105 protein-coding genes, 1 tRNA gene and 1 pseudogene (1 of these 107 running past the window's edge) are annotated in these 115,343 nt (G+C 44.5%); 56 read left to right on the top strand and 51 right to left on the bottom strand.

The genetic code is table 11. The features are described from left to right. A protein-coding gene (locus BGK61_RS02655; RefSeq protein ID WP_076011473.1) for a hypothetical protein crosses the window boundary here: on the top strand, positions 1–27 show its end. Its footprint begins 897 nt before the window's first position; 27 of the gene's 924 nt are visible here — the last part of the coding sequence; its start codon lies off the left edge, out of view; its stop codon occupies positions 25–27. A gap of 96 nt (positions 28–123) precedes the next feature. Here BGK61_RS02655 and BGK61_RS02650 read toward each other — a convergent pair whose 3' ends face one another. Then, complete coding sequence (locus tag BGK61_RS02650; RefSeq protein ID WP_076011472.1) at positions 124–1,716, bottom strand: ABC-F family ATPase; 1,593 nt, start codon at positions 1,714–1,716, stop codon at positions 124–126. 515 nt (positions 1,717–2,231) lie between these two features. Between BGK61_RS02650 and BGK61_RS02645 the strand changes: the two genes are divergently transcribed. From BGK61_RS02645 to BGK61_RS02620, 6 genes are all read left to right on the top strand, one after another. Continuing rightward, positions 2,232–2,612 (top strand): PA2779 family protein, encoded by a 381-nt coding sequence (locus BGK61_RS02645; protein WP_014997475.1) that lies wholly within the window; start codon positions 2,232–2,234, stop codon positions 2,610–2,612. A 4-nt stretch (positions 2,613–2,616) separates the two neighbouring features. Next, complete coding sequence (locus BGK61_RS02640) at positions 2,617–3,546, top strand: PA2778 family cysteine peptidase (protein WP_076011471.1); 930 nt, start codon at positions 2,617–2,619, stop codon at positions 3,544–3,546. A 79-nt stretch (positions 3,547–3,625) separates the two neighbouring features. After that, on the top strand, positions 3,626–4,033 hold the full coding sequence (locus tag BGK61_RS02635; protein ID WP_014997477.1) for a hypothetical protein: 408 nt from the start codon (positions 3,626–3,628) through the stop codon (positions 4,031–4,033). Positions 4,034–4,222: 189 nt separating this feature from the next. Beyond that, positions 4,223–7,651, top strand: a complete 3,429-nt coding sequence (locus BGK61_RS02630) for a M36 family metallopeptidase (protein ID WP_076011470.1) — start codon at positions 4,223–4,225, stop codon at positions 7,649–7,651. Positions 7,652–7,916: 265 nt separating this feature from the next. After that, on the top strand, positions 7,917–9,011 hold the full coding sequence (locus BGK61_RS02625) for a mechanosensitive ion channel family protein (RefSeq protein WP_076011469.1): 1,095 nt from the start codon (positions 7,917–7,919) through the stop codon (positions 9,009–9,011). 327 nt (positions 9,012–9,338) lie between these two features. Further along, positions 9,339–10,883, top strand: coding sequence for a pectate lyase family protein (locus BGK61_RS02620; protein ID WP_076011468.1), 1,545 nt, complete (start codon positions 9,339–9,341; stop codon positions 10,881–10,883). 120 nt (positions 10,884–11,003) lie between these two features. On the opposite strand, the gene BGK61_RS02615 is transcribed toward BGK61_RS02620, so the two are convergent. Beyond that, positions 11,004–11,582, bottom strand: a complete 579-nt coding sequence (locus BGK61_RS02615; RefSeq protein ID WP_076011467.1) for an outer membrane beta-barrel protein — start codon at positions 11,580–11,582, stop codon at positions 11,004–11,006. Positions 11,583–11,831: 249 nt separating this feature from the next. Between BGK61_RS02615 and BGK61_RS02610 the strand changes: the two genes are divergently transcribed. The 6 genes from BGK61_RS02610 to BGK61_RS02585 all read left to right on the top strand — a co-directional run bounded on the left by BGK61_RS02610 (position 11,832) and on the right by BGK61_RS02585 (position 22,422). After that, positions 11,832–13,607 carry a sensor histidine kinase gene (locus BGK61_RS02610; RefSeq protein ID WP_076011466.1) on the top strand — a complete coding sequence of 592 codons (1,776 nt, stop codon included), beginning with the start codon at positions 11,832–11,834 and terminating at the stop codon, positions 13,605–13,607. Between the two features lies 1 nt (position 13,608). Continuing rightward, complete coding sequence (locus BGK61_RS02605; protein ID WP_076011465.1) at positions 13,609–14,955, top strand: sigma-54-dependent transcriptional regulator; 1,347 nt, start codon at positions 13,609–13,611, stop codon at positions 14,953–14,955. Between the two features lie 268 nt (positions 14,956–15,223). Beyond that, complete coding sequence (locus BGK61_RS02600; RefSeq protein WP_076011464.1) at positions 15,224–18,232, top strand: TonB-dependent receptor plug domain-containing protein; 3,009 nt, start codon at positions 15,224–15,226, stop codon at positions 18,230–18,232. Positions 18,233–18,280: 48 nt separating this feature from the next. Continuing rightward, positions 18,281–19,183: an alpha/beta hydrolase gene (locus BGK61_RS02595; protein WP_076011463.1), complete on the top strand. Its 903-nt coding sequence runs from the start codon at positions 18,281–18,283 to the stop codon at positions 19,181–19,183. Positions 19,184–19,204: 21 nt separating this feature from the next. Further along, positions 19,205–20,686 carry an SLC13 family permease gene (locus tag BGK61_RS02590; protein ID WP_075176641.1) on the top strand — a complete coding sequence of 494 codons (1,482 nt, stop codon included), beginning with the start codon at positions 19,205–19,207 and terminating at the stop codon, positions 20,684–20,686. A 47-nt stretch (positions 20,687–20,733) separates the two neighbouring features. Next, complete coding sequence (locus BGK61_RS02585) at positions 20,734–22,422, top strand: NAD-dependent malic enzyme (protein WP_076011462.1); 1,689 nt, start codon at positions 20,734–20,736, stop codon at positions 22,420–22,422. Positions 22,423–22,541: 119 nt separating this feature from the next. Here the strand turns inward: BGK61_RS02585 and BGK61_RS02580 are convergent, their stop codons facing one another. Continuing rightward, positions 22,542–22,946 (bottom strand): ion channel, encoded by a 405-nt coding sequence (locus tag BGK61_RS02580; RefSeq protein WP_076011461.1) that lies wholly within the window; start codon positions 22,944–22,946, stop codon positions 22,542–22,544. 122 nt (positions 22,947–23,068) lie between these two features. Between BGK61_RS02580 and BGK61_RS02575 the strand changes: the two genes are divergently transcribed. From BGK61_RS02575 to BGK61_RS02555, 5 genes are all read left to right on the top strand, one after another. After that, entirely contained in the window at positions 23,069–23,599 is a 531-nt protein-coding gene (locus BGK61_RS02575; RefSeq protein ID WP_076011460.1) for a DUF305 domain-containing protein, read from the top strand. Continuing rightward, complete coding sequence (locus BGK61_RS02570; RefSeq protein ID WP_076011459.1) at positions 23,592–24,323, top strand: MauE/DoxX family redox-associated membrane protein; 732 nt, start codon at positions 23,592–23,594, stop codon at positions 24,321–24,323. Before BGK61_RS02575 ends, BGK61_RS02570 begins: the two co-directional genes overlap by 8 nt. Before the next feature lie 665 nt (positions 24,324–24,988). Then, positions 24,989–26,803, top strand: a complete 1,815-nt coding sequence (locus BGK61_RS02565; protein WP_076011458.1) for a copper resistance system multicopper oxidase — start codon at positions 24,989–24,991, stop codon at positions 26,801–26,803. Positions 26,804–26,812: 9 nt separating this feature from the next. Further along, on the top strand, positions 26,813–27,559 hold the full coding sequence (locus BGK61_RS02560) for a copper resistance protein B (RefSeq protein ID WP_014978041.1): 747 nt from the start codon (positions 26,813–26,815) through the stop codon (positions 27,557–27,559). A gap of 157 nt (positions 27,560–27,716) precedes the next feature. Then, positions 27,717–29,042 (top strand): APC family permease, encoded by a 1,326-nt coding sequence (locus BGK61_RS02555; protein ID WP_076011457.1) that lies wholly within the window; start codon positions 27,717–27,719, stop codon positions 29,040–29,042. 155 nt (positions 29,043–29,197) lie between these two features. On the opposite strand, the gene BGK61_RS19580 is transcribed toward BGK61_RS02555, so the two are convergent. The 16 genes from BGK61_RS19580 to BGK61_RS19855 form a co-directional block, all read right to left on the bottom strand. After that, on the bottom strand, positions 29,198–29,353 hold the full coding sequence (locus tag BGK61_RS19580; RefSeq protein WP_167369493.1) for a hypothetical protein: 156 nt from the start codon (positions 29,351–29,353) through the stop codon (positions 29,198–29,200). Positions 29,354–29,454: 101 nt separating this feature from the next. After that, positions 29,455–29,709: a DUF5676 family membrane protein gene (locus tag BGK61_RS02550; protein ID WP_108721582.1), complete on the bottom strand. Its 255-nt coding sequence runs from the start codon at positions 29,707–29,709 to the stop codon at positions 29,455–29,457. An 83-nt stretch (positions 29,710–29,792) separates the two neighbouring features. Beyond that, on the bottom strand, positions 29,793–30,164 hold the full coding sequence (locus BGK61_RS02545) for a hypothetical protein (RefSeq protein ID WP_076011456.1): 372 nt from the start codon (positions 30,162–30,164) through the stop codon (positions 29,793–29,795). Between the two features lie 11 nt (positions 30,165–30,175). Further along, positions 30,176–30,592, bottom strand: a complete 417-nt coding sequence (locus BGK61_RS02540; RefSeq protein ID WP_076011455.1) for a hypothetical protein — start codon at positions 30,590–30,592, stop codon at positions 30,176–30,178. Then, positions 30,576–31,235, bottom strand: coding sequence for a methyltransferase family protein (locus BGK61_RS02535; RefSeq protein WP_076011454.1), 660 nt, complete (start codon positions 31,233–31,235; stop codon positions 30,576–30,578). The genes BGK61_RS02540 and BGK61_RS02535 overlap by 17 nt, the downstream gene beginning before the upstream one ends. Further along, a complete protein-coding gene (locus BGK61_RS02530) occupies positions 31,219–31,566 on the bottom strand; it encodes a DUF2933 domain-containing protein (protein WP_076011453.1) in 348 nt (115 codons plus the stop codon). The genes BGK61_RS02535 and BGK61_RS02530 overlap by 17 nt, the downstream gene beginning before the upstream one ends. Before the next feature lie 8 nt (positions 31,567–31,574). Beyond that, on the bottom strand, positions 31,575–31,925 hold the full coding sequence (locus BGK61_RS02525) for a cupredoxin domain-containing protein (RefSeq protein ID WP_076011452.1): 351 nt from the start codon (positions 31,923–31,925) through the stop codon (positions 31,575–31,577). A 14-nt stretch (positions 31,926–31,939) separates the two neighbouring features. Continuing rightward, positions 31,940–34,183 carry a heavy metal translocating P-type ATPase gene (locus BGK61_RS02520; protein ID WP_076011451.1) on the bottom strand — a complete coding sequence of 748 codons (2,244 nt, stop codon included), beginning with the start codon at positions 34,181–34,183 and terminating at the stop codon, positions 31,940–31,942. Between the two features lie 75 nt (positions 34,184–34,258). Continuing rightward, a complete protein-coding gene (locus tag BGK61_RS02515; protein ID WP_012516906.1) occupies positions 34,259–34,693 on the bottom strand; it encodes a MerR family transcriptional regulator in 435 nt (144 codons plus the stop codon). A 794-nt stretch (positions 34,694–35,487) separates the two neighbouring features. Further along, positions 35,488–36,324, bottom strand: a complete 837-nt coding sequence (locus BGK61_RS02505; RefSeq protein ID WP_076011450.1) for a formyltransferase family protein — start codon at positions 36,322–36,324, stop codon at positions 35,488–35,490. A 258-nt stretch (positions 36,325–36,582) separates the two neighbouring features. After that, a complete protein-coding gene (locus BGK61_RS02500) occupies positions 36,583–37,053 on the bottom strand; it encodes a YybH family protein (protein ID WP_076011449.1) in 471 nt (156 codons plus the stop codon). Between the two features lie 27 nt (positions 37,054–37,080). Then, the gene (locus BGK61_RS02495; RefSeq protein ID WP_012516902.1) at positions 37,081–37,551 is read right to left on the bottom strand and encodes a YybH family protein; all 471 of its coding nucleotides are present in this window, start codon (positions 37,549–37,551) and stop codon (positions 37,081–37,083) included. Between the two features lie 20 nt (positions 37,552–37,571). Then, positions 37,572–38,459 (bottom strand): copper resistance D family protein, encoded by an 888-nt coding sequence (locus BGK61_RS02490; protein WP_240498943.1) that lies wholly within the window; start codon positions 38,457–38,459, stop codon positions 37,572–37,574. 21 nt (positions 38,460–38,480) lie between these two features. After that, complete coding sequence (locus BGK61_RS02485; RefSeq protein WP_012516900.1) at positions 38,481–38,834, bottom strand: copper resistance CopC family protein; 354 nt, start codon at positions 38,832–38,834, stop codon at positions 38,481–38,483. A gap of 91 nt (positions 38,835–38,925) precedes the next feature. After that, the gene (locus BGK61_RS02480) at positions 38,926–39,417 is read right to left on the bottom strand and encodes a DUF411 domain-containing protein (protein WP_014978038.1); all 492 of its coding nucleotides are present in this window, start codon (positions 39,415–39,417) and stop codon (positions 38,926–38,928) included. 104 nt (positions 39,418–39,521) lie between these two features. Next, entirely contained in the window at positions 39,522–39,905 is a 384-nt protein-coding gene (locus BGK61_RS19855) for a CopL family metal-binding regulatory protein (protein ID WP_411454386.1), read from the bottom strand. A gap of 343 nt (positions 39,906–40,248) precedes the next feature. Here BGK61_RS19855 and BGK61_RS02475 point away from each other — a divergent pair, with 343 nt between their 5' ends. Continuing rightward, positions 40,249–41,565 (top strand): tyrosine-type recombinase/integrase, encoded by a 1,317-nt coding sequence (locus BGK61_RS02475; RefSeq protein ID WP_076011447.1) that lies wholly within the window; start codon positions 40,249–40,251, stop codon positions 41,563–41,565. A gap of 89 nt (positions 41,566–41,654) precedes the next feature. Here the strand turns inward: BGK61_RS02475 and BGK61_RS02470 are convergent, their stop codons facing one another. The 8 genes from BGK61_RS02470 to BGK61_RS02435 form a co-directional block, all read right to left on the bottom strand. Continuing rightward, positions 41,655–42,524, bottom strand: coding sequence for a cation diffusion facilitator family transporter (locus tag BGK61_RS02470; RefSeq protein WP_076011446.1), 870 nt, complete (start codon positions 42,522–42,524; stop codon positions 41,655–41,657). A 44-nt stretch (positions 42,525–42,568) separates the two neighbouring features. Then, entirely contained in the window at positions 42,569–45,679 is a 3,111-nt protein-coding gene (locus BGK61_RS02465) for an efflux RND transporter permease subunit (protein ID WP_076026003.1), read from the bottom strand. 12 nt (positions 45,680–45,691) lie between these two features. Beyond that, positions 45,692–46,873 carry an efflux RND transporter periplasmic adaptor subunit gene (locus BGK61_RS02460; protein ID WP_076012111.1) on the bottom strand — a complete coding sequence of 394 codons (1,182 nt, stop codon included), beginning with the start codon at positions 46,871–46,873 and terminating at the stop codon, positions 45,692–45,694. After that, the gene (locus BGK61_RS02455; RefSeq protein ID WP_076012110.1) at positions 46,866–48,161 is read right to left on the bottom strand and encodes a TolC family protein; all 1,296 of its coding nucleotides are present in this window, start codon (positions 48,159–48,161) and stop codon (positions 46,866–46,868) included. Before BGK61_RS02455 ends, BGK61_RS02460 begins: the two co-directional genes overlap by 8 nt. 47 nt (positions 48,162–48,208) lie before the next feature. After that, the gene (locus BGK61_RS02450; RefSeq protein ID WP_076012109.1) at positions 48,209–48,580 is read right to left on the bottom strand and encodes a hypothetical protein; all 372 of its coding nucleotides are present in this window, start codon (positions 48,578–48,580) and stop codon (positions 48,209–48,211) included. A 376-nt stretch (positions 48,581–48,956) separates the two neighbouring features. Next, a complete protein-coding gene (locus tag BGK61_RS02445; RefSeq protein WP_076012108.1) occupies positions 48,957–49,778 on the bottom strand; it encodes a hypothetical protein in 822 nt (273 codons plus the stop codon). A 25-nt stretch (positions 49,779–49,803) separates the two neighbouring features. Beyond that, a complete protein-coding gene (locus BGK61_RS02440) occupies positions 49,804–50,022 on the bottom strand; it encodes a helix-turn-helix transcriptional regulator (protein ID WP_076012107.1) in 219 nt (72 codons plus the stop codon). 521 nt (positions 50,023–50,543) lie between these two features. After that, positions 50,544–50,759: a hypothetical protein gene (locus tag BGK61_RS02435; protein ID WP_076012115.1), complete on the bottom strand. Its 216-nt coding sequence runs from the start codon at positions 50,757–50,759 to the stop codon at positions 50,544–50,546. A gap of 115 nt (positions 50,760–50,874) precedes the next feature. On the opposite strand from BGK61_RS02435, the gene BGK61_RS02430 reads away from it, so the two are divergent. From BGK61_RS02430 to cap3, 7 genes are all read left to right on the top strand, one after another. Then, on the top strand, positions 50,875–51,147 hold the full coding sequence (locus BGK61_RS02430) for a helix-turn-helix domain-containing protein (protein ID WP_076012106.1): 273 nt from the start codon (positions 50,875–50,877) through the stop codon (positions 51,145–51,147). Positions 51,148–51,695: 548 nt separating this feature from the next. Continuing rightward, the gene (locus BGK61_RS02425) at positions 51,696–51,914 is read left to right on the top strand and encodes a hypothetical protein (RefSeq protein WP_076012105.1); all 219 of its coding nucleotides are present in this window, start codon (positions 51,696–51,698) and stop codon (positions 51,912–51,914) included. Continuing rightward, the gene (locus BGK61_RS02420) at positions 51,907–52,788 is read left to right on the top strand and encodes a site-specific integrase (RefSeq protein ID WP_076012104.1); all 882 of its coding nucleotides are present in this window, start codon (positions 51,907–51,909) and stop codon (positions 52,786–52,788) included. Before BGK61_RS02425 ends, BGK61_RS02420 begins: the two co-directional genes overlap by 8 nt. Before the next feature lie 151 nt (positions 52,789–52,939). Continuing rightward, positions 52,940–53,980 (top strand): CBASS cGAMP-activated phospholipase, encoded by a 1,041-nt coding sequence (locus tag BGK61_RS02415; RefSeq protein ID WP_076012103.1) that lies wholly within the window; start codon positions 52,940–52,942, stop codon positions 53,978–53,980. A 26-nt stretch (positions 53,981–54,006) separates the two neighbouring features. Next, a complete protein-coding gene (locus BGK61_RS02410) occupies positions 54,007–55,308 on the top strand; it encodes a CBASS cGAMP synthase (RefSeq protein ID WP_076012102.1) in 1,302 nt (433 codons plus the stop codon). Between the two features lie 6 nt (positions 55,309–55,314). Beyond that, on the top strand, positions 55,315–57,069 hold the full coding sequence (locus tag BGK61_RS02405; RefSeq protein ID WP_076012101.1) for an E2/UBC family protein: 1,755 nt from the start codon (positions 55,315–55,317) through the stop codon (positions 57,067–57,069). Then, positions 57,056–57,520 (top strand): CBASS system CD-NTase/cGAS isopeptidase Cap3, encoded by a 465-nt coding sequence (cap3, locus tag BGK61_RS02400; protein ID WP_076012114.1) that lies wholly within the window; start codon positions 57,056–57,058, stop codon positions 57,518–57,520. Before BGK61_RS02405 ends, cap3 begins: the two co-directional genes overlap by 14 nt. A gap of 249 nt (positions 57,521–57,769) precedes the next feature. Here cap3 and BGK61_RS02395 read toward each other — a convergent pair. Both BGK61_RS02395 and BGK61_RS02390 read right to left on the bottom strand, forming a co-directional pair. Next, positions 57,770–57,846 (bottom strand) — tRNA-Ile (locus BGK61_RS02395). A 150-nt stretch (positions 57,847–57,996) separates the two neighbouring features. After that, the gene (locus BGK61_RS02390) at positions 57,997–60,726 is read right to left on the bottom strand and encodes a choice-of-anchor B family protein (RefSeq protein ID WP_076012100.1); all 2,730 of its coding nucleotides are present in this window, start codon (positions 60,724–60,726) and stop codon (positions 57,997–57,999) included. An 83-nt stretch (positions 60,727–60,809) separates the two neighbouring features. On the opposite strand from BGK61_RS02390, the gene BGK61_RS02385 reads away from it, so the two are divergent. The 3 genes from BGK61_RS02385 (at position 60,810) to BGK61_RS02375 (ending at position 63,224) form a co-directional block, all read left to right on the top strand. Next, on the top strand, positions 60,810–61,619 hold the full coding sequence (locus BGK61_RS02385) for an MbnP family copper-binding protein (RefSeq protein WP_076012099.1): 810 nt from the start codon (positions 60,810–60,812) through the stop codon (positions 61,617–61,619). Positions 61,620–61,690: 71 nt separating this feature from the next. Beyond that, a complete protein-coding gene (locus BGK61_RS02380) occupies positions 61,691–62,740 on the top strand; it encodes an MbnH family di-heme enzyme (protein ID WP_076012113.1) in 1,050 nt (349 codons plus the stop codon). A 154-nt stretch (positions 62,741–62,894) separates the two neighbouring features. Next, positions 62,895–63,224, top strand: coding sequence for a hypothetical protein (locus BGK61_RS02375; RefSeq protein ID WP_014948463.1), 330 nt, complete (start codon positions 62,895–62,897; stop codon positions 63,222–63,224). Positions 63,225–63,272: 48 nt separating this feature from the next. Here the strand turns inward: BGK61_RS02375 and BGK61_RS02370 are convergent, their stop codons facing one another. Further along, positions 63,273–63,932 carry a hypothetical protein gene (locus BGK61_RS02370; protein WP_076012098.1) on the bottom strand — a complete coding sequence of 220 codons (660 nt, stop codon included), beginning with the start codon at positions 63,930–63,932 and terminating at the stop codon, positions 63,273–63,275. Positions 63,933–64,244: 312 nt separating this feature from the next. On the opposite strand from BGK61_RS02370, the gene BGK61_RS02365 reads away from it, so the two are divergent. From BGK61_RS02365 to BGK61_RS02325, 9 genes are all read left to right on the top strand, one after another. Next, entirely contained in the window at positions 64,245–64,571 is a 327-nt protein-coding gene (locus tag BGK61_RS02365; protein ID WP_076012097.1) for a DUF3718 domain-containing protein, read from the top strand. 152 nt (positions 64,572–64,723) lie between these two features. After that, the gene (locus BGK61_RS02360; protein ID WP_076012096.1) at positions 64,724–65,485 is read left to right on the top strand and encodes a LytR/AlgR family response regulator transcription factor; all 762 of its coding nucleotides are present in this window, start codon (positions 64,724–64,726) and stop codon (positions 65,483–65,485) included. A gap of 179 nt (positions 65,486–65,664) precedes the next feature. Next, entirely contained in the window at positions 65,665–66,057 is a 393-nt protein-coding gene (locus tag BGK61_RS02355) for a CidA/LrgA family protein (protein WP_240498939.1), read from the top strand. Beyond that, positions 66,054–66,764 carry an LrgB family protein gene (locus tag BGK61_RS02350; RefSeq protein WP_076012094.1) on the top strand — a complete coding sequence of 237 codons (711 nt, stop codon included), beginning with the start codon at positions 66,054–66,056 and terminating at the stop codon, positions 66,762–66,764. Before BGK61_RS02355 ends, BGK61_RS02350 begins: the two co-directional genes overlap by 4 nt. A 279-nt stretch (positions 66,765–67,043) precedes the next feature. Beyond that, complete coding sequence (locus BGK61_RS02345) at positions 67,044–68,039, top strand: response regulator (protein ID WP_076012093.1); 996 nt, start codon at positions 67,044–67,046, stop codon at positions 68,037–68,039. Then, a complete protein-coding gene (locus BGK61_RS02340; protein ID WP_076012092.1) occupies positions 68,039–68,551 on the top strand; it encodes a PAS domain-containing protein in 513 nt (170 codons plus the stop codon). Before BGK61_RS02345 ends, BGK61_RS02340 begins: the two co-directional genes overlap by 1 nt. 111 nt (positions 68,552–68,662) lie before the next feature. Then, positions 68,663–70,438: an Lcl C-terminal domain-containing protein gene (locus BGK61_RS02335; RefSeq protein WP_076026002.1), complete on the top strand. Its 1,776-nt coding sequence runs from the start codon at positions 68,663–68,665 to the stop codon at positions 70,436–70,438. A gap of 2 nt (positions 70,439–70,440) precedes the next feature. Continuing rightward, on the top strand, positions 70,441–70,977 hold the full coding sequence (locus tag BGK61_RS02330) for an Lcl C-terminal domain-containing protein (protein WP_076012914.1): 537 nt from the start codon (positions 70,441–70,443) through the stop codon (positions 70,975–70,977). 268 nt (positions 70,978–71,245) lie between these two features. Then, the gene (locus tag BGK61_RS02325) at positions 71,246–72,040 is read left to right on the top strand and encodes a YggN family protein (RefSeq protein ID WP_076012915.1); all 795 of its coding nucleotides are present in this window, start codon (positions 71,246–71,248) and stop codon (positions 72,038–72,040) included. 111 nt (positions 72,041–72,151) lie between these two features. Here the strand turns inward: BGK61_RS02325 and hemW are convergent, their stop codons facing one another. From hemW to BGK61_RS02300, 5 genes are all read right to left on the bottom strand, one after another. Further along, positions 72,152–73,291: a radical SAM family heme chaperone HemW gene (gene hemW / locus BGK61_RS02320; RefSeq protein WP_014997504.1), complete on the bottom strand. Its 1,140-nt coding sequence runs from the start codon at positions 73,289–73,291 to the stop codon at positions 72,152–72,154. Continuing rightward, positions 73,284–73,886 carry an XTP/dITP diphosphatase gene (locus BGK61_RS02315; RefSeq protein WP_014948475.1) on the bottom strand — a complete coding sequence of 201 codons (603 nt, stop codon included), beginning with the start codon at positions 73,884–73,886 and terminating at the stop codon, positions 73,284–73,286. The genes hemW and BGK61_RS02315 overlap by 8 nt, the downstream gene beginning before the upstream one ends. Before the next feature lie 210 nt (positions 73,887–74,096). Beyond that, on the bottom strand, positions 74,097–75,323 hold the full coding sequence (gene srmB / locus BGK61_RS02310; protein ID WP_076026001.1) for an ATP-dependent RNA helicase SrmB: 1,227 nt from the start codon (positions 75,321–75,323) through the stop codon (positions 74,097–74,099). Between the two features lie 239 nt (positions 75,324–75,562). Next, positions 75,563–76,597, bottom strand: a complete 1,035-nt coding sequence (locus BGK61_RS02305; RefSeq protein WP_076011858.1) for a WD40 repeat domain-containing protein — start codon at positions 76,595–76,597, stop codon at positions 75,563–75,565. A 10-nt stretch (positions 76,598–76,607) separates the two neighbouring features. Next, complete coding sequence (locus BGK61_RS02300) at positions 76,608–77,789, bottom strand: tRNA nucleotidyltransferase/poly(A) polymerase-related protein (RefSeq protein WP_076011857.1); 1,182 nt, start codon at positions 77,787–77,789, stop codon at positions 76,608–76,610. 219 nt (positions 77,790–78,008) lie between these two features. On the opposite strand from BGK61_RS02300, the gene BGK61_RS02295 reads away from it, so the two are divergent. Beyond that, the gene (locus tag BGK61_RS02295) at positions 78,009–78,920 is read left to right on the top strand and encodes an ExeA family protein (protein WP_014997508.1); all 912 of its coding nucleotides are present in this window, start codon (positions 78,009–78,011) and stop codon (positions 78,918–78,920) included. Then, a complete protein-coding gene (locus tag BGK61_RS02290; protein ID WP_076011856.1) occupies positions 78,913–80,148 on the top strand; it encodes a general secretion pathway protein GspB in 1,236 nt (411 codons plus the stop codon). Before BGK61_RS02295 ends, BGK61_RS02290 begins: the two co-directional genes overlap by 8 nt. Positions 80,149–80,265: 117 nt before the next feature. Here the strand turns inward: BGK61_RS02290 and BGK61_RS02285 are convergent, their stop codons facing one another. The 9 genes from BGK61_RS02285 to mutS all read right to left on the bottom strand — a co-directional run bounded on the left by BGK61_RS02285 (position 80,266) and on the right by mutS (position 93,491). Continuing rightward, a complete protein-coding gene (locus tag BGK61_RS02285) occupies positions 80,266–81,462 on the bottom strand; it encodes a cyclic di-GMP phosphodiesterase (protein ID WP_076011855.1) in 1,197 nt (398 codons plus the stop codon). A gap of 260 nt (positions 81,463–81,722) precedes the next feature. Next, the gene (gene leuD, locus BGK61_RS02280) at positions 81,723–82,328 is read right to left on the bottom strand and encodes a 3-isopropylmalate dehydratase small subunit (RefSeq protein ID WP_076011854.1); all 606 of its coding nucleotides are present in this window, start codon (positions 82,326–82,328) and stop codon (positions 81,723–81,725) included. 3 nt (positions 82,329–82,331) lie between these two features. Further along, positions 82,332–83,732, bottom strand: a complete 1,401-nt coding sequence (leuC, locus tag BGK61_RS02275) for a 3-isopropylmalate dehydratase large subunit (protein ID WP_061094370.1) — start codon at positions 83,730–83,732, stop codon at positions 82,332–82,334. A 9-nt stretch (positions 83,733–83,741) separates the two neighbouring features. Beyond that, the gene (gene leuB / locus BGK61_RS02270; RefSeq protein ID WP_076011853.1) at positions 83,742–84,839 is read right to left on the bottom strand and encodes a 3-isopropylmalate dehydrogenase; all 1,098 of its coding nucleotides are present in this window, start codon (positions 84,837–84,839) and stop codon (positions 83,742–83,744) included. Continuing rightward, entirely contained in the window at positions 84,840–86,399 is a 1,560-nt protein-coding gene (leuA, locus tag BGK61_RS02265) for a 2-isopropylmalate synthase (protein WP_076011852.1), read from the bottom strand. Positions 86,400–86,848: 449 nt separating this feature from the next. Next, the gene (locus BGK61_RS02260; RefSeq protein WP_076011851.1) at positions 86,849–87,583 is read right to left on the bottom strand and encodes a hypothetical protein; all 735 of its coding nucleotides are present in this window, start codon (positions 87,581–87,583) and stop codon (positions 86,849–86,851) included. Positions 87,584–87,730: 147 nt separating this feature from the next. After that, positions 87,731–89,023, bottom strand: coding sequence for a phosphopyruvate hydratase (gene eno, locus BGK61_RS02255; RefSeq protein WP_039230614.1), 1,293 nt, complete (start codon positions 89,021–89,023; stop codon positions 87,731–87,733). Positions 89,024–89,081: 58 nt separating this feature from the next. Further along, positions 89,082–90,713 (bottom strand): CTP synthase, encoded by a 1,632-nt coding sequence (locus tag BGK61_RS02250; RefSeq protein ID WP_014948503.1) that lies wholly within the window; start codon positions 90,711–90,713, stop codon positions 89,082–89,084. A 156-nt stretch (positions 90,714–90,869) separates the two neighbouring features. Further along, positions 90,870–93,491, bottom strand: a complete 2,622-nt coding sequence (mutS, locus tag BGK61_RS02245; protein WP_076011850.1) for a DNA mismatch repair protein MutS — start codon at positions 93,489–93,491, stop codon at positions 90,870–90,872. 143 nt (positions 93,492–93,634) lie between these two features. On the opposite strand from mutS, the gene BGK61_RS02240 reads away from it, so the two are divergent. The 4 genes from BGK61_RS02240 to BGK61_RS02225 all read left to right on the top strand — a co-directional run bounded on the left by BGK61_RS02240 (position 93,635) and on the right by BGK61_RS02225 (position 97,651). After that, complete coding sequence (locus BGK61_RS02240) at positions 93,635–94,174, top strand: CinA family protein (protein WP_076011849.1); 540 nt, start codon at positions 93,635–93,637, stop codon at positions 94,172–94,174. A gap of 120 nt (positions 94,175–94,294) precedes the next feature. Further along, entirely contained in the window at positions 94,295–95,341 is a 1,047-nt protein-coding gene (recA, locus tag BGK61_RS02235; RefSeq protein ID WP_076011848.1) for a recombinase RecA, read from the top strand. 308 nt (positions 95,342–95,649) lie between these two features. Continuing rightward, positions 95,650–96,471: an ABC transporter ATP-binding protein gene (locus BGK61_RS02230; protein ID WP_014997518.1), complete on the top strand. Its 822-nt coding sequence runs from the start codon at positions 95,650–95,652 to the stop codon at positions 96,469–96,471. Continuing rightward, the gene (locus tag BGK61_RS02225) at positions 96,455–97,651 is read left to right on the top strand and encodes an ABC transporter permease (RefSeq protein WP_014997519.1); all 1,197 of its coding nucleotides are present in this window, start codon (positions 96,455–96,457) and stop codon (positions 97,649–97,651) included. The genes BGK61_RS02230 and BGK61_RS02225 overlap by 17 nt, the downstream gene beginning before the upstream one ends. Positions 97,652–97,788: 137 nt before the next feature. Here the strand turns inward: BGK61_RS02225 and BGK61_RS02220 are convergent, their stop codons facing one another. From BGK61_RS02220 to BGK61_RS02205, 4 genes are read right to left on the bottom strand one after another with little or no spacing between them, the layout of a single operon-like run. Beyond that, entirely contained in the window at positions 97,789–99,009 is a 1,221-nt protein-coding gene (locus tag BGK61_RS02220) for an ATP-binding protein (protein WP_076011847.1), read from the bottom strand. Next, complete coding sequence (locus BGK61_RS02215; RefSeq protein WP_076011846.1) at positions 99,006–99,710, bottom strand: response regulator; 705 nt, start codon at positions 99,708–99,710, stop codon at positions 99,006–99,008. The genes BGK61_RS02220 and BGK61_RS02215 overlap by 4 nt, the downstream gene beginning before the upstream one ends. After that, the gene (locus BGK61_RS02210) at positions 99,710–100,087 is read right to left on the bottom strand and encodes a DUF3019 domain-containing protein (protein WP_076011845.1); all 378 of its coding nucleotides are present in this window, start codon (positions 100,085–100,087) and stop codon (positions 99,710–99,712) included. The genes BGK61_RS02215 and BGK61_RS02210 overlap by 1 nt, the downstream gene beginning before the upstream one ends. A gap of 9 nt (positions 100,088–100,096) precedes the next feature. Continuing rightward, entirely contained in the window at positions 100,097–100,957 is an 861-nt protein-coding gene (locus tag BGK61_RS02205; RefSeq protein ID WP_157888781.1) for a MipA/OmpV family protein, read from the bottom strand. A gap of 164 nt (positions 100,958–101,121) precedes the next feature. Here BGK61_RS02205 and BGK61_RS02200 point away from each other — a divergent pair, with 164 nt between their 5' ends. Further along, on the top strand, positions 101,122–103,074 hold the full coding sequence (locus BGK61_RS02200) for a beta-propeller domain-containing protein (protein ID WP_014997524.1): 1,953 nt from the start codon (positions 101,122–101,124) through the stop codon (positions 103,072–103,074). 31 nt (positions 103,075–103,105) lie between these two features. On the opposite strand, the gene BGK61_RS02195 is transcribed toward BGK61_RS02200, so the two are convergent. Both BGK61_RS02195 and BGK61_RS02190 read right to left on the bottom strand, forming a co-directional pair. Continuing rightward, complete coding sequence (locus tag BGK61_RS02195; RefSeq protein ID WP_076011844.1) at positions 103,106–103,423, bottom strand: EscU/YscU/HrcU family type III secretion system export apparatus switch protein; 318 nt, start codon at positions 103,421–103,423, stop codon at positions 103,106–103,108. Positions 103,424–103,434: 11 nt separating this feature from the next. Continuing rightward, a complete protein-coding gene (locus BGK61_RS02190; RefSeq protein ID WP_083648689.1) occupies positions 103,435–106,020 on the bottom strand; it encodes a flagellar hook-length control protein FliK in 2,586 nt (861 codons plus the stop codon). Between the two features lie 323 nt (positions 106,021–106,343). Between BGK61_RS02190 and ccmA the strand changes: the two genes are divergently transcribed. The 10 genes from ccmA to BGK61_RS02135 all read left to right on the top strand — a co-directional run bounded on the left by ccmA (position 106,344) and on the right by BGK61_RS02135 (position 114,710). Beyond that, complete coding sequence (ccmA, locus tag BGK61_RS02180; protein WP_076011842.1) at positions 106,344–106,967, top strand: cytochrome c biogenesis heme-transporting ATPase CcmA; 624 nt, start codon at positions 106,344–106,346, stop codon at positions 106,965–106,967. Continuing rightward, positions 106,967–107,632, top strand: coding sequence for a heme exporter protein CcmB (gene ccmB / locus BGK61_RS02175; RefSeq protein ID WP_076011841.1), 666 nt, complete (start codon positions 106,967–106,969; stop codon positions 107,630–107,632). The genes ccmA and ccmB overlap by 1 nt, the downstream gene beginning before the upstream one ends. Next, positions 107,632–108,420 (top strand): heme ABC transporter permease, encoded by a 789-nt coding sequence (locus BGK61_RS02170; RefSeq protein WP_076026000.1) that lies wholly within the window; start codon positions 107,632–107,634, stop codon positions 108,418–108,420. Before ccmB ends, BGK61_RS02170 begins: the two co-directional genes overlap by 1 nt. A gap of 1 nt (position 108,421) precedes the next feature. Beyond that, positions 108,422–108,631, top strand: a complete 210-nt coding sequence (ccmD, locus tag BGK61_RS02165) for a heme exporter protein CcmD (protein ID WP_076012969.1) — start codon at positions 108,422–108,424, stop codon at positions 108,629–108,631. 74 nt (positions 108,632–108,705) lie between these two features. Then, positions 108,706–109,200, top strand: a complete 495-nt coding sequence (ccmE, locus tag BGK61_RS02160; protein WP_014997530.1) for a cytochrome c maturation protein CcmE — start codon at positions 108,706–108,708, stop codon at positions 109,198–109,200. A gap of 3 nt (positions 109,201–109,203) precedes the next feature. Then, a complete protein-coding gene (locus tag BGK61_RS02155; protein ID WP_076025999.1) occupies positions 109,204–111,261 on the top strand; it encodes a heme lyase CcmF/NrfE family subunit in 2,058 nt (685 codons plus the stop codon). Next, the gene (locus BGK61_RS02150) at positions 111,261–111,962 is read left to right on the top strand and encodes a redoxin family protein (RefSeq protein WP_076011125.1); all 702 of its coding nucleotides are present in this window, start codon (positions 111,261–111,263) and stop codon (positions 111,960–111,962) included. Before BGK61_RS02155 ends, BGK61_RS02150 begins: the two co-directional genes overlap by 1 nt. Positions 111,963–111,964: 2 nt before the next feature. Further along, positions 111,965–112,456: a cytochrome c-type biogenesis protein gene (locus tag BGK61_RS02145; protein ID WP_076011158.1), complete on the top strand. Its 492-nt coding sequence runs from the start codon at positions 111,965–111,967 to the stop codon at positions 112,454–112,456. Then, positions 112,453–113,763 carry a c-type cytochrome biogenesis protein CcmI gene (gene ccmI, locus BGK61_RS02140; RefSeq protein WP_076011126.1) on the top strand — a complete coding sequence of 437 codons (1,311 nt, stop codon included), beginning with the start codon at positions 112,453–112,455 and terminating at the stop codon, positions 113,761–113,763. The genes BGK61_RS02145 and ccmI overlap by 4 nt, the downstream gene beginning before the upstream one ends. Before the next feature lie 2 nt (positions 113,764–113,765). After that, positions 113,766–114,710, top strand: a complete 945-nt coding sequence (locus BGK61_RS02135) for an MlaA family lipoprotein (protein ID WP_076011127.1) — start codon at positions 113,766–113,768, stop codon at positions 114,708–114,710. Positions 114,711–114,895: 185 nt separating this feature from the next. Here BGK61_RS02135 and BGK61_RS02130 read toward each other — a convergent pair whose 3' ends face one another. Then, positions 114,896–115,135, bottom strand: coding sequence for a GDP-mannose 4,6-dehydratase (locus tag BGK61_RS02130; protein ID WP_276205008.1), 240 nt, complete (start codon positions 115,133–115,135; stop codon positions 114,896–114,898). Positions 115,136–115,147: 12 nt separating this feature from the next. On the opposite strand from BGK61_RS02130, the pseudogene BGK61_RS02125 reads away from it, so the two are divergent. Continuing rightward, positions 115,148–115,343, top strand: a pseudogene (locus BGK61_RS02125) (IS3 family transposase); the annotation flags it as partial.

Raw genomic sequence — 115,343 nt, 5'->3', positions numbered from 1 at the left:
GTTGGCAAGTATTTATCTGGTAAGTAAGCTTTTTATATACTGAAACGAAAAACGGGCACTTAGTTAAGTGCCCGTTTTGTTATGTGACTCACTTCATCTATTGATGAAGGCATCGATATACAATTACGCGTTTTCTTTATGCGCCAAAAACTCTTCGTAGTTTCCATCGAAGTGATTCAGTTTCTTGTCTTTAATTTCGATGATTTGCGTAGCCAGTGACGAAACAAATTCACGGTCGTGACTTACAAAAATAACTGTACCATCAAACTTATACAATGCGTTGTTCAAGGCTTCAATCGACTCCATGTCCATGTGGTTAGTGGGTTCATCCATTACCAATACGTTGATGTCTTGAAGCATTAGCTTTCCAAACAACAAACGGTTTTTCTCACCGCCAGAACATACCTGCACGCGCTTGTTGAAGTCGTCAGACGTAAATAGCAAACGTCCTAACATCCCTTTAATTTGGAGGTCATCGTGTTTTGGGCTGCGCCATTGGCTCATCCACTCAAACATAGTGATATCTTCGGCAAAGTATTTGGCGTTGTCCTGCGGAATGTAACCAATCGCAGCGTTTTCTGCCCATTTATAGCTACCTGCGGTAGGTTCAATGTCATTAACCAAACACTTCAAAAGTGTGGTTTTGCCGGCCCCGTTCTCACCAATAATCGCCAAGCGCTGACCTGCTTCTAATAGCAAGTTCGCGTTATCGAATAACGGAAGATCTGGGTAGCTATGGCCTAAGTCTTCAAGCGTGATGGCAAGGCGGTGAAGTTTCTTATGCTGGTTAAACACAATGTAAGGCTTACGACGGCTAGACGCTTTTACCTCAGCCAATTCAATTTTCTCAAGACGGCGGGCACGCGAGGTGGCTTGTTTCGCTTTCGATGCGTTGGCAGAGAATCGTGCTACGAAGCTCTGTAGCTCTTCAATTTCCGCTGACTTCTTAGCATTCTCCGCATGAAGCTGTTCTTGAACCAGCATGGCAGCTTGAATGTAGTCGTCGTAGTTACCCGGATAAACGCGCAGCTCACCGTAGTCGATATCGGCCATGTGGGTGCATACAGAGTTTAGGAAGTGTCTGTCGTGCGAAATAATAAGCATGGTCGATTTACGCTTGTTCAGCTCTTCAGCTAGCCAACTGATGGTGTAGATATCCAAGTTGTTGGTTGGTTCGTCTAGAAGCAGAATGTCAGGCTCGGCAAATAATGCCTGCGCCAAAAGCACACGTACTTTTTTACCGGGTGCGACTTCCTTCATTAGACCAAAATGATAGCTTTCGTCGATGCCAGCAGAGTTTAAGATATCGCCAGCGCGTGCTTCAGCAGTGTAACCGTCCATCTCTGCGAATTGGGTTTCCAAGTCTGCCACGCGCATGCCGTCTTCTTCGCTCATTTCAGCCTTGCTGTAAATGGCGTCGCGCTCTTGCTTAACTTCCCACAGCTCACGGTCACCCATGATCACGGTATCGACTACGCTAAACTCTTCAAACGCAAACTGATCCTGACTCAAGATACCTAGCTTTGTGCCTGGTGACATAGAAACGTTGCCCGACGATGGGGTAAGTTTACCGCTTAGAATTTTCATAAAGGTAGACTTGCCACAACCGTTAGCGCCAATCAGGCCGTATCGGTTGCCGTTGCCGAATTTTGCGGAAATATTTTCAAATAATGGCTTAGAGCCAAACTGCATTGTGATATTTGCGGTGGTAATCAAAACAGGTATCCAGGGGTAAAACGATGAGAAGAGATAATAGTGAAAGCGGTTGTCACTTCACTAATATATAAAAGCGCGCGCACTATAAGGAATTGAGGGCTACATGTCGAGGGAATTTTGAACAGTTTTCAGTGTGCGATTAAGTAGTAAGGTGACTTAGGCAATGCAAAAGTAGTGGGTAAATAATTCCTTTAAGGGTAAATATTACCTGTTATTAATATTTGGTGATGCAATTTAGTTTAACTATATTTCACAGAGAGTGATTTCTGTTTCTTCGCTTCAAAGCACTATTTTCGCATGCTTCACGCAGCTTTCAGGGCTCGAAGTATGTAAAAGGCATGCAAGAACAATATGGCTTTAAGCTTGCTAGATGTAATAGTTCAAACAGTTGAAAATAAACCGCAGTACGCAAATGTGTCTGCTAAGTCAGTGCGAAGTTTTATGCGACTTAGGTTACCTTCAAACGGGTAATTCGATAGAAGAATAAAACTGTGCATTTAAAAGAGGGAAACATCATGAAAATTTTGAAAAAAATTGCGATTGGTTGCTTTTCGGCAACGGTTTTAATGTCTGGAAGTGTGCACGCAGAAGCGATTAGCTCAGATTCCGTAATGCAAACTCAGGCTGCTCACTACAACAAGCAGCAGTTGATTGACATGGTCAATCGCGCAGATGTGCAAAGCAAGTTAGTAAGCTTAGGCGTAGATAGCAATCAAGCTATTGCAAGAATCAACGGTATGACTGATAGCGAAATTGCACAGTTAAATGACGAAATTAATCAAGCGCCAGCGGGTGGTGTTGTGGGCGCAGTGCTTACTGTACTTGCTATTATCGCAATTTTGGACCTAATTGGTGTTACTGACGTTTATCCATTTATTCGTCCAGTAAACAGCTAATTGGATGATAAATGCAGTTAAGAAGGCCTGCGCCCTAGCAGGCCTCTCACTTTTGCTTGTGCTCTCTGGCTGTCAATCTACACCTCAGGCCGACAAACTGAGGCAAGAGGGACTTACCTCTTTGCCTGAATCTCACACTATTCAATCTGTACCGTTTTTTCCCCAAGAACAGTTTTATTGCGGACCTACCACACTATCTGAAGTGTTTGGTTATTATGGTGAAAGCACCTCTCCAAACGACATTGCGCCCAAGTTATTCATCCCCAATAAAGAAGGGAGTTTGCAGCTGGAAATGGTGAGCGCTACCCGACAGTTTGGTTTCTTGCCTTATACTGAGCGCGGGACACTTTCGTCAATTATGTCATTGGTTCAAGATGATATTCCGGTGATTGTTTTTCAAAATCTTTCCATCCAGCTTTTCCCCCAGTGGCACTATGCCGTGGTCATTGGGTTTGATAGCGACAAAGGTACGGTTACGCTACATACTGGTCTCACACCCAATCACGAAATGTCGTTAGAGCTTTTCGAGAGAACTTGGGGAAGAGGGAATTACTGGTATTTAGCGCCGGTGCCACCCAACGTAACCTCGTCTGAAATGAAGCCTTTCACCTACGTAAGTGCTGCCTACGATATGCTTAAAGTGGGGGACAAATCACGCGCACTGGCGTTTTTAGAGACGGCATCACGAACCTGGCCGTCATACTGGTTAAGCTATTTCCTAATTGCTAATCATTATTTAGAGCAAGATGACGAGCAAGCGGTCACTTGGTTTAAAAAAGGGTATGAAGTAGGGCAGCATCAACACGCTTATGTGCACAACTATGTCTTGGCCTTGCGCAAAAACAACAAGCCTGAAGAAGCCAGCACGATTTTAAAGCAGGGGCTGGAACATTTTCCAAATAATGAAGCGCTGTTAACATTGGCTGAAAAATAAACCTAAACTTTAAGAGTATTCGCATTTACGAAAACTTATCGTCTACTATTAACCTAGGAAGTAATTGTGAAAGTAGGCTATGCCAAAAATACTGAGCTCATCAACAATTTCGTACGAAAACGGAGTAGTCACCACTCGACTCTATGGCGCATTTAATGAAAAAAGTGCGGAAGACTACAGCGATCGTCTTTTTAAACTAGTCATAGGACTGAATCAACGACCCTTTTCCCTTCTGGCAGATATTAGCCAAGTTGAAGGTGCAACTCCTGAGGCCTTCGACATACTCAAGCGTATTATAAAACGGCTCCCTGATATGGGATTAATCGCGAAAGCTTATGTTTATAAAGGACCTGTTATACGCGGAATAATGTTTCAGAGGATTCCTGAGCTCAAAAGTATGGATTATCTTTTTTTCACAGATATTGACGATGCTTCTTCGTGGTTGACTCGCGAATCTGAACGCAAACTATCTCTGCTCCCTAATTAGCCTGTAATAAGTTAATAGCACAGTTAACTTTTTCATTTCCCACATCTGGTTGGTGCAGTTAACTCTAGTGGTTAACCCCTATGGTGGATGAACGTTTTTTGCTCGATCCTAATTTGGTTAACGCTATCAAGTCGTTGTTCAGTATTAACGCTGAACGCATTGATAGCTCCAAATTTTAAGGATTGAATAATGAAAAAAAGAACCCTTATTTATGCTGCGGTAGCAGCTGCTTTACCTTTCGTAGCAAGTGCCTCAACAATACACGCGCCTTTAGATGCTTCGTCGCACCGTATTGCCGAAATAAACTTAACAGACAACGTTGTAAACCCGCCAGCGAACAGTTTATTTCAAATGGCGATAGACCAGCTACAAACCCAATTTCCATCTTCTACGTTGAGAACTGCTAACGGCCACTTAAACAGTGTTTTCGGCATTGCTATTGACGTATCAGGAGCGTCACCGGAACAGATGGGGTATGACTTTATCAGTCGTCATTCTGCTCTATTAGGTGGCTTAACCGAATCGAATTTTGTTTTTAACGCTTACCGCAGCAAGGCAGCGTTGGGTGGTCACTTAATTAGATTCGACCAAGTTATTGATGGTGTGAAAATCAAAGACAGAGGCGTTGGACTTCTAATCGATGAGTCGCAGGTGGTAAGGGCACTGTTTGTTGATACTGCGATAAGCACGCCTGTCGCCAACACTCAGGTACTCACAGCAAACAGCGCTATTAGCGTGGCGACTGCCGATTTAGCGTCTTACAAGCGAGCGCTACCGATAGAAGCGTTAGACGTTTTGAACCCTGCGTTCTCTCAAATAGAGAAAAGTCTAGGTGTATTTGCTAAACCTATTCCGCAGCAAATTGTTGTACAAGATAACAACAAGCTTAAATTGGCTTGGAAATTTTTCTATTATTCGTCAAACCCCTTTGGTGTTTTTGAATACGTAATTGACGCGCAGTCTGGAGAAATTCTGGCTCGAAATGACAGGGTCAAAACCATCCTTCCTATGGGGGGAAATGAGGCTACGCAGACCGCTCAAGTTGGTGTCGTGCAGCAGACAGCTGATTATTTCCCAACCTTTCCGCCTATTACGCAATCTATGCAAAGCGAATGTTTAATTGAGGATGACGCGGGTGGGTACACCGGCAAACCCAAGGGGATGGAACGCATCAACTTGCGTAAATTTGACGATACAAACTTAGTAACGGGCGTTGAGGGGTTACTCACCGGCAAGCACGCACTAATCGAAAGTGCGATGCTAACGAAAGGGCCGTTTTCACAGGCGGCTACAGGGACTTACCATTTCAGTGAAGATGCAGCCATTGAGGCAAGGCCTGTAGAAGATGACCACGTAACGCCTTCAACCGCTCATCACATCGATGGTATCAGTCAGTTTATCTATATCACCACATTGCTTGAGTACTTAGACTACCTTCATAAAGACGGTGATGCTGTGCATAGTCGTGGCGTGGGCGATGGTTCGTTTCCTAATAGCTACCCTAACGAAGCCGTACCGTTAACTGGTGTGGTACATATTCCGAATGTACTCGACCCACCAGACAACCCGGCAGATCCTGAGTTCATGGCTAAGCTTTTGGGGTTAGACAATGCATTCGCAGTGCCGCTGTCACAGGAGATTGCAGGAGAAGAAGTGGTAGTTAACCCAACTGCTTATGGTCATGGTTACCTATTTAACAACTTAGCAATGGATTTCTCAGTACCTATACATGAAGGTACTCATGCGACTATAACGCCCATCGCTGGTTTTGAAGGGGAGCCAGAAGGCGGCGCGCTAAATGAAGGGCAAGCCGATTTGTGGGCATACTCTGTAGGTGAAACACCTGACCTAGGTACTTACCCGGTCAATTCGTGTGATTTGCGAAAATACTTGAGAGAGCAGGGAGTTAATCCAGACTCTTTTGAGTTTATTCGTTCAGCCCAGAGCCAAATTCGTTATTCGCAATTAGGTACCAGAGACAATGCGTTTGAAGAGCATCGCGATGGCGAAATATATGCGGGTGCAATGTGGGATTTGCGTGAACTCATGGTGGCGCTACAGCCCAAGCAAGACTTCGTACGCCCCGATCCTGTAACAGGCGACCCTACCCAAGAAACTAGTTTAGGGAAAGAAACCTGGGAGCGTATCTTCTTAGGCTCAATGTATGTACTGGGGGTATCTGCACCTGACACCTTCGTGCGAGCAAGAGATGCGGTACTTATCGCCGATGCTGTTTTGTATCCAACCGACCCGTTAGATTTAACCTCACCGGGTCGCCATCATGCTTTGATAGAACGCGTTTTTGCTGCTAGAGAGCTAGGAGCCAATGCCAAAGCACCCATTGGCGGTCGCCAGACCATTTCAACAGCTGTAAGCGACTTTACGGCTAATCAGGCTAAACCAACAGCACCGGAAACTGTAGACGCGCATATCATATCAGATGACGCGATTGAAATTACGTGGGAAACCGTACCTGACGCTTTTGCTTATCAAGTGTTAAAACGCAAAAAAGGGTCGAGTGCGCGTTTGTTTACGGGTGTACCGACCCGAGAGTATTTTGAAGGCGATCTCACATTCTCAGGTTTTACCCACGTTGAGTTTGTAGTAGGTGATAGTTACTACATCGACAAGGGGCAAGGATTAGGACGCGGAGCAGGTCAAGGTATAGACTCGTTTGATTATGAATACGTAGTACGTGCAATTAGTCTTAATACCAGTCAGCAAGTTGGCTTTTCCAACATGTCAGGAATTGCTTCAACCGGTTTGAACTCGGTTGATGTGAGCAATCAGGTTGACTACAAAGTGGGAAATGTTAACTACAATAATGGCATTTTTGCATTCGATATTGCGCTAATAAATACGGGTGATGAGAGAATTTACGGCCCTGTAGATTTCGATATTACCCATATTAGTAACGGCAGTATTACCGTATTGAACGCAGACAATGGTGGTACAGGTAAAAACGGAGACATAGCCAGGTTCCGTTTCGACCAGTCGCTAGATGTTGATCGAACATCAGCACTGCGTTACATAAAATTCGACAATCCAAATGGAAAACTTTTTACGTTCCAAGCGCGGATCAGCGGCTATGAAGCTGGCGCTTCTTCAACAGGAAGAGGAGAAACGCCTACCATTGATACCTCTGAGCCAAAAGAGCAGTCTGTGGTTTACCATAATATAGAAGAGCACACTGGTGTTGTCTTAATAGGCGCGGCGGATGAAGCGTTAATTGATGGGGTTGACTATGTTGATATTCCATTTACTGCGCTGCCTAGTGCTTCAAGTGTAGTGGCAACGCTGAGCGCTGATGTAGAGGTAGTCGCGGTGCCAGATCTTGACTTTGAACTGCTAGACGCCGAGGGTAATATTATGGCGAGTTCGGGAAATCTGGGCTCTAACGAGCAAGTAGGCGGTGGCATTGTCCCTGGTGAAACGTATCGTGTTCGCGTGAATGGTTGGGCTAACGGGCCTACATCTTATCGCGTTGTTATCGATCAGTTTGTTAGTGATATTAATGACGCAAACGTAGATCAAAACGGCAATGCGACTACGGGAACAGTAACATTTGAGTTTAACCCAGTAACAGGGAAAGTGTCGCCTTTGGACATACTTAATTAGTCATTGGCAAAAGCATTTAAGCTTAAGGTCATTTTTGGCAAAGGTGACCGACTCATAAAAGCCTAAAAAGGCGATTATTGATCTACTCAAGGCCCCATGTTGTGTAAACGATACGGGGCTTTTTTATTGCCTTTGATAAACGGTTCAAACAATACGCTTTGCGTTATGAGCAAACAATTGGTGCATCTTTTGCGTCATTTTTCACGTAATGAGGTTTAGCGAATAAACAAGAAAGTCACTACTTTACGCAGGAGCCCCGTCAATCGTGGACACCACTCAACTACTTGAAAATCAGCAGGCAATAGCAATAGCCGGGTTAGTGGGCGCTGTAATTGTGCTTTTCATTATCAAACGACTTATATTGGTGCGTTTGAAAGCTAAAGCGCGCTCAGAAAACAGCAGTATGTCGGATATCTATCGAGTGCTTGTGTTGTCGCTCAATGCTCCACTTAATTTACTTATTTGGGTTATCTTCCTGCTTTTAGTTAAAAGTATTGTTTCAGTTTTTCAGATTGAAAACGAAGGGGCTATTAAGGCGTTAACCATTGTTATTGAAGCTGGTCTTATCATTACTTTGTTTCTATTCTTCGAGCGCTTTGTTACTTATTCCTTGAATCGGTATCGCGACCAGTCAACCATAGTTAAAAATACCAGCGCTATTGCCGGTGGAGCAGTTAGAGCTCTTTTTGCCGTGTTAGCAATTCTTATTATTCTAAGTACCATGGGAGTGTCAGTAACGCCTGTTGTAGCGTCGCTAGGTATTACTTCGCTCGCAGTAGCATTAGCGCTACAGCCAACGCTCGAGAACTTCTTTTCAGGTATTCAGTTGGTAATGGATAAGCCCATTCGTATAGGTGATTTCATCGAGCTGGACTCGGGAGAGCAAGGGTTTGTAGAGAAAATAGGGTGGCGCTCTACTTGGGTTAGAATGCTACCTAACAACATCGTTATCATGCCTAACAGCAAGCTTTCTAATTCAAAGCTAATTAACTATTACTATCCTGAACGCGAGCTGTCGGTGCCTGTTGACGTCGGTGTCCACTACAACTCTGATCTGGATCATGTTGAAAAAGTCTGTTTAGACGTTGCCAATACAATTCTTCAGCAGCACGAATACGGCGTTAAAACCTACCAACCCTTTGTTCTGTTTCACACCTTTGACAACTCTAGTATCAACTTAACAGTGATGCTAAGAACCCGTGAATACTTTAACCGCTTCTTCATCAAAAGTGCCTTTATAAAAATGCTTAAAAAGCGTTTTGATGAAGAAGGGATTGTCATTCCATTTCCAATTACTGCGCTTAACCTAGAGCAGGAAGGTGCAGCTCAATCCACAGGTAGTGCCACGCCTAAATCTTAAGTTAATTTATCACCAACAAACTAACCTCTACCCTTTGGGATACCGGTAGCATTTGTGGGTGTATTCTCCAGCGATCGGCATAATTTAAGTATATGATTAATAGTGCTAAATTTTTAATTGTTCATTTTTTGTTATATTTATTAATAATTTGTTATTAATGCGATTGTTAACTATTTTCATTTGGTTGCTATTATTGTTTTGCTACCGGTGGCAATTTGGGCGTTGATTAAGTTCGTTTAGTTCACACAGAAAGCTGAACTAATTGATGTTGTCTTGTTGAGTAATTGAAGCTGTACGCCCTTCTAATTATTAATCTAAGGACAAAAAATGAAAAAGAACTTACCTACATTTCAATCGACGATAATCGCATCATCAATAGCCTTTGCCGTCTCTACGTCTGCAGTTGCTTCAGGTTTTCACACACAGAACGGAGGCACGACAGGCGGTCAAGGTGGACAAGTAGTACAAGCTTCTACGGGTAAACAAATTCACGAAGCATTGTGTAATAGAAACACCTCAGAAACGCCAATCATTATTCAAGTCTCGGGTACAATCAATCATGGTAATACTGAAAAAGTGTCTGGAGACAGCTGTAATACCGCAGAAGACAAAATTGAGTTAAAAGACATCGCGAATGTGACACTTATTGGTGTAGGCGGTGGCGCTACATTCGACCAGCTGGGTATACATATAAGGAATTCCCAAAACATCATTATAAGGAATGTTCATGTTAAAAATGTCAAAAAATCGGGTTCACCCACGTCAAATGGTGGCGATGCAATAGGGATAGAAAAAGACGTTCGCAACGTATGGGTTGACCACGTAACCTTAGAGGCTAGTGGTGGTGAAAGTGATGGTTATGACGGCTTGTTCGATATAAAGGATAACTCGAAATACATCACCTTATCTTACAGCATTTTACGTAACTCAGATCGAGGTGGTTTGGTAGGTTCAAGCGAATCACAAGTCAATAACGGTCCGATCACCTACCACCACAATATCTTTGACAATTTGAACTCACGCGTTCCCCTTGTGAGGGGCGCTACAGCTCACATTTACAATAACTACTATGACGGCGTTCGCTCTTCGGGGATCAATTCCCGCGCAGGAGCCGAAGTCAAAGTAGAAAATAACTATTTCGAGAATAGTAAAGATCCTCTGGGTACGTTTTATACAACAACTGATGGTTATTGGCAGGTTGCGGGAAACACTTTCGGAAGTGGTGTTACGTGGAGCGACTCAGACAGTGACTATGAACCTGCAGGGCCAAACGTTCAATCTACAGCATCAATATCTATTCCCTATAGTTACTCGCTAGATGGGGCATCTTGTATACGAGATATTCTTGAGAACACCGCTGGTGCCAACAAAAATCTTGCAGTATCAGACGGTAGCTGCGGTTCAACTGGTGGCGGTGGCGATACCGGAGGTGGTGACAACGGCGGCGGTGATACAGGAGGTGGCGATACAGGAGGTGGCGATAACTCAGGAGGCAATCCGCCAAGCGGCACCAACTTAGCGTTAAATGCTCAATCTGACGGTAGCTCAAAGTACAGTGGAACAAGTTACGGGAACGTTAGGGATGGGGATGTATCTACTTACTGGTCTCCGAGCGGAACGACGGGAAGAATTAGCATTAAACGCTTGAATACGACAGTAAATACTGTACGGATAATTGAGACCTCTTCTACTCAGGGTGCGGTAACTTCATGGCAACTTGTGAACAATGACACAGGCAGCGTATTGGCATCAGGAAACTCAATTCCAAGTACGATTTCGTTTTCAAATACCAATTTGGATAAAATCAACTTTGTCATCGATTCTGCGACACAACGACCACAAATTGCAGAGTTTGAAGTGTATTTAGATTAAGTCGGTTGCGCTTGTTCTGAACCTTTTTAGGTGACTCTCGGTGAGAGTTTATTTAACTCAATAAAAAAGCCACGTTGTGTAACGTGGCTTTGTTGCGAGTACGTTAACCCATCAAAGGTGTTAGAAGGTGTAACGTGCAGATACGCCTAGTAGGTCAACATCATCTGCTATCACATAAGTCGCACCAAATGAAAACTGTGGCGTAAAGAAATAATCTGCACCAATTTCAAAAGCCGTTTCATCTTCTTCAATGTCGATATAGCGGATAGCACCGCGAAGCTCAAATTGCTCCGAAAGCATGGAACGAATACCGGCAGTAATGCCGTAGCCGTTGTCGTCCGCTTCAGCAGAAGCGAAGCTTGAGTCTAGGTCAACATCCACATACTCATACGTCAACTCACCAAAAAAGTCAGTTGTTGTAGTTAAACCATAGCGGTAACCAAAACCTGCAGAGACATAGTTTAGTTCACCGTCAACGCCATATTCATCTTCACTTAACTGACCATAACGACCTGTCAGGTATACATTTTCGTTAAGTGATTTAAAGCCTTGAATTTGAAAGCCCGTTGGCTCGAAGTCGCCTGCGTTTTCAATATCTGCTTGTACGTATCCAGCTTTAACGAAGTCATATGAAGGCGAAGCTGCGAAAGCATTTAAAGAAAGCGCGCCAAAGATACTGGCGAGAATAGTACGTTTCATTGTTTCTAATATCCTTTTAACAATAATTACTTCCAACCACTTCGGAAGCCTCATCATTATGGGGATGGATTTTAGAAATTAAATGCATTGTCGTGCTTTTCGACTAGGTGAATTTTTCATTATCCGAGCCATGCCATTTCAGCATATAAAATTGTTGTTAGTTCAGTTATATTGCTTTGCATTAAACAATTGTCAGCTTTTTGTTATTGAGTTGTTGAAGTGCCGAAGTTGGCCTGATTTGGGGTTCGTGTGTACCGTATCGTTACAGCATTACTTTGCTTTATCTATCTATTCGCGGTGGGGGGATTGTCTTACTTCCACGTTTTAGAAAAGCTAAAAGTTGAAGCTGAAAATAATATTCAAGATGTAGCTAGCCGTTTAGAAATTCAGCTCGATAAATATCGTACATTACCTCGCGTACTCGTCATTCATCCAGCAATTGAGGAAATACTCCAAGCCCCGACAAACGAAAATGTCCTCAAAGTTAACCGCTTGTTGAGTACCTACAACGAATCGATTTCAAGCGATGCTGTATACCTGATGTCTCGCGACGGAGTGACCCTTGCTTCAAGCAATTGGCAGCAAGAAGATAGTTTCGTAAATAGTAACTACGGGTTTAGGCCTTACTTTCAACAGGCAATGAATGGAAGTGAAGGTAGTTACTTTGCGCTGGGTACTGTTTCTCGTAAACGAGGATACTACTTTTCCTTTCCGGTCAGAGATAGCGAAAAAATTATAGGGGTATTGGTTGTGAAAGTTGCGCTATCTGTTATTGAAGAGTATAGCGCCGATAACGACTCCCCCTTTATGGTTACCGATGATCATGGTGCAGTTTTCTATAGTTCGCATTCCGACTGGAATTATACTTCGCTTGTTGAATTGCCTAGCTTAGTCAAAGCTGAAATAAAACGCCAGAGACAATACGGCACTGGATCATTAGCACAACTAACTGATTTTTCTAACTTACATCAGGTTTTAAGTGCTGAGACATTAGTACTTAATTATCATGAAAAACCCCGCACTTATTTGTTGGCAGCAAAAACATTACCGCAAGTAGGTTGGCACCTGATTGTTCTTACCCCAATTAAAAAAGCCTACAAGCTCGTTGGGGCAATATGTTTTGGAGCGCTAGTTCTTTTCGTGTTAATTGCATTGCTCAGCATGATTTGGCGAAGAAACAACATTGCTCAACGACAGCTCGCTGCAGCGAACGAGCAATTAGAGCATCGTGTTGAGCAAAGAACTGCCCAGCTTCAAGATATTAATAGCACATTGCTTAAAACCATAGATATCCAAAAACAGACAGAATCTAGGTTGAAGCAAACACAAAATGAGCTGATTCAAGCAGGAAAGCTGGCTTTGCTGGGCGAAATGTCGGCAAGCATTAATCATGAGCTTAACCAGCCACTTACAGCTTTGCTTACGTACAGTGAAACATTAAAGCTTATGATTGTTAGAAATAAGACGGAAGGTATTGCGCAGACTACTGACGAAATAATTAAGCTGGTGCAGAAAATGGCAACAATGGTTGCTCAGTATAAGCTTTTTGCGCGAAAGTCAGCGGGCAAAATTGGGCCTGTGATTGTCGCTGATACCATTTCTGCGTCCTTATCCATTTTAGAAAGTAAAATCAGCAAAATGGGAGCGGAAATATCGGTGCAATACCAAGACCAGGAGGTTTCTGTCTTAGCGGAGGCTGTTCCGTTAGAACAAGTGCTGGTTAATTTGTTGAACAACGCGCTTCAAAGCCAAGAACACGCAGAATCGGCAAAAGTAGATATTGCTGTAAACAACGACCTTGAATACGCTTTTATCACAGTGAGGGATTACGGAAGCGGATTATCTGAAGCGCAGCTTCAAACCGTATTTGAGCCCTTTTATACCACTAAAAGCAAAGGGTTAGGATTAGGTCTAACTATTTCTCAGCGTATAATGTCAACTTTTAGCGGTACTATATCAGCCGACAACCACCCCGACGGTGGCGCAATATTCACACTCACAATTCCAATAACCAAGAGTTTGTAGCATGAGCATTCCAATTTATATTATTGATGATGAACCCACTATATTGAATGCCCTAAAGCAGCTTCTGGTAATAGAAGGGTACGATGTAGAGGTATTTGATAACGCGGCCGATGCACTAATCAAACTTGATAGGGATTGGCCCGGTGTTATTTTGTCAGATATCAATATGCCCAACATGGATGGAGTCACTTTTCTAAAGAATGCGCTGTCGATTGACGCTGAATTTACGGTTGTGATGCTAACGGGGCATGGCGATATTTCCACTGCGGTGGAATCTATGCGATTGGGCGCTTATGATTTTATCGAAAAGCCCTTTTCCAACGAATATATTTTAGATGTGCTAAAGCGAGCGGGGGAAAAGCGAGCTTTGGTATTAGAAAACCGCGCACTGAAAGATGAACTTGATGCACAAACCGGTGCCGGGCCTCGCTTGCTTGGGAATACTCAAAAAATTAAAGCGTTACGCCGGTTGTTGATGCAAATAAAAGATATACCCGCCGACGTGCTTATTCGAGGAGAAACGGGTTCCGGTAAAGACTTGGTTGCAAGATTTCTTCACTACAACAGCCATCGAAGAAACGAGAATTTTGTTGCAATAAACTGCGGCGCTATTCCAGAGACCATGATTGAAAGTGAATTGTTTGGTTTTGAAGCTGGCGCATTCACAAGTGCACAAAAGAAACGTATTGGAAAAATAGAACACGCAAACGGCGGAACGTTCTTTCTGGACGAAATTGAAAGCATGCCAATGGCTTTACAGATTAAGTTGCTGCGTGTTCTGGAAGATCGCGTTATAGAGCCACTTGGTAGCAACCGCAGCGTAGACTTAGATATTCGGGTTATCGCCGCAGCGAAAATTGACTTACTTGAATTGGTCGATAAAGGGGAGTTCAGAGAGGATCTATTCTACCGACTAAACGTGATCAACGTTGAAATTCCGCCCTTGCGTGAACGCAAAGAGGATATTTCTCTTTTATTCCAACACTATGCCGCACTGGCGAGTTCTCGTTTTAACACTGATGCGCCTCGTCTCACAAATGACCAGCTTTCAAGGCTTCAGCAACATAACTGGCCCGGTAATATTAGAGAGTTGCGCAATGCGGCTGAACGTTTTGTTCTTATGGGGGGGCAAACAATTTTTGACGAGCCAAATAGTGAGGATAGCAGTGACGCATTAACCTTAGCAGACAAGGTCGCACAGTATGAAAAAGGCGTATTAGAGGCGACACTGCGTGAGCACGACGGGAGGTTGGTTGAAGTTCAGCAGGAGTTAGGCTTACCTCGTAAGACACTGTACGACAAAATGAGAAAGTACGGTCTTGTTAAAGACGACTTTAAACTTTCTTAGTCCTCACCTTGATTTTAAACGGGTGGATTTCCACCCGTTTACAAATTTTTCACGTGTGGCATTCCACCCCTTTAAGCCCAGAATTGCGTGGCTCTCTACAGTGAGTTTTGTTATCCTTTTGAAATATATGTGATTTTATTATCTTTGTAAGTATGGCAAGGTCCTTGCCTTATGTTGAATCGATGTAACAAATGTTGCGCAATTATGTCATTTAACAATTGTGTATCATTTGTGCTGAGGACACATTCAACACTTTTAAGGTAAAACAATGATTAATAAAATTACCCAAGTGATCCGTACGCGGCGACGCCTACTTTCGCCTGTATGCATGGTGGCATTAGCCACATCTCTTTCACCCTACGCACATGCTCAAACCGAGCCCAAAGACGAAAGTCAAATCGAAAAAATAGCCGTAGTCGGCTCACAAATTAAAGGTGCTGAAATTAGTGAAGCCCTAGCAGTATCGCAACTTGACGCCGAAGACATAGAAGTCATGGGCGTCGACTCTGGTGATGACCTGTTACAGCTTATTCCAGAAAATGGGCAGAATTTCTTCAATGAAGCAGGCAACATTAGTGGTGGCGTAAATGCTGCCCGCGGTGACGTTGGCGCGTTCAATTTAAGAAATATTGGTACAGGAAACACCCTAGTACTAATTAATGGCCGTCGAATGGTAAATTCAGCGTCATATCAGACTGAAGAAGTGGGGGGAAGTTTCGTTCCAGTAAGTTCGGTCAACTCACAGTTAATCCCTGTTTATGGCGCAAAGCGCGTAGAAGTTTTGCGTGATGGAGCATCTGCAATCTACGGTGCAGACGCCGTTGCAGGTGTGGTTAATACGGTAACGCCGACAAACTTTGAAGGCTTTGATGTGCGAGTTAAGTGGCAGGAATATGAGCACTTACCTCGAAACGATCAGACACTATCCATGCACTGGGGGAAAACCTTCAATGGTGGTAAAACCAATATTGGCGTTATCGCAAACTATTACCAACGCGACAGGGTAAACTCTCAAGATGATCCACGATGGACGAATGCAGATCTAACCGATCGATTGCCTGAGGATTCCCCTTGGTATGGACATCCTGAATTTGATTCAACAAGTGCCAACTCTTTGTACGGTCAGTTCGATTTTGTCGATAGAGTTACGTCAAGTAACCCATTGAGAACGGAAGGTTATGTTGATGGAAGTGGTGAGTTTGAAACCTACCCCAGCGGCGATGAAAGATGTGCGTGGGAGTTAGGTAACGGCTTGTGTGCTGCACCAGATGGACAAGGCACTGTACGCTTTAATATGAATCAAGACCGCGACCTTACATCTAAGCTCGACCGTACAAATGTTTTCATTAACTTAAACCACACATTTGAAAATGGGTGGGAGGCCTTTTCAGAGTTCTTGGGCTACCGCTCAAATACAAATTTGCGAAGACATCCTACCGCATCATTTTCGTCATCAAAACTTATTGTTGCCGCCGACAATTACTATAACCCCTTTGGCCCTTGTGGCTCGCCCAATCGCTTAGACGATGCGGCAGTTGCCGCTGGCGTTTCTTGTGACGGCGCGGCATTGACGATAGATAACTATCGCTTCGCTGAGTATCCAAGAATTGTCGAGAATACGGGCGAAACTTTCCGACTCCTGCAAGGATTAAGAGGATACTGGGGGGAATGGGACTGGGAAACTGCCGTGTCTTGGTCAAAAGACACTAAAGATGACGTAACTCATAACCGTGTTTCTAACACCTTAATGCAGGAAGCGCTAAACGACACAACAGAAGCAGCTTATAACCCGTTTTCTGCAGGTGTAGACTCTAATATTGAACGCGCACTCATCGATGTTTATCGAAAGAGTGAGTCTGAGCTTAAAACCTTTGACATTAAGTTCTCTAACCCAGGAATTTACGAGTTACCCGCGGGGTTCGTAGGGTTTGTTGCGGGGCTTGAATACCGTCACGAATCATTTAAAGATGACCGTGACCCTCGACTTGATGGCACTATTCAGTTTATCGACGCAGACGGTGACACCTACCCCTTTGTATCTGATGTGGTGAACTCTAGCCCAACACCGGACAATTCAGGGCACCGAGCGGTAGCTTCTGCTTTTGCCGAACTGCAGATCCCGGTGTTTGAAAACTTTGATATTCAGTTAGCTGCCCGTTACGAAGACTTTTCTGACGTAGGTGACACAACGGTGGGTAAAGTGGCCTTCGGTTACCGACCATTTGAACCTGTGCTTTTAAGAGGCTCGTGGTCTCAGGCGTTCAGAGCGCCGAATCTAGTTACTATCAATGAAGAAATCGTTGCGCGCACTCAAACGCGTACTGACTACGCTTGTTTATACGCCGCAGAAAATGGAGGCGATCCGAATCAGGATACATTGGATTGTTCTTATTCTCTGCAACGTATTGCGCAAGGTAGCCAGGAACTAGAGCCAGAAGAGTCTGACAATATATCGGTTGGAATTGTAGTTGAGCCCCTAGACGGCTTAGCAATTACCTTTGATTACTGGTCTATTGAGAAAGAAAACACGATTGGTTTGTTTGGTGAAGAAAACCACTCCTTGCTTGATTTGCTATATCGCCTAGAGCAGGGCAACGGTAATTGTGATGCCGCAACCTTTAACGCCAGCGTAAATCGCGGAGAAATTGACCCTGATGAAGCCGCGTATTATACGGCTGCTGGCATTTGCCCAGCGGGTCAGATTAACTACATAGACGACCGTTATGCAAACTTAGATAAGCGTACGGTTAGTGGTTACGACGTAGGAATTTACTACAACATTAAAACTGACTATGGCCGATTTAAAATCGATTATAACGGATCGTTCCTTGAGAAGTTTGAGCAGGAAGCTGGCGGCCTAGCTACCCAGTTAGTTGAAGCTAGTGAGAGTGGTTTGCTTCCAGCAAGTTTCCCAGTCGATGGCTTTGCTGATTTGGTTGGTCGTAATGGCAATCAGGAAGATAAACACAGCTTACGCTTAATGTGGCGAGGTGAAGTATTCGGCGCTTCGCTATCTGGCTATCGTATAGGCAGTTTCTATCAAAGTGAGTTGACCTTAGATGACGGAACGCGATTTGTGATCCCAGCAATGACTACGTTTGACGCAACGTTCGACTATAAAACCCAAATACAAGAAGTTGATACACGCTTCCGTCTTGGGGTGAAGAACCTTACAGATAAACGCGCGCCATTAGCTGCGGAAAGCTTCGGATTCTTCAACGACGCACATCGTGACTACGGTCGTTATTTTTACATGGACGTAAGCGCAAGCTTCTGATCCTGCTAACTTGGCGGCACACCGCCGCCATTTCTTAAGACGGTTATTATGTTTAGAAAAATAGTTTTTACTTTTTGGCTTTGCTCGGTTGCGCTACTGCAAGCAGCGTGCGCTAGTACACAACCTTGGCAAGAAAAAGATGTTGGTCATTACAGCTTTAACAAGTGGGCAGGGGGCAAAATAGATGTACATTATATTGTTCCCCAAAACGCAGACGCACAAACAAAGATACTACTGGTTGTACCCGGTGCTCGACGCAATGCCGATGATTATCGAGACCAGTGGCTAGGTTTGGCGAAAAAGCACAACTTCATCGTGCTTGCGATAGGGTGCAGCCTAGCGGTGTGTGAAGATGAATATCAATACAATTTAGGTGGCATTACCACGCCATTAGGGGGCAAGCGTCCGGACTCGATTCAATTCTATAATGTGCCCGAAAAAGTATTTAATGATTTTATTGCGCGTTTTGGGTCTGAGCAGCGTGAGTTTGCTTTGTACGGTCACTCTGCCGGAGGCGGATTTGTTCACACTTACATGTTAGCTAAGCCTGACGCACCAGTATCTCAAGCGGTTGCTGCCAATGCCGCATTTTTTACCTTCCCAGATACCCAGCAAGCCTACCCATTTGGTTTGCTAAATAGCCCATACGATGAGTCACGAATCGATGATTGGTTAACACGACCGCTAGTGTTTATGTTAGGTGACCAAGACATGGGGCCTCGAACCAAAGCCATAAGCAATAGCGATAAAGCAAATCAGCAAGGACGAAACGTGTTCTCTAGAGGACTGTCATTCTACGCTCATGCAATGAATGTTGCAGTGGAAAGAGACGTCTCTCCACATTGGCAACTCGAGGTTGTGCGAGGTGTTGGTCACAGTAGTACGAAGATTGTGCCTTACGCATTCAAATACCTGTTTCCTGAATTCATTAAAGGAAATGAGGAGAAGTAGGTGGAAAGTAATTCGTTATCAATGTCTTCTTCGACAACGAGTGATGAACCTAAAGGAAACCTTTATAGAAGGGTAGGTACAATTCTAGGGCCATTAGCTTTTCTCGTGATGAACCTATTGCCTGCTCCCGAAGGCTTAAGCCCAATAGCATGGTCGACCGCTGCTGTAGGTGTTTGGATGGCGCTTTGGTGGTCGTGTGAAGCGGTACATGTTTCGGTCACAGCGCTATTGCCTTTAGTGTTATTTCCTCAGCTAGGTATTTTAGATATAAAAGCGGCCTCGGCACCTTATGCCAACCCCACTATCTACCTTTTTCTAGGTGGGTTTATGCTTGCTTTGGCACTCCAGAAGGCGAATCTTCATAAACGCATTGCGTATTTCATATTGAGTTACGTAAGCAGTTCAGCTCGCTCTATTGTTTTAGGGTTTATGCTGGTAAGTGCCATATTGAGTATGTGGATGACGAACACGTCTACTACCATGATGTTACTCCCTATTGCGTTATCGATTTTATCGACAATGGAAAGCGAGGATTTAAATTTCACAGAAAGCGAGAGAAAGAACTTTCAGCTATCTTTGCTGCTTGGCATCGCTTATGCCGCAACCATTGGTGGTATGTCGACCTTAGTAGGTACACCGCCAAATGCGTTCTTAGTCGGCTTTATGAACGACACGTATAACGTACAGTTAGATTTCGCAAAATGGATGCTTATTGGGATCCCACTTAGCGTGGTTTTACTTCCCTTAGCGTGGATCTCGCTGACAAGGTGGGTATACCCGGTTAACTTTAAGACGCCAGATAGTGCACAGTCTAAGCTAGCGGCTCAACGAAAAGCACTTGGCCCTATTCGCAAAGAAGAGTGGAGAGTCGGTGTTCTCTTTTTATGTGTTGCCTTTGCGTGGATGACGCGGCCATTCCTTGCGAAGTGGTTTTCCCTTGATGGTCTTTCTGATGCTGGTATTGCAATGACCGCTGCGGTACTGCTTTTTGTTATACCTAATGGCAGAGAAAAAAGTGAAAATCGACCCGCATTGCTGGCTTGGGATGACATGAAAGATATTCCTTGGGGAATTCTGGTGTTATTCGGTGGCGGATTGAGTTTAGCTGCAGCAGTGTCGAATACCGGGTTGGCACAGTGGCTTGGCGAGGGACTTGTAAACATCAATGTTTTTGGTCTGCTCCTGTTAGTGCTAGCCGCAACAACACTGGTGATTTTCCTTACAGAGCTAACAAGTAATTTGGCAACGGCAGCCACTTTCTTGCCGGTAGTTGCAGTAATTGCTATCGAAATGGGCTTCGAGCCAATGTCATTAATCTTGCCTGTAACCCTTGCAGCAAGCTGCGCATTTATGTTGCCTGTGGCAACACCACCAAATGCTATTGTGTTCTCGTCGGGGTATATCAGCATATCTCAAATGGCACGGGCAGGTTTCGTGTTGAACATTGTCAGTATCCTTTTAGTCAGTGCTATTGCTGTTTGGCTAGCGCCTCTTATCTTTTAATTTTCTTAAGATGCCCAGTCATTCTCTGGGCATCGGCAAGTACCACTATGACTTATCAAAACAACAAACCCCTATATTTATCTCACGCTGGCCCCAAGCTTCTAGATATGCCCTTGCTAAATAAAAGCAGTGCGTTTAGTGAAAGAGAGAGAATTGAATTTAATTTAGACGGCTTACTACCTCCTCGTTACGAAACGATAGAACAGCAAAGGGAGCGCGCCTATTTGCAGTATCAGGATTGCCCCACAGCAATGAGTAAGCACATTTTCTTACGTGACATTCAAGATAAAAATGAAACCTTGTTTTACCGTTTAATCAGCGAACATCTTGAGGAGGTGATGCCTATTATCTACACGCCAACGGTAGGAGAGGCGTGTGAGAAATTCTCTGATATTTATCGAAGCGCCCGCGGTCTATTTATCGCTCATCATCAACAAGACCGAATTGACGCCATTTTGCACAACGCCACCAAGCGCAACATTAAGGTAATAGTGGTGACCGACGGAGAGCGGATCCTTGGCTTAGGCGATCAAGGTGTTGGTGGTATGGGCATTCCAATTGGAAAACTGTCGCTGTATACCGTTTGTGGTGGCATTAGCCCTGCCAATACATTACCTATCACATTGGATGTGGGTACAAACAACGCTGCATTGCTGGAAGACCCTATGTATATGGGGTGCCGTCACCCTAGAATTTCGCAAAGTGAATACGACAAATTTTTGGATAAATTCATGCAAGCAGTCAGCCGCCGATGGCCTAATGCACTTATTCAATTCGAAGATTTTGCGCAACACAACGCCACACCTTTGCTATCGCGTTACCGCGATAAGTACTGTTGTTTCAACGATGATATTCAGGGCACTGCAGCTGTTGCGGTAGCAACTATGTTGGCTGCGTGTAAAGCCAAACAGGTTTCGCCGTCTTCACAAAGATTGTTAATAGCCGGTGGCGGTTCCGCTGGGTGCGGCATAGCAGAGCATTGGATGCGCTGTGTCGTGGCCGAAGGTGTGAGTGAGAAAGAAGCCCTACAAAATGTATTTGTGGTGGACAGGGATGGGCTGCTTACCACGAAGTCAAAATCACTGTTACCTTTTCAGCAGCGTTTCGCCCATGATACAAGCCTGTTTCCAGAATGGGATAAGCTCACGCAATCTAGCTTGTTAGACGTCATTCACAACATTAAGCCTACCATGCTACTTGGTGTGTCGGGATGTAATGATTTGTTTAGTGAAGCAGTGATAGACGCGATGGCCGCGAATGTTTATAAGCCAATTATAATGCCGTTAAGCAATCCTTCGCGCTGTGTTGAAGCCTTACCCGAAGATGTTTTGCGATATACCAATGGCGAAGCAATTGTAGCAACGGGAAGTCCGTTTGAAGATGTAGAAATTAATGGTACTTCGTTTCCGATTAGCCAATGCAATAACAGCTATATCTTCCCCGGTATTGGACTTGCCGTAGTAAGTTGCGGTGCCAAAAAGGTTACAGACAATATGTTGATGGCAGCGAGCAAAGCACTGGCAGCTGAATCTCCTCTTGCTGTGAACGGTGTAGGCGCTCTATTACCGCCTTTAAGTAGCATCAAGCAACTGTCATTGAAAATTGCTTTCGAAGTAGCAAAGCAAGCTGTGATAGATGGCGTTGCGCCCTTTAAAACCGCTGATGAAATACATCTTTGTATTAAACAAAATCAGTGGCAACCAGGGTATCGAGAGTATGTTCGTGTTGCTAGTTGACCAATGGATGCAGGGCGCTTGTCGCCCTTTTACTCGCTACTGCTCTACTCATATTTCAATTTTTATCGTAAGTAACCTTTAACGACCAAAGCCTGCTTATTCAAAGGCAGTTGGTTAAATTAACTTGTCCCCATGGTGTTGAATACTTTCGATGCTGAACAGCTTATTAGTAGAAACCCTGTAGCCGATTCAACCCCTGCTATCATTCGTAGATGTCCATCCGGCTCGATACTTCCAAGACCCAATGTAGTAATCGTAGTTAGTGAAAAGTAAAAAATATCAATGGAAGTGGCAGGTTGCTTAAAATCGCCGAGCTCGAAATAAAGTCCAATTTCATACGCCAGCGTAAAAATGACTGCTAGTAAAAGTTGGCTCGAAATGGCAATAACGACTACCGACAGTGTTTTTATCCAAGCTCCCTTCAATCTCTCGCTGATATTGTCCGCGACTACTGAAATATTAAAAAGATGCAGCCCTACGCAGATCAACAGTGCAGCTAAAACTATTAATATAGACAAAAACATAATATTTCCTTGTTGGTACAAAACTTGTACAAGTTAAGATTGATTGGTTTGTAACCTCTCTCAAGCTTTCTTTTGTTAGAAAGATTTACAAACATTAACTATTTCTTAAGTAAGGATTACATATGAAATACTCTAAGTTCGCTGCAATGATAATAACTTCAACTGTAGCGATGTTTATAATGATGTACTTAAATACCTACGCTATCTCGCATGTCTGGTTCAGTGAGACAAGGACTTATATGGCAGTCTATATGGGGGCTGGCATGGCGATTATAATGTTAGCTTTCATGTTAGGTATGTATAGCAACAAGAAACTCAATACGGCCATTTTTATAATAGCGGCGCTTATTTTCGCCTTGTGCATCTATCTTGTTCGTTCACAAAGTACCATTTCAGATACTGCCTACATGAAAGCAATGATTCCCCATCACTCAATAGCCATTTTGACTAGTGAACGTTCGAACCTTGAAGACGTTCGTGTGCGAGAGTTAGCTAACGGCATTATCAAAGCTCAGCGAAAGGAAATAAAAGAGATGGAGTGGTTGATAGAGGATATAAATAAGAATGGCAAGGTAACAACTCAGGAGCAGGCACAACTGCGGCCTATTCCTCAATTTGAAGGTAAATTGAATAAAGGAAAGGAAAATGAGTAAGAAAGCTATCCTATATAGAATGGTTACTAAAGAGCACATTTGCCCTTACGGTTTAAGGTCAAAGGACTTACTAGAGCGAGAAGGCTATTCAGTAGAAGACAATCATCTTACTTCACGTAATGAGACCGATTATTTCAAGCAAAAGCATGGTGTAGAAACCACGCCTCAAACATTCATCGAAGAAAAGCGAATTGGTGGATATGATGAGCTTCGTAAATACTTCGGGAAAGGAGAAGCGGGGCAGAACGGAACTACTTATGCACCTGTTATTGCAATTTTTTCTGTGGCAGCTCTGCTATCGTTAGCATTCCAGTTCTTTGTTTCTGAAGACTTCATCTCTATAAGAACACTGGTTCTGTTTATTGCTTTCTCAATGACACTACTTGCAGTTCAAAAATTGAAGGATTTGTATAGTTTTACAAATTCGTTCATAACCTACGATTTGTTGGCAATGAGGTGGCTTCGATATGGTTACATCTACCCATTTCTTGAAGCCTACGCGGGGATAGGTATGGTAGCACAACTGCCTGCCATAGCTGTTGCGCCATTTTCACTATTTATAGGAACCGTTGGGGCCATTTCTGTTTTTAAAGCAGTATATGTGGACAAACGGGAGCTAAAATGTGCTTGCGTTGGTGGGGACAGTAACGTACCACTAGGTTTTGTTTCACTATCTGAAAACATTTTTATGATTGCAGGTGCACTACTCATGTTATCTTTTTAGTTAAAAGAGTTACTTATAGACTAAACTAAATAAAAGTAACTCTAACAGCTTTTAAGGTTGAGAAGACTGCTTGTTTGACTTCACAGGAAGTTGTTTATCTTAGTTACAAGCAATTGACATTGCTAAAAGTGTCCTCAAGACTTATCTTGTCTAAAGGAATAAAGTCGCGTTAAGGTTGAGAGCAATTACAAAGTTATGAGATTTATTATTTTCACACTATGCATTGGATATTTATTGGTACTGTTTACCATGCCAGTTGTTGCGTGTGAAATGATAATGGATGAACATAGCTCATTAACTAAGGTTTCTCACAAATTCGCAGACGCTCATGAGGAGAAACGTAGCAGTTCACTTAGTTCTAAGCATCAAAGCGCTCACACTGATGGACACCCCTCGCATTCGGATAAATCAGGTTGCTGCAAAGATGGTTGTATGTGTATAGCTACCAATTGCTACCACTTTACAAGTCTTTTTTACGTTCCCATTCGTCAATTTGAAACAACGTTTGCTGAGCAGTATGACATTATCGCTCTAGCTGTTCCCCCCAAAATTTTCACTCCACCTTTTCGTCCCCCGATAGCCTAAGGTACTGACTTAGTTAGTAATACTTTTTAAATGGATGAAATTCCTTCGTCCAGTTAGTATCAATTCAAAGGCTAAAAACTATGAAAAATTCTATCGACAACGGTCGCAGAAGATTTGTGCTCGGTGCCCTGACCTCAAGCGCTGCGGCTGCGTTAACCAACGTTAGTCCTCTATGGGCAGCACCTGTTGGTCGCCATTTTAAAGATCAAGTTTTGACAGGTGATATTAAAAATCTCGATGTGTCAAAAGCGCAAATGCCAATAGGCTCAAATATGGGCTCACCTATAACGATCAACGGTCAAATGCCGGGCCCGTTGATTAGATTGAAAGAAGGACAGAGAGCGCACCTCAATGTAACTAACCACCTAAATCAAGATACTTCAATACACTGGCACGGGATTATTTTACCACCAGATATGGATGGCGTTCCGGGAGTTTCCTTTGCCGGAATAAAACCTGGCGAAACATTTAAATATGCATTCGATGTCGAGCAAAACGGCACCTACTGGTACCACAGTCATTCAGGCCTCCAGGAACAGTTGGGCCATTTAGGACCTCTTGTGATCGACCCCGCAGATGGGGACATTGGGGCTGATAGGGAACATACAATTATTTTAAGCGATTGGACGTTTTCAGACCCCCATGACGTTATGCGAAAACTGAAGGTAGCGGAAGGTTATTACAATTATCAAAAGCGAACTATTTTCGACACGTTAGAAGACGTAAAGAAAAAAGGGCTTGCCGATACATGGGAAGAGCGTGCTATGTGGGGTGCAATGCGTATGAGCCCTCGCGATATAGCTGACGTTACGGGCAGTACATATACATACTTAATGAATGGCCGGACACCACAAGATAATTGGCAGGCCCTGTTTAAAGTAGGCGAGAAAATCCGGTTGAGGATCATAAATGGTTCTGCGATGACTTATTTCGACTTTCGCATCCCAGGGCTTGAAATGACAGTTGTAGCTGCAGATGGTCAGCCTGTTAAACCAGTAAATGTGGATGAGTTTCGAATTGCAGTAGCGGAAACTTATGACGTAATCGTTCAGCCAAAAGAGAGAAAAGCTTATACCTTTTTTGCGGAAAGTTTTGATAGAAGTGGATATGCGCGTGGCACCCTAACCCCGTCAATTGGCCTTACTGCAGAGGTTCCCCCACAGCGAGTTATCACAGAGCGTGGCATGGCGGCGATGGGGATGGACATGTCTGGTATGAAAGGCATGAATATGGATAAGTCCAAGGTCGACAGCTCGGGCATGGCTGCTCCAAAAGGTGATATGAAAGGAATGGGGCAGCATAGCGCCCATACAATGCATGGCACCCAAATGGAAGGAGAAATGACCCCCTCCAAAAAGCTCCCAGTAGAAAGCATAGACATTGTCCACAGCGAAGACGGGCACGGCGCTGGTGCAGCGATGATTGCTAAAAATCCAAGCTCTAGGTTGGATGAACCTGGGATCGGTTTGGAAGACAGCCCACATCGTGTCCTTGTTTATACAGATTTAGTCGGTGAAAGTCCTTGGCCTGACGAAAGAGAGCCGGAACGTCAAATTGAGCTTCACTTAACGGGCAATATGGAAAGGTACATGTGGTCGTTCGATGGCAAAAAGTTTAGTGAAGTAGATGGATATGTACGTTTCAATTATGGCGAGAGACTACGTCTGATCTTGGTTAATGACACTATGATGGATCACCCTATTCATTTACATGGTATGTGGATGGAACTTGAAAACGGCCAATATCCAAGACCTCGTAAACACACGATCAGCCTCAAGCCTGGAGAGAAGGTCTCGTTACAAATCAGCGCAGATGCCCCCGGTGAGTGGGCGTTTCATTGTCACCTGCTATACCACATGGAAGCAGGTATGTTTCGTGTTGTACAGGTCGCATAGGAGATTAAAATGAAACAGATATTAATAGCAGGCCTAATAACATTAACTTTGAGCGTTGACAATGCTCTGGCTCAATCAAGAGATGACTGGCCATCTCCTATTCCTAATGAATATTTTGGCCAAGTTCTATTTGACCGGCTTGAATATACTCGCACTGATGAGCAGCAAAATATAGCGGTCTGGGACATGCAGGCGTGGTATGGCGGAGATTACCATCGTCTTGTTTTTAAAAGCGAAGGCGAAAATACACAAAACGATGGAATGCCTACTGATCTGGAACGAGCTGAACTGTTATACGGTTATCTCGTTTCTTCTTTTTGGTCTATACAATTTGGTGTGGGCACAAAGGGAGAGCTGTCATCCGATGCGGATATGGAGAACTATGCGGTGGTCAGTTATCAAGGTCTAGCGCCTTACTGGTTTGAAATGGAAAATTCACTGCGTATTAACGAAGACGGTGACATGCAGTTCATCAATGAGACCGAATATGACTGGCAACTAAGTCAAGTTTCCTATCTGCAACCGCGATTAGAAGTTGTTGCCAACCTCACCGATTCTGAAAAGTATGACCGTCAAAGCGGGCTGAGTAATATTCGTATTGGTTTGCGATATCGGCATGAAATAGTGAGGGAGGTAGCACCTTATGTCGGTGTTTATTACAGCAAAGCTTTGGGAAATACAGCTGATGCATTAAAGGCTGAAGGCAAGTCAACCAGTGAGACTGGTGTGGTGTTAGGTGCAAGGATTTGGTTTTAAACGCCCTACGCTAAAAATGAAATAACTGGTATGCCATTGCCAGTTATTTCTTTCTACACGTCTTCGAATTTGTTTTGTAATGGGCCTGTGTCCTTATATTTGCTGCAGGTTGCTTTTGTTGTTACTCAGGCTCATATGACATAAAGGAGTAACCAATATGAATGATCACGAGCATTCAAAAAGGAAAGATTCGTTAAGCCTCTGGGGCGCGGTATCGATGGGAACTGGTGTAATGATAGGTGCTGGTATATTTGCTTTAACCGGGCAAATAGCGGAGCTGGCAGGCACATGGTTTCCATTTGCGTTTTTAGTTGCAGCGATAATTGCAGGGTTTAGCTCATACAGTTACGTCAAAATGGCACAGAAATACCCCTCTGCAGGTGGTATCGCCATGTTTCTGAAAAAAGCCTATGGTAGAGGTCTGCTGACTGGTGCCTGTGCATTGCTAATGTTTTTTTCCATGGTTATCAATGAAAGTTTGGTAGCCCGCACTTTTGGCACTTATGTCCTACAATTGTTTGACTCTCAGGGCGCTGAGTGGCTTATACCAGCGCTTGGCGTGAGTCTTCTTATTGTGGCATTCATTGTTAATATTTTGAGTAATCAATTCATACAGACCCTCTCATTTATTATGGCTTTTATCAAAATAGCAGGACTTGCAGTTTTGGCAATTGGTGGGCTGTGGGCAACCGGTTTGTCGTTTGAGAGCGTTTCAGCTCAACCGCAAGATACCAGCGCAACCGGTTTTCTCGGAGCCGTGGCACTTGGTATATTGGGATACAAAGGATTCACTACAATCACAAACAGCGGAGGCGAGCTCAAACAACCAGAAAAAAATGTAGGAAGGGCCATAGTCATTTCTATATCCATTTGTGTGGTACTTTATGTTTTTGTCGCAGTTGCAGTAGGAGCAAATTTATCAATTGGCGAAATAATACAGGCAAAAGATTATTCGCTTGCTGAAGCATCTCGACCCGCATTCGGCCAGTATGGTGCTTGGTTTACTATAGCTTTCGCGATTATTGCCACGTCTTCCGGTGTCGTTGCCAGCATCTTCGCTGTTTCAAGAATGCTATCGATGCTTACATCAATGCAACTTGTGCCTCACCGTCATTTTTCATTACCGGGAGATATAAGAAGACATTCCTTAATTTATACGTTAGTCATCGCAATATTTCTTACCATATTCTTCGATTTGAGCCGCATAGCCTCCATCGGTGTAGTTTTTTATATAGTAATGGATATTTTCATCCACTGGGGAGTGTTCAAGCATTTACGAGATGATGTGCAAGCTAAAGCTTGGGTACTAGTCAGTGCAATTATTCTCGATATCATTGTTCTTCTATCTTTTATGTGGGTGAAAGCAAAATCAGATATCTTCATTGTTGGGATTTCTGTGGCTGGACTTCTTATCGTATTCGCGGCTGAGAAATGGTTTCTAAAGCTCCATGCGTATGATGATGATGATAAAAATTATAACTGATGCAAATCATTGAGGCTGTTCATGAACTACATCGACGGAGTAAGACAATATTCAGCGTAGGCAGAGTAGCAGCCTAAAAGGTAAGCGCAGTTGTTATGAATAGGAAAGGAATTAACCGGCATTAGCGTGCCGGTTATTTTTACTCGTGGCACACTTTAACCGCTTTTTTGCTGCTTCAGTGTATCCATTATTTCAGCAAACTCCTGTCCTTTTGACTCAGGTGGCTGGCTACAACCCTGCTGCTCTGTATTGGTTTGACTGGGTAGTTGCATGGCTTGCTGTAAGGCTAATTCTGAATTACTGGTTATCATAATATCTCACCGTTAGTTTAAATTTATGTGGCAGTAGATATCAGCAAATATCGTACCTGTGCTAAAAGGACAAATACTGACTATTCTTTTAGCCCTCACTACTACAGCTGCCTATTGTAAATACTGGCAATGAGCCAACCCAGTACACCTGCGAACAAAGCCCATAAAGCTCCGCCTATCACTACACCCAATAAAGGCACGTTCCATCTCATCCCTTGCCAGTCTGTGAACATTATATTACCAGCCTTGGGTGACATCATGTCGGGCATTGTAGTAATAAACAAAGAACTAACAACCCACACGAAGCTGAACGATGCGGCGCACGCGAACGCAAATACATTTTCTCGAATTTTCATCTTACGCCTCCTTAAAGCCAGCATCATAATGTAACGACATCGCTCAGCATTGTTGTTGAGTGAGAACGTAGAGCACATTAAGGTTATGTACGCTTCCTGTGAGCGCCCTGCGGCAAGTGGTGGCAACTCCACGGTTTGTGCGTCGCATTGTCTTTTATATTTTGATCTACAAACTGGTAATAACCTTCTTTTGTGTGTGTCCACCAGTCATTGTGAAGATCTGCGCCGTGTTTTCGAATGATCGCTTCAATAGCGTCTAAATCGATATGTGTCGCATCATATGCCAGATGAATAGCCCCTTCTTTGATGTTGTAGCTCACCTCATCAATACCAAAAAGCTTATCAATCTCTTCAATTAGTGCATCGCAGTTTGTCTGAATGACATTAGTAAGCCGTATATTCCGAACGACTAAATTGTCTTCTCTGACACCCACTCTGTGATCTAAATCACTCATATCTTTCTTCCTCAGTGTTGATTTGAATGCTTCTCAGATTCAGATAAATGGTTTCCAGTCATTTTCCTCATCATCATTTCCATCATATTAAGGTGCATTTCTGCCATAGTAATTTGATCTTGCATGGGCTGCGCATCCATTTTTTCATGCATCATATCCATCATTCCCATCATGGATTGCATGTGTTTATTCATCATTTCACGTTGTTTCTGTGGATCTCTTTCTGATTTGATTGCCTGAACGTCTTCCTTCATTGCTTTCATTTTTGCATGCGCCATATGCATATCTTTATCAGACATATTCATTCCCATTTGCATCTTTGGTTTGTCTGATGCCTGATGCTTGTGCTCATTCATTTGTTGAGCTTGCGCTGTTGCAATCATTACTAACGCGATCGAAAAAGCAGTTGATTTAAAGAGTTTTTTCATGATTTTCACCTTTTGTGTTGAGACTTGGGAGCCAGCTTGGAGTAGTTTTGATATAACTCACATACTCTTCGCCAAATTCAGCTGTAGCTAGCATTTCTTCACGCTTTGCCAGTTTTATGTACACAGCAACTAAAATAGGAAACATGACCAGTGTCGGAATGGTCGGCCATTGCAACAAAAAACCAAACATGATCAGTATAAAAGCTAAGTATTGAGGGTGGCGACACAGCGCATACCATCCTGTCTTTGCTAGATAATGGTTCTTCTGAGCGTGGTGTAGAACACTCCATGCAGAGGATAAAATGAAGAATCCTGCAACAATAAATAGCATACTAGCGATATGAAATGGGTCCCAGTGGGCGTCGCCATTTAAACCAAAGAAAGTATGCAACAGGTGTCCGTTTTCGTGCGCAAAAAAGTTTACTTCCGGATAGGTTTCAGCAAGCCAACCTGATAAGAAATAAATAGTGAGTGGGAAGCCATACATCTCGGTAAACAGGGCTACAATAAACGCAGAGAATATCCCCAAGCTTCGCCAGTCGGTGGAAGATTTTGGCTTTACAAAACTGAATGCAAAAAAGATAAAAATAGCTGAGTTCAGTATCACCATTGACCATAAGCCATAATCATATGTATCTTTCATGTTGGTTGTCCTTTTTAAGTGACTCCTTTCGGCCTTCCTCCAACCCCTGAATGTATCCATAACGATAAGCCGCGTTGTTATCACTCAATTCCTGAAAACTTTTCTGCTTATTGTCACTGTCGCGAGAATGTTCGTGGGCGTGTCCGTGTTTACCGTGGCTACTGTGCATGAATATATGCATGAATGGGCACAGCAATAAAATCAAATAGGGAAGAAACTGAAGGACATGATGACCATGTTCGAATATTAAAAAATAAGTAACGGCAGCGATCATCGCTAATGCTGCCCACCCTGTAGGTGTTGACCAAAATCTGGGGTGACTGTTTTTCATGACTCCTCCTATACCACCGTAAGAACACCGCGATACATCTGCATCTGGCAGTGAAAAGTATGTTCGCCCTGTGGGACGTTTTCGAGGTGAATTGGTGTTACCTCATTAAGCGTTAGCTGCTCACTGATATCTAATGAAGGAATTAGCAGTACTTCGGAACAGGGAGACTCATCTTTGCGCAAAAACTTCAAGGTAACAGATTGGTTTGCGTTTACCTGAATAGACGCTGGTGAGTACACGCCATTTTTTACTTCTATGAGTATTTCGTTACTTTCAGTAACTGTCTGATCAGGCTTGTATAACCAAAACCACCAAATAATCAGTGCAATAACCGTAAGTCCTACAATATTAATTATCATCTTGAGAAAACTCCTTAGTGGTCCTTTGCCTTGAATAGGCGAAGCCGGTTCGCATTTGATACCACTGTTAACGAAGAAAATGCCATGGCGGCTCCGGCGATAACTGGGCTTAGCAATATTCCGAAAAATGGATAGAGCAAGCCCGCCGCAAAAGGTATACCTGCTACGTTGTAGATAAAGGCTCCAAACAAGTTTTGCTTAATGTTGCGCAAGGTGGCTTTACTGATCGCTATAGCATCGGCCAGACCATGCAACGAGCCGCGCATCAGGGTGATATCGGCGCTTTCAATGGCAACGTCCGTTCCTGTACCAATGGCAAAGCCAACATCAGCCAAGGCAAGAGCCGGAGCATCGTTAATTCCATCACCAGTCATACCCACTACTTCTCTCTGCTGCTGTAATTCATGTACTTTGTTGGCCTTATCTTCGGGCAATACTTCAGCAAAAAACTCGCTTATTGCCGCTTTCTTTGCCACTGCAGCAGCAGTTTCTTTGTTGTCCCCAGTTAACATGATGACCCGGATATCATTAGCCTGAAGACGCTTGATGGCAGAAACAGAGTCAGGTTTTATCGGGTCGGCAACCGCTATGATGGCAGCAAGTTGTCCATCTACAGCGAAATACATGGGAGTTTTGGCGTCTTTGGCCAGTGTTTCTGCTTTCTCTGAATAATTACCTATGCCCACCCCTTTTGAAGCCATGAGCTTGCTGTTACCAAACAATAAGGCCTTTCCTTCACAACGGCCTTCAACCCCCATACCGGTAATCGCATTAAACTCTTCGGTTTTCAGCAGCTCAATGCCCTGGTCGTGGGCACTTTCTACTATCGCCATTGCTAATGGGTGCTCTGAACCATTTTCCAGACTAGCTGCCAATTGCAGCACTGTCTTTTCATCACTGGAATTGGCTAAAATTATGTCAGTGACCTTGGGTGTACCTTCCGTAATCGTTCCGGTTTTATCCAGTATCATCACACTGATTTTTGATGCCGTTTGTAGCGCTTCGCCGTTGCGAATTAGCACGCCGGCTTCAGCAGCCTTTCCAACCCCCACCATAACTGACATCGGCGTGGCTAGGCCCAATGCACATGGACAAGCAATGATCAATACAGTGGTGGCCGAAACTATGGCAAATGCCAGTGCGGGCTCAGGGCCAAAGTTCAGCCATGCTAGCGCACTGAGCACAGATATAATCATGACCACAGGAACAAAGTAAGCGGATATCACGTCAGCTAAGCGCCCAATAGGCGGCTTTGAATTTTGTGCGCGTTTAACCATTGCAATGATTTGCGCCAGAGCCGTGTCTTTACCTACTCGAGTTGCTTTAAATAGAAACATTCCTGACTTGTTGAGAGTTCCAGCAACGACTTCATCGCCATGTGATTTTTCAACTGGCATCGGTTCCCCGGTTAGCATGGACTCGTCGATTGACGTATGGCCTTCAACAACCACACCATCAACAGGCACTTTTTCTCCAGGCCTGACTTTGATGACATCGTTAAAAAGCACTTGCTCGATAGCGATCTGGACCTCTTTATTGTCGCGAATAACCGTGGCTGTTTTCGCTTGTAATCCAATTAAACGTTTGATTGCTTCTGAGGTTTTTCCGCGGGCTTTTAGTTCTAAGGCAAGCCCCAGATCAATTAGACCAATGATCATAGCTGTAGCTTCAAAATAAACGTGCCTTGCCATTAACGGCACTGCTTCAGGTACCAACACTACCAACATCGAATAGAACCATGCTGTGCCTGTACCAAGTGCAATGAGTGTATCCATATTGGCAGAATGATTTTTAAAGCTCTTCCACGCACCGATGTAAAAATGCCGGCCGGAAAAGAACATTACACCTAGCGTCAGTAGGCCAACTGCTAGCCACAACAACCTCTCGACATTAGTCTCGACCGTCATTTCGTCGACAACAATGCTATAAGTCATTAGAGGGATACCTAGCGAAAGCGCAATAAAAGTATCTCGCATCAGCTTTTTGTAATAGGTCCTATCCGCTGCTTCTTTTTCATCGACTACATCAGTGTCAGGCTTATCTTCGAAAGGCTTTGCGTTGTAACCAACGGACTCTACTGCTTGAACCAATAATTGAGAATCCGCTGTACCCGATACAAGTACTGTTCTGTCTGCAAAGTTCATTTCGGCATTCTGCACTCCCGGCGTCTGCTTCAAGGCAGCTTCTATTTTTCCAACGCAACTGGCACATCCGGCGCCTTCTATCACTAATTGTCGCTGTGTTACTTCTGCACTCATAGTGCTCTCCTTTTTTCCTATTTTTAGAAGACTTGTTTTTTGACGGACAACAATTTTTCTGAAGAAACACCTGCATTAAGTTCTGTCATTTATGTTTTCCTCCAGGACGGTGTGTTCAAACTCTTCTATTAAATGACAGACCACGTGTGAGGATGGGGCTTTGTCACCCATTGCTCCCCACTTCCTTACTGCCAGCATCATATTTTGCCTGAGTAACAACATTGCCTTAAATTGTCTTTCTGTTTCTGCTAGCCTTCTTGCAATTAAGGTTCTAACTAGGGGACAAGCGGTCTTTCCATTATCTGCTTCTCTGAGAATTTGCTTGATATCTTCAACTGAAAAACCTAAATGCCTTGCACTTAATATAAACCGCAACCTGGAAGCATCTTTCGTTGAATAGAATTTATAACCATTGTCAGATTTTGCCGGCGTTATTAACTGCAAGCGCGTGTAATAGCGAACAGTATCTGGCGTTGTAGCCAAGGCGCTTGCGATCTCTCTTACTTTCATAGTTGTTCCGATGTCTTTAACCTAAGTTTTTACTTATACCTAAAGGCTAAACCTGTGTGTGGGACGCAGGTCAATAGGCATGTAACTCGTGAATCTTTCGGTTCTAAGATGTAATGCATTTTTAAGTGAGGCGGATAGTGCTTGCTGTTCGTTTACTGATAGCAAACAGTGTCTCGATGTATATTAATTAAGCAGTTAATCATCTAAGACATTCTTTGATTGCAATTGATTCGTAAAGAAAACTTAGAGAAAAGCCTCACTGAGTTTATGTGTAGCTTTTAATCGGAGGGTGGAAGGGAGGAGAGTGTATACCAATTAAAGGGGCAATATTTATATCTGAAAATGAGCTTTGCTTAATGTTTTCACTTATCAGAATTTCAATATTTGAAAGTATACAAAATTGGGTTAAAGAAGTTGCACAGTAAGCACCTATACAGCACGCGCATATCGATTGATCATTTCCTTCGCAGTGCTGCACATCCTGGTTCTTTTCTGAATGAAGTGTGTGATTATTTAAAGTAGTATGTTCTATGTTTGATAAGGAATCATTTGAGGACATATGAGATTCTGATGTGTCGTGACCATCACATTCAATTGGGTTCGTCATAGCAAAGCCGTGCTGTGAAAGCAGCGCAGCTATTAGTACTAATTTAAACCACTTATAAATGCCTGACACAATAAACTCCATCAGTGAGTAAGGGAATAGTAGCGGTATTCCGTTATTCTTACTTTGACGTAGATCAACACAACACTAAAAAGTGCTTAGGACCTTTAAACATTAAAGCCGTAATCAACTAGTTTAGTACTCTTGATTCATATAGCCTTAAACTACGCTTAGAAAGTACAACATAGCCATCATTTATAGCAATGCTTTTAATTAGTGCATCCTCAAAGATTATGCTACCGCACGTGAAATCGTGACTGAAAGTTGTGACTTCGACATCATTTGCGATATATAACGCGTTATCTAACGAAATAAGAATCCCAAAGTGCCCATATTGTCGAAGAGCATGACTAAATTGAGCGGTGTTTTGATCCCAATTTACAAACCTTCTTTTTACTGGAGGTAGACTTTGGAATGACGCTAGCTTTTCCAATTGAGGTGTGGCGTTATTATAAAGTTCATTAAAGTTATTAAGTAATTCTTCTAACAGAGTTTCTGCGAGTAACTGAGACTTGACCATCAATGATGAAATCGTTTCATTGTCTTCGACCTCAAATTTCTCTTGGATTAGGATGCTACCTGCATCAAGTTTCTCAGTAAGTTTATGAATGCTAACACCCGCGTTCTCAGGGTTGTCGACAATGTAGGTGAGTGGGGTTGGGCCTCTACTTTTGGGTAGTAAAGATGGGTGGATATTAATTGCATATTTTATTTCGTTTGTGGGTAATTTGTATCCGTAATCGGCTACAACAAAGACTATCTGTTCGTCATTTAAATATCTTTTAAGAGTCACGATACTTGGGTTTTCAGTGGAATAAACAATATTGTATTTACGACAAATTCGTTTGATGAAGCTCGCATTTTCCTGAACATCGTTTATAAAAACGCGCTCAATGTTAAATCTATTTTTGATTAGAAGTGACAAACAATTCGAGAATAAGTCGTTTCCAAAATAAACGATTTTCATATTTCTCTGCACCTTCTGAGAGTAGCGCATGTGGAACAAAATGTAGGTTGGGAGGACAAGTGTTTAAGAATTTGATGTTGATTAAAAATCTTTGCAAAAACGAATAATAAGGATTCATTAGCGGGCGGGACGCGTAGTTCGTGCCAATATGAAGTGTAAGGCATTTTGGCAATAGGATAGCCGAAATGGTTCTGATCTTGAGCAAACTGGAAAGCTACCGTTGATATTACCAAAGTAGCTTTCAATACATTTATTTCGCTAGTCTTTTGCACGATTTCTACTAGAGGAATGCGTGTGAACTACCAGCCACTCACCGTTAACTTTTTTAAAAAGAAAGGTTTGAAACCCCGTTTTGTTGAAAGTTTTTCCAGACTTCCTAACCTCTCCTTGAACGGTTGTATCAACGAGTGTCCAAGCAAAATCATCTTCTACATGAGTTTGAATGTTAGAAAAATCTAAACTTAAGAAAACTAAGGCATCCTTTTCTGGTTCAACATGATGCTCTATCAAGTCACTTAACCCTACATTCTGTCCGCCAGATTCAAAGTATCTTGCGCCTTTAAAGTCGAAAAAGTGCTTTTTAAAGGGGGCACCGTCTCCATTCTCCCAGCCATATTCAATTTGCTTTATAATGTCTTTTATCTGATCTTTATCAGTTACATTGTTATCATGAGCGAAAGTGAAGGAAGATAACAAAGACGAAATGATTATGATTAAAAATTTTTTCATACGAGCTCTCTCGGGTAGTTAATCGAATCAATTTGACCAATGAATATGTTTGATTTTCCACTCTCCTTCGGTGTTGATTAAGACAATTGTTTCCATACTTTGGTAGTCTCTCTCTTCCCCCTTAAACATCCCATTGACCAGAAACCGCGATGCGGAGATTGCTGTGTTGCCCAGAACTTTGACTTGATGCTCCAACGCTTTATTTGTCACTGACGATAGATATTCCATATCTGAATTCATATGATGTTGAGCATATTCATCTGCGCTCCTCTCAACTCCGCCTCCCTCATAAATAGTCACATCATCCGCCAGAAGGCTCTTCGCAGTGATTTTGTCTCCCGTATTAAGCGCGTGATGGAATGCAATAACTATTTTAGCTGCAGGCGTATCTAACCCACTAAACATACCTTTCTCATGATGTTCTTTTTCATGGGCACTAGCAGCAAAACTCATGATTACGGGCATGATAAATAGTAAGACTAATAATTTAATTTTCATTTGAATTTCTCTTCTAAGTTTTATCTTTCGGGACCTACAATACTCGTAAGCCCAGAAGTAATGATTAAAATAGCAACTGCTATTGTTAACTCTAATGAAATGGATTTTGAGAGTGCTTCGCTTCCCGAGCCACTTTTAAGTTTTGGGACTAATTTCAGTTTGTGCCGTATAGCAATAGCTAGAATGCTAGTTACAAGGAACATTTTAAAAAGAAGAGTTTGCCCATATATGGAGCTAAATAACCCTTCAAAACTACCTACCAATTGAATAGCTAGCCAAATGCCTGCAGATAATAATAAGGTAACCAATACGGCCGCCTGCGTACCAAACCTATCCATTAATTTATAAAGCTTTTCGTAGCTCTCGTAATGGCAGGAGAGCTTTAACGGAATCAATGCACCAAACCACCAAGCCATAACAAATACGTGAACCATAAGTAGTATTCGAGCAATACTTCCTAATTCAGAAACGTGGCCGGTTAAAGTAAATGTGTACGAGAGAGTGAATAGACACAGCACAAGTAAGTAAGACTTTAACCTTAGGAAAGGTTTAAGAGGTTTAAATTTCAATAAGTAGATAGTTATTAAAGCTACGGCTAACCCCCCCGCACGATACAAGGTGACTTCACCGATAGGAGAACTCAACATTATCTTAAGCATAAAGGGGTCAAGTGCGCCTTGAATTCCCTCTTCTACCATCGCTCCAGTGTTCGCGATAAACCACACTGCATTAGAAATAAACGCAACAAAGACACAAACCTTTACCCATACAGCGCTAAAAGATGGCGTTGTATAACTTGTCCTACTGTCGTTAATATCTCGCCAGAAAAATGTATATCCAGCTGTGGCCGCGAAACCTAAATAAAACATTAGCTTTGACACTACAATTACAGTGTTCCAGATATACATTTCCACAGCTGAATCCCCTTTTTAGTGCACCATAAATCCAAAACTATCTTTCATCTTGTGCCCATCGGAGCCAAGCATGATGAACTCAACATTGTATGAACCTGGACGTAATTTAGGTAAGGTCCAAGAATAATCCGTTGCAACCTCTTTCGGAGGTTCAAAGCCAAAATCAACTTTTGCACCTTCACTATCTTTTAAAACTACTTTTATTAATCTAACTCCCTTGGTAAAGCTGACTGATAGTTCCATTGGGGCCTCCATCAACATTGCATTTTTGCTTGGTGTGCTAGATTTAATTTCTATAGCCTCATGTGCTAATGCCACGCTGCTTAGCAGTACACTAAAAATTGCAAATGATTTAACAAGTGCTTTCATGATTACCTCTATCTTTGGTTAATATTCGGTTTTAAAAAATTAAAATTGCTTTGATTGTCAAAAGTGCGCATTTATTTGTTTAACTTTGACATCAATCGAATTGACTGTCGTAGCTTTCTACTTTCGCGTAAGGTTCATAGCTCCCATCTTGATATATAATGAAAACGGTATAAGGCATAAACTGCTCTGCTACTTCCATTCCGGGTGAACCTACTGGCATAGCTGGAACAGATAACCCGATTGCCTTTGGATGTTCTTCTAACAAGAATCGTTTTATAAACTTAGAAGGGACATGGCCTTCAAATACAAAGCCATTTTCTGTAACAGCGGTATGGCAAGAGCGAAGATTTGGTGAAATTCCGTATTCGTTCTTGATGTCGCTCAAGTTATGAAAGTCCTTTGTACGTAGTTGAAATCCTTGGTTTTCTAGATGAGTTATCCACTTTTTGCAGCATCCACACGATGGTGATTTATAAACTAATAATTCGAAGACGTCGTTTGCGCCATGGTGGATATTTGCCATGGCAATGCTAGGTAGAATTAGCAGTAATACCGCAGCTTGATAGATGATTTTTTTTAACATTTTTGCCTCCAGACAAAGCTGGCACATATAGGTACGCTAGCACCTAGATAATAAACAGGAACTGAAACAAATTGTGCGTGAAATTTGGACGCACTGACCCTGAGTTAGGCAAATATCGGTGGGCGAAAAAGTGAGGAAGTTACTGAAACTGGGTGTTGGAAGAACAAGCCAAATGAAGCGTCCGGCACCACTGGGCGTTGAACAATCATCATGGAAGCTATAAGGACGGGAGCATGAGTACAACCACCTGGTGGGCATGTGCATTCCGAAGTGTTGCAACAATCTTTAATACTAGCGTTCTCGGAACTGCTAGAATCTACTCTCATACCATGGCTCATGTTCATAGAGCAATTCGATTCAGAATTACTATTGAAGTGTTTGTTATCAATAGCCATTCCAAAACTCATAGTATCTACAGCCATCGCTTGCCCGACGAGGGCAGATAGCACTGTAAGCACTAATATTAGTTTTGATATGGATTTAAACATTTCTTAAGCATTAAACATAACCAATATGGAGAATAATGGATTTTTGCGAATTGGTAAACAGTTGAGGCTGATTTGTGGTTAGAACCACTCGTCTATTGCGGAAATTACTGTAGAACTTAAGCTCTTAGAAAAATGGTGGCCCCACCCTGACTTGAACAGGGGACCTGCCGATTATGAGGCTCAAACCGAGCCTTTACCGATAGTTACTTTATTTACTTGCTAATTACTTATTGTTTCATATAAATCAGTAGGTTATTGCGGTTTTGTTATCTCTGTTGCTTAATTTTTTAAGCAATTCAGCGCATTAGATTTTGCGCTCAAAGTAGCACAGAGGTAGCACAGTATGTCAGCAACAAAATTCAGATTTACAGAACAGGCCATTGAAAAACTGTCAGGCTCAGACAAACGGGCTCGATATTACGACGTTCAAATGCCAGGTCTCATCATTGATGTTCTTCCATCAAATAAGAAGACGTTTCGGGTTTATAAGAAGCTTCCAGGCACACAAAAGCCATTGTCGGTTACTATCGGCTCTTTTCCATCCATTGCAGTAGAGCAGGCCCGTAAGCAAGCTAGAAAGGCGATGGCGGATATTGCTGATGGAATGAACCCCAACGATAGCAAACGTCACTTCAGGGCCGCCTCAGTCACATTGGAGACCGTTTACGAGAGCTATAAACTTTCCAGAAAGCTTAAAGAAACTACGTTACGTGGCTACGAGCAGGTGATGGACTGTTATTTTGACGATTGGGCAAAGAAGCGTATGGCTGACCTTACAGAAACCCGCATCTATCGTCGGCATTGTGAACTGACTAAGCGAAGCCCTGCACAGGCCGACTTAGCTATGAGAACGCTCAGAGCGCTGTTTAACTTTGCTAGGGCTGAGTATAAATCCTCAGACGGCAGAACTTTGTTTCCTCACAACCCTGTTACTGTCCTGTCGGAAAAACGCTGCTGGAACAACGTAGCCCGCAAGCAGACAAGACTCCGACCTTCTCAGCTTAAGCCATTTCTTGCAGTTGTTCATGAGATGCGTGAGGACGCCATTGTTCATCGACAAGATTTCACTGCAACAGTATGTGACTTTGTTGAATTTATGGCATTTACCGGATTACGCAAAACTGAGTTGCTGGAGCTGGAATGGAAAAACGTATTTTTAGATGATCATCTCTTTTGCCTGGACGACACAAAAAATGGCCATGGTCTGGAATTACCAATCACCACGCCGCTGGAGGAAATCCTTAAGAGAAGGGCTAAGTACCGCGTTTCGGGTTTTGTTTTTGGTGCCGACAATCATCATGGGAGAGTGATGGAGCCAAAGAAAATAATTAAACAAATGAACGAACGCACGGATGTTTCTTTCACACTGCATGATCTTCGCCGCACCTTCTGTTCGGTTGCTGAAACTATTGGGGTAGGTACATACACATTGAAAAGGCTACTGAATCATAAGACCAGTCGCAGTGATGTTACTGCTGGCTACACCGTGCTTACAGCAGAAGAGCTAAGGGAACCAGCAGATAGAATCTGTCAGAGGCTATTGGAATACGCAGGCGTAAAGTCAACCGATAAAGATAGCGCCATTGATGACTTGACGAGGAAATTGGCGAGTTTGTCTAAATCGCAAAGGCTTGAACTTATGTCAGCATTATTGGCCTAGAGTATATCTCACAGTTAAAATGGGTGGTGACCATTCCTGAGGTAAAAAGTCGTTTCATAGTGGCTACATCGCCCATTTTTTAAATACTATTAATCAGCATCCCGACATTCTTCGCTGGTTAGCTCAATTTCAATAGTGGTATGCGATAACTCAAACTCTTGTAGCGCGTTGGATACACTTTCTTTAAGTTCGAGGTATTCAGCTTTCGACTCAAACTGACTAACGACGTGAACTGTCGCGACATGGTGCTCACCATCTAATGACCAGATATGCAGGTGATGCAGATCGCTCACAGCATCAAGTTCAAGCAGTTTATCAGTCACCTTTTGTAAAAGACTGTTGTCTGGTGACGCCTGAAAAAATAGCTTCACGGTGCTGATGAGGTTTCGGATAACGTTGAACAGAATGAATAGCGTAAATCCGATGGAAAGAACTGGATCCAGAACGGGCCAGTCTTTGAACTGCATAACAATAGCGACAATGAGTACCGCTACCCAACCTAAAACGTCTTCGAGTAGATGCCAGTTCAGAACTTTTTCATTCAACGATTTACCACCATGTAATTTATAAGCGGCGAAGCCATTGACCAGTACGCCAAGAATAGCCAGTGCAATCATGCCTTCTGTTTCTGGCATCTCTGGATTACTCAGCCGTGGCACTGCTTCATAAAGGATCCAGGCAGAACCAACGATTAAAACAATGCCGTTTATCAGCGCCCCGAGTAAGCTCAGCCGCCGATAGCCATAGGTAAACTCTTTCGTTGCGCTTTTAGTGCCGAGTTTATTCAGAAGCCACGCACTGCCAATTGACAATGTGTCACCTAAGTCATGCACGGCATCCGCCATAATAGCGGTACTGTTTGTTAACCATCCTCCAATAAACTCAATGATAGTGAAGCCAAAATTGAGGAAAAAAGCCCAGCCAATTTTTTCTGAGCTTTGGGAATGTGAGTGCCCCATACATACTCCTGTCGTGCCCTGGTTTTATCCAGGGCATTGTTGTTTTACTGTTTATCCGCTTTCCTGTGCACCAGTTGGTATAAGGTTGGGAGCACGAACAGTGTAAGTAAAGTCGATGAGATAATGCCGCCGATAACCACCGTCGCGAGCGGCCGTTGAACCTCAGCACCGGTGCCTGTGTTCAGTGCCATGGGCACAAAGCCAAGACTTGCTACCAGGGCAGTCATCAAAACGGGACGAAGCCTGACTATTGCCCCCTCAATGACAGCGGTGTAGAGCTCGCCTTTTTCAAACCACAACTGCCTGATAAAGGCGAGCATCACTAAACCATTCAATACGGCGACGCCTGACAATGCGATAAACCCTACACCGGCAGAAATAGACAGCGGCATACCCCGAATCCACAGTGCAAGTACGCCCCCAGTTAGTGCCAGCGGCACACCGGTGAAGATGATTAAAGCATCCTTTACTGAACCAAATGCAAGAATAAGGATGCCGACGATGAGCGCCAGCGTTACCGGGACCACCCAGGACAATCTTTTGCTGGCCGATTCCAACTGCTCGAACGTTCCGCCATATTCCAGCCAGTAGCCATCTTGTAGTTTCAAGTCTTCATTCAACGTAACCTGCAACTCTGCGACAAAACTACCCAGATCGCGCCCGCGAACGTTGGTTGTAACGACCACGCGGCGTTTGCCGTTTTCCCGACTGATTTGTGCTGGCGCGGGTTTGACTTCTAATGTGGCCACCTCCTGTAGCGGCACATACCCATCGGGTGTGGGGACTGGCAGTACCTTAAGCTTTTGAACGTCGCGTCGTAGTTGCTCTGGTAGGCGAATTACCAGTTTAAAGCGCCGGTCTCCCTCATAGATCAAGCCTGCTTGCTGACCACCGATACTGGTCGAAACCAGAGATTGGATATCGTCTATATTGAGGCCATAGCGTGCCATTACATCACGTTTAGGAATGACTGATAGCATAGGCAGACCGTCTACCTGCTCAACACGGGTATCTGCAGCGCCAGATAACCCTTTCGTCAGTGATGCAACCGAATTTGCTGATGCCAGCAATGTATCCAGGTCATCACCAAATACTTTAATCGCAATGTCGGCTCTGACACCGGAAATTAACTCGTTAAAGCGCATCTGGATAGGCTGCGTAAACTCGTAGTTATTGCCCGGTAGCGCAGTGACTGCTTTCTCAAGCTCCTTAATGAGCTGCGATTTAGGCTTATCCGGAGTGGGCCACTCAGAGCGGGGCTTGAGCATCACAAATGTGTCGGCAACATTGGGTGGCATGGGGTCGGTGGCCACCTCTGGCGTACCCACTTTCGCGTATATCTTGTCAACTTCTTCAAAGTCGATAATGGTTTTTTCAAGGAGTTCCTGCATTTCAACAGACTGCTCTAATCCCGTACCTGTAATACGCAGTGCATGCAGCGCGATATCCCCCTCGTCTAGCTGTGGGATGAACTCAGAACCTAATGTAGAGGCAAGCCATGAGCAAACCACAACGAGACCCAGCGCGCCTGCCAGAATAAGCGATTTGAACTTAAGCACCCACTCAAGCGCAGGTCGATAAATGGCTTTCGCCCCGCGGATTATAATGCTCTCTTTTTCGCTGATTTTTCCGCGCATAAATACGGCGATCGCAGCAGGCACAACTGTGAGCGACAATACCATCGCACAAAGTAGTGCGATTACCACGGTTGTTGCCATGGGGTGAAACATTTTTCCCTCTACGCCAGAAAGGGTAAATATAGGTAAGTACACGGCTGTGATGATACCCACGCCAAACAAGCTGGGGCGAATAACTTCTATAGTGGCGTCTTTAACCTCCTGTAAGCGTGCTTTAAGCGCCAGTAAGCCACCTTGTTGTTTTTGGGCTTCTGAGAGCCTGCGAATACAGTTCTCCACGATGATGACAGCGCCGTCCACAATCAAACCAAAGTCCAGCGCGCCGAGACTCATCAGGTTGGCAGAGACGCCCCGCTGAACCATGCCGGTAATAGTCATCATCATCGCGATTGGGATAACAGCCGCCGTAATGAGGGCGGCACGGATGTTTCCTAACAGTAAAAACAGGATGACGATAACTAGCAGTGCGCCTTCCAGAAGGTTTTTTTGTACAGTCTGGATGGCTTTGTCTACTAGCGTAGTGCGGTTATATACCACCTCTGCCTTAACCCATTCAGGCAATGATGTTTGTATTTGCTGAAATTTATCATTGGTGAGCGCTGCAACTTCACGCGAGTTTTCTCCGACCAACATCATCACGGTGCCCATCACGGTTTCTTTGCCGTTTCGGGTTGCTGCCCCTGTGCGCAGTTCTTTGCCCAGTCCCACTTCGGCGACATCTTTGACTAAAACAGGCACGGAACCTTTACGGCCGACAACAACGTTACTGATATCCTCAATTGATTTTAACTGGCCCGGTGAGCGGACTAACAATTGTTCGCCATTGTTCTCTATATACCCGGCTCCAGCATTGTCATTGTTGCTTACCAACGCTTTGCGGATATCTGCCATAGTCACACCCATTTCCAGCATCTTCGCTGGATGTGGCATCACGTGATACTGCTTGTCGTATCCCCCTATGGTATTCACTTCCACCACGCCTTTAACCTGAGCCAGTTGTGGTTTGATTATCCAGTCCTGAACTTCACGAAGTGCCATAGGCGTAGCGGACGAGCCGTCCGGCATTTTGGCGCCGTTTTTCGCTTCCAGCGTGTAAACGAAGATTTCACCCAGACCTGTTGCAATCGGTCCCATCTCAGGTTCAAGCCCCGGCGGGAGTACGCTTTTCAGCGTTGCTAACCGCTCATCGATAAGGTTCCGGGCAAAGTAAATGTCAGTTCCTTCTTCAAATACCACGGTGATCTGAGAAAGTCCGTAACGTGAAATAGAGCGCGTATAGGACAAATTGGGCAGACCATATAACGCCGTTTCAACCGGAAAGGTGATCCGCTGCTCAGCTTCAAGTGGCGAATAACCAGGTGCTTCCGTGTTTATCTGAACCTGAACATTAGTAATATCCGGCACCGCATCTATCGGTAGCCGCTGATAACTCCAAATGCCGATGCCTATGATGACGAGCACCAGGGTTAACAGCAGGTAACGCCGCTCGACTGAGAGGCGAACAATATTATCTATCATTTTCTCCCCCCATTAGTGCGCGTGAGATGCGCCGGATTTTTGTATATCCGCTTTGATTAAGTAGCTGTTGTCGACAACATACCTTTGTCCGACAGATAGTCCGGCGACGACTTCGGAAAAGTTGTCGTCCTGCAATCCTAAGGTTACAGGTGTTGCCTGATAAGCATTGCCTTCATTCAGGAACACAACCGGCTTATTGTTCAGGATTTGAATGGCCCGATTTTCTATTTTTACCGGCACCGATTTTTGTTGTGAGTCGACAATGCCTGTGACTAAATCGCCGGGAGAGAGTAGGCCGTCCTTGTTCACCACTTTTACCAGTGCTAGCTGGTAGGGTTGCCCTTCGTGAGAAGGAACAATGCTGGTAATCGTGCTCTCGAGTTGACGACCATTTGCGATAATGTGAACTGATTTACCTTCAGCAACCTGACCACGGTGAGCTGGAAACACCTTTAATTCCGCCCAAAGCACTGAAGTATCAACAATCGTAAAAAGCGGTGTTGTGCGGGTAAGCTCTCCGATATTCAGGTTGCGCGATACGACAACGCCATTGATTGGCGCTTTTACATCGTAAGACTGGAGGCTGTCATTTGACTGCACCTGCGCTATTGCCTCCCCGGCTTTCACAGTCTGGCCAATATCAGTAAAGAGCTGCTCAACAATTCCCGTAAACCGGGCGTGAACCTCGGCACGCTGTTGTGGCGGTATAGTCAACTGACCATAAACCTCGGTGTGCTTTTTTATTTCACCGCCCGTAGCAACGTTTGTGGTTACGCCAGCCTGACTGGAATACGCATCATCTATCTCAGTTCGGGCTTCGTGCTTCTCCCAATCCCACGAAAAGCTATTTTCTCCCAGTGAGAGTGCAATATTCGCGAGAAATGAGTGCGGCTCAGCGATAAAACTTGTGGACCTGAGCCCATTTTCATAGCTTTCAAAATGGATGATGTCCTGACGTCCTCCCATACGATTGAGCGTGACGTTAAGCGCGTCAGGTGGCAGCGGCTGGGAGCGATCAGCCCTTTCGGCCAGTAAATATGCTCCCTCTTTCGTATCCTGAATGCGTAATGTCAACGATACGCTGCTATTGGTAAATGTTTTCGATTCAGCCGTGTGGGATTGTTTACCACTTGCTGCGGCATTGGCATCCGTCAGACACAGTAGTAGTGAGATAATAACTAATAGTCTATTCATGGTTATTCCGGAATTCTTGAGTAGGAGAAGCCTGACCGGATACTCCGGTCCACTGTTCAACGAGTGACTGGTTCACTAACGCGCTTTCGCTCAATTCGATGACCTTTGCACGTGCCCGTATCAACGCATCTCTGGATGCAATCCAATCCTGGTAGCTGTATGCCCCTCGCTGGTAACCTTCGAGCACGAGCGTGGTAGCTGTTTCAAGGTCGGGCAAAACGGTGTCGTTGATATGCTTTACAGCATCAATGGTGAAATTGAGATATTGCTGTGCTTTAAACAGTAATGCTTTTATCTCAAGTATCTGACTGTCTCTGGCAATTACCGCGGCTTCTTTTTTCGCCAGGGCAGCCTGAGTAGCGCCTTGGTTTCTTTGTTCGGCAAAAAGCGGCATGGAAACAGCAGCAACAACAGACGTATCCTGAACTGCCTGAGAGCGCCGTACACCTATGCGCCATGAAATATCAGCACTGGCATTACTTTCTACCAGCTTTTGTTCAGCTTCTTTCACACTGATAGCTTGGGTGAGTCGTTCCACATTTGCTGATTCAAGAAACTGTTGATAAACAGCGGAATACTGCCGTTTTGCGGGAAGGGTACTGAGTGAACCCGATACTTTATCGATTGCCTCAGCATCTCCCTGCCAAAATAGTGCAAGTGACTGCTTGGCAATAGCCAGAGACGTTTCAGCGGATGCTTTGTCGACTTTGGCTTGATTAAGTGCGGCTCTGGCGCGTAGAAATTCAGCTTTATTGGTTGCGCCTTTCTCAACGCGCTGTTTAACGATAGATAAGGCCTCATCAGCGAGAGAAACAGACGTTTCCGCCAATGTCAGCCGCTCTTTAGCTGCGAGTGTTTTTACATAGTGCCGGGTTAGTTCGCTTAACAGTTTGAGCGAAGCAACATAGCGCTCTGACTGTAACAGGGATAAATTGGCGTCAACTAAGGATACCCTTGCATCGAGCTTTCCTCCCATCTCGAAAACAGAGGAGAGTGAGACCGTCAGCTCAGCATCACTAATGCCTGATGCATCTCCTGAACCGAGCAGGTTTTCTGCTTCAACGCCAACGTGATAAGCCGGAGTGAGATTAGCCAGCGTTCTATCTGCCTCGGTAGCAGTGAGCAGCGACTGATATCGCTGTAAATCCGGGTGTTGCCGCAATGTCAGTCGTGCCGCTTGTTCGAGCGTTATCGTTTTGCTTATTGCAGTGGGTGATATGAATAGCAACACACTACTCACGATCACAGTGCACATACGCCTGCGCGCATGCGAAATAAAAGAGTTCATATTGTAAATCCTGGTCAGTAACTAAATAGATAAAAAATGACTAGGATTCAGGCTCTGGGAGGACGGTCGATACCAGGTTGTAAGTGAGAGGGAGGGAAAGGACGATATGCAGCTAGTGCCATCTCGCCAAATTTACCTAAATGGCTATCAGTATTTTTAAATAATACGATATGGGTAAAATGCCCGTGACAGGAGCAGCAATGGTCACAGTTGTCTGTACCTGCGTTGTCTGCAGCATCTTTATCTGGCTGGCAAACACTGGAGTCCTGAACACACAGTTCATGGTGTGATTCTGAGGCGCTTTCAAAGAAGCTATCAAAAGCAAACGCATCTGATGCAAACAAAAACAACTGTGCAAACAGCATCAGGGCGGTAATCACCACCTTGCTGTTTTTTGTGTTGTTTTGATGCAATTTCATTGCGTTCCTCGTTCTATCGGCTGCAATAACCTATTAGCTTTAGCGCCAAAGATCAAGTGGAGGCGCAAGTCATATTGAATTTTGTGGACATTACAACAAAGTTTTATGCACAAAATAAGTACGTTCAGTAATAGATAAATAAATAAAAACTAAAAGATAACTAATAGCGCCCCTCTACAGCCCAAGCATATTAAGGGCTTCACAGAAGATAGAACTTTTTTGATACACAAACAAAACTTTTTTCGTACTTTGATAAATCGATTTCAAACCTTTCTCGTACACGAACAGCACTTTTTTCGTACACACGGCGAACTCATTTCGTACACAGCGACACCCGCACGTACAGGCCTTGCCCAATTACCCAATTTGAAGGATGTCATGAAGCCAGTTGTAGTGGTTGAACCGCAGTTTTTCCGCTTCTGAAGGCTATTCCTTTTTCCTTTACCTTAATAGAGCATGTTGGTAGGCAGTAGATCACGTGCCTGAGAGCCTTGATGACTTTAGCTTTAAATTCGTACAGGTTCTTGCATTTACTTCTTTGGCTATGAAATACAGCTTCCAGAATTGCCCAAGGAATGAAATTACTTTCATTATTGCCCTCTTTATTCATAGAGTAAGCTTTCATATTTAAAAACAGATACAAATCGATTCCTAGTGGCGATCTCCGCTGAAAAAGTAATTGAAGTGCTCTAGAGTCTACAGGCATGGATTTTTTCACATCACTAATTGAGAAAGGTTTGGTTGTTCCTTTCGTATACATTTCTGCTGCCGTAAACCGCTCTTCGTTGGAGATCTTCATATCGAGGGCTGAGCGGAAACTAGAATAGAAGCTTGTCAACTGGCTAGATCCACTTTGCTCTCTTCCCACAACATCGAAAAATGCTTGTCGTTGAGACTTTTTAAGTTCTTCCTCAATTACTTCTTCGATTCCCGTTGTCTTCTCAAGTTTTGTGAATTGAGTTTGCCAGTAACAAATACTCATTCGCCCAAATGTGCCACCTGGAATACCGCTTTCGCATTCCAACTTTAAAGTTCGCCTGGCGTTTTCTTTTTCAGCCCATGTTATCGGTATGGTTTGCTTTTGGTGCAAAGGTAGTAGTACCGGATCAATAAGCACTGTCGGGTAGTACGCTATATATTTTTGGGGGACATCTTCGCAAAAAGATAACTCCCGGATTAGTTCGCTTGCGGATTTCATTAGCTATTTACATCCTATACGCAAACTAACCGCTTGTTTTCTGACTATCTATCCAATTGTCAAAATCTTTGGAAGGAAAGAGTAACTTCCCATTCATTTTTATGTATGGGGGGACGGGGTTTTGCTCACCATATACGCGGTTTCTGTATATGCGATTGTATATGGTTCTTTTACTTGAGCGGAGTATGGCCGCTACCTCTTCTAATAAATAGAAGTCAGGCTTTGGTTTTAAGTGTCGGTTCATCACAGTAGTTACCTCTGTTCACTGGTAATGTTCAATGCTTACCGATGAAACTACAACGCAATGAGCAACGGGGTGGTCGAAAAACTAGGGTGACTTTAAGGGGGTTTTTCTGTTTTTAGGAAAAAGCGACATTAAGCTGCCAATTTGAGGCGTAGCTTTGATTAAAAAATAAACTGTGAATTTGGCATGCCAAATTCAAAAATGGAAAAGTCAGGCCTGAACAGCGGCTTTAATGCTGTTTATTCACCTTTAGATGAAATAAACACGCAAAGAAAATGACAACGCCTAGAATTAATGCGCAGCCAGCAAGTAAAGGTCCCATAGTTAGATTCTCCCAGCTTTAATTGCATCAAAAAGATCGTGCTTAAGTTTGTCATAGCGTCGGGTAGCTCGAATAGCCAAAACCATCAATACCCAAACCTGAAACCATTCATATGCTGTCATGTCAGCCTCTTACTGATTTAGTGCCTGTTTTTTCATTAGTCAAAAAAAGACCGCTCAAAATTAGGCATGCCTAATTTCTATAGATAGGTATCGTAAAGCTCGCCTCGCGCCTGAGCGTCCTCAGCCTCTTCACGAGTCATGTGCTCACCATCAGCGATAACATTTCCCATACCATCATCCAGCTTATCCAATTGTTCATTTCCTTTGCTGTCTGTTCCATCACTGCCAAAAAAGGCGCTTACGATGAATAAAGCGACAACCGCTAAAATCCCTAAAAAACCTTCGAATCCCATTTTTACCTCCACGCTCAATTTGGCATGCCAAATTGATGGCTAAGTATTCCTTAGTATCTAGGTGCTATTAAAGCTAAGAAAATCTTAGTTTTCAATAGCAGATGTCGTACACCAATTGAAAGCAAATGATGGTTCGCCGTTCCCAATACGGTTAAAACAGGCAAGAACAAGGGTAGGTCTATCCCAAAAGCAATTAGGGATACAGGCAGGGATGGACAACTTCGTAGCGTCTGCGCGCATGAACCAGTACGAGCGCGGTGTTCATACACCAGACTTTAAAACGGTGCTGTCCTTAAGTGCAGTGCTGAACGTGCCCACTGCATTTCTGTTTTGTGTAGAAGATGATTTAGCTGAAGCGATATTGGAGTTTCATCAAAACAGACAATAGCGAAGTATCGTGACCCCAATAATAAGCCTTTTCATGTTTTTCTATATTTCCGTCTTATTTGCCAGATTGCCTCGTAAATTTTGCTAAGAACCCACCCGTAAAACAGAGGCATCATGAGCAATATCCCTCTCTTTTATTCGGGCGCTCCGCCGCCCGCTATGTCGAAGTCGAAAAATCGCCTTCAACATAGCGGGCGTCTGGGTTCTGGTGCTTACACGCAGAATTTTATTTGCAGATTGCATCCTGATTTATATGCAGGTAATCTTTAAACCACTAGCCCGTTCGGGCAACGAAAAAAGTCGGCGCTCTCCAGCTGCCGTTTCCACGTAGTGAGGCACCCTCACGTCCTTCTATATATGTCATGCCGCGCCGCATTTTTGGCGTTCAAGTTCGGCGCTTAGTTGCTGCCGTTTCTATCTATTTTGATTTTTAAATCCCAGGCGAGATCGGTCCGAGCCTTGCGTTATGCGCTAAACAGGGGCGAATAGGCTTAAGTGTCGCTGAGCTGTATACAGCCAGTTAATCTTACAACCTAAGGAATGACATAAATGTTTAATGAAGTACATGAAGTGTCTCAGCTTAAAGCCGAGACCCGACTAATCGCCAGAAAGAGGCATAAACCGTCAAAGCTAGACAAGTACGGTGTGCACCTGCGTAAACTCTATGAAGAGGGCGCTAGTAAAGCGGAGCTTCAGCGCTGGCTTGTTCGTAGAGGTGTTGTAGTAAACTGGACCACGGTGAAACGTTGGCTGGACAGAAATGCCTAAGTTCGCCAAAGCAGAAACGCAGGCAGAAAATGTAGTTAAAGGGCTGACAAAAGCAAGAATTATCAAGTCATATGGTACAGCCCGTAATTACGAACAAGCTCTCAGAACTGTCGCAAAGTGGACAAAGGAGAACAAACTGAATGGACTTCAATCGCTCACACCAGATGTTGCAAGGTATTACCTTGAATACCGAGCGGAAGCTGTAGGGCAGAAAGCGCTTGATATGGAGCGACAGGCCATTCAGGCAATGATGCAACTGAATGGCAAACTTCCCCCTAAAACAAACTTATATCGTGTAAAGTCAGAGCTGGAAGAAATTAAAAGGTCCAGAGCCTACACATCGGCGCAGGCACAAGCAGTATCCGAACATCAAACTGACACACATCAACTTTCCACTCAAATAGCATATGCTGCTGGATTAAGAGCACATGAGCTTCTGACGCTTGCCAGAGCTGAAGAGCGAAACCCTGACAAACGTCCCGCTTTAAACTCAAAATGGGCAGGGCGAGAAGGTCAGCTTTACACGGTGCAGGGCAAAGGCGGATTAATACGTCACGTCCTAATTCCTAATGACCTTGTAGAGCAGCTCGAACGGCGCAGATTGCATAATCCAGTGACGATTACAGATCGAAAAATCAACTACCTTCAGCGTTATGATATTGGGGCAGGGAAGCGATGGTCAGATTCTTTCAGTAAAGCGTCAAAACGCACCCTTTTCTTTTCTACAGGAGCCCATGGGCTCAGACATAGCTACGCACAGGAACGGATGCGCGAGTTGATGGATACTGGCTTCAAACGCCCACTCGCGCTCGAAACTGTTTCGCAAGAAATGGGGCACTTCAGGCCAGGTATAACAGAGGTATATCTCACTTAGCGAGTAAGTAATTTAGTGATTTTTTACGTGCTAATATTCAATATAAATATTATAAAAACTCACGGTAGCCGAAAAATTAAATGTCTAAAATTTGTAGTTGAAATTTTCTCAAGCCATCCCCACTTAAATTAAAAATGGACGCGATAAAACTATGTCTGACGGAAATAATAAAATAAAAGTACTGAGCTTAAATGGTGGTGGTGCCAGAGGATTGTTCACCATAAGTGTTCTAGCCGAAATAGAGCGTGTTATTGAAGAGCGGTCTGGACAGAGCGATATAAAGGCTGGTGAATACTTTGATTTAATAACTGGAACATCAATCGGTGGAATTCTCGCTTTGGGTTTAGCTGCCGGAAAGAGTGCAAGAGAGCTTGAAGTCGTTTTTCGTGAAAAGGCTCCTCTTATTTTTCCAATGAAAAGTTCTTGGTCTAAAAAATGGATAAGAGCATTCCGTCCTCTCTATGACAGTCAGCCACTGAAGGAAACTGTCGCTTCAATGGTTGGTGAAGATACAACCTTCAACGATTTGAACCGTCGAGTCATGATCCCGGCGGTAAATCTTTCTACTGGTAAACCTCAGTTTTTCAAGACCCCTCATAATCCAGATTTCAACAGGGATGGCCGCTTGACTCTTGTAGATGCCGCAATGGCGACGTCAGCTGCTCCAACTTATTTCAAACCTCATTATTGTTCAGACTTGGATGCTTACTTTGCCGACGGAGGGCTTGTAGCAAATAATCCAAGTTTTATCGGTCTCCATGAAGTTTTTCGAGATATGACAACTGACTTTCCGAATGCCAAGGTTGAAGATGTCAATATATTAAACATAGGTACACTTGGAGAAGAGTATACGGTAAGTCCAGCTGCTCTTAATAATGAGCGAAGAAACGGATATCTCGGCCTATGGGGTGGAGGCGAAAGACTTGTATTAACTACGATGACTGCCAATCAATTACTTCACAAGGCAATGCTATTGAGGGAGCTTGGATCTCATGATGCGTTGAACAATTACACATACTTGGACGATACTATTCCGAATGAAGCTGCCTCGGATATAACTCTAGATAATGCGAGTGAAAGCAGCCTAAAGAATTTAGCTAGTAGAGGGAAGCAGCTAGCCACCGTTGAATATACTAAGAATACAAAACTAAAAGCTTTTTTTGAAAGCAAAGCAAAGACGTTTAAACGCTAACCCACAGCGGCTGAGGAGCTAACATAATGACTTGGAATTTTCATGGCTACTATACAAATCGTAGTGAAGGCCTTATTAGCAAACTAACTCTCAAAAGTGCCCAGTCTGAAGCTCTTAAGTCTTTGAGGAAATGTGTACGTGTAAGAATCAAAGAGGTTTTTGAAGAGGCCAAAGAGTTAGTGCGAGCCAGCTATAATTCGTCGCTCAATTTCGAAGAGCTTAAAGCGAAGGTGCAGAATACAAAAATAAAATATTTGAATTCTGAAGCTCAAAGCGAAGTAATACAGCTCCTTCAAGGTATGGATGAAGTAACTCGTCAGGAGTTTGTTGGATTAACACCAAGGTTTTGGACTCAAGGTAGTTTTCAGTACGAAACACTGAATAACCCTCATAAGTTCCCACCGCAAGAAATGGATATTGACGATGGAACTTATTTGCCTATGACAATATTCGAAAATGAACCAAGGATTGGACATCGCATTCTCTTACTGTTAGTTGATTCATCATTGAAATCATTGGTCGCAGAAAACGACGGATGGTTGTTTGAAGAAAAAAATACTTGCGCACGCATTAAGATCCCTAGTGCACATACCCACATAGACGTGCCAATGTATGCAATACCAGTGCAACAATTTCTTCAGAAGCAGGTCGCTTTAGAAGCTTTAAGAAAAAAGAGCTTCGAATCCTACGATCAGTTCGCTGATACATGGATTAGTAACAGTGCAATGTACGAAGTAGATTCTGAATGTGTGAATCTAGCAATGCGAAATGGAGAGAAAAGGTGGATCAACAGTGACCCTAAGATTATCGAAGATTGGTTCAATGAGAGTTGTAGGCGCATAGGGCGTCATTTACGAAAAGTATGTAGATTTATGAAAGCTTGGCGTGACGCTCAATGGGACAAAGGGGGACCTTCTTCTATCGCGTTAATGGCAGCAACTGTCAATATTCTAGATCGATTCACTCATGACAAGAGTGATTTGGGAGCTACTATGAGGCTTTTAGCAGAAAGACTCCCCGAAGAATTTGCTCACGGTGTAGAGAGCCCTGACCATACAGATGAGAAGCTATTATTTCCAAATTCATCAGAGCATGGTGAACGAGAACTTGAAGTAATTAATAAGCTTTATCAATTGAAAAAAATATTGGTTGATGCAGAGGTTGCAGAGTCAAAAGAGCTTGCACTTCAGACAATGAGTTTGGCATTTGGAGATCGCGTAACTAACAGTGATTTGATCGTTAAGAAGCAATCTGCTGCCGCATTCGCTCATGAACCAAGTTCAAGTAGTGACGCTAAGAAGATAAGCACAACAATGTCTAGTGGCTGACAATACGTGTTCGAGCAGTTACATCAAATTTTATTGGGTTTTGGTTTTCATTACCTACTGGTTAGGAATATCCCTAGAGATGCATCGATTACGCTGGTTGATCAAGCCAGCGGCTTCTATGTTAAGGAGTATGTAACAACAGAAGGGGCTTTTAAAGTAGCATTGAGTTTTCAGGATGATCCTTATACGGAGTTGCCTTCAGCGTTTATTATTCGTCGACCTGAAAAGTATCAAGGGTGTCTTTTACCCCATATTAATTTAGGAGGGTATTTATGCTATGTCGAACAGAAAGAAGCTGATTGGGATCCAAATGATTTACCCTCGACCTACTCAGCGATTGATGAGCAGATCCAAAATACGTTAGAGGATGCAGTGTCTTCGGCGGAAAGAGGAGTTCCTTACGACAATGAAATAGAGGGAGAATTTGCTTCCTACTGGTGCCCTCAAAAAACAATGTACCTCCTTTCCACTCCCCAAAACGATAAACTTCAGTGTTATATAGCGCGTGCTAAATCCGCACATAATGGGAAGTCAGAGGAGTGGGTTGTATGCTCAGGAGGGCAATACGAAGAGAGTGTTAAATGGTCAGCGCAAAGGAACTTAGATGTCGACAGAATTAAAAGTTTTCCTACGTTTTATTTTCGTATTAAGCCTACAAGTTTAGGCGGGATTACCTGGCCTCCTAAAGATTTTAAAAACTTCCTCGAGTGGCTTAGCAAAGTAGACCCCGCAGGCAAAACTCGCTTGTTAGATAATTTTGCAAATAACCCAGTCAAGCGGCGGGTCTTGCTGTTTGATGTTTTTGGGCAGGATATTATAGGCCTGTATGTTGAACTAAATAACCATGCAACAGAATTGAAGCGGTATACCCGTAGGAAAGGTCAAAGAAAACGTAACCATGGAAATTTAGCAAATAGCTTATCAGGTAAAAACTCATTTAAAGAGTTCATTCGCGTTGGAGTCATTAGGGCTGATAAAGAAACGCTCATGAGTCGAAATTCATCTCGTCCTAAAGTTGGTGATCTCGGTTCTAGACGAATTGCGCTTATTGGTTGCGGCACTATTGGTGGTTATGTAGCTAGTTTAATTTTGAGGTCGGGGGCAGGATGCGGGAATGGTTACTTACATATTTACGATGATGATGATTATAAACCGCATAATTTTGGTCGCCATCCTCTTCCAAGTTCCTATTTTGGAGAAAACAAAGCCTTAGCGATGACTGACCATCTCCAATCTTCTATTCATCAGGAATGTAAGATTGTAGGCATAAACAGGCGATTTCCGATAACCACAGAAACCTTAAAAAAATACGATGTGATTATTGACGCTACAGGCAGACCCCCAGTATCTAAGCGCATTTCATCAACGGTACGCTCCTTGTCATTAGAGGATCGACCAGTTGTTATTCATGGCTTTAATGATGGTAACGGAAGAGCTTCAAAAGTACTTATTGACAACGGTAGTTGCTGTTTCGGATGCATGCTAGCCGAACCAATGCTCTACCAGAATGGTGTGGACACACGGTTTGAAGGAATCGATCAATCAGCTGAGAAAAGGGTTAGTTGTGGGAGTACTTACACGCCCTATGATGCTGCTGTTAGTACAATTACAGCAAGTATGATTCAAGAAGCTGCGCTTTATACCTTAGAAGAAAAGTTGCCTTGGACTTACTGCGAACACATGTTTGATGGGAGTAAATCACGTAAACCAAAAATCCAGCGAAGGCAAAATAATTGTGGAATTTGTCATGGTCGCTGCTGAACTTACATTTAAAGATGAGAACGATCATCTAGTAGTAGTCATGACTAACGCCCACAAAACTTTATTATCATATCGCCAAAGTTGTATATTCAATAAAGAGGCTGCTGGTGTTCTAATCGGAGAACGAAGAGGCAAACATTTAGTAATTAAAGAGGTCTCAGAGCCTGGAAATGGCGATGTGCAGAGTCGATTCGCTGTTAATAGGCTTGGCCCTCACCACCAACTGGTGGTTAATGAGGCACATAGCCGTTCTGCAGGAACACTCCAATACTTGGGGGAATGGCACACACACCCAGAGGATTACCCGACTCCTTCCCATCGAGACCTAAATAGCTGGGGGAAGCATCTTTTGGCACCTGAACCAATGGTTGTAATTATCGTCGGAAGAGAAAAAGTATGGGCAGCGAAAAAGGTGGGAAAAAGCATTTGGCCTTTGATTGAAATGAAATAAACCTCTAAAAATCGAAAACGGTGTAACTGTTTAAGAATCTTCGTGCTACCCAATGGACAACTACAGTAGTATTAAGTATTAATATTCAAGGTAAAAAATCTTTAGGTAGCAAGAAGCATCAGACCTGAGCTGGTTTAAGCTTTTTTATCGGGAACTTAATAATCCTATGTGTTATGTTGCTTATAGTAGCACAGAGGTAGCACCAACCAAATCAGGTTAGTAATAACTATCGTTGAAGCGTAGGAAAAATGGTGGCCCCACCCTGACTTGAACAGGGGACCTGCCGATTATGAGTCGGATGCTCTAACCAACTGAGCTATGGGGCCATTTTGAGACGTGCTGTGCAGTTTTTTAATGCAAATTGCTATGCATAACAACCACAAGCGAGCGCAAGTATAAGCAGTTTTATTTGCCTTGTCACGCCTCGCTGGTGGCTTTGTGATTTGTTTGCTTTATTTTTGTTCACTAAGCTGTAGTTAATGTGCCTTGTTCGGCAATTTAACACGGCGCCATCCAAGCGCTAATACCAAACCCAACATGGTTAACAGAGTCGTAGAACCGCCTCCACCAGAGCTATTTGAATTAGTATCCGTTGGCAAGCTCACTACACTTTCGTTTACGGTAACCGTAACGGTATCGCTGGTGCTAACTCCAAACTCATCTGTTGCGGTTAACGAAAAGGTTAAAGTGCTTTGTGATGATGGGGCAGTAAAAGACATAGTCAATGTATCTGCATTCCTGATGGTAACCGTGTCGCCAGCGGTTTGCGTCCATACTACGCTTGTTAAAGCCCCTTCGGGGTCTTGGGCGCTCCCGGTTAATTCAACGCTGGCTCTTACATCGGTTTCAACATCTGTTCCTGCGTTTACCACAGGGGCCTGATTGCTCTCATCGTCTTTTATTGTAATCAGCGTTTCTACCACACCACCTAGAAAATTGGTGTCTTGTGAAGCAAGCACTAAACGGAATTGTTCGTTGTCTTCTTCGTTAGTATCGTTAATAAGCGCTATATTTACGGTCTTCGAACTGGTATCGCCGTCGCTCCAAGTTAGCGTGCCGCTTTGGCTGACAAAGTCTTCATCGCTCACTGCTGTCCCGCTTTCCAGTGAATAATTCACACTTACTTCGCCTTCACTTCCTCCTTGGCGAACAATGTTTAATGCAAATTCAGAGTCGGTCTCTAAAACAGCGAGCTCGCCAGCGCTTAATTCAATTTTTCCTTGTTGGGCAGCACCGTTAATCGTGACTTGAGCATAACTGCTACCAGAGGCGATACCTCCTCCTTGCGGGTTAAATAGTCTGACGAAAAATACCTCATTGCTTTCGGTATCTTCATTAGCACTTACGCTTAACGTGATGTTTTTAGCCTGTGTTTCAGATGCCCCCCAACTGAGTTCTCCAGACGCTAACATTACATCACTGCTGGTGGCTGAACCCGCTATTACTTCATACGCAACTGTCATAGCCCCGGTACCTGTCTTATTAACAGGAAGGCTTAAGGTTGTATCAGCATCCGTTTCATAATTAGCCTGAGAGAAGGCCGCGACTGTTGTTGCGCTTAAAGTATTGTCTTTTAATACAAACAAACCGCGCTGAATATCACTAACCAAAATATTACCGCTAGGTAGAAACGGGTAGACGCCCCACGCACCATTAAAGTTGGTGCTGTTAAAAGCAGGGTAGGTGTCGAAAAAGCCTGCTTCCACAGGTGCAGTAGGGTCTGAAATGTCTAATACCGTTAAGCCACGCTCATAGTTAGACATATAATAGCGGTTTCCTCTCACGTAGCCGTTGTGATCGATAGTGCCGTTATCACTGGTCCAAATGCTGGCGAGCACAGGTGTTGAGAGTGATGAAATATCAAAAATCATAACCCGGGTATTTAAGCTGAAATTCCTCTCGTCCAATTCATCGTGTACAAAGGCGTACTGCTTGTCTTCGCTAAACCAACCGCTGTGGGTATAGGCAACTTCGTTGTAACTTACACGACTTAGTTCAGTGGCACTGTTTGTGTTCGTGTGATCCCAAAGGCGCATTGCATCTTCATTAAAATCGAGCATTACCGTACACCCAGCCGAAGTGGCATTCACACAGTCAGTTTGCGCTCTTGCGTCGGTAACGCGCATAGATGATGCATCGTGCGTATAGTCGGCACGTGTGAGACCGCTAGGTATGTAAGATGCCGTTGGTGTTTGTGGGGAAGTGAGCGCGTATGAACGAAAGGCGCCGCCGTTACTGTCTTGTCCAACCAAATGCAATTGAGGCACTGCGTCATTCAATGGGGTATTAAGGGTGTAATCTACGTTAGAGATGTAAATATTGTGCGCACGGTTATTGTCAGTGTTGCGCTTCGTTAAACTAATGCTATTGGGAAGGTCGTTAAGGTTTATGATAGTAAACCCTTCGGTCACGCTGTCGGCGCTGGCATAGGCGTACGCTTTAAAACGCCCTGCCGCACTATCGAAGTACTGATAAACTTTTATGTCGCGCCATGTCGTACTTTGCCCTGTAATTTCACCTACTACTACAGGCGCTGCTGGCTCTGTTACATCTACAACTGCAATGCTCGCCTGCATACCGATAATGGCGTATTCCCGGCGGTTGTTTAAATCAACGTGCCCCCAAATATCATTAGCACCATTTGAGACCGACGATAATACGTTAACAGGCACGTGAGAGAGTAAATCGATATTGCTGCATGGGAAGTCGGCGGCCGTCCCATTTGTGCATGTCTCATTTGCACTGACTTCGGTACTCAATACCATGTGCGATGATGCCTGAGTTTCAAGCGAAGTCGCGGCCTTCCCGTCAGCAATACTGTCGAAACCTTTTTCATAAAGCGCTTCTGATAAATACGCAGGTACGTTAATCAATGTGGTTTTATGCAACGCTGGCTTTTGCGCCTGGTAATGATCTTTTCGGGAAAAGCCCCCTAATACGGGTAAAAGGCTGTCGTTTAGAACTTGTGCATGTTGAGCGTTGTCGAAATGATACTGACCTTCTGCAACCAGAATCTTGTCGCCTTTATTGGCCTGTCGCGCGGCATAGGTTAGTGTTTTACACGGTCTGAAACGGTTGTCACACTTGCCTGCATCCACGCCATCTTCGGCAACGAATCGCGCTTTGTCGTGGTCGGTGTGTGCCAGAGCACCTTGACTCATAAATGCAAAAAGCAGCACTATGAGCGTTAATGGTAATGTTTTCATCTTGTCGTCCGTGCAAGTGTAAAAATATAAAATAGTGGTTTGTATAAAAAACTACCAGATATCCAAAGGAAGTACATAAGTAAATGAAAATGCCTTTTCGCATGAGTGTCATGCCTTCGTTACTCTTAGCCGCCTTAGTGTCTTTAGCTGGATGTGACGTAATAAATCTCAAAGGACGGGAGCCAGGTGAAATCCCGTTCAAGTTGGTTGGAGTCGATACAGGTGCTTGCCCGATGATAATGAGCATTGGGCAACAGCGTTGGAATATTGATTATTTTGGCTTTTACCTTAGCAAGCCAGAATTACGGATTGATGGGAAATGGCAGCGGGTTAAGTTTAAGCAAACACAGTGGCAGACGCCAAACGTAGCGTTACTGAAGTTTCACAACAAGTGCAATAATCCAGAAGATGCCAATAGTAAAATTGTGTTGGATGTATCAGAAGAGCTATTAAAGCTGTCTACCAACCTGCGCTTTACTATGGGGCTGCCCTTTGAAGATAATCACGCTAACCCGCTAGCGCAGCCTTCACCATTGAACGACAGTTCTATGTTTTGGAGCTGGCAAAACGGTCACAAGTTTTTGAGACTGGATGTGTCTAAAGGCTCAGAAGAAACACGCAAATGGTCTTATCATTTAGGTAGCGTGGGGTGCGACTCTGAATCAGCGGTAAGAGCTCCTGAAAAATCTTGTGCTTTGACTAACCGTGTGGAATTTATTTTACCAATGACGCAACTTGATACCGATTTAGATCTGGAAGTGTCGGTGTCTAACATTGTCGCGCAAGTTAATATAAACGAAGCTCCAAGCTGCATGTTTGAGTCACCTGAAGTTGAACCCTGTAAAAAGCTTATTCAGAATTTAGTACATAGGCCGTGGATTAAGTGGCAGTAACTTCGCTTTCACTTCGCACTGAAAAGCGAGCACAACTCGCTTTTCAGGTTGGCGTAGTTTTCTGTTTTACTATGGTGATAGGTGCCTGCAGTAAATCGCCCACGCCATACTCTTGGAATTTGCCTCACAATATTCCACCGCCACCCGTTCCGGCCGACAATCCTCTGACCGAAGAAAGCATAATGTTGGGAGAGAAGCTTTTCTTTGATAAAGGCTTAAGTGCAAACAATACGATATCTTGTAGCAGCTGCCATGACCCAGAGCATGCTTTCGCTGAACCTAAGACGGTTTCAGTAGGCGCGAACGGAGATGCGCTAAACCGTAACGCATTAGCGCTAGTAAACGTGGCCTATAATGCATCCTTCACTTGGGCACACAACAATTTAGAAAGCATAGAAAAGCAGTTAATGATTCCGCTTTTTAACGAACATCCAGTGGAAATGGGCGTAACGGGAAATGAAAAGGGCATATTAAAGCGCTTTGAGGGAAGCGAATATCGAGCGCTATTTGAGGCGGCTTATGGTGATGATACCCCCAATTTAAATAATATTGTGAAGGCGCTCGCGAGCTACGTAAGAAGTTTAGTGTCGTTTAATAGTGCTTTTGATAACTATGCTTACGCTCAAGATGACGATGCATTAACTCCCCAGCAGCTTGAAGGTTTGAATCTGTTTTTTTCAGAGCGCACAGAGTGCTTTCACTGCCACGGAGGTCTGAACTTCACTCAATCATCAAAGCATAGCTTTCAACCTTTTACCGCGCAGCCGTTTCACAACACGGGGCTATATAATGAAGATGGGAAAGGCAGTTATCCGGAATCGGATATCGGGCTTTACAGCGTTACTCACAATAAAGATGATATGGGGAAGTTTAGAGCGCCTACTTTACGCAATATAGCCCTGACTGCACCCTATATGCATGATGGCAGCATTGCCACGCTTGAAGAAGTCATTGAGTTTTATGCTCGAGGTGGCAATGTCGCTGAAAGCCCTAATCCTTACCGCAGTCCGTTCATAAAAAGCTTTGCGATTACAGAGGAAGAAAAGGCTGCGCTGGTCGCATTTTTGCAAAGTTTAACCGACGAGGAATTTGTAAAAACACACGCCAAACGCAAAAAATAGCGATTTATTGCTCATTTTATGTAATTTATGTTTATACTTTGCACACATATATCAACCAAATGCTTATGTGCTGTTTGTTAACATCGTGATAAACTCAAACACTTACATTCGTTGTTAATAACTATAAAGCAGGTGAGCGGTCGCGGAGATGAGAATGACTGAAAAACCCTTCATTACAAGTGGTCGAAATACCATCATTCATAAAATAAGAAAACTAGATCTATTGGTGATCAATGGTGATGAGCATCCGCCAATTCTTGTTACTTATAAAGGTATTAAGCAATATGAAGGCAAAGTGCCTGAAAATAAGCGCGATGCTAAGATGATGGACATGGAACTGGTAGATGTAACCACCAGTGATGTGTTTGGTGACGAAAAAACACTATTGTTCGTACAAACCCTTAATGGGAAAGAGTACAAAATTGATTACTCTAAAATTGGTACGAGCATGTTTATTAAGATTCACCAAGACAGTATTTTCTAAAACACACCTAACTACCTATCCGAGTAGGTGCGTTTTAAATGAATGGGGTTAGGCAATCTGGCCCCAGTTATCTGCATTGAGCGAGTTGAACCCTCCAATCACTCTCCCTTTTCCTTTAAGTTGAACATAACGCTTTTTGAAAATATTGAATCGACAGATATCTACTGGCGTAACTTCTGATGCATTAACACCACTTACTATGCCTGCAGTTTCCAGTCCCTCGGCAATCAGTTCCGAACAGAACCAGCTGGTAAAGTCTTCTTGATTGTAACTAATGCTGCCAAACAGGGGATGTTCATCAATTGCGTCTACCGCAGAGCCGAATAGCTGCAGCACGTCGTATGGCTTTCCGTCTTGTTCAAACATGAAATTGAAGAAGTCTTTTTTATTTTGTTCAAAGATACTTCTTGATGCACTAGACAATGGCAACCACCATATATCGCCGTCATAAGATGCCACACGCTCACTAAGTCTATTGGTCATAACACCTCGCTTCCCACGAAAGGATGTAGCCTCCATCACTTGATTAAAGTATCGATTGGAATTTTCATCCCGCATTTTGGTTTGCATAACAATCGCCACATGGGTAACCGCTGAGCGTGTAGTGAGTTTAGTCCAGCGAGAAAACAAGCTGTTTCCGCCAAATGCAATGATATCGCCTGGCTGCATTTGTTCTCTTATAAGATGGTATTGCTGTTGTTCTAACATGGCTCATCCTTGAATTCGTGTTAAGAAATTAGAATTATGCCAGCACAGCTTCGCTGGCAAATTTATCTGCTTATAATTTTCTACTTTGCGTTGTGTGTATTTCTTAGAATGTTGCAAAGTGTGTGTTAAGCACGACTAATAACAGTTTAGACCGATTATTAAACCTTAGCTTTTGTGTACTTATCGCAACGTCTCAAATAGCGGTGCTTTAACGTTTTTATAGCGTGAATTTTACAAAGTTTCACTAATTTAATGGTGCGGGGGCAAAAGAGGTCGTCACCGCGTTGCCAAATATTATCAGAGGAACTTGTTATGTTTATGTCACGCCGTGTTACCCAATTTGCTTTACTAGGAATGACCTTGTCGCTAACTGCCACAGTTGCGAATGCCGCACCATACCCTAAGCACATCGAAAAAAACTTAATTGCAGTATGTGAAGCAGTAAAAAGCGACAGCCGATTAAAATTACATCGCGCTGTGAAAGTATCGGGTTTTAATATGCGCACGCTTCATGAGGGGTTGATGTGCAATGGACAAGATATGCTCACTTTTGCGCTTACCCACAATGCGTCTAAAAACGCCCAGCTAATTGCTCGTCGCATTAATGCTAGCCCAAGTGTGTTAACTGCAAAACGCTAATGAAACGTTTTCTACCCTGGCGATTGGGCTATGTAGCTCGTAGCCCCTTTTTCGCTTTTTAATACTACTCGCTTCCTAAACCTTGTTGCTTAATAAAAACAGGATAGGAACTACTAGACACTATTGCTGTATGCACTTGCAAAGGATCGCAGATGATCGCATTGGTTTTTCTAAATTCTGAGTCAATGCAAAGCTCTCTTTGCGAAATACTAGAGAGGCTTGGCCAATTCAGTTGTGTCCATGGCGCACAATCGGTCGGTCACTGTTTGGCGTTAGCCGAGAAGCATCCTCAATCCATAGGGTTTTACTCTGTTACTCAGTCAAGTCGAAATCTCGCATCGCGTTATTGGTTAGCGGTAGGAAATACGGATGAAGAGGCACTTTTGGCGTTTTCACATAATGCATCTGGGTTTGTTAAATCACCTTTTGAAGAGCCACAATTATTAAACGCTATTGAGCGTGTTAAAACTAAATACTGTTTTTATGAGCGGGACTTTCAATTTAATATGCTAGTAAAAGGGCTGTGTGAACAGTATGGCGTTTCTGAGCCTGCGCTGTTGGCCACGCTACGTCAGCAGTTAAGCAAAAATAATCAGCTTAATGTGGTTGGGCTTCGTGCAGAAAACGGATGGTGCTGCTTAAACCCAGCAGAGATTAAATGGATTGAAGCTGCTGGAGACTACATGTGTGTTCAGACGCTGTCAGAAAGTTACGTAGTTCGAACTACCTTATGCGAACTTCTTAAGCGCTTGGGAGAGCAAAACTTTAAACGTTGTAACCGCTCAGTGGCGGTAAACGCAAAACATGTTGCGCACTTGGAACAAAAGCTTAATCAGCAGCGGGTAATTATGCAGGGCGGCGAGGCCTTTAAAATTACTCACAAATACTACTATCAATTTTGGCAGACAGATTGAACATAAAGGTACAGTAGGAACGTCGCTGAATCCTTTTATACGACCATGGTACTGCTGGTGGTCGAACACGCTAATCGTTACACTCTCAGAATAAATTTTAGGAATAAGTGCTAGGACATGTTGAGCTTTGGCCAAGAGCATTGACCATCATGCCCTAATAAGGAGCGATAGTGCGAGATGTGAGAAACACGATAGTGGGCGCAATTTTAGTGTTTGCTGCTTATTATCTTGGGCTTTTTATCGTAAACGTGAGTGAACTTCCTATTCCCGGTCCATTAATGGGCCTTTTCTTGTTACTCGCAACGCTTTTTCTTTTCCCTCAGCTTGAAGTGCACACAGCGCGGTTCGTAACTTTCCCCTTAAAGCATATGTCTTTGCTGTTTATTCCTGCCGTACTCGGTGTATCTATTTACTGGGCTGATATTCAGGCTAATGCTCTTGCCATCGCAATCGCAATTGTTGTAACGACCTCCATAAGCTTGGGGTTAACGGCGTGGTTTTCTCAACAACTATTCAACAGCAAAAGCGACACCGAGCCAAAAGCGCAGGGCAAGAATGGAGAGCCACAATGAAAGAGGCTCTACTTCACGCATTCAGCCTAGCTGGCGTATTATGGCTTAGCATTTCTGTTATTGGTTACATCATTGCGCTGTGGGTAAATAAGAAATGTAAAGGTCATCCGCTTGCCCATCCCATCGTCGTTACCGCCCTTATAGTCTCGGTGGGCCTTTATTTAACCAATACTGGTGTTACCGAGTACCAACAAGCTGCATCTTTATTGCATTGGTTACTAGGGCCCATTACCGTGGCATTAGCATTACCTATTTACCGACAATGGCAAAAGCTGAAGCATTACGGTTGGCGGTTAATGGTAAGTATTGCTTTTGGAGGCATTCTTGCACCTGTGACCGCGTGGTTAACCCTTTTTGTGCTGGATGCACCGAAGGCAATTCAAATCACCATGCTGGCTAAGTCAATCACTACACCTCTAGCTATGGAATCAAGCGCTCAAATCGGTGGAATTCCTGCGTTAGCTGCCGTTTTTGTTATTGTGACTGGAGTCGTTGGGGCTATTGTAGGTACGGGAATGTTCGCCGTGCTTAATGTCCACAATCGACAGGCACAAGGTATCGCAATGGGCACGGTTGCTCACGCTATAGGTACTGCGAAAGCTATTCAAATGGGGGAGGACGTGGCAGCAATGGCAACACTGGGACTTTGCGTAAATGGCATCTTCACCGCCTTGGCGCTACCGGTAATTTTTGGTTTATTCGTTTAAATGGTTTTATCGCCTATATGCACTTCGTTTATTAGTAGCGATGAAGGCGTACTACTAAAAACGTGCTGGCAATATTCCCCAAAAGTGCTATTTCTTAGTGAGGTGTTTCGTATCACTATATACATGGTATCTATTCAAACAAAAAGTAGTGGGTTAGCTACTAAGTCGAAGTTGAGCTAAATCGTTACTTCAGTTCACAGTAGTTGTGCCGATACAATTGAAATTGCTAGAAAATACTGGCGGTAGCTGGTTTCAAAAGCTAGGTGGTAAAAGAACTTAATGTTTTCTGTACTCGTATGTGACGACTCGTTAGTTGCGCGCAAGCAAGTGGCCAAATGCCTTCCCCAAGACTGGGAAGTGTCTGTGCACTTTGCTAAGAATGGTCAAGATGCTCTGTCAGCCCTTGCTGATGGAAAGGGCGATCTTTTACTGCTCGATCTTAATATGCCTGTTCTAGATGGGTACGGCACATTAGAAGCGATTCAGAAGCAAGGTCTTAAAACCAAAGTTATCGTTGTATCTGGCGATATTCAGCCGGAAGCCCATGAGAGGGTGACTTCTCTTGGGGCATTGGACTTTATCCGAAAGCCTGTGGACCCGCAGAAGTTGGCCGAGGTACTGGATAAATTCAATATTCTTCACGTCGAAGAGGAAGAGCCCGAAGAAGTCACACCGCTTGACCCAGACATTCGCGATTGTTATCAGGAAATTACCAACATTGCCATGGGGCAGGCGGGAGACCACCTCGCGCGTACCATGAACGTATTTGTTGAACTGCCTATTCCCAACGTGAACTTAATTGAAGTCTCTGAACTTCATATGATGCTTTCCGACATTGAAAGCCACGAGCAAGTCACTGCCGTTTGCCAAGGCTTTCTTGGGCCAGGGGTTAGTGGTGAAGCGTTGTGTATTTTAAGCGACTCAAGCTTTGATGACGTTGCAAAAATTCTGAATGTTGAAGGTGAAGTGGACGATCAGCTCCAGCTGGAGCTTCTTATGGATGCGGCGAGCATTTTGATTGGCACCTGTCTAACGGGGTTAGCGAATCAAATGGACATCAATTTTAGCCAGGGGCACCCCATTGTGCTTGGTCAGCACCGTGCTATCACTGAAATTATTAGCATGAATCAAATAAAGTGGAAGCGTACATTGGCCATTGAACTAAGTTATGGTCTTGAAGGCTACAATGTGCAGTGTGATTTGATTTTGTTATTCACAGAAGAGTCTATGAAAATGATGAATTCTAAACTCGCCCACTTGTTGGAGGATTTTTAATGAGCCAGCATTTAGACGAGCTACAAGAATTTCATTGGATGATGGACATGCTACAAACGGTAGATGTTGGCATTGTGGTTTTAGATCGAAACTTCACAGTACAAGTGTGGAATGGCTTTATGGAAAGTCACAGTGGCCTTTTGCCGAGTGAAGTGAGAGACAAAACGCTGTTCTCGCTTTTTCCATCAATAAAACAAGACTGGTTTGTTAAAAAAGCTAAGCCGGTCTTTGATTTAAAAACCCGTGCTTTCATGACATGGGAACAACGTCCTTATTTGTTCAAGTTTCCAAACTACCGGCCGATTACAGGTAGTGAATCATTCATGTACCAGAACATCACACTCTCTCCTCTTACTTCAGCAACAGGTAAGGTGGATTTTATCAGTATGATGATTTACGACATGACTGATGTAGCGGTGGGTAAAAAGCAGTTAGAAGCGTTACAAGTAACCGTTTCTGAAGCCCAAGAAGCTAGCTCACAAGCAGAGCAAGCAAAGAAAACCCTCATATAACCGCTACGTGTAACGCGTGAGAGTACATTAGCTTCCTCACGGTTCAATCTACATCAAGTTTTTACTCGCACTGGGCATAGGGTTGTAGCACAGAGTGCGATGGGAGTACGTATGCATTCAAGTTTGTCTTCAGTTTCTAGCTACCTTCCACGCACCGTGGCTCGCGGGCTAGCCATTATTGGTGGTGCTTTCATTTTAGTCGCCTGTGGTGGCGGTGGTGGTGATGGTGACTCTAGTGGTGGAGGATCAGGTAATGGCAACTTAGTCGTTAATGCGGGTCCCGATGCTACTGTCACTGAAGGTGTAACTTACTCACTGAGTGCACAAGTAAGTGGTGGCGATGGCACCTACACATACAACTGGAGTGCTTCTCCTTCACTAACAATTACGCATGAAGACACAAGTGCGTCTGCCGCGAGCTTTGTAGCACCACTGGTTAACAGCGCCACTGAATATACGCTTACCGTTTCGGTGAATGATCAAAGTGGCAATACGGCTAGCGACTTCACCGTTATTACTGTCGCGCCGATTAACATTGCCCCTGAGGCAAGCATTGATGTACCTGAGTGGGAAGGACTTCCGGCGAATACTTTTCCTGGTGGGGTTGAGATTATCTTTGATGGGACTGGAAGTAGCGATACCGACTCATCAACGTCCGATGGTGAAATTGCTGATTATGTATGGTCGCAAACTAGCGGTACCAATGTTATTACGGGCGTTGAAACTAACCTTTCCACTTTAACAATTACCACGCCTATTGCTAACGACTCGCAGGAACTCACTTTCCAGCTTGAAGTTACTGATAGCGAAGGTGCAACAGATATCGATACGGTCACCATCTCGGTGCAGTCTGAAACCGAGACCTTGCCTGTTGTTGATGCCGGATTCTCACAAGGTGTATTTAGCGGGGAAGTGGTTATTCTTGATGGTGAAGCAAGCACCAGCATTCCCAGCGCACTACCGCTTACCTACTCTTGGGAGCGTAGCAACAATGTCACGTCTAACAACGGGGCAACGACGGGTGTGGCAAGTCGCCCGGTAGACGACAATGATGCATTATCTACTTTTGCTATTGCGCCTTCCGTGTCGACGGCTACTGTAGTGGCTTATACTCTCACCGTGACCGACGCCAATGGCAACAGTGTAGAAGACACTATTAACGTTAGAATACGCCCAATGCCAACCCCGTTACTCAACGATACCGGCTTTTTACAGCAAGCAACCAATAATGCATTAACCGAAGCGCAGCAAAATGATTTCCCTGGCCAAGACGGGCAGCGGGGCGCTGATATCATCGAGCGCAACGGCTTAATTGAGAAGGCGGGGCGCGGTAAGGCTGGTTTCGACTTCACACGCCTAAATGCTAACGGTGACGAACAAGACGCCAGCGCGGATACATGGTCATGTGTAAGAGACAATGTGACTGGGTTGGTGTGGGAAGTGAAAACAGACGATGGCGCATTTCAAGATAAAGACTACACCTATTCATGGTACAGCGATGAGGTAAACGGTGGCTTCGAGGGCGATCAGACCGGCGCGAATGCCACGTGCTTATTAGCCAGTTGTAACACCTCCGCGTATGTACAGGCGGTAAATGCGCAAGGTTTGTGTGGTTTTTATGACTGGCGCTTACCGACCCACCATGAACTCTTTTCATTAATGCATTTAGGTATTGCCGATGATGTCGCTATTGATGAAGACTATTTCCCTAACACCGGCGCAGTCTCGACCGAGCCCCTATGGTATTGGACCTCAGTGCCAAGTGCTGATGGCGTAAACAGTGACGATGCGCAAAACGCATGGGCGTTGGACTTTGATTCAGGTGTGGATAACTTTTTAAATAAGTCTTCAGCGGCGCGTGTTCGCCTAGTAAGAGCAGGGAGATAGTCATGAAAAAAACAGTGCTTAGTTCGTTAAAGTTCATAGTGGCTTCTACATTCATTGCTAGTGCATCGCTTTCAGCTTTCGCCCAAGAGTGTCTGTCTGATGGACTAGAAACAACGCCCAACGATAACTTTGAAGCGGTGACTACCAGTACCTTGTTGGATACCACCACAGATTTAGTGTGGAGACGTTGTTCAGAGGGACAAACCTGGAATGGCTCTACGTGCAGCGGGGAAGCGGTGAAATATACGTGGCAGCAGGCGCTACAACTTGCGCAGCAAGCAAGCAACGAAGACCTTTTAGGATGGCGCTTACCTAACGTTAAAGAGTTGGCCACCTTGACCGAACGCGACTGTGTACGCCCGGCAATTAATAGCTCGCTTTTTCCTGCAACGCCGCCAGATGATTTTTGGACGTCTACACCTTCTGCGGACGATCCAGATAGAGCTTGGGTTGTAGCGTTTTTTAATGCTAGCCATTCAATAAAAGAAAAGGACCGATTCATTTACGTACGATTAGTGCGCACTTACACCAATGACTAGGTGTAGAAAAAGATCTACACCGCTTCGTATTAGTCTTTCGTCTACTATCTAATGCGGAGGCTTTTTATCAATAAAGCACGCACTATAATGCGTGCTTTATTGTTTTGGGCTTGAACGTCAGTTTTAAAGAAAATCGACACTTTTGTTCAGGATTATGCTGCGGTTTGAGTAGAAAGATAATCTCGACATGTTCACCCTGATTTTTAGCACGTTAGACTCATGATGGCTTTTTATTTCCCAATAAGCTAGCCACAATGTTGGTATGAAAATGATATCGAGCCTTAAGGCTGCCCTTTTTACAATTTGTTTATTCGCTGGACTTAGCACATCGGCGCAGGCTGAATATACCTGTAATATTGATTTTGCTTACGGAATTACTGTTAACAACGAGCAGATTCGCGTGATGGATAAGACCCGCACCGTGGTTCAGATCAACGATCAAAATCAACTATTCGTAGGCGGTCGCTGGCAAACTTTGAATGAACAGGAACGGCAGTGGCTAGAAGAGTATTCTTCAGGGTTACACTATGTAGTTCCAAAAATGATTATTTTGGCTACCGAAGGTGTAGATTTAGCTATTGATACCATTGAGCATGTTTACTTAGGTCTAGTGGGCAGTGACCACGACAGCTACGAGCGTTTGAACGCCGCGATGAAGCGCGTACAAAACCGCGTAAAAGATAAATTCAGGCATGCCAGTAATCACTACTTCATTGGCCCCGGATCGCTAGAAAGCGTTGATGAATTCGTTGATAGTGAAATTGAAGCGCAACTCGAGGAAGCTATTTCTACTTCAGTTGGCGGCATATTATCGGCGATCAGTGGTATCAACACTGGAAGCGGCGAGGTTAACCAAGAGAAAGTAGCGGAAATTACTCGTCAGCTTAATAATGTGGGCGAAGGGCTAGATGTGGGCGATAAGGCCACAACCTTGCGTAAAAAGGCAGAGTGGTTTTGTGAAAAGCTTAAACGATTAGACATAGCAGAAGAAAATCTTCGAGCAAATGTACCTGCTTTTGAACCTTACAATATTATTACGCTTCACGATAAAAGCGATGATTAAGTATTGATGAAGAAGGGTTGATGTAAGGTCGATTACAGACTGAGTAAAATAGAAAGCCTGCGTGAGCAGGCTTTTTCGATCTGGCTATTTGTTTCACCCAAAACGGCAAGGTTAAACGAAACACGATAGCAGAGAGTTAAGATATCTACGGCCTTTTGCGGTTACTTGCCAGTGACTATCTGAAATAGAAAGTAGCCCTTGTTGATGAGCATCAGACAGGGCGCGCTTAACGTCATCTGTTAATTCAGTACCTGTGAAATCATTAAAATCACTTATCGGGCAAGGCTCAACTAAACGAAACCTGTTCATAAAAAACTCAAACGGCAGGTCGTCTGCACTAACCCGCGTTTGCGTATCTAAATACGGTCGGCTCATTTCCATGTAGCCTCTTGGATGCTTCACTTTAACGGTACGATGAATTGTGCCGTTAGCGGCATCGGTAATCTTCCCGTGTGCACCGCATCCAATACCTAAGTAATCGCCAAAGCGCCAGTAATTAAGGTTATGGCGGCATTGGTGCCCCGCTTTGGCGTAGCCTGAAATTTCGTACTGGTGATAGCCTGCACGCTCTAAGAGGCTGTGGCCTTTTTCCTGTATTTCCCACAGGATGTCGTCGTCTGGCAGCTCTGGCGGCTTTGAATAGAAAGGCGTGTTTGGCTCGATGGTAAGCTGGTACCACGACAAGTGGTAAGGCGTGAGCTCAATGCCTTGCTTCAAATCTGCCATGGCATTCTCTACGCTTTGGTCCGGTAGGCCATGCATGAGATCTAAATTAAACGTGGGTAGCCCTGCGCTGTGTGCTTGTTTTACCGCATTTTCAGCTTGGCTTTCATTGTGAATACGGCCTAGCACTTTTAAATGCTTAGGCTGGAAACTTTGAATGCCCACCGATATTCGGTTTACGCCTGCCTGATAAAAGCCCGCAAACTTACCTGCCTCAACGGTACCTGGATTGGCTTCCATAGTTATTTCAGCAGTGTCGCTTAAGTTAACCCGCTGTTTAACGCCGTTTAAAATGTCAGCCATGGCCTCGCTTGAAAACAAACTTGGCGTGCCGCCGCCTATAAAGATTGTCTCAACAGGGCGGTCGCCAATACGTTTTGCATCAATGGCTAAATCATCCAGCAAGTGCGCCACATATTCTTTCTCGGGTAAATCAGATTTAAGCCCGTGAGAGTTAAAATCACAGTACGGACACTTTTGAACACACCAAGGAATGTGGATATAAAGGCTAAGCGGTGGATTACGCAAAAGTCGCTCTCATATTATCAAGCAAAATCGCTAGGGCGTTGCCGCGATGGCTAATACGGTTCTTTTCGGCTTTCTCCAGTTCTGCAGCTGTGCAGCCATGAGTTGGCACGTGAAATACCGGGTCGTAACCAAAACCGTCGTTGCCAGAGCGAGCGGTTAAAATTTCACCTTGCCACTTACCTTGACTAACTAATGGTACTGGGTCGTCAGCATGGCGCATAAACACTAATGTACAGAAGAAATGCGCTTTCCGCTGGGTTTCGCCATCAAGGGCTGCTAGTAGCTTATCGATATTGGTATCGTCAGTTGCATCAGCGCCAGCATAGCGGGCTGAATAAATACCGGGTGCACCGCCAAGAGCGTCAACCACTAAGCCTGAGTCGTCAGCAATAGCAGGAAGGCCTGTTACTTGTGCCGCATGACGCGCTTTAATAATGGCATTTTCCACGAATGTTGTGCCTGTTTCAGGCACATCAGATACACCTAATTCTTTTTGCGCCACAACGTCTACACCGTAATCTGCAAATAAGGATGCAAACTCACGTACCTTGCCTTGGTTACCTGTGGCTAAAACAATTTTTTCTGGGAATTTCATTGTGTACTCTTTTGAACTGACGGTGAGCTAAAGCGGAGGGCGACGGCTGCGGGCGAAACATTGCCTCCACAAACACGCGGTAAACACATCCATGTGCGCTCCGCTGCCGCATCCCTGCGGCAGAGGGTTTGTGTCGGCAATGTTCCACCTACATCCTAGCCCACCGCATTAACTCACCCGAATGTTACCTATTTACTACTTTCACACTCTTTACTTTTTCTTCTTAGACTTAGCTTTTGCCTTGGCTTTGTCTTTGGCCTTCACTTTTTTCTTTTTAGGGCCAATCTTAGGCGTTTTGTTTTTAGGGCGTAGCTCGTCAATAACGCGAGCTTTTAGTGGTTCGCCCATGTAACGCGAGGTTTTGGCCACCATGTCAAAATCGTGGGCTTCTACTAACGATATTGCCGTGCCCTTGGCGCCAGCACGGCCGGTTCTGCCAATGCGGTGCACGTAAACGTCGGCTTTGCGCGGCATGTCGAAGTTAATAACATGGCTTACGTTAGGTACGTCGATACCGCGGGCTGCAACATCCGTTGCCAGCAAGATAGGTACTTCACCACTTTTAAAACGGGCTAGCGCTGCAATACGTTTGTCTTGCGGCATTTCGCCCTGTAACCAGCACACTGGAATATCTTTCGAGGCTAAGAAGTCCTTTAGCATTTGCAGGCGTTCGCGAGTTTTCACAAACACAACCGCTGACGTCGTCGTTTCTTGCTTCAAAATATTCACTAGCAACGCTTGCTTGTGGTTCATATCGTCAGCAAGGTGATACCACTGATGAATTTTGTTCTTTTCTTTACGCGATGGGTTCGCTTCAATCACTTCAGGATTGTTAAGAATGTCATGAGCGAAGGTCTTAACGCCTTTGCCTTCAAGCGTGGCAGAGAACAATAGGTTTTGCTTGCGCCAGCGCGCTTCGGCAGCAATTTGGTTAACTACCGTTGAGAAACCCATATCCAACATGCGGTCAGCTTCATCTAGGATCAAACACTCGATATCACGGCAATCTGCTGCCTCTTTTTCGATATGCTCAAGCAAACGACCTGGCGTGGCCACAAGAATATCGAGATTCTTGCTTAAGGTTTCTTTATCGGTACCATAGTTAATACCACCGGTTATTACGCCGCACACAATTTGTGTATGCTTGGTAATAGCAAGCGCTTGTTCGTATACCTGTAACGCTAACTCGCGGGTAGGCGTTAGGATCAAAATGCGTGTAGCACCAGGCTGTCTGCGCGGATAATCAAGTAAAAACTGGCATGCAGGCAATAAGAAAGCGGCTGTTTTACCAGTACCTGTAGGAGCAGAGGCCAAGATATCTCGTCCATCCAACGCATGAGGGATAACCAGTTCTTGAATGCTAGTTGGAGTATCAAACCCCATATCGGCAGCTGCGTGACACAGTGCTTCGTCTAATTCGAGTTCTTCGAAAGTCATAGTATAAAAAATGCTCTAAATGAATGGGGCGTATTGTAGCATTGCTACACCAAAACATTGAGAAAAACTGGCGTTAAATTAGCACACCGTACGTAAATACACATTCTGACGCTAACGTGTTGGTACTGTTGGCGTTACGCTCATGCATTTGCGTTAAATCGAACTTACTCATTTTACTTTCAATTTCAGGCTGCAAGATTTCAAAGTAGTAGTCAGTTTGCAGCCCTTGCCTGAAGGAATTAAAGGGGGTTGGCTATTGTGCGGTAATCCCAGCTTTGAAGCACGCCATCAGAGGAGAGGGTAGCAACATCACCATCCTGGTTAAGTGTAATAGCGTGAGTGGTGGCTTCGCTTGAGTACCGTTTAATTTCCCATGAGGCTATCTCCTCGCCAGAGTTGGCATGCCATAGCGTCACCACTGATTTGGGTGATGTTGTCATTAGGTAGTCACCGTTTTCTAAAAATAACCCTTTTCGGAAAAAGCGGAAACGTTCCATAAATTGCAGTTCAGACACTACTTCATGGGTGGCGAGATCAATAATTTCGTGGCTATTTAGCGCATCGGAGATAAAAGCGCGTTGAGCTCTATTGTCTAGTACAGAAGCGGTAACTCGACTGCGATATTGCCTTTCTAGCAACAAGTTGTTTTTATTTAAATCCCATAAAAACCAGCGCTTATCTATCCCTCCAGAATACGCAAAGTCATCAGAAGCATAGCCGACATGAAGCACTTTCATCGTATTGTGCTGGTATTGCAATGCAGTGCCATTATCAAAATTTAGTAGTAATACGGTACCATCGGTCATGCCAACTAGTGCGCTGTCGCCACTGGGGGATAGAGAGGCTGATGACGCTGTGGCGCCGGGGTCTTTTCCACTAAAATGCCAACTTCCAACTACATTACCTGAGTTCAAGTTAATCAGTGTAGTGCTCCAATAACCCGTGAGCGCTAACCATGCCTTATCTTCGGAAAACGTAATTAGGTGCAGTGATTCTTCATCAAGTACTTCACGATGCCATTTATAGCGCTCTCGTTTTTCATCGACATCCCATACTGACACAGAGGAATCGTTAAAAATGAATGCCGCAAGACGGGCATCTTCTGAAAGCGCTGCTTTCCTTACTGGCTCTTGGGTAAAGCGAAACTCGTCTACAGGTAATACGCGTACCTTTTCAGTGCATCCAGTAAGCAAAAGAATCACTGTGCAAAGTAAACAAAAAAGTGGTGACGCTAAAAGTGAGAGAAAGCATCCGTTCGTTTTTCTTTCGATCATTGCTTTACCACTATTGATTATTAATCGAGGCAATAGCAGATAACTTTGCTTGGTTAAGCGCGTCTCTTATTTCGGGGCCTTTAACGCCGGTGGCAATGATGTCTTGCACGTTCACTTGTTTGGCGGCGGCTAATGCATTTTCGATGCGCTTTTGTTGTTCTTGCCAATCCACGCCTTTGCTATGAGCATAAGGAGCAAAAGCGCTAAGCAATAATGTAAAACGCTCCTCTCTTCTCCATGCATCACAGCCATTGAATAAGGCGAGGAGGTCGGCGGGAGAGTTCTGCATACTCAATAGAAAATCTTTAAATTTGCAGGCAAGGATGACAATTTCACTAACTTGGTTCTGCACTTTCAGTCGGCTACATAAGTGCTTCGCTTCCTCCTCACCAAGGTGAGAGAGCAGAGCAGTAAATCTTGTAATCAGCCTAGCGGTTTCTGAATTGCTGCTGTCAGGTAATGGGGTTTCTGAACCTGTGTCTTTAACAAGGCTCTCGTTTTCAGCCTTTTCTAGGTCTACCGCCGTTTTTAATGCTGCCAAAGCAGTATCTAAGTTACTTTCAAGCTCAGTAAACCAGTCATTAAGACCGTGTGCTTGGTGTAATACAGTGAAAAAAACATGCGGTGTTTTCTCTAAAAGACTACGCTTTGTTTCTTGCCATACCCGCTCAGCACTTAGCGTGCTTAACTCGCCGCTTTCGGCCATGGATTGCATAAGTGCCATGGTTTCAGTGGCGATAGTAAACCCTAAATAAGCATAGCGGGTTGCAAACCGAGCAACGCGAAATACGCGTAAAGGGTCTTCACTAAAGGCTTCAGATACATGGCGAAGTAGGCGGTTTTCTAAATCTTTTCTACCACCATAGGGGTCGATAAGGTTTCCAAGTTTATCTTGCGCTATCGCGTTAACGGTAAGGTCACGACGTAACAAATCTTCTTCCAACGTGACCGAGCTTGACGCATCGCACACAAAGCCTGTGTAACCTTTTCCTGACTTACGTTCAGTACGTGCAAGTGCGTATTCTTCCTGTGTTTTAGGGTGTAAAAAAACAGGGAAGTCTTTGCCTACTTGGGTAAAACCCTGGCTGAGCATTTCTTCTGGCGTGGCGCCCACAACGACATAGTCGCGTTCAACAACTTTTCTGTTTAACAGTGCATCACGCACTGCGCCACCAACGAGATATACTTGCATGCTCTTCCAACGATTTTTTAGTCAGTAATACTTTTTAGATTGGGAATGCATCGACTTTTGACGTGTAACGAAAATCAACCTTCCCAAGGTAACAGAGGCGCAGTATAGCAATGTTACAAATAAAATTCGTAGCCACATCGTTATGCGCTTTCACTTCAAGGTTGCGTCTGGTAGTTTAATCGTCGTTAAAAATTAAAACAGATAGGCGCTTCAGCAACCATGTATTTGAACTACTTCGGGTTAAATGACAATCCTTTTTCGATTGCGCCTAACCCCGATTATTTGTATATGAGCCCAAGGCACAAAGAGGCTTTGGCCCATTTGACCTTTGGCCTCAGAGAAAGCGGTGGTTTTGTAATGCTCACCGGAGAAGTGGGCACGGGAAAAACAACGGTATCGAGAAAACTGTTGCAGCAGCTACCAGACAATACTCAGGTAGCCATGATTTTGAATCCTACCTTATCCGCCCTTGAACTATTAGCAACGGTATGTGATGAGTTAGGCTTGGCTTATACACCTGAAAAAGCAAGCCTTAAGTACTTCACCGATTTGATTTTGTCTAAGTTAGCAGAGAATCACCAGTCAGGCATTAATACGGTACTAATGGTTGATGAAGCGCAGCATCTGTTGCCCGAAGTACTAGAACAACTTCGTTTATTGACCAACTTAGAAACGAATCGTGAAAAGCTGTTAAAGGTAGTATTGATAGGTCAGCCTGAATTACAGCAGTTGTTAAAGCGTAACGAATTACGTCAGCTGGCCCAACGCATTACCGCTCGTTATCATCTGCTGCCCTTAACTGCGCCAGAAGTCAGTGCTTACATAGCACACCGCTTAAGCGTGGCTGAAGGTGATATCAGTATTTTCAGTAAGTCTACATTGCGCGCGGTGCATCAAATTACCGGTGGGATCCCAAGGGTAATTAATTTGCTGTGCGATCGGGCGTTAACCTTATCTTTTACTAAGCAGCATGCGGTTGTGCAAAAGCCTATATTCTTGGCCGCGGCAGAGCAAATTCTAGGTGAAGATGTTGTCAGTCAGCGCGTGCAAAGCCAGCGTAAATGGTATCTCGCATCGGCGTTTGTTTTGGCCATCATATTCGGTTACGGGTTAGGGAGCTTGTATGTCTAATATCGTTGCCATTGACCATTTAAAACCCGGTATGGTGATTGTTCAAATTACCAAGCAAAATGGGCCAGTTAAAATTAGAAAGTCGGGTTTAGTGACAAGCGATGCTATGGTGCAGGGCTTGTCTGAAATGGGCGTGCAAGAGGTTGAAATAGACCCTGAGCAAACCGTAGAAATAGCGCCGGCAGTTCATCATAGAACACAGACCCAAGCTTTGCTTCGGGGCGAGCACGACACTACCGCCAAATTTGATAAATCCCTCAATGAGCAGTTTAATCGAAGCTTGTTTTTACCCACGGTAGAAGGATTACCATCGGCGTGGAAACTATATACCAAGCAAGCAGCACTTTTTGCTGTAGTTATTCTGGGAGGGGCGTGTATTGGTTTCACTGCGGCTACTGTAGAGCGTTGGTGGCCAATGTTTACGGCACAGAGTGTTGCTTCGGTAACAACACCTGAACGCCCTGATTCGCCGGTTGGTACAGTCGGGGACTCTTCAGAGTATACGCTAGATAGTGATGGAACACCGGGCACTTCAAACAATTCAAATAAGCCAGCTTCCCCTAACGCTCAACAAAGCGGACAAGACATAGGTTCAAGTACAGTTGCTAGTACTAATTCTGGTAACGTGTCGGCAGTTCAACAAGGCACGCAAGCTAACGACAGTAAACAGCCTGTTGAGAACTTAAGCGCTGTCTCTGGCACAAACTCAAGCGCAACAGACACTCAAGCTAGCTATAACAATGATGTCTCGCAGCGCTCTGATGCTGACTCAAATAATGACTCTGCACGCAACTCTTCAACGAACTCAAGACAAACCGCGTCTTCAGACGCGTACGAAGGAAAAGTACTAAATGAAGAGGCGTCTCAATCTGATGTATCGGTGTCGCCAGAGCTTATGGCGAGATTTAACGCTGCTGTTGCAGCATTAGATTCGAAAGCAGAAGATGGCGCCCCCGCTGAAGAGCAAACAAGGGTGACGGTAAAAGATGAGCTACCCCGTGTCGACCAACTGCCTGTTCGCCTATTAACACGACTTCCTACCATGAATTTTAGTGCACACATGTATGCGTCTCGTCCAGCAGATAGGTGGGTGAGAGTCAATGGACGTCAAATTGGCGAGGGCGATTGGATTGCCGATAGAGTTCAGATTGTAAACATTGAAGCGCAGCGTGTAGTACTTTCTTTCGAAGATGAACTCTTCACTATGGCTGCACTAACTGATTGGTAATCGCCATTAACGGGGTTAGCGGGCGTATAGACATAACCTAGCCACGTTAATCTAGCCATTTTAAAATACAAAAAGGCCCTTTGGTATGAAGGGCCTTTTCTATGGAGATTGTAAAACCTAAAGTGGCATCTGATTAATGAACACATCCTTAAAGAATTTTGGTAAGTTCAAACTAAATTCTTCGGGACGAACACCTGACACAATCTCATCATCGTACTGGCTTAAATCAATACGTTTAACTTCTTTAAAGTGTTGAGACGTAACGCTATAAAACGTCATAACGTGAGGACTCACGGGATCTTTAGGATTAAGCTTACTAACAATGCCTAACTTACCGCTTTTCAAGCGAACCAACGAACCTACAGGGTGTACACCGATACACTGAATAAATTGCTTCACCAATTCTTGATCTAAATTTTCTGTCGCAGTTAAGCGTTTTAGTGCCTGAGTGGGCGTAATGCTATTCTTGTGAGTTCGGTTAGATGTCATTGCGTCGTATGCATCCACAATAGCGGCGATGCGAGCAAATTCTGAAATCTCGTCGCCAACTAACCCTTTCGGATAGCCGCTTCCGTCTATACGCTCATGGTGCTCTTCAATAATGCGTAAGGATAAGTCAGAAATATCACCGCATTGCTCAACCAGATCTACACCAATCTCAACGTGGGTTTTCATTACTTCCCAATCATCGCTAGAAAATTCACCTGTATTGTTGCGAATTTCGTCAGGTAGCGAAGACATGCCAATATCCATTAAAAGTGCACCCAAACTTACTTGCTCTGTGGTGTCTCTGTCGTAGCCAAGAAACTCACAGAAAATACCGCTTAGTACACTGCAGTTAATGCTGTGTTCAAGAAGGTACTGGTCAGTATCCTTGATCATGGTGAGGCAGCTTAGTGCGTCTTTGTTATCAAATACACTTTCAATAAGGCTTTGTGATAGCGACTCCATGGGTGATAAATCTTTCACCGCACCATTTTTTAGCGACTTCAAAAAGCTGCTTTGAATGGTAAGTGCGCTGTTATAGAGATCGTTGGCTTCGTTTATTGAATCACGCCCTACAGGCTTAACAGCCGTTTTAGCGGCTTCTGGCTGTGCTTCTTTAGATGGCGGAGCCGGCTTAGGCCCTTCAGGAAGCTTTGATTTAGCAAGATCCACTTCAACGGTAAGAATACCTTTGGATTTAAGACTATCAATGATGGCTTGGGTCTTCACTATGCCTTTAGAACGCATTTTAAGTGAACCCGTTTGTTCAAGTACTTGATTGACGTACATACCTGGCTGCAAATCATCAATGGGTACCTGTTCTAGCATTATCTCTCCTGTGAGGCACAACGTTGCCATAGCCTTTAACTACAATAGGAACGAATAGTACGATATTCCAGTGAAAAAAGTGAGGGCTTTATTAATCTTTAGTATAACGTTTGAGAACTTGAGATAAATAAATTACGAAGACTTAAGAATTGTTAGATGACTTTTAAAAAACAATGTGATGGCTAAACAGAAATAAATATGAGAGTGCCGCATTCAGTGGGCACTCTCGACGATATGTTGACTTTATTAAAGATGCGTAACTACAGCCACGCAGGCTGTTTATTTTCAAAGTCTTCTATAGCACTCGTAAGTTCAAGGGTTTGACCGATAGCATCTAAGCCTTTAATCAGGTTGTTTTTGTGATGCTCAGCGATATCGAAGCTGAAGCTGGTATCGTTAAAACTTACCGTTTGCGCTGGAAGATCAACGGTAATCTTAGTTGCAGGGTCTGCCTTAACCGTAGCAAATAAAGCGTCCATTTGCTCGCTTGATAACGCCACTGGCACTAGCTGATTATTAATGCAGTTGCCGTAAAAAATATCAGCAAAGCTGGTGGCAATAACCGTTTTAAACCCAAAGTCGGCAAGGGCCCACGGCGCGTGTTCCCGGCTTGAACCACAACCAAAGTTTTCGCGAGCTAGTAACAGACTCGCACCTTTGTGCTCAGGCTTATTCAGCGCGAACGCTGGGTTTGGCTCTTTCTCTTCTAAATCCAAATAACGCCAGTCGTGAAACAAATGTTTGCCGTAGCCAGCACGTGTTACGCCAGTCAGAAACTGTTTTGGAATAATTTGGTCGGTATCGACATTGGCCTGATCAAGCGGCGCAGCAATGCCTGTGTGTTGTGTAAAACCTTGTTCAGACATAACTTACTCCTGATAATCTCTAACGTCAGCAAAGCGACCGGTAATTGCAGCAGCGGCAGCCATTGCTGGGCTTACTAAGTGAGTGCGCGCACCACGGCCTTGACGGCCTTCAAAGTTACGGTTACTGGTAGAGGCACATCTATCGCCTGCCACTAGCTTGTCGTCATTCATACCAAGGCACATAGAGCAACCTGGCAACCGCCACTCAAAGCCAGCATCGATAAAGATTTTATCTAAGCCTTCTGCTTCAGCTTGGCGTTTAACGTTACCTGACCCTGGAACGACAATCGCGGTAACTGAATCGGCGACTTTACCGCGCTTGGCGATTTGTGCCGCTGCGCGCATATCTTCAATACGACCGTTGGTACATGAGCCGATAAATACGTGGTTTACTGCAACGTCGGCAAGCTTTTCACCGGGTTTTAAACCCATATACTCTAGTGCTTTTACCGCGCTTTCTTTTTCAATCGGGTCGCTGAAATCTTCAGGAGCAGGTACCGGTGTGTTTACGCCAATAACTTGGCCTGGGTTGGTGCCCCACGTAACCTGAGGAGCGATATCCGCTGCTTCAAGTTCAACCACAGTGTCAAAGGTTGCGCCCTCTTCGGTATAAAGGGTTTTCCAATAAGCGACGGCGTCTTCCCAATCTTGACCCTTAGGTGCGTATTCGCGGCCTTCAAGGTAGGCGAAGGTTTTCTCGTCTGGTGCAACAAGGCCAGCTTTCGCACCAGCTTCAATACTCATGTTGCACACCGTCATGCGCTCTTCCATGCTTAGACCGCGGATAGCTTCACCCGCGTATTCGATGACATGGCCGGTAGCGCCGGCGTGGCCAATCTTTCCTATAATGGCAAGAATAATGTCTTTTGCGGTAATACCAACAGGAAGCTTGCCATTTACATTAATAAGCATGCTCTTAGCGCGGCTTTGTTTCAACGTTTGCGTTGCCAATACATGCTCTACCTGAGAGGTACCAATACCAAATGCCAGCGCACCAAACGCACCGTGGGTTGCAGTGTGTGAGTCACCACACACCACCGTCATGCCTGGCTGAATTAAACCTAATTCCGGGCCCATTACGTGCACAATACCTTGCTTTTGGTGTCCCACTGGAAATAGCTGAATGCCGTGTTCTTCACAGTTTTTTGCCAAGGTTTGTAGCTGAAGCGCATTTGCCGGACCACAGGCATCAATTGCCAGTGAACGGGTTGAAATGCTGTGATCCATGGTGCCAACCGTGCGATCAGGGCGTCGTACTTTACGGCCTTTTTCATTAAGGCCAGCGAATGCCTGAGGTGACGTCACTTCGTGAATTAGGTGACGGTCGATATAAATTAAGCTGTCTTCACCGATTTGGTCAATAATGTGGGCTTGCCACACTTTGTCATATAAGGTCTTGGCCATGAGGTTGTTTTACTCCTGCGCCATTAATTGTTTAACGATTTCATCGCCTACTTGCGACGTGCTTGCCGCTTGGCTGCGTTTATCTGCAGGTAATAACTCGCCCGTAAGTACTCCTGCTTCTAGCGTTGCCACTACTGCCTTTTCAATTGCGTCGGCAGCATCATTCAAGTTCATGCTGAAACGCAGCATCATGGCGGCCGATAAAATTTGTGCGATAGGGTTAGCAATGCCTTGCCCTGCAATATCTGGGGCCGAACCGCCTGCTGGCTCATAAAGGCCAAAGCCATCTTCGTTCATACTTGCCGATGGCAACAAGCCCATAGAGCCTGTCATCATGGCGCATTCATCAGAAACGATATCGCCAAAAAGGTTTGAACACAGCATTACATCGAACTGCGCTGGGTTCTTCATAATCTGCATAGTGGCATTGTCGATGTAGATATGGTCAAGTTCTACATCTGGATAGTCTTTCGCTACTTCTTCAGTAATTTCACGCCATAAACGGCTGGTTACCAGTACGTTGGCTTTGTCTACCGACGTCACTTTGCCGCGACGCTTTTGCGCTGCTTCAAACGCCGCAATCGCAATACGGCGAATTTCACGTTTGCTATAGCGCATGGTGTCATACGCGAACTCTTCTTCGCCTTCACCTTCTCGGCCTTTAGGCTGACCAAAGTAAATACCGCTGGTTAGCTCACGGACAACTAAAACGTCTACGCCCGATTTAGCAATGTCTTCGCGAAGGGGAGACAGGCTTTCAAGGCCCGGATAAATGCGAGCTGGGCGCAAGTTGCTGAACAGGTCAAAATGACTGCGAAGGGTAAGTAGTGCGGCACGCTCTGGACGTTGTTCTAACGGCAAGGTGTCCCACTTAGGGCCACCGATACTGCCAAACAAGATCGCATCGGCTTGCTCACAGCCCAATAGCGTTTTTGAGGGTAGCGCTTCGCCTTCAGTATCAATGGCGTAGCCACCCACAGGATATGCAGTGCGGTTGAGGGTGACGTTAAACTTCTTTTCAACAGCATCTAAAACCTTATTGGCTTCCTGCATAACTTCTGGGCCGATACCGTCTCCGGCTAATACGGCAATTGAATACTGGCTCATTTATACTCCTGCAACGCGTTCTTGTTGATTTTTTTGCTGATCAATTTGATCGGCCAAATATGTGTTGTTTAATACAAAGATAAGGGCTTTAACGCCGGCTTCCACAATATCTGTAGCCAGGCCGATTCCATGGAAACGACGGCCTTTATATGTAGCGATAACGCTCACTTGCGCCAAAGCGTCGGCACCTTCACCTTTTGAATCTAGTTTAAAGTCCACAACTTCTAAATCTTCGTGACCTAGTATAGACATGATGGCCTTATAAGCCGCATCTACCGGGCCGTTTCCAATGCTAGACTGGGTAATCTCTTCAGTGCCCACTTTCATTTTAACGGTAGCGCTTGGAATGATTTCACGCCCTGAATTAGCTTGAAGATAAAGCAACTGGAAGTGTGCTTGGTCGTGCTTTTGCTTATCGAAGAACAACAAGGCTTCAAGGTCGTAATCGTATACTTGGCCTTTTTTATCCGCTAACTTTAAGAAGGCGTCATACACCGCTTCTAAGTCATAGTCTTCGGTTTTATAGCCAAGTTCGGTTAAGCGATGCTTAATCACATGACGGCCAGAGCGTGACGTTAAGTTTAGGTTGTTCTTATTAATGCCCACACTTTCTGGGGTCATAATTTCATAGGTATTTTGCGCTTTTAAGACACCGTCTTGGTGAATACCAGATGAATGGCTAAACGCATTTGCGCCAACAATGGCTTTGTTTGACTGAACTGGCATATTACAAAGCTGGCTGACTAACTTAGATGTGCGCGAAATTTCAGTAGAATTAATGTTAGTTTCAAAGCCCAACATGTTCTTACGGGTTTGTAAGATCATGGCAATTTCTTCAAGTGAAGCGTTACCAGCACGCTCGCCAATACCGTTTATCGTACATTCAACCTGTCTGGCACCTTGCTCAACAGCTGCTAATGAATTTGCTACCGCTAAGCCCAAGTCGTTGTGACAATGTACTGAAATGGTTGCTTTATCGATATTTGGAACGCGATTGAACAATTGCTGAATAATACCGCCAAACTCTGTAGGTATTGTGTAGCCTACGGTGTCCGGAATATTTACCGTCGTTGCGCCAGCGTTAATAGCAGCTTCAACCATTCGGCATAGGTAATCAATATGGGTACGCCCCGCATCTTCACAGGAAAACTCTACATCGTCAGTATACTTACGTGCATGTTTCACTGCGGCTACAGCCATATCTACAATTTCATCTTGTGACTTGCGAAGCTTGGCACCTACGTGAATCTCTGACGTTGCGATGAAGGTGTGAATTCTGAATTGCTCAGCAACGCTTAATGCTTGTCCGCATGCATCAATGTCACCCGGCAATGCGCGAGATAGGCCACAAACGATAGAGTTCTTAACTTCTTTTGCAATCATTTGTACAGAGCGAAAATCGCCTGGAGAAGAGACAGGAAAGCCAGCTTCGATAATGTCTACGCCTAACCGTTCGAGCGCCAGCGCGATCTGCAATTTCTCTTTGGCACTTAGGCTTGCAGGTAAGGCCTGCTCACCGTCTCGCAATGTGGTATCAAAGATCTTCACTTGATTTGTCATGACGCTCTCTCAGTTGAGTAGTTAAAAAAAAACCCGTGCTTGGCACGGGTTTTTGTGAAATTAAATCGCTGGTCGCAATCTACCCGTGCAGTCTGGCTGCCATAAGGAGTAGAGATAGAAGAAGGAAACGAATACGCATGAGCTGTTGTTTCTTTGCTGACCAAGTTGATAGCGACAATGTACCCATGTGGCATGAAGAGGTCAACCATTGTTTACGATAATGAGTATATTTTTCGTGTATAAATACTTTCTTTTAATTATTTAGGATGCGCATCCTAACGGTCTTCGTTATCAGTAAGCATGGCTAGCAATATCTGTCATTTCAAAGGGCTTTAAGTTTTAACTGCAGGGTTGGTTAGGATGTTCGTACTAATTTTGTCTATAGAGGTGAAATGTGAATCTTGGCTATTTATGCTTTTTAAGTGGGTTTTTATTCTATATAAGCCTTGTTATTTGCTAAGTAACGTAAAGTTCTTCCAATTGATTTGAGTAGATAAGCGCATTTCGCGAAGGGATAAGGCACGGGGTGAACGCTTGGATTTAAAGCTCCATGCGTGGCCACAGCATGCAGCGGTCATTATCGCCTTTGAAGGCCGCAATAGTATTTTGTTTTGAACTGAAAGTGCCGTAGCCGCTTCCAATTCATCGCGTAGTGTTGTTGAGTGAATGCATTCACCCGAGTTAGCAAACCATCCATTTTTGTTCAGATGGAGCTGGGTATTGTCTTGATTTACCATATCAATGGAATCAAGCTCAATGTGAGAACCTTCCATATTTAAAATTAAAACAGGTACAACAAGACCATACCTAGCGTTTTTCGTATACCACGCTTCTCGCTTCTCTACATCGTCTAAATGATTAATGCCGGGGCACTTTGCAGATTGCTTGGCATACCAACTTCCATTATGTGTATCTGTTTTTAGTGGGGATGGATTGTTTGAACTGCCGTTATTTACCATATATCGAGCAATAGCTTTCACGTGATAGGGAAGCCCACCCATTCGACGTTTAAGCAGCGATAGGTTTTTTATCTCGCTATGAGCTAGAGAGACGATTTCTCTTTCATACAGAGCAGTACATATTTCATTGAATTGAGGGTGGCTTCCGCCGAGTTCACCAGCTTCACTGAAAAAGCCAACTTGGGAGTTGGATAAAGAGTGGGAAAGTTTGTCGCCTGAAGCCATCGGGATTATCAAATACCTGTCTAAAGTTATTTAACCCTAGCAAGATTAAGCGCTTGTTGCTACACGGTTTCATTAAACAATACGAAAAAATAGACACAAAAAAAGCCGCTATAGAAAGCGGCTTTTCATCATATTCTCAGGCGTCAACTATTGGCCTTTGATTTCGCTACGGCCTTTGTAAGTTGCAGCGTCACCTAGTGCTTCTTCAATTCGAAGTAATTGGTTGTACTTAGCAACACGGTCAGAACGGCATAGTGAACCCGTCTTGATTTGGCCCGCCGCTGTACCTACTGCTAGGTCGGCAATAGTGGCGTCTTCAGTTTCACCAGAGCGGTGAGAGATAACCGCTGTAAAGCCCGCATCTTTCGCCATCTTAATAGCGTTAAGGGTTTCAGTCAGTGAACCGATTTGATTGAACTTGATAAGGATTGAGTTACCAATACCGTTATCAATACCGCGCTTAAGAATTTTAGTGTTAGTTACAAACAAGTCGTCACCAACTAGCTGTACTTTGTCACCAATCTTCTTAGTTAGGCTTGCCCATCCGTCCCAGTCGCTCTCGTCCAGACCGTCTTCAATAGATACAATTGGGTATTGTGAAGAAAGGTCAGCAAGGTAGTCGCCAAACGCTTCTGAATCGAAGCTCTTATCTTCGCCAGATAGTACGTATTTGCCATCTTTATAGAATTCAGACGCCGCGCAGTCTAGTGCAAGGGTAATGTCTTCATTCATTTTGTAGCCAGCGTTTTCAACGGCTTCTACGATTACTGCAAGCGCTTCAGCGTTTGAGCTAAGGTTAGGGGCAAAACCACCTTCGTCGCCAACTGCTGTGTTAAGGCCTTTAGCAGACAGTACTTTCTTAAGAGCGTGGAAGATTTCTGCACCCATACGTAGTGCTTCTTTGAAGCTCTTTGCGCCAACAGGCTGAACCATGAACTCTTGAATGTCTACGTTGTTGTCAGCGTGCTCACCACCGTTGATGATGTTCATCATTGGTACTGGCATAGAGAATTGACCAGATGTACCGTTTAGGTCTGCAATGTGCTCGTAAAGTGCTACGCCTTTCTCTGCTGCCGCTGCTTTCGCTACTGCAAGTGAAACCGCTAGGATTGCGTTCGCGCCAAGGGTTTCTTTGTTTTCAGTGCCATCAAGGTCAATCATGATGCCGTCGATATCAGCTTGCGCTAGTGCATCTTTACCGATAAGTGCTGGCGCGATGGTATCGTTAACTGCTGCAACTGCCTTTGTTACACCTTTACCTAAGTAACGAGACTTGTCGCCGTCGCGTAGCTCTAGTGCTTCGCGGCTACCAGTAGATGCACCAGAAGGTGCTGCAGCTCGGCCCATTACGCCTGATTCTAAGTAAACATCTGCTTCTACGGTAGGGTTTCCGCGTGAATCTAAGATTTCGCGTCCGATAATGCGACTAATTTTCGCCATGTTTTTTCCTCAACAATTGAATGGGGCGCAACGGGAGAGAGCGCCCTTTTATTAGAAATTAGTGATTTTCTTTCTGGTATTTTCCTGCCGCAGCAACGAAACCAGTGAATAATGGGTGTCCATCCCGAGGAGTTGATGTGAACTCAGGGTGGAATTGGCCCGCAATGAACCAAGGATGATCAGGGATTTCTACCACTTCTACAAGTCGCTTGTCAGTGGACAAACCACTTACCTTTAATCCAGCTGCTTCGATTTGGTCGCGTAGGTTATTGTTCACTTCATAACGGTGACGGTGACGCTCATAAATCTCTGTGCTGCCATACATCTCATGCACTTTTGTACCGTCTATAAGATGGCAAAGCTGGCTGCCTAAGCGCATAGTTCCGCCAAGATCTGAGTTTTCAGTGCGAGTTTCAGTTGTACCGGCTGCGTCTAACCACTCAGTGATTAGGCCCACAACAGGATAAGGCGTTTCAGGGTCGAACTCTGTGCTGTTCGCATTTTCCATACCTGCAACATTGCGCGCGTACTCGATAAGCGCTACCTGCATACCTAAGCAAATGCCAAGGTAAGGGACTTTGTTTTCACGGGCATAACGAGCAGCAGCAATTTTACCTTCTATACCGCGTTCGCCAAAGCCGCCAGGCACCAAGATAGCATCTAGTTTTTCTAGAATTTGGGTACCTTTACTTTCCACGTCTTGTGAGTCGATGTGGTGAATATTCACGGTCAGACGATTTTTAAGGCCAGCGTGCTTAAGCGCTTCGTTTACAGACTTATAAGCGTCAGGTAGTTCAACATACTTGCCTACCATACCAATATTAACTTCAGCAGTAGGGTTAGACTCAGCGTAAAGTACTTGTTCCCACTCAGATAAGTCGGCTTCTTCACACTCAAGACCGAAACGGTCAACTACCAGCTGATCCATGCCTTGTGCTTTAAGTGCAGCAGGGATGCGGTAAATGCTGTCTACGTCTTTCAAAGAAATAACGGCTTTGTCAGCAACGTTTGTGAATAGGGCGATTTTCGAGCGCTCACTAGCCGGCAATGCACCTACTGAACGACAAACGAGAATGTCTGGTTGAATACCAATAGAGCGAAGCTCTTTTACCGAGTGCTGCGTAGGCTTAGTTTTTACTTCACCTGATGCTGGCATATAAGGCACAAGAGTTAAGTGCATGAACATAGCACGTTCACGGCCTACTTCGGTACCAAGCTGACGAATAGCTTCCAAGAAAGGTTGTGACTCGATATCACCAACGGTTCCGCCTACTTCAACAATAGCTACATCATGACCTTCAGCACCTTCAATTACGCGGCGCTTAATTTCATTGGTGATATGAGGAATAACCTGAATGGTTGCGCCAAGGTAATCACCGCGACGCTCGCGCTTTAACACTTCTTCATATACACGGCCGGTAGTGAAGTTGTTGCGCTTAGTCATGCGGGTGCGAATAAAACGCTCATAGTGACCAAGATCAAGGTCGGTCTCAGCGCCGTCATCGGTAACAAATACTTCACCATGCTGGATAGGGCTCATAGTGCCCGGGTCGACATTGATGTAAGGGTCGAGTTTTAACATGGTTACGGTGAGACCGCGAGCTTCCAGAATTGCGGCCAACGATGCTGCAGCAATACCTTTACCTAGCGATGAAACTACACCACCGGTGACGAAAATATAATTTGTCATGCGAAACCTAGAACGTTTGGGTTGTATGGTAAATATAGGCTGAGTTTAGAACAAAACCAGCTACACTTTGGACGGGGCGATAGTATACGCAAATTCATGTGGGCAGACAATCAATTTGCCCACATGATGCGCAATTTATACGCGCTTAAGCTTGGTTTAAGACTGGCTCAGGCGCTTAAGTGTGTAGATAAGGTCTAGCGCTTGGCGCGGTGATAACTCATCGGGTGATAAGTTTTCAAGGGCTTCTACAACCGGGTGTGGCTTATCAGGGAACAGCATTTCAGCTTGGCCTTTGGTATTTGATGTGGCTTTACCTGATGCGCTTGTTTTATTTCCACCTTTTGCCGAGCTCTTCGCTACAAAAGACTCATCGCTGACTTTCTCTGATCCGTCTTCCGTGCTGGTCATAAGGTGTGATGATTCCAACACCGCAAGTTTTTGTTGCGCTGCTTTTATTACTGCTTTGGGTACGCCTGCAAGTTGGGCGACTTGTAAACCAAAGCTTTTGCTCGCCGCACCTTCTGACACGGTATGCATGAAGCGTATGGTATCTTCAAACTCCATCGCGTCTAAGTGCACATTCACTACGCCACTTTGCGTTTCTGGAAGTTCAGTAAGTTCGAAATAATGCGTGGCAAAAAGCGTATAAGCATTTAGCTGTTTTGCCAAATAACTCGCGCATGCCCACGCCAGAGACAATCCATCATAGGTACTGGTACCACGGCCTATTTCATCCATTAATACCAGCGAGTTTTCTGTGGCATTGTTGAGAATGTTCGCCGTCTCTGTCATCTCAACCATGAAGGTAGAACGACCTGAGGCTAAGTCATCTGATGCGCCTATACGGGTAAAGATGCGATCAAGCTTTCCTATGTGGGCATTTTCTGCAGGTACAAAACTGCCAATACAGGCTAGTAACGCAATCAGCGCTGTCTGGCGCATGTAAGTTGATTTACCGCCCATGTTCGGGCCAGTAATAATCAGCATGCGGCGCTCGGTATCTAGCTGTAGCGGGTTGGCAATGAAGGGGTCTTTCATTACATTCTCAACCACAGGGTGGCGGCCGGCATCATAAGTAAGCGCACATTCTTGACTCAAGTGAGGTCGATACCAATCAAGGGAGACTGCGCGTTCGGCAAAACAGCACAGCACGTCGAGCTTGGCTAGAGCCGCGGCAGTTTCAATTAAGTTGTTTAAGTGTGGCGCAAAGTTGTCGAATAAGGCTTCGTAAAGCTGCTTTTCAAGAGCAAGTGCAGCACCCTGACTGCTTAGCACTTTATCTTCGTGCTCTTTAAGTTCTGGCGTTATATAACGTTCAGTGTTTTTAAGGGTTTGTCTTCGAATATATTCAGCAGGCGCTAATGCACTGTTCGCCCGGCTAATTTCAATAAAGAACCCGTGAACTTTGTTATAGCCCACTTTTAGCGTAGAAATGCCGGTGCGCTCGCGCTCACGTTGTTCCATAGCGTCTAAGTAGTCGGTAGCTCCTTGTGATAGCTTACGCAATTCATCAAGTTCGGCGTTGTAGCCCTCGGCAATTATGCCGCCATCGCGTATTACCACTGGTGGGTTATCGATAATGGCATCATTTAACAGAGCTTGAAGCTCAGGGTAAGTGCCAATGGTTTCGCTAATACTTCGGATTTGCCCTGTGTCGAACCGAGCTAGAGCATCTTGTAAGTCAGGCAGGGCGTTAAAGGCATTTTTTAGGCGAGCGAAGTCGCGTGGTCTCGCTGAACGAAGGGCTAAGCGCGCCATAATACGTTCTATATCACCAATGTGTTTGAGCGCTGCGCGAATATCTTCAGGGTCATCATTAATAAACGTTTCAACAGCATCTAAGCGGCTGTGCAGTTCATGTTGGTCGGTTAAAGGCGAGTGAATAACACGCTGTAGCATACGACTACCCATGGCCGTAGTGGTGGTATCCATCACGCTGAACAGCGTATTTTCCTGTCCGCCCGACAAATTATGGGTAAGTTCTAGGTTTCTGCGGGTGGCAGCATCAAGCTGCACGCGGCTGTCTTGCTGTTCGGTCTGAATGCGACGAATGTGAGGCAGAGCAGTGCGCTGGGTATCCTTTACATATTGTAAAACGCAGCCCGCTGCGCCTAAGCCTTTAGTGACGCCTTTTATTCCAAAGCCATCTAATGTTTTGGTTTCAAACTGCGCGTTTAATTGCTCTGAGGCGGTATCAATGTCGAATTCCCATTCAGGACGGCGTCTAAGTCCTTTGCGGTTTTCAACCAAAGCTAAGCTTTCAAATCCTTCGGGGTAGAGCAGTTCAGCTGGATTAATGCGCTGAATTTCAGCAAGTAAGCTTTCATCGCTGTCACATTCAAACACAACAAAACGACCGCTTGTAACATCTAGGGTTGCCAGACCATAGTGCATACTGTGACCACAAACGGCGGCCAAGATATTATCGCGACGTTCTTCTAACAGCGCTTCGTCAGTGACTGTACCAGGCGTAACAATACGTTGTACCGCGCGTTCAACAGGGCCTTTACTGGTGGCTGGGTCGCCTACCTGTTCGCAAATGGCTACTGACTCACCCATTTTCACTAAGCGAGACAGGTAGCTTTCTACGGCGTGATAAGGCACACCTGCCATGGGAATGGGTTCACCACCAGATTTTCCTCTGGCTGTTAATGAAATATCCAGTAATTCAGCAGCTTTTTTGGCATCGTCGTAAAACAACTCATAAAAGTCGCCCATGCGATAAAACAGTAAAATATTCGGATGCTGCGCCTTAATAGTCAGGTATTGGCGCATCATAGGAGTATGTGATTCCAAAAAATGCCTCTGCGAATTTGTTGCTGGGTTTAATGCCTGTTGAGGGGAATAAATGATAAACTCACGCCCACTAAGATCAAGCGAAGATCTGATAAAGCACAACAGGTGTAATTAGGTATATCCAAATGAGCACAACATTTTCAACTGATTCGACAGCAAACGCCACCCCTTTAACACTTGATAGCGCATTATCTGCGCAAGTCCATGTGTTGGGTGACGCACTCAGGAACAAAGGTTGGACCGTATCGAGCGCCGAGTCGTGTACGGGCGGAGGTGTCGCTTTTGCTTTTACCAGTGTGGCAGGTAGTTCTGATTGGTTTAACCAATCCTGGGTGACGTACTCTAATGACGCAAAGCGAAGCGTTCTGGGGGTAACAGAACAGACGTTAAAAGAGTACGGCGCGGTGTCGAAGCTAACGGTTAAAGAAATGGCTGAAGGCGTGCGCCGTAACAGCGGTGCGCAACTTGTTGTAACGGTTAGCGGCATTGCCGGCCCTGGCGGTGGCAGCGAAGAAAAACCGGTGGGCACTGTGTGGTTTGGCTTTTTGTGTGGGGAGCACGAAGTGCAAATCAAACAGGTTTTCTGCGGCAATCGCGACGAGGTTCGTCAACACGCTATTAGCTTTGCTATTACTCAGTTAATTAAAATGTTGAGTGAAAATTAAAAACACTGGTTGAAACTGTATGCTTGTACAGTATAGAATGTGATCATTATTTGGTAATTTCATAAAAGACATGGAAAACACCAATACAGAATTTAACCGCAAATCCTAGAGGATATTTACGTGGACGATAACAAATCAAAAGCTTTAACCGCCGCAGTTGGCCAAATTGAAAAGCAATTTGGTAAAGGCGCTATCATGCGCTTAGGCGATAACCAAGCCATGGATATTGAAGCGATTTCTACTGGCTCACTTACCATTGATATCGCTCTAGGTATAGGCGGTTTGCCATGTGGACGTGTTGTTGAAATCTACGGACCTGAATCATCAGGTAAAACCACGCTGACACTTCAAGTTATTGCTGAAGCCCAGCGCAAGGGTAAAACCTGTGCTTTCGTTGATGCTGAACACGCCCTAGACCCGGTATATGCTGAGAAACTTGGCGTAAACATCGACGAACTATTGGTATCTCAGCCTGATACTGGTGAGCAAGCGCTAGAAATTTGCGACATGCTTGTACGTTCAGGTGCAGTAGATGTTGTTATTGTTGACTCGGTAGCGGCGCTTACACCTAAAGCAGAAATTGAAGGTGACATGGGTGATTCTCACGTTGGTCTTCAGGCGCGTCTAATGTCGCAAGCGTTGCGTAAGCTTACTGCAAACATCAAGCGTTCAAATACACTGTGTATCTTCATTAACCAAATTCGTATGAAGATTGGTGTTATGTTTGGTAACCCAGAAACTACAACCGGTGGTAACGCGCTTAAGTTCTACTCTTCTGTTCGTCTTGATATTCGCCGTATTGGTGCAGTAAAAGAAGGCGACGAGGTAGTTGGTAACGAAACTCGCGTTAAGGTAGTGAAAAATAAAGTTGCACCTCCGTTTAAGCAAGCTGAATTTATGATCCGCTACGGCGAAGGTATCAGCAAAGAAGCTGAACTTATTGACCTTGGTGTTAAGCAAAAGCTAGTTGATAAAGCGGGTGCTTGGTACAGCTACAAGGGTGACCGCATTGGTCAAGGTAAAGCGAACGTGATGAAGTTCTTAAAAGAGAACCCTGAGATCGCAAATGAGATCGAAACTAAGATCCGCCAAGAGCTATTGCTTTCTAAGACAGTTAAAGCAGAAGAGGCGCTTCCTCAACACGAAGACGATGTGCTTCCTGAGTAAATCGAACGCCTAATCAAAATTTAAGAACCCACCGCTTGGTGGGTTTTTTTATGGCTTAGCTACAGAATAAATTGAGAAATATTTATTAACACTTAATGTCGGATTGAAACTTGTGCAACAAATAAAAACAAGGAATGCTGTAATAAATATCTTTATGTGCAGACTACTAGGTTGTGATGGCTATTAATGACGAACTTAGATAAGTACGCCACAACAATTAGAACGGCATAATTTGCGGCTACAGCAAAGCAAGCCTACAACAATAACGAACGATGTTGACTGTTAACACGTGAGAAGAGGGAAGGGAAATGATTGAAATATCAGGCCTTGCTAAGCGTTTTGAGGTGGAAAACCCGAAAAAGCTTAGTGAACAAGAAAAAAAGGACCCGCGATTAAAAGGGCGCTATTTCCAATCGGTAAGGGATGTGTCGTTTACTTGCGAAAAAGGACAAGTACTTGGTTTATTAGGACCAAATGGAGCAGGTAAAACAACTACACTTCGCATGCTTTCAACAGCACTCAAACCTGATAGCGGAAAAGTTATTATTGGTGGTGAGGATGTGCTTACTAACCCTAATATTGCCCGTAAAAAAATTGGCTTTTTATCTAGTTCCACAGGCCTTTACGGTCGTTTGAGTGGCCGGGAGAATATTAGCTACTTCGGTGAGTTGCACGGTATTCCAAAAAATGTGATTAACGCGCGTATTGAAGAATTAGCTGACTTGCTCGATATGCAAACCTTTCTTGATAGACGTGCTGAGAATTTCTCGTCAGGGATGAAACAAAAAGTCTCTATTGCCCGTGCTGTTATACACGAGCCTGAACTGGTGGTACTTGATGAACCTACTACCGGCCTTGATATTATGGCTACCAGTACCGTGATGGAATTCATTCAACGCCTTAAAGATAAAGGTACCCCGGTTATTTTCTCTACTCACCATCTTGATGAGGTGCAAACCCTTTGCGATAAGGTGACCGTGATTAACCAAGGTGAAACAGTATTTAACGATTCGCTAGCTGCCTTTAGCGCTTTGTCTGGTAATGACGGGGCTGGCGGGCAAATGCATAAGAGCTTCCTAAAAACACTATCAATGGATTCTGAGGAGATGGGCAATGTGGTTAATCTTTAAAAAGGAATTCAAAGAGCTATTACGGGATAAGAAAACCATCATATTCATGATTGGTTTACCGCTTTTATTGTTCCCAGCGATTTTCGGTGTCGCGTTCTTTTTCATGAGTTCAGCGGCGGATAAAGCTGAAAATAAAGTACTGAAATACGCGATAGTTGGTGAAGCGTATGCACCAGCAATTGTTCAGTCTTTTAATGACGCATCAGATAAATTCGAATCAGTTGCGATTGGCGATGAGACTGACTACGCCAAACTCATCAAAAACGAAACATTAGATTTTGTGCTGGTTATTCCTGAAACCTTTGATAGTGACGTTTTGCGTTCAGGTCAGCATAAAATTGAGCTTTATCTCAACGATGCTGGTCTTAATAAGGTGATGGGGCGTGTATCCGACATCATTGATGAATATACCGATGCTTTTCAACAGACCGCTTTTGCGCAGCTTAATCTAGATGAAACTCAGCAAGAGGCTTTGTTGAAGCCAATCAAAATAGAAAAGCAAAATGTCGCCGACGATCGCGAAGTGTGGGGTGAACGCTTAGGCGGTATGTTGCCATATTTCATTTTTATCTTGTGCCTTCAAGGCGCTATGGCTCCAGCGGCTGACTTAGGTGCTGGTGAGAAAGAGCGGGGTACATTAGAAACATTACTTATATCACCGATGGACCGTCATAAGCTGGTACTGGGTAAATTCTTTACTATCGCTACTGCGGGTATAATTACTGCGCTTATTACGGTTTCTTCCATGGCTATATGGGGGCTGGTGTTATCACAAGGCATGGCCGTTGAGTTTGTGGTTAAGATCATGTCGATGATTGGTCTTGTAGACTTCTTGCTGATCTTCCTAATGTTGGTGCCGGTGGTGGCAGTGTTCGCCGCTATTCTGCTTTCACTATCAATTTATGCTCGCTCGTTTAAAGAAGCGCAAAGCTATATGGGGTCACTGATTATGGTGGTTATTTTCCCTGTAATTATAGCCATGATGCCTGGTGTAGAGCTTAAAGGCGGCTGGGTTTGGGTACCGCTGACTAACGTTGCCCTAGCGATGAAAGAGCTGTTCAAAGGTACCATGGACTACTTTGCACTCTTTGGCATATTTACGTCTACCGCAGTGATCGCAACCGGACTGATTTTCTTCTGTATCCATTGGTTTAACAAGGAAAAGGTCCTGTTTAGATAACGAGTATGATTTGAGTACTTTCTCAAATATATCAATACTATGACAAAAGCTGTTTGATGTTTGTTAATGCTCCCCGAGTAGTCGGATTATCCAACTATTCGGGGAAGTTAAATCAAACCAAACGGCTTTTTTAAAGTCTATTTTGGATAAGTCAGAACAAAGCTAGCCCCACCTAAAGCACTTGGCTTCACGCTTGCGTTCCCTTTATGCCAGTATTGAATTCGCTGTACAATGGCAAGCCCCAAACCTGCACCACCAGAGTATCGAACACGGCTATTGTCGGGTCGGTAAAAAGGTTCGAATATACGCTCTGCTAAACTCGGAGCTACACCGTCGCCGTCATCACTTACTGAAATAGTAATGGTATCTGGAGTTGACTGAATTTCGATTGCTACTTTACTGTGCGCATGTCGAATGGCATTGGTAAGGAGGTTAGACACAGCTCTCTCTACAAAATGGCCATCCCCTCGTAGTACCACGTTTTCTCCTATGACAGTTAACGATTTGTCAGTGGTCAAAGATAGACGCTCAATTAGGTTTTCACAGAGTTCCTTCGTCGGTATATCCGAGATGCTAAGCTCGGGTGTTATGGCATCGTACTGAGTGTAGTCCAGCATTTCTTGCACTAAGCCTTCTAGCTCATCGATATCCGCAAGGATCCCGTTCCAGGCTTCACTATTTGGTTTGGGGTTCATTTCCAGTGCAAACTTCAATCTTGCAATTGGGGTTCTAAATTCATGTGCCACTGCACCAGTCAATTCTCTTTGGTCTCGGAGCAGGCCGTGTACGCGCTCACTTAGCAGGTTAAGTCTATTCGCGATGGGCTGCATAATAGAACGCTTTTTAAGCGATATCGAAAGTTGCTCAGTCTCCTGTCCCAGATGACTAACTTCCCGTGTTATATGCGAAAGGTCACGCCATAGTGGCAACAACCACACTGCCATAGCTAAACCAAGAAGTACGAGGAATACAAGTAGGTATACGATCAGGTAGGGCGTCGATACTTTCTCGTAGGGTAACGTGAGTGCAATAAATTCCTCATTACCTATAGGGGCGTAGATATACTTGGCGTCTTCGTCGAACAATGTTATTGAACGTTTATCAGAAAATGCCCTTCGTTCAGCGTCTGACCATGCGACAGAGTCAATAGACTTTATTTCATAATTTACGTCAGTGGCTCGTAATTTATCTATTAGTAGCGACCTGTCTGAGACAACGAGCGGTAATATAGTTTCTAAGATGTGTGCTTCTTTCGTTTTTTCTTGGCTTTCATTGGGTAATACTAGCTCTAATGTGCTGCTAATAAGTACCAGCGCGATAGCTACGAAGAGGTAAAAGCTGACAAACAGGCGCGTCATTTATCTTCCCAAGCATCGCTAACAAAAAAGAAGCCTTTTCCCCATATTGTCTTAATGCGATAAGGGTTTTGAGGGTCATCGGAAAGTTTCTTTCTGAGTCTGGATACACGCACGTCGGCTGATCGATCTAGACCATCGTATTCACGGCCAATCAGTTTTCGATAAAGGGTAGTTCGGTCAACTACCTTTGACGCGTTGTCAGCAAGTAGGCACAATAAATCGAATTCGTGGCTAGTTAGCGTAATGACGTTATCTGCAAGCGTCACTCTACGTGAGGCTTTATCAATAGAAAGTGAACCAAAACGCAATACATCGCTGTTACTTTCTTGTGGTAACGCAGACATGGTTCGGCGTAATAATGCATTGATTCGCGCCAAAAGAACCCGGGGCTCTACGGGTTTAACAACATAGTCATCCGCACCGATTTCAAGCCCTATCACCTGATCAAAATCTTCATTTTTAGCAGTCATAAAAAGCAACGGGCCCGTATAGAATTGCCTTAGCTGATTACACAAAGCAAAGCCATCTTCACCGGGTAGCATGACATCAAGTATGACTATGTCTGGCGTGATAGATTTAACTAGTTCTACAAGGCCTTCACCGCAAGCGAGACGTGAAACGCTAAAGCCATTGCGTTCGAGGTACTCAACGACCAATGCTGCTAAACGCTCGTCATCTTCAACCAAAACTAGCTTCTTCATCAGAATAAACTCCATGGGTTTCTAACACGCCGGCGGTGTGTAGAGGCTTGTCGATATTTCACTTTTAGCATGACAGAAGGGGCTTTCTTGTCATCGTCACTCTTCAGTGTGAGTGTAGAGTCAGAATCTAACTCTAGCTCTAAATCGGTGGGGAGTTTATCAGGTGACCAACAACCTAGTATGCGATTGTTAATGTGTAAACAGTGCTCACTCGAACTCATTTCTGGGTAGGTCAGTGTAATAGGTAAAATGCAAATTTCACCTTTTTGAGCAGTGATGCACTCGTTAGGAAATGCCGAAAAAAGCGCGGGGCTCTTTTCTTTGGCGAAACTAGGTAGACAAAGTAATAGGAGAATGGCGAGCAGTAAAATACGCATTACTTCATCCTAAAATCGGTAGCCAACGCCAAAGAACATATTGGTAACATAGCGTTTTGACACCAGCGGACTGTCAGTCATCCCGCTGCCCAATGACGTAATTTGAATCCTACCCAGCCAATGCCAATGCTGATTTATAGGTTTGTTGAAAAGCAAACCTCCGGTAAATTGAAATGTGCTTCCCGCGCTATACCACAGGGTTTCATCACTAGTATCACGTTGGCTGATGCCGTAGTAATAATCTATTAGGTTGCTGCTTTTGTAGGTAACAGATAGATGTGTTGCGAGAGCCCAGTCTTGCCATTCGAAATCGTGCTGATACCTACCTGTTGCGCTAAAACCATTATGCACACCAAAAGCATCATGAATTACAGTGAACGACCACCTATCATTGTCGTTAAACCAATTCGTGCGCAATCCTGCATCGAGTGACCAATCGCGTTGTGCGATATCGTCAACAGAGATATAGCGAGGAGGGTCTTCCTCACCACCAGGGATTGGCGTACCTGCACCATCGGTAACAGTGTTTGTAGGTAAAAATATATTGCTTGGATGCCAAAATGCAAAATAAGCGCGTTCGGTGTTGGTGCGAACAAACACTTCGGTTGTCGAATCTTTATTGGGCTGCCATTGATAGCCAAACTCTCCATTGTCGAAGTAAGCGTGTTCTCCATACCAGGCAACGTCTGGCAATATAATCAAAGGAATAGCGTCGCCATCTACCAATGGGTTGGTACGAGCACCAGCACCAAAGGCCACGCCAATCGACCAGTTGTCTTCTTCAATGCATACAAGCTTGTTTTCACAAGCCAGTGCTGAGGCATGGAAAGCGCTCGCCAACAACAAAATAAGAAAAAAGCGCGAAAACACACAAAGTCCCTTTATCAAAATTGAGGTAATAAGATTACCAAACTGCTTCGAATGAAACAGTACCTGATTACAAATTGTCACATTTATATTCAGTTTGGATCTGATTGATATGCAATGCGAATCTATTATGGATTTCAACGTTTCAACTAAAAAGGACATGAAACATGAAATCGAAAAGCGGGATAGACGGCATTTCAAAATGCATGGCAGTACTTATTTTCTCTACGTGTGTGATTACCGCATGCAGTAGCGGTGATGGTGGCGATGATGGAGATGTATTACAGCTTTCTCTAACTTCTACGTCTGACGTGCCTCTGGGGCAGAGTCCAAATATATCAGCCAGTCAGTATGTTAAAAACGGACTCTACATAATAAATGTCCAACAAAGGGGCACCACAAGTGGGAACGGTGGTGATTCAGCTGCAGCAGCACCTGAATTTTCCTCAACAACAACGCAAGTCGAAGGTGTGGACGAAGCTGATCGTATTGAGTATGACGGTGAGTATTTATATGTTGCAAACCTACCAACGTGGGACTCGCAACCGGAAGCAGAAAATCGAGTACGAATACTAAAGCGTCAGGACGACTTCTCCCTTGATGTCGTTGCAAACATTCCCCTAGAATCTGAGCATGAAATGATGGGTATGTATCTTCACGATGAGCGTCTAGGCGTTATTACCCGTAAATTTGGTTACTATCCACTGGTGGACGCTGTTGCCATTACAAGCCCATGGAACAGCCCTGACAACGATACGAAGATTCAGTTTATTGACGTTGCTTCACCAGAGACACCTACTATCCCTCATAAAATTAAAATTGATGGGCGACTGATTAGCTCAAGGCGTATAGGCAGCGACTTATACTTAGCTATGCAATATGTACCTTCCGCTGATAATTTGCCTGCTATTGGCAATAGCAACAGCAGTCGCGAGGCGTACTATCGACGTCTTCTAGAGTTGGACAACAGCTCTTTGGTTCCAAATATCACCATTAATGAACAATCTTTGCCACTTTATAATTTAGATGATTGCTTGGTACCTGAAAATGCGAGTAGCAAGAATGGGCATGTGCAGATGCTTAGCTTGGTAAAGATTAACATGTCATCTCCGTCTACCTATTCGGCGTTATGCACTATTGTTGAAGCCGAGGGCTTGTTCATGACCCACAATAATATGTATTTACACGCAACACAGGGAAATGACACTGTTATTCACAAAGTATCTTTAGAGAATGGTATTGAATATCAAGCGACGGGAAAGGTGCGAGGTTCATTCGGTTGGAATAGCTCCCCACAGCTGAAGATGTCTGAACGCGATGGCTATTTTATGGCGGTAACAACGGAAGGTCTTCTTGCTGATAACCCTGAACACTTTCTACATGTTCTAACGCAGCAAGGGCGAAAGCTCGAGGAAGTGGCTTCGCTACCAAACGACAACGAACCGTCACCAATAGGAAAGCCGGGAGAAGATGTTTATGCGGTGCGTTTTTTTGAAGACAAAGCGTATGTTGTTACCTTTGAGCAAGTTGACCCACTTTACGTCATCGACCTTTCCGATGCAGAAGCACCCTTTATTAGCGGGGAACTTACTATACCTGGTTTCTCGAGTTATCTGCATCCCATGGAGAATGGGCTGCTTTTAGGGATAGGTCAGCAAGTGATTGGGACTAATATTCCGGAGGCTGGTGAGCAGCCAATGACCACACCTGTGGAGGATGGAATGAAGGTAAGTTTATTTGACGTATTAGACCCTGAGAACCCCATTTTACTGAATGAATATGTATGGTCTGATACCTATACAGGAGCTGAGTACGATTATAGGGCGTTATCTGTGTTAAAGACGCAGACAGGGTACCGGTTCGCGCTGCCTTCTGAATCATGGATAAGTGACGAAGGCACTTTCTCTTTGCACTATGCTTTACAAATGCTTGAAGTAGATAGTGAAGACAGAACACTGTCGCTGGTAGGAAGCATTAATCATCAACAAGACAATGAAAATTACTACGGCAGTTACGATGACCGAAGTGTTTTACATAACGACCATGTTTACTACCTCAGAGGAAATAAGGTCTATCATGCTCTATGGCAGCAAGAGCCCCCAATCGACGGGCCGTACTGAAATAGCGCAAGTGGTTTAACTAAAGCGTTTACTACACTTCAAAGTCGATACGCTTGATAATTCCCTCCCATCCGGGAGGGATTTTTCCTTGAAGTACATAAGAGTAGGCCAGCAATTCGGCGATCACATAATAAAGCGATTCAGGGATATCTTGCCCCACATCAAGGGTAGCGAGGACTTCGCTTAAGTAAGGGTCTTCGTGAATTAATATCCCGGTTTCTTCAGCCATGGCAATGATGGCTTCTGCCAAATCTTCATAGCCTTTGGCAACCACTTTCGGCGCATTTTTTTTATCGCCTCCGTCATATTTGAGGCCAATAGCGCGCTTTGTTTTTTGTGAATCAGTCATAAATTCCTCATCTACACCCTGGTTTCAAAGATCTGATGAGGGCGTGAGCTTAATGACTCCGGTATGTGTCCCCGTTGGTAACTGGTATTTTCTACAACTAATCCGAGGGAAGTAAGACGATTGTGTAAATAGGGTAGGGTATCGCCAATGCGCCTAAGTACTTCATCGTTGGATGCATATAAGTCTAAAGTAATGGTGCTTTTATCAATTTTTGATTTTGCCAAAACTTGTCCGCTGTCACCAATGTCCAGTTTCATCGTGATATTCCAAACAGAACGCTCGCCTGTTTGTGCGTGCTTATTGTTCTGCCCACCTTGCTCTCGTTTTATCAAGAGCTCTGGCGGACTGTGCTGCTGTGAAAGCGATGGCAAAATGTAATAAAAACTATCTTGTCCTTGAATACGGCTGTCCACATTAGCAATTTTGTTTTGCTGGTGGCTACTTAACAGTGTCTTAAGTTGAGAAAGCAGCTGTTGTCGGCTGTCTAGCTGGTGCATGTCTTGGCTAACACGACTTGGTTGAGCCGTTACCCCCATATTCGCCAACGTTTTTGAAACAACAGAGTCGGGCGCATCTATTTGCGCTTTTAAGCCAGGCTGACGCTGCATGGCGCGACCCGCTAGTGCCAATTGAACTAAGGCAACCAACCCTTGAACAAAGCTCGAAGCGTTTACGGGAGAGGTTAAGTTTATTGGTGTGGTAACTAGCGCCTGTGTGGATATCAGCTGCTGCAAGCGTTGCGACAATCCTTGTTCATTCATATCTAGCGCGAGTTTTTTTGTTCCGCTTTTTACCCCCTCGATAGCACTTTCGTTCTCGCCAACTACGCTCTCATTTGTTTTTGAACCCGCTATAGTGACGTGACTATCTGAAACCACTGGTGGTATCTCTGCGCCTTTACCTTGTGTAGCCGCAAGTTGAGCAGCGATGTTGCTCAGTAAGCTATTTGATAAGCCTTTGGCCTGTGAGCTTAACGCTTGTGCGATAGAGGCAAGTGATACAAGAGAAGATTTACTCCCACCGTCTTTTCCTTGCATGCCATTATTCTCTGCTGAAGCGGCATCTTTCCCTTCCGTCAATATAGCTTTTGCTGTTGCTAGCAGTTGTTCACTGGAAGGCCTAGGCGGGCCGATAAACTCTCCATTAGATATTTTAACCTGCGAAGGCTTCGCGTCGAGTGCATCAAGGCCTTTTAGGTGCTGCAAAATTTTATCAAAATGCTGAGCTTCATGTGCCTTAGGCATACCTTGGCTGGGCGATAACTTTTCATTCTCCACAATAGCGATGAGTTGATTTAATGCTTGGTTGGTACTGCCTGTTTGGCTCAGTAATACTCGAGAAAGTGCAGTGATGGCATTGTGAACATCGGTGCCTTTAAGCGATGTGGGAGCCGCTGCCTTTAGGTTTGTAATGGATGAAGAGTCTTCAAGCGAGCTATTTCCCCTGACGGCTTCGAGCCCTTTCGCTGTCGACTTTGGTAATTGTGAAAGGTTGAGTTTACTTACCTGCTCCTGCGTCAAAGTTGGGGCGGAAAGGGAAGGGGTCTTGCTCTGAGGTACTTCAATATGTAATAACGCGCTTTGTTGCGCAGTGCGAATTGAGAGCTTGCTGTCCGTTAAGGTCAACGAAGAAAGCACTTTTAACGCGTTAGTGCCGTCACCAGAAGCTTTTAGCAACGCACTAAGTTGTGGCGGGTTACTCAAGTTATGCTCAACAGCAACGCCACCTTGCTTGAGAGCGCTGGAAATAAGCTGTTGCTGTAAGTTGGTACTTACATTTTTATGGGTTATGGCGGCGACATTATTGTGGTTGGCTCTTGGGGCGGCGTTTTCGTTGGACAAACCTTGAGAGATTTGCAGCGCGATTCCACCGTTGCTAGCTCGGCTTAGTCCTATAACGACCTGCTGACCGACCAGCTTTTGAAGCGCTGCTCTAGCCGTGCTATCCAACTTTTCAGTGTTTATGTCCGTAAGGGGAACAACCTCGTTTTTAGCCGTGGTGAGCAAGAGTTGCCCAAAGTTTTCATTCTTTGTAGAAATAGAAAGCTGACCTTTAAGCGTAACGGCGGCGTTATTTGCAGCCAGAGCTTGTGCCACGGCTTTCAGTAATTCAGCTTTATCGGGCGCTGACAATGACACGCCTTGTTGAGACAAGCGTGTAGAAAGCAGCACTGCAGAGTGAGCGCTTATCTGACTTTGAGAAGCATTTTGAATATTTTTCGCTTCTGGGCCTGAGAATTGGCCGGGGGAGGTAGGTAAAAGTGCAAGCTGTGCATTGTTAATTGCTTGGTTAGAAAGCTTAGCGCTAACTTCTGCGGGTAAGACAACGTTAAGTACTTGAGCTGCTGACGATATATTATTTGGTGTAACCGTTATCGATAGCACTCGTTCAGGCAAGCGTTCAACTATTACTTTCGCGGCATTATCTAAGGTGGCAGCCTGCGACAGCGCAGCGTTGGCAATAGCAGGAGAAGTACTTCTGCTCGTCCCTTGAGTAGCGGTATCAACATTTCCTGGTGACGATAAAGATGTTGGCGAAGTCGAGCCCGTTGACTGATTCAGAGCCGCTGCCAATAGTGATGATAATGATGTTGTCATAATTGAGATATCGGCACAGTCGCGCTTTTCCTTACTTATTTGAGTATAGCAAATTTGACTATAGCAAAGTGCTTTGAGGCTGATTCATCATTGATAAGTGCTCATCAATAAAGTACAGCGAAACCATTCGTTCTTAAGGCAGCTGAACAATTTATCTTTGCGCTGAAAGACAACCCACCCTTGCTCTACGGGCTCTTTGGAAAAATACCTTTGTCTTTGAAGTAAATCATATTTAATTGGAATTCGCGACTGCGAAAAAGCGTTCATGTGGTAGACTAGCGCCATTTTTTAAAACCTCTTTTTTAGGTTGGAGTAGCCAAGTAGTGTTAGAGGCGTGCGGATTAACGTGCAGCAAACGAGATAGAACCCTTTTTGAGGGGCTTTCACTGGTTGTTAATACTGGTGAGCTGCTGTACTTGCGCGGCCCTAACGGTGCAGGAAAAACCAGCTTACTTCGCATATTAACTGGGTTGAGTGCACCTGATTCGGGCGCCGTTTTATATAACGGTGTAAACATTTCCGAAGACAAGACCGGCTATTATCGCGATCTTTTCTATTTAGGACATAAGAGCGGTACTAACGGCAGCCTTTCAGCCTTGGATAACTTATCGTTTTGGTTAGCCCAACACAGTATATCGGTACAAGAAAATACGCTGTATGACGTCTTGGCAAAAGTAGGGTTAGTTGGGCTTGAAGATGTGCCTGTTAGGTATTTGTCGGCAGGTCAACAGCGTCGTGTGGCGCTATCAAGACTATGGCTTAAGCCAGCAAAGGTGTGGATATTAGACGAACCGTTTACAGCGCTTGATGTAAAAGGGGTTCACTTACTTGAAACAAGTATGAAAGAGCACGTTAGACGCGGTGGTCTTATTATTACCACTTCGCATCAACCACTGTCAGAAAATGCTGGGGAACACCGCGTATTTGACCTGGAGTACCGCTTTTAATGTCACTTTATCAAGGTATTTTTAAACGCGACATGCACATTGCGTTCAAGCAAAAAGCGGAATTGGTGCAACCTCTGATGTTTTTGCTAATGGTGGTGACCTTATTTCCCTTAGGCGTTAGTCCGTCTCCCGACACCCTTCAGCGCATTGGACCGGGGGTAATTTGGATTGCGGCGATTTTGTCATCGCTCATGGCGATGGAAAGGCTGTTTCGCGATGACTTCCAAGACGGGTCGCTAGAGCAGTACATGCTATCTGGTATGCCATTACCAGCGGTGAGTGCAGTAAAAGTGGCTGCCCATTGGCTGGTTAGCTTCGTGCCTTTATTATTGCTATCTCCACTGCTAGCGATGTTTTTAAATTTAACGGTCGATATGTATATCGCGCTCGTTTTAACATTGTTGCTGGGAACGCCATTACTTTCTTTAATTGGTGCTATCGCAGTAGGGCTTACCGTTGGATTGCAAAAAGGTGGGGTGCTGTTGGCATTGCTACTTATCCCTGTCTTTATTCCGTTACTGATATTTGCCACGTCGGCTGTGGATTCTGCCGCACTGCAATTACCTTATCATGCGCAACTTGCTATTATTGCCGCCATGCTTTTATTGGCTGCGGCATTGGCACCGTTTGCCATCGCGTATTCTTTAAAAGTGAGTCAAAACTAATGTGGAAGTGGTTACACCCCTACGCAAAGACAGAGCGCGCGTATCAGCTCTGCCTAACTTTACAGCCTTGGTTTTGGGTTAGTGCTTTAGTGTGTCTGAGCATTGGCACTGTATGGGGGCTGGCATTTGCGCCTCAAGATTATCAACAAGGTGATTCATTTAGAATTATCTATATCCATGTACCTAGCGCAATTTTGTCTATGGGCACTTATGTCGCCATGGCAATTGCAGCCTTGGTGGGTATGGTGTGGCAGTGGCGCACTGCCTATATGAGCATGATTGCTATGGCGCCTATCGGCGCAGTAATGACGTTTATCGCTCTATTCACGGGCGCCGCCTGGGGCAAGCCAATGTGGGGCGCTTGGTGGGTGTGGGATGCACGCCTAACTTCAGAGCTTATTCTGCTTTTCTTGTACATGGGCGTGATTGCGCTTTACGGTGCTTTTGAAGACAAACAGCAGGCGGGTAAAGCCGCAGGCGTGATGGCGCTGGTGGGCGTAGTAAATATTCCTATTATTCACTACTCGGTAGAATGGTGGAACACGTTACATCAAGGCGCGACCATTAGTAAATTCGATAATCCTTCGATTGCTCCTGAAATGCTGTGGCCACTGTTAATTAACTTGCTGGGTTTCGCGTTTTTTATTGGCGCGGTAACGACAGTGCGTTTACGTAATGAGATTGTGCTTAGAGAGATGCACAGGCCTTGGGTACAAGCCTTGGCATTAGAGAATGTGTCGAAACAGACCAGCGGCTCACCTAACGTTAATTTAAAAGAGGGCAGTTAAGATGCAGTTTGAATCCTTTGCCGATTTTTTAAATATGGGCGGCTATGCATTTTATGTATGGCTGTCGTTTGGCGTTACGTTCTTAGCAATGGGTATTATCGTTATTCAGAGTTTTATTAAGCACAGCAAACTTTTAAAGCAGGTTGTGGTGGAACAAGAGCGCAAAGCGCGAATTAAAAAAGCGCGACAGCAACAGCAAGACAGCATGTAGTGTTAATGCTAAAAGTGAACTTAGTATTCATTTGCGTTTTTATCGTTTATTAGTTTTTTCGAAGTGAGAGTTGCATGAACCCGAGACGAAAGCAGCGACTAGCCGTAGTGGGAATTATCGGTTTTTTAATAGTAAGTGCAATTGGATTGATGCTTTACGCCCTAAACGACAGTATTGATCTTTTTTATACGCCAAGTGAAATTATTGAAGGTAAAAACGGCCAGAAACCGCAGGTTGGCCAGCGTCTTCGTATAGGCGGTATGGTGGTGCCTGGTAGTGTAAAAAGGGATCAAGAAAGCTTAGCTGTGAGCTTTGACCTTATCGATACCGGCCCAACGGTTACCGTGACTTATACCGGTATCCTGCCTGATTTGTTCCGTGAAGGTCAGGGCATTGTGGCAACGGGAGTGCTCACTGGTGCAAGCAGTATCAAGGCGCAGGAAGTGCTAGCGAAGCACGATGAAGAGTACATGCCTCCTGAGCTTGCTGAGAAGATGAAGGGCATTAAGCACGTTAAACCTGAAAATATGTCTTCCTACGAGTCGACTACCGGCAGCGGAGGCAAATAAATAATGGTGCCAGAGATTGGAAATATTGCGCTGACGCTTGCGCTAGTGCTCTCTATATTATTGGCCGTTTATCCGCTATGGGGGGCTCACCGTCAGCACGAAGCGTTAATGGCAACCGCCAAACCACTGGCAATCGGCTTGTTTACCTTCACGCTTATCGCCTATGTATGCTTAACCTACGCCTTTGTGACTGACGATTTCAGTGTGGCGTATGTTGCCCAGCACTCAAATAGTCGACTTCCTATTTATTATAAAATTACCGCCGTGTGGGGCGGCCACGAAGGCTCATTTCTGCTGTGGGTGTTGATGCTTTCCATATGGACAGTAGCAGTGGCGATATTCAGCAAGGGTATTCCTCTTGCTATGGTCGCACGGGTGTTGTCGGTATTGGGAATGGTGGGCATCGGTTTTTACTTATTTATGCTGCTTACCTCAAACCCGTTTAACAGCATGCTGCCATTTTTCCCGGTCGATGGTCGAGATCTTAATCCGCTGCTGCAAGATTTTGGCATGATCATTCACCCGCCTATGCTTTATATGGGCTATGTTGGCTTTTCTGTCGCGTTTGCTTTTGCAATTTCAGCACTGATTTCAGGTCAGCTAGACTCAACCTGGGCACGCTGGTCAAGGCCCTGGGTTATTTCTGCCTGGGCGTTTCTCACCGTGGGCATTGCGCTAGGTAGCTGGTGGGCGTATTACGAACTTGGCTGGGGTGGCTGGTGGTTCTGGGATCCAGTAGAGAACGCCTCTTTCATGCCTTGGTTGGTCGGTACTGCGCTAATGCACTCGCTAGCCGTAACCGAAAAGCGAAAGGCGTTTAAGTCGTGGACCGTACTGCTTGCTATTGCCGCCTTTAGTTTGAGTTTACTTGGCACCTTCTTAGTACGTTCTGGAGTGATTGTTTCGGTACACTCGTTTGCAAGCGATCCTACCCGAGGCTTATTTATACTGGGAATATTGATTGTACTTAGTGGCTTTGGCTTGCTGCTTTACGCTATGCGAGCAGCTTCACTTAAAAGCCCAGGCCGCTATCAAGCATTTTCCCGTGAAGTGTTGCTAATGGGAAATAATGTCTTTTTGTGCGCAGCAACACTAGTTGTATTGTTGGGTACACTACTGCCACTTGTACATAAAGAGTTAGGCCTAGGCAGTATTTCTGTAGGCGCTCCGTTCTTCAATCAAATGTTTACCTTATTGATTGTGCCATTCGTACTAATGCTAGGTCTTGGGCCGCTTACGCGCTGGAAACAGCAAAAAGCCAGTGAATTACAAAAACAGCTATTAATCGCTGGCGGTATTGCACTAAGTGCAGGTGTGTTAGTGAACTTTGCCTATGATGAACCAACTTATATGGGCGTTTTAGGCATGGTGTTGGTGTTTTGGATTTTAGTCACTACAGTGCAAGAGGTGATGCAGCGTCTATCGGCAATGCCATCAAGTAACAGTGACAATGCATCGGTGCTATCTAAACTTCGCAAGCTTACGCCAAGCCACTGGGGAATGGTGCTGGGCCATGTGGGTTTTGCAATCTGCATTATCGGCATTACGCTGGTTTCAAACTATGAAATGGAGCGCGATGTGCGCATGGACATCGGCGATACCGTTTCTCTTGGCGATTATGACTTTAGCTTTAGAGATGTCGTCAAAGTCCAAGGTCCGAACTTTGAGGCGGACAAAGGCGTATTCGACGTTTATCAAGACGGTGAATTAATCGCGCATCTTGAGCCAGAAAAGCGTTTGTATATGGTACAGCGTATGCCGATGACTGAAGCCGCTATTCACTCAAATCCTATGAGAGATTTATTTATCGCTATGGGCGAGCCTTTAGACAATGGCGCATGGGCCATCCGTATTTATATTAAGCCATTTGTTATCTGGCTATGGACGGGCGCAGTGGTTATGGCTATAGGCGGTATCTTCTCTATTAGCGACAAACGTTACCGTATGGCTAAAGTTAAAAAGATCAAACGTGTATTTGGTGGTAAAGGTAAAAACGACGCTGAGCAATCTCATGGTCAAGTATCCACTCCATCAAATGCGTCAGTGAAAGGAGGCGCATAATGAAAAAAGCACCACTCGTTGCTATTCCGTTAGTGTTGTTTTCTTTGCTGGTCATTTTCCTGTTTAAAGGGCTTTTTTCTGACCCCAGAGAGTTAGATTCTCAGGTTCAGGATAAGACGTTACCTGCATTCTCACTGCCAGACCTGATGAAGCCAGAGGTGACCTATACACCTGAAGATTTAAAGGGCAAGGTCACCATATTAAATGTATGGGGTGTATGGTGCGTGACCTGCGCTGTTGAGATGCCGTACCTAACTCAGCTAAAGAACGAACAAAACGTTCACATTGTGGGTTTGTATTTTGATCAGGACTTAGACCCAGACTTTGGCACAAAAACACTGAGCCGTGTTCAGCAAGAAGTTACCGACATGCTCAGCCGTTACGGTAACCCTTACGCGTATAATATTTTTGATGTCTATCGCGATACGTCGCTCGACCTTGGAGTAACTGGAGCGCCTGAGCACTTTGTTATCGACGCTGAAGGCATTATTCGCATGCACCACATAGGCGATATTAACGAGCGTGTTTGGAACACCAAAGTTGGCCCGCTATATAACAAGCTGGTGGCAGAAGCGTCTGGCAAAAAAGGCAATGACAAAAAGGTAGATGTAGATGCAGTGATGGCCTCAGAGCCTAACTTGTCGAACACGCTTAATGAAAAAAATAACCAGAGCACCACAAGTGCACAGGGAGGCGAATAATGATGTTATCGAAAACTTCCTCCCACAGTCGCGCGTCCTTTAAAACCATTACGCTAAGTGTTTTTACGCTGCTGATTGTGCTTAGCGCTTATTCGGTAAGTGCGGTTGAAGATAAGTTTTCTTTCGACACGCCTGCTCAGCGTGAAAGCTTTTTAAAGCTTACCGCCGAATTACGTTGCCCTATGTGTCAAAACCAGAATATTGCTGATAGCGACGCCATGATTGCCCATGACATGCGCCGAAAAGTTTACGCGTTGTTAAAACAAGGCAAAACAGAGCAGGAGGTGATTGATTTTATGAAGTCGCGCTATGGCGATTTTGTGCACTATCAACCGCCGGTTACGGCTGCGACCTTGTGGCTTTGGGCCGGTCCAGTCTTGTTTATTTTCATTGCCCTGATTGTGGTGGTTCGCCGCAAATCGGTAACACCACCAGAAGATATGGCTGCTAAGTTAGCTAAAGCAGATGAAATGTTGGAGCGAGAGAAAGAATGAGTTGGTCTGAGTTTTATATTATTGTTTCAGGCTTAATTACGCTTGTTCTATTAATTGTTGCTTTCCCATGGCTGCGTAATAAAAACCACGCAAAACAAGACAGTTTGAGCAATACGCAAATTGTTAAGCAGCGTCTTGCCGAACTTGACCGTGAAGTACAAGAAGGTCTCATCAGCGAGCACGATAAGCGCCAAGCCGTTGATGAACTAAAACTAGCGCTGGTAGATGAAAGCGCATTTCAATCTCATAAAACGGGTACAGCAAAGCTCCCTTTATTGATTGGTGGTGTGCTTGCCATAGTCTGTGGAGTGATTGTATATGCGCAGGTAAACCAAATGGGTCGTGTTGCCCAGGCGAGCCAAGCTATTGAAGCGTTGCCCGAATTGAGTCAACAGCTTGCCAGCGGTAATGCGAATAACCTGACCCAACAAGACATTGCTAGCCTTGCTCTTGCTATACGCCAGCGTTTGAGAGAAGAGCCCGAAGACGACACGGGATGGATGTATTTTGGCAGATTAATGCTGAGTATTGGTCAAGAAGTGCAGGCCATTGAAGCTATCGATAGAGCGGTGAGTTTGGCGCCGTCTAATTCAGCTAATCGCATTACGCTTGCTCAAGCCTTGATGACCACAGGGGATGTAAATAATCTGGAACGTGCGCAATCTATCTTGTTGGGCTTGCTAAACGACAATCCAGCGAATGATAATCTTGCGCTGATGATGGCGGTGGTCTCTGCTCAACTTGGCGATCTTGAAAATACTCAGCGTTTTTATCAACAAGTAGAAGGTAAGTTGCCAGCTGATAGCGATATGGCGCAGCGTTTAGTTGCGCGTATAAAAGAGCTAAAAGGGAATACCAATGAAATGGCAGCGCTACAAAATACAGCTGCTGAAATTACTGATACATCAACAGCGCAAAATGCCAGTAGCGAAGCGAAAAATACTAATAGCGAAGCACAAACCGGCTTTAATATTACGGTGAGTCTGTCTGACGACGCTAATACAAAAGCGCCTAAAGAGGGTTTTCTGATAGTGTTCGCTCAAGACGCAAACTCTGATAACAAAATGCCCGCTGCTGTAGTTAAACTGCCCATAGATGACTTTCCCGTTTCTGTTACTCTAACCACAGAGAACGCAATGATGCCACAATTCACGCTAGCCACGCTTTCTGATGTGGTGGTTACCGCAAGGCTATCTAAAGATGGTAATGTGGCTGTTTCGAAAGGCGAATGGCAAGGCAGTGTGAGCGCAAGCGTTACTGCCAACGAAATATCTTCACTAAGCGTTATTATTGATAAGGAATTATAAGTATGGAACTGTCTAAATTGCTCGCAACTGGGTTGATTATTGCCGCAAGTCTTTTAGGTGGCTGTGCGAGTAACCATACTCAAGATCAGGCTCAAGCGTATTCTCAAGACACTGGGGCGAGCGAGGCTGTAGTGAATACTTCAGACCCCCGCGACCCGTTCGAGCCGGTTAACCGTGAAATCTGGGATTTTAACTGGGATGTGTTGGATGCCTACATTTTACGCCCAATAACGGTTACTTACGTGACGGTAATGCCTCAGCCTGCGCGAACTGGTTTAGTGAACATCACTGATAACCTACAAGAACCTGCTAACTTTTTGAATAATATGTTTCAAGGCAAAGTTGACGATGGTTTAGATAGCCTGGCTCGTTTTTTAATTAACACCACGGTAGGGTTAGTTGGCACCTTTGATGTTGCGTCGAAAATTGGTATTGAGCGCAAACGTGAGCAGTTTGGTGAAACTCTGGCTGTGTGGGGATTAGATACCGGACCTTTCTTAATGCTGCCGTTTTTAGGCCCAAGTGATCCGCGAAGCTTTACCGGTGATTATGTCGACGGTTTTGCATTTCCAATGTCGTTACTTGAAGGTTCTGTAAACTTAGCGCGTATTGGTATTTCGGTACTTGAAACAAGAGCCCAATTACTTGATCAAGAAGCGCAGCTAGAGCAGTCTGTTGATGACTATGCTTTTGTGAAAAATGCTTATTTTGAGAATCTAGAATTTCGCGTTACTGACGGTAAAAGCGGCGATAAAGCCATTGATGATGAGCAGCTAGACGACTTTGCTGATTTTGAAGCGATGTTGGAAGGCAATGACTTTGATAGCTATGAAGAAGCGTCAGAAGAAACAGTCGAAGAGTCTACAGATTTAGAAGATGCGTCAGCTGATGACAGTCAGAAAACTAAGCTAAAAGAAAAAGACGCCAAGTCGAAAGATGGCAAATAGAGAAAGAGTAATAAATAAAACGATGTGGGATAAAGTTCGGGGCAGGGCTTAGTTATTATTATCTAATCTCACCTTCAACGTTACTCCAGCCATATATGCGCCGCACAAAAAAAGCCATGCTCAACAGCATGGCTTTTTAGTTCTGGTAAGTTGAACAGACCTATCGGCAGCGTTCAAATGCAAAACTAGTCCTTTGGATAGCCCATTGGGTTTTGCGACTGCCAATTCCATGTGTCTGCACACATGTCTTCTAAGCCTTTTTCAGCATGCCAATTGAGTTCTGTGGCTGCCTTAGTAGGATCGGCGTAACAGGCTGCCACATCACCGCTTCTACGCGGAGCAATTTTATAAGGTACAGTTTTACCCGAGCCTTTTTCGAAAGCTTTGACCCATCCTAAATAGCGTTGACACTTTTCAAACTTAATTTGGAGAGTGTAATGAAATCAAATAGCAAAAGAACTCAACGCGATTATTCCCTCGCTTTTAAATTGGCTGTTGTAGACCAAGTTGAAAAAGGCGAATTCACATATAAACAAGCACAAGACCACTACGGAATTCAGGGGTGTTCAACGGTTTTAGTTTGGCTTCGTAAGCATGGTCGTCTAAATTGGACGGATGGAACACCTAAGTTTC

Source organism: Alteromonas abrolhosensis (genome assembly GCF_001953635.1).
Taxonomy (GTDB): domain Bacteria; phylum Pseudomonadota; class Gammaproteobacteria; order Enterobacterales; family Alteromonadaceae; genus Alteromonas; species Alteromonas abrolhosensis.
The sequence above is the reverse complement of the archived record's forward strand: the minus strand, read 5'-3'. Positions and strand labels throughout refer to the sequence as shown.

Coding starts and splice junctions, on each gene's coding strand:
- BGK61_RS02645 (WP_014997475.1), top strand. CDS start 2,232: ATGAAAATTTTGAAAAAAATTGCGATTGGTTGCTTTTCGGCAACGGTT.
- BGK61_RS02640 (WP_076011471.1), top strand. CDS start 2,617: ATGATAAATGCAGTTAAGAAGGCCTGCGCCCTAGCAGGCCTCTCACTT.
- BGK61_RS02635 (WP_014997477.1), top strand. CDS start 3,626: ATGCCAAAAATACTGAGCTCATCAACAATTTCGTACGAAAACGGAGTA.
- BGK61_RS02630 (WP_076011470.1), top strand. CDS start 4,223: ATGAAAAAAAGAACCCTTATTTATGCTGCGGTAGCAGCTGCTTTACCT.
- BGK61_RS02620 (WP_076011468.1), top strand. CDS start 9,339: ATGAAAAAGAACTTACCTACATTTCAATCGACGATAATCGCATCATCA.
- BGK61_RS02615 (WP_076011467.1), bottom strand. CDS start 11,582: ATGAAACGTACTATTCTCGCCAGTATCTTTGGCGCGCTTTCTTTAAAT.
- BGK61_RS02605 (WP_076011465.1), top strand. CDS start 13,609: ATGAGCATTCCAATTTATATTATTGATGATGAACCCACTATATTGAAT.
- BGK61_RS02600 (WP_076011464.1), top strand. CDS start 15,224: ATGATTAATAAAATTACCCAAGTGATCCGTACGCGGCGACGCCTACTT.
- BGK61_RS02595 (WP_076011463.1), top strand. CDS start 18,281: ATGTTTAGAAAAATAGTTTTTACTTTTTGGCTTTGCTCGGTTGCGCTA.
- BGK61_RS02590 (WP_075176641.1), top strand. CDS start 19,205: ATGTCTTCTTCGACAACGAGTGATGAACCTAAAGGAAACCTTTATAGA.
- BGK61_RS02585 (WP_076011462.1), top strand. CDS start 20,734: ATGACTTATCAAAACAACAAACCCCTATATTTATCTCACGCTGGCCCC.
- BGK61_RS02580 (WP_076011461.1), bottom strand. CDS start 22,946: ATGTTTTTGTCTATATTAATAGTTTTAGCTGCACTGTTGATCTGCGTA.
- BGK61_RS02575 (WP_076011460.1), top strand. CDS start 23,069: ATGAAATACTCTAAGTTCGCTGCAATGATAATAACTTCAACTGTAGCG.
- BGK61_RS02570 (WP_076011459.1), top strand. CDS start 23,592: ATGAGTAAGAAAGCTATCCTATATAGAATGGTTACTAAAGAGCACATT.
- BGK61_RS02565 (WP_076011458.1), top strand. CDS start 24,989: ATGAAAAATTCTATCGACAACGGTCGCAGAAGATTTGTGCTCGGTGCC.
- BGK61_RS02560 (WP_014978041.1), top strand. CDS start 26,813: ATGAAACAGATATTAATAGCAGGCCTAATAACATTAACTTTGAGCGTT.
- BGK61_RS02555 (WP_076011457.1), top strand. CDS start 27,717: ATGAATGATCACGAGCATTCAAAAAGGAAAGATTCGTTAAGCCTCTGG.
- BGK61_RS19580 (WP_167369493.1), bottom strand. CDS start 29,353: ATGATAACCAGTAATTCAGAATTAGCCTTACAGCAAGCCATGCAACTA.
- BGK61_RS02550 (WP_108721582.1), bottom strand. CDS start 29,709: ATGAAAATTCGAGAAAATGTATTTGCGTTCGCGTGCGCCGCATCGTTC.
- BGK61_RS02545 (WP_076011456.1), bottom strand. CDS start 30,164: ATGAGTGATTTAGATCACAGAGTGGGTGTCAGAGAAGACAATTTAGTC.
- BGK61_RS02540 (WP_076011455.1), bottom strand. CDS start 30,592: ATGAAAAAACTCTTTAAATCAACTGCTTTTTCGATCGCGTTAGTAATG.
- BGK61_RS02535 (WP_076011454.1), bottom strand. CDS start 31,235: ATGAAAGATACATATGATTATGGCTTATGGTCAATGGTGATACTGAAC.
- BGK61_RS02530 (WP_076011453.1), bottom strand. CDS start 31,566: ATGAAAAACAGTCACCCCAGATTTTGGTCAACACCTACAGGGTGGGCA.
- BGK61_RS02525 (WP_076011452.1), bottom strand. CDS start 31,925: ATGATAATTAATATTGTAGGACTTACGGTTATTGCACTGATTATTTGG.
- BGK61_RS02520 (WP_076011451.1), bottom strand. CDS start 34,183: ATGAGTGCAGAAGTAACACAGCGACAATTAGTGATAGAAGGCGCCGGA.
- BGK61_RS02515 (WP_012516906.1), bottom strand. CDS start 34,693: ATGAAAGTAAGAGAGATCGCAAGCGCCTTGGCTACAACGCCAGATACT.
- BGK61_RS02505 (WP_076011450.1), bottom strand. CDS start 36,324: ATGAAAATCGTTTATTTTGGAAACGACTTATTCTCGAATTGTTTGTCA.
- BGK61_RS02500 (WP_076011449.1), bottom strand. CDS start 37,053: ATGAAAAAATTTTTAATCATAATCATTTCGTCTTTGTTATCTTCCTTC.
- BGK61_RS02495 (WP_012516902.1), bottom strand. CDS start 37,551: ATGAAAATTAAATTATTAGTCTTACTATTTATCATGCCCGTAATCATG.
- BGK61_RS02490 (WP_240498943.1), bottom strand. CDS start 38,459: ATGTATATCTGGAACACTGTAATTGTAGTGTCAAAGCTAATGTTTTAT.
- BGK61_RS02485 (WP_012516900.1), bottom strand. CDS start 38,834: ATGAAAGCACTTGTTAAATCATTTGCAATTTTTAGTGTACTGCTAAGC.
- BGK61_RS02480 (WP_014978038.1), bottom strand. CDS start 39,417: ATGTTAAAAAAAATCATCTATCAAGCTGCGGTATTACTGCTAATTCTA.
- BGK61_RS19855 (WP_411454386.1), bottom strand. CDS start 39,905: ATGTTTAAATCCATATCAAAACTAATATTAGTGCTTACAGTGCTATCT.
- BGK61_RS02475 (WP_076011447.1), top strand. CDS start 40,249: ATGTCAGCAACAAAATTCAGATTTACAGAACAGGCCATTGAAAAACTG.
- BGK61_RS02470 (WP_076011446.1), bottom strand. CDS start 42,524: ATGGGGCACTCACATTCCCAAAGCTCAGAAAAAATTGGCTGGGCTTTT.
- BGK61_RS02465 (WP_076026003.1), bottom strand. CDS start 45,679: ATGATAGATAATATTGTTCGCCTCTCAGTCGAGCGGCGTTACCTGCTG.
- BGK61_RS02460 (WP_076012111.1), bottom strand. CDS start 46,873: ATGAATAGACTATTAGTTATTATCTCACTACTACTGTGTCTGACGGAT.
- BGK61_RS02455 (WP_076012110.1), bottom strand. CDS start 48,161: ATGAACTCTTTTATTTCGCATGCGCGCAGGCGTATGTGCACTGTGATC.
- BGK61_RS02450 (WP_076012109.1), bottom strand. CDS start 48,580: ATGAAATTGCATCAAAACAACACAAAAAACAGCAAGGTGGTGATTACC.
- BGK61_RS02445 (WP_076012108.1), bottom strand. CDS start 49,778: ATGAAATCCGCAAGCGAACTAATCCGGGAGTTATCTTTTTGCGAAGAT.
- BGK61_RS02440 (WP_076012107.1), bottom strand. CDS start 50,022: ATGAACCGACACTTAAAACCAAAGCCTGACTTCTATTTATTAGAAGAG.
- BGK61_RS02435 (WP_076012115.1), bottom strand. CDS start 50,759: ATGGGATTCGAAGGTTTTTTAGGGATTTTAGCGGTTGTCGCTTTATTC.
- BGK61_RS02425 (WP_076012105.1), top strand. CDS start 51,696: ATGTTTAATGAAGTACATGAAGTGTCTCAGCTTAAAGCCGAGACCCGA.
- BGK61_RS02420 (WP_076012104.1), top strand. CDS start 51,907: ATGCCTAAGTTCGCCAAAGCAGAAACGCAGGCAGAAAATGTAGTTAAA.
- BGK61_RS02415 (WP_076012103.1), top strand. CDS start 52,940: ATGTCTGACGGAAATAATAAAATAAAAGTACTGAGCTTAAATGGTGGT.
- BGK61_RS02410 (WP_076012102.1), top strand. CDS start 54,007: ATGACTTGGAATTTTCATGGCTACTATACAAATCGTAGTGAAGGCCTT.
- cap3 (WP_076012114.1), top strand. CDS start 57,056: ATGGTCGCTGCTGAACTTACATTTAAAGATGAGAACGATCATCTAGTA.
- BGK61_RS02390 (WP_076012100.1), bottom strand. CDS start 60,726: ATGAAAACATTACCATTAACGCTCATAGTGCTGCTTTTTGCATTTATG.
- BGK61_RS02385 (WP_076012099.1), top strand. CDS start 60,810: ATGAAAATGCCTTTTCGCATGAGTGTCATGCCTTCGTTACTCTTAGCC.
- BGK61_RS02380 (WP_076012113.1), top strand. CDS start 61,691: ATGGTGATAGGTGCCTGCAGTAAATCGCCCACGCCATACTCTTGGAAT.
- BGK61_RS02375 (WP_014948463.1), top strand. CDS start 62,895: ATGACTGAAAAACCCTTCATTACAAGTGGTCGAAATACCATCATTCAT.
- BGK61_RS02370 (WP_076012098.1), bottom strand. CDS start 63,932: ATGTTAGAACAACAGCAATACCATCTTATAAGAGAACAAATGCAGCCA.
- BGK61_RS02365 (WP_076012097.1), top strand. CDS start 64,245: ATGTTTATGTCACGCCGTGTTACCCAATTTGCTTTACTAGGAATGACC.
- BGK61_RS02360 (WP_076012096.1), top strand. CDS start 64,724: ATGATCGCATTGGTTTTTCTAAATTCTGAGTCAATGCAAAGCTCTCTT.
- BGK61_RS02350 (WP_076012094.1), top strand. CDS start 66,054: ATGAAAGAGGCTCTACTTCACGCATTCAGCCTAGCTGGCGTATTATGG.
- BGK61_RS02345 (WP_076012093.1), top strand. CDS start 67,044: ATGTTTTCTGTACTCGTATGTGACGACTCGTTAGTTGCGCGCAAGCAA.
- BGK61_RS02340 (WP_076012092.1), top strand. CDS start 68,039: ATGAGCCAGCATTTAGACGAGCTACAAGAATTTCATTGGATGATGGAC.
- BGK61_RS02335 (WP_076026002.1), top strand. CDS start 68,663: ATGCATTCAAGTTTGTCTTCAGTTTCTAGCTACCTTCCACGCACCGTG.
- BGK61_RS02330 (WP_076012914.1), top strand. CDS start 70,441: ATGAAAAAAACAGTGCTTAGTTCGTTAAAGTTCATAGTGGCTTCTACA.
- BGK61_RS02325 (WP_076012915.1), top strand. CDS start 71,246: ATGATATCGAGCCTTAAGGCTGCCCTTTTTACAATTTGTTTATTCGCT.
- BGK61_RS02315 (WP_014948475.1), bottom strand. CDS start 73,886: ATGAAATTCCCAGAAAAAATTGTTTTAGCCACAGGTAACCAAGGCAAG.
- srmB (WP_076026001.1), bottom strand. CDS start 75,323: ATGACTTTCGAAGAACTCGAATTAGACGAAGCACTGTGTCACGCAGCT.
- BGK61_RS02305 (WP_076011858.1), bottom strand. CDS start 76,597: ATGATCGAAAGAAAAACGAACGGATGCTTTCTCTCACTTTTAGCGTCA.
- BGK61_RS02300 (WP_076011857.1), bottom strand. CDS start 77,789: ATGCAAGTATATCTCGTTGGTGGCGCAGTGCGTGATGCACTGTTAAAC.
- BGK61_RS02295 (WP_014997508.1), top strand. CDS start 78,009: ATGTATTTGAACTACTTCGGGTTAAATGACAATCCTTTTTCGATTGCG.
- BGK61_RS02290 (WP_076011856.1), top strand. CDS start 78,913: ATGTCTAATATCGTTGCCATTGACCATTTAAAACCCGGTATGGTGATT.
- BGK61_RS02285 (WP_076011855.1), bottom strand. CDS start 81,462: ATGCTAGAACAGGTACCCATTGATGATTTGCAGCCAGGTATGTACGTC.
- leuD (WP_076011854.1), bottom strand. CDS start 82,328: ATGTCTGAACAAGGTTTTACACAACACACAGGCATTGCTGCGCCGCTT.
- leuC (WP_061094370.1), bottom strand. CDS start 83,732: ATGGCCAAGACCTTATATGACAAAGTGTGGCAAGCCCACATTATTGAC.
- leuB (WP_076011853.1), bottom strand. CDS start 84,839: ATGAGCCAGTATTCAATTGCCGTATTAGCCGGAGACGGTATCGGCCCA.
- leuA (WP_076011852.1), bottom strand. CDS start 86,399: ATGACAAATCAAGTGAAGATCTTTGATACCACATTGCGAGACGGTGAG.
- BGK61_RS02260 (WP_076011851.1), bottom strand. CDS start 87,583: ATGGCTTCAGGCGACAAACTTTCCCACTCTTTATCCAACTCCCAAGTT.
- eno (WP_039230614.1), bottom strand. CDS start 89,023: ATGGCGAAAATTAGTCGCATTATCGGACGCGAAATCTTAGATTCACGC.
- BGK61_RS02250 (WP_014948503.1), bottom strand. CDS start 90,713: ATGACAAATTATATTTTCGTCACCGGTGGTGTAGTTTCATCGCTAGGT.
- mutS (WP_076011850.1), bottom strand. CDS start 93,491: ATGATGCGCCAATACCTGACTATTAAGGCGCAGCATCCGAATATTTTA.
- BGK61_RS02240 (WP_076011849.1), top strand. CDS start 93,635: ATGAGCACAACATTTTCAACTGATTCGACAGCAAACGCCACCCCTTTA.
- BGK61_RS02230 (WP_014997518.1), top strand. CDS start 95,650: ATGATTGAAATATCAGGCCTTGCTAAGCGTTTTGAGGTGGAAAACCCG.
- BGK61_RS02225 (WP_014997519.1), top strand. CDS start 96,455: ATGTGGTTAATCTTTAAAAAGGAATTCAAAGAGCTATTACGGGATAAG.
- BGK61_RS02220 (WP_076011847.1), bottom strand. CDS start 99,009: ATGACGCGCCTGTTTGTCAGCTTTTACCTCTTCGTAGCTATCGCGCTG.
- BGK61_RS02215 (WP_076011846.1), bottom strand. CDS start 99,710: ATGAAGAAGCTAGTTTTGGTTGAAGATGACGAGCGTTTAGCAGCATTG.
- BGK61_RS02210 (WP_076011845.1), bottom strand. CDS start 100,087: ATGCGTATTTTACTGCTCGCCATTCTCCTATTACTTTGTCTACCTAGT.
- BGK61_RS02200 (WP_014997524.1), top strand. CDS start 101,122: ATGAAATCGAAAAGCGGGATAGACGGCATTTCAAAATGCATGGCAGTA.
- BGK61_RS02195 (WP_076011844.1), bottom strand. CDS start 103,423: ATGACTGATTCACAAAAAACAAAGCGCGCTATTGGCCTCAAATATGAC.
- BGK61_RS02190 (WP_083648689.1), bottom strand. CDS start 106,020: ATGACAACATCATTATCATCACTATTGGCAGCGGCTCTGAATCAGTCA.
- ccmB (WP_076011841.1), top strand. CDS start 106,967: ATGTCACTTTATCAAGGTATTTTTAAACGCGACATGCACATTGCGTTC.
- BGK61_RS02170 (WP_076026000.1), top strand. CDS start 107,632: ATGTGGAAGTGGTTACACCCCTACGCAAAGACAGAGCGCGCGTATCAG.
- ccmD (WP_076012969.1), top strand. CDS start 108,422: ATGCAGTTTGAATCCTTTGCCGATTTTTTAAATATGGGCGGCTATGCA.
- ccmE (WP_014997530.1), top strand. CDS start 108,706: ATGAACCCGAGACGAAAGCAGCGACTAGCCGTAGTGGGAATTATCGGT.
- BGK61_RS02155 (WP_076025999.1), top strand. CDS start 109,204: ATGGTGCCAGAGATTGGAAATATTGCGCTGACGCTTGCGCTAGTGCTC.
- BGK61_RS02150 (WP_076011125.1), top strand. CDS start 111,261: ATGAAAAAAGCACCACTCGTTGCTATTCCGTTAGTGTTGTTTTCTTTG.
- BGK61_RS02145 (WP_076011158.1), top strand. CDS start 111,965: ATGTTATCGAAAACTTCCTCCCACAGTCGCGCGTCCTTTAAAACCATT.
- ccmI (WP_076011126.1), top strand. CDS start 112,453: ATGAGTTGGTCTGAGTTTTATATTATTGTTTCAGGCTTAATTACGCTT.
- BGK61_RS02135 (WP_076011127.1), top strand. CDS start 113,766: ATGGAACTGTCTAAATTGCTCGCAACTGGGTTGATTATTGCCGCAAGT.